The sequence below is a fragment of the Cytobacillus firmus NBRC 15306 genome, assembly GCF_001591465.1.
In the GTDB taxonomy this organism is placed as follows: Bacteria; Bacillota; Bacilli; order Bacillales; family Cytobacillaceae; genus Cytobacillus; species Cytobacillus firmus.
In genome coordinates, this window is sequence record NZ_BCUY01000007.1 from 1 (window position 1) to 99,258 (window position 99,258).

Annotated in this window: 93 protein-coding genes and 3 pseudogenes; 17 read left to right on the forward strand and 79 right to left on the reverse strand. The window is 43.9% G+C overall.

The genetic code is table 11. The annotated features are described in order from the left end of the window. Positions 1-59: 59 nt before the first annotated feature. The 18 genes and pseudogenes from BFI01S_RS22865 to BFI01S_RS03505 form a co-directional block, all read right to left on the reverse strand. Complete coding sequence (locus tag BFI01S_RS22865) at positions 60-314, reverse strand: hypothetical protein (RefSeq protein WP_142753054.1); 255 nt, start codon at positions 312-314, stop codon at positions 60-62. Positions 315-470: 156 nt separating this feature from the next. Beyond that, on the reverse strand, positions 471-1,019 hold the full coding sequence (locus BFI01S_RS03425; protein WP_061791426.1) for a CBO0543 family protein: 549 nt from the start codon (positions 1,017-1,019) through the stop codon (positions 471-473). A 207-nt stretch (positions 1,020-1,226) separates the two neighbouring features. Then, positions 1,227-1,988 (reverse strand): MerR family transcriptional regulator, encoded by a 762-nt coding sequence (locus tag BFI01S_RS03430; RefSeq protein WP_061791349.1) that lies wholly within the window; start codon positions 1,986-1,988, stop codon positions 1,227-1,229. A 354-nt stretch (positions 1,989-2,342) separates the two neighbouring features. Beyond that, positions 2,343-3,689: a lanthionine synthetase C family protein gene (locus BFI01S_RS03435; RefSeq protein ID WP_061791350.1), complete on the reverse strand. Its 1,347-nt coding sequence runs from the start codon at positions 3,687-3,689 to the stop codon at positions 2,343-2,345. A 15-nt stretch (positions 3,690-3,704) separates the two neighbouring features. Then, on the reverse strand, positions 3,705-5,552 hold the full coding sequence (locus tag BFI01S_RS03440; protein WP_061791351.1) for an ABC transporter ATP-binding protein: 1,848 nt from the start codon (positions 5,550-5,552) through the stop codon (positions 3,705-3,707). Continuing rightward, entirely contained in the window at positions 5,545-8,778 is a 3,234-nt protein-coding gene (locus BFI01S_RS03445; protein WP_061791352.1) for a lantibiotic dehydratase, read from the reverse strand. Before BFI01S_RS03445 ends, BFI01S_RS03440 begins: the two co-directional genes overlap by 8 nt. A gap of 16 nt (positions 8,779-8,794) precedes the next feature. Continuing rightward, positions 8,795-9,412, reverse strand: a complete 618-nt coding sequence (locus BFI01S_RS03450; RefSeq protein ID WP_142753053.1) for a winged helix-turn-helix domain-containing protein — start codon at positions 9,410-9,412, stop codon at positions 8,795-8,797. Between the two features lie 63 nt (positions 9,413-9,475). Beyond that, a complete protein-coding gene (locus BFI01S_RS03455; protein ID WP_061791354.1) occupies positions 9,476-10,222 on the reverse strand; it encodes an ABC transporter permease in 747 nt (248 codons plus the stop codon). Beyond that, on the reverse strand, positions 10,219-11,130 hold the full coding sequence (locus tag BFI01S_RS03460; RefSeq protein ID WP_061791355.1) for an ATP-binding cassette domain-containing protein: 912 nt from the start codon (positions 11,128-11,130) through the stop codon (positions 10,219-10,221). Before BFI01S_RS03460 ends, BFI01S_RS03455 begins: the two co-directional genes overlap by 4 nt. 115 nt (positions 11,131-11,245) lie before the next feature. Then, a complete protein-coding gene (locus BFI01S_RS03465; protein ID WP_061791356.1) occupies positions 11,246-12,172 on the reverse strand; it encodes a sensor histidine kinase in 927 nt (308 codons plus the stop codon). Continuing rightward, positions 12,169-12,876, reverse strand: coding sequence for a response regulator transcription factor (locus tag BFI01S_RS03470; protein WP_061791357.1), 708 nt, complete (start codon positions 12,874-12,876; stop codon positions 12,169-12,171). The genes BFI01S_RS03465 and BFI01S_RS03470 overlap by 4 nt, the downstream gene beginning before the upstream one ends. 74 nt (positions 12,877-12,950) lie before the next feature. Next, positions 12,951-14,288, reverse strand: a complete 1,338-nt coding sequence (locus BFI01S_RS03475; protein WP_061791358.1) for a lanthionine synthetase C family protein — start codon at positions 14,286-14,288, stop codon at positions 12,951-12,953. 27 nt (positions 14,289-14,315) lie between these two features. Continuing rightward, positions 14,316-15,077, reverse strand: a complete 762-nt coding sequence (locus tag BFI01S_RS03480) for an ABC transporter permease (protein WP_061791359.1) — start codon at positions 15,075-15,077, stop codon at positions 14,316-14,318. Between the two features lie 15 nt (positions 15,078-15,092). After that, the gene (locus tag BFI01S_RS03485) at positions 15,093-15,911 is read right to left on the reverse strand and encodes a DUF2705 family protein (RefSeq protein ID WP_061791360.1); all 819 of its coding nucleotides are present in this window, start codon (positions 15,909-15,911) and stop codon (positions 15,093-15,095) included. Between the two features lie 224 nt (positions 15,912-16,135). Further along, positions 16,136-16,816: pseudogene (locus tag BFI01S_RS03490) on the reverse strand (ABC transporter ATP-binding protein); the annotation flags it as partial. 146 nt (positions 16,817-16,962) lie between these two features. Beyond that, entirely contained in the window at positions 16,963-19,128 is a 2,166-nt protein-coding gene (locus tag BFI01S_RS03495) for a peptidase domain-containing ABC transporter (RefSeq protein ID WP_061791361.1), read from the reverse strand. Next, positions 19,125-22,244: a type 2 lanthipeptide synthetase LanM family protein gene (locus tag BFI01S_RS03500; protein WP_061791362.1), complete on the reverse strand. Its 3,120-nt coding sequence runs from the start codon at positions 22,242-22,244 to the stop codon at positions 19,125-19,127. The genes BFI01S_RS03495 and BFI01S_RS03500 overlap by 4 nt, the downstream gene beginning before the upstream one ends. Positions 22,245-22,320: 76 nt before the next feature. Continuing rightward, a complete protein-coding gene (locus BFI01S_RS03505) occupies positions 22,321-22,533 on the reverse strand; it encodes a class II lanthipeptide, LchA2/BrtA2 family (RefSeq protein WP_061791363.1) in 213 nt (70 codons plus the stop codon). A gap of 214 nt (positions 22,534-22,747) precedes the next feature. Here BFI01S_RS03505 and BFI01S_RS22230 point away from each other — a divergent pair, with 214 nt between their 5' ends. Beyond that, positions 22,748-22,924, forward strand: a complete 177-nt coding sequence (locus tag BFI01S_RS22230) for a gallidermin family lantibiotic (RefSeq protein WP_082804459.1) — start codon at positions 22,748-22,750, stop codon at positions 22,922-22,924. Between the two features lie 47 nt (positions 22,925-22,971). Here BFI01S_RS22230 and BFI01S_RS03510 read toward each other — a convergent pair whose 3' ends face one another. Further along, on the reverse strand, positions 22,972-23,346 hold the full coding sequence (locus BFI01S_RS03510; RefSeq protein WP_061791364.1) for a hypothetical protein: 375 nt from the start codon (positions 23,344-23,346) through the stop codon (positions 22,972-22,974). A 139-nt stretch (positions 23,347-23,485) separates the two neighbouring features. Here BFI01S_RS03510 and BFI01S_RS03515 point away from each other — a divergent pair, with 139 nt between their 5' ends. Next, on the forward strand, positions 23,486-23,740 hold the full coding sequence (locus BFI01S_RS03515; protein WP_061791365.1) for a DUF3949 domain-containing protein: 255 nt from the start codon (positions 23,486-23,488) through the stop codon (positions 23,738-23,740). A gap of 31 nt (positions 23,741-23,771) precedes the next feature. On the opposite strand, the gene BFI01S_RS03520 is transcribed toward BFI01S_RS03515, so the two are convergent. Then, the gene (locus tag BFI01S_RS03520; RefSeq protein WP_061791366.1) at positions 23,772-25,385 is read right to left on the reverse strand and encodes an acyl-CoA dehydrogenase family protein; all 1,614 of its coding nucleotides are present in this window, start codon (positions 25,383-25,385) and stop codon (positions 23,772-23,774) included. A 92-nt stretch (positions 25,386-25,477) separates the two neighbouring features. Between BFI01S_RS03520 and BFI01S_RS03525 the strand changes: the two genes are divergently transcribed. From BFI01S_RS03525 to BFI01S_RS03535, 3 genes and pseudogenes are all read left to right on the forward strand, one after another. Continuing rightward, entirely contained in the window at positions 25,478-25,867 is a 390-nt protein-coding gene (locus BFI01S_RS03525; RefSeq protein WP_061791367.1) for a MerR family DNA-binding protein, read from the forward strand. 28 nt (positions 25,868-25,895) lie between these two features. Further along, positions 25,896-27,380 carry a class I adenylate-forming enzyme family protein gene (locus tag BFI01S_RS03530; RefSeq protein ID WP_061791368.1) on the forward strand — a complete coding sequence of 495 codons (1,485 nt, stop codon included), beginning with the start codon at positions 25,896-25,898 and terminating at the stop codon, positions 27,378-27,380. 112 nt (positions 27,381-27,492) lie between these two features. Further along, a pseudogene (locus tag BFI01S_RS03535) lies at positions 27,493-28,080 on the forward strand (aminoglycoside 6-adenylyltransferase); the annotation flags it as partial. A 233-nt stretch (positions 28,081-28,313) separates the two neighbouring features. Here BFI01S_RS03535 and BFI01S_RS03540 read toward each other — a convergent pair. After that, positions 28,314-28,514 (reverse strand): hypothetical protein, encoded by a 201-nt coding sequence (locus tag BFI01S_RS03540; RefSeq protein WP_235831088.1) that lies wholly within the window; start codon positions 28,512-28,514, stop codon positions 28,314-28,316. Positions 28,515-28,592: 78 nt separating this feature from the next. Continuing rightward, entirely contained in the window at positions 28,593-29,324 is a 732-nt protein-coding gene (locus BFI01S_RS03545; RefSeq protein WP_061791369.1) for a DUF1836 domain-containing protein, read from the reverse strand. Positions 29,325-29,501: 177 nt separating this feature from the next. On the opposite strand from BFI01S_RS03545, the gene htpX reads away from it, so the two are divergent. After that, positions 29,502-30,383 carry a protease HtpX gene (htpX, locus tag BFI01S_RS03550; RefSeq protein ID WP_061791370.1) on the forward strand — a complete coding sequence of 294 codons (882 nt, stop codon included), beginning with the start codon at positions 29,502-29,504 and terminating at the stop codon, positions 30,381-30,383. Positions 30,384-30,417: 34 nt separating this feature from the next. Here the strand turns inward: htpX and BFI01S_RS03555 are convergent, their stop codons facing one another. The 11 genes from BFI01S_RS03555 to kynU all read right to left on the reverse strand — a co-directional run bounded on the left by BFI01S_RS03555 (position 30,418) and on the right by kynU (position 45,268). Continuing rightward, positions 30,418-31,698, reverse strand: a complete 1,281-nt coding sequence (locus tag BFI01S_RS03555; RefSeq protein ID WP_061791371.1) for a TIGR02679 family protein — start codon at positions 31,696-31,698, stop codon at positions 30,418-30,420. After that, positions 31,695-35,810 carry a TIGR02680 family protein gene (locus BFI01S_RS03560; RefSeq protein WP_061791372.1) on the reverse strand — a complete coding sequence of 1,372 codons (4,116 nt, stop codon included), beginning with the start codon at positions 35,808-35,810 and terminating at the stop codon, positions 31,695-31,697. The genes BFI01S_RS03555 and BFI01S_RS03560 overlap by 4 nt, the downstream gene beginning before the upstream one ends. Then, the gene (locus BFI01S_RS03565; protein ID WP_061791373.1) at positions 35,800-36,978 is read right to left on the reverse strand and encodes a TIGR02678 family protein; all 1,179 of its coding nucleotides are present in this window, start codon (positions 36,976-36,978) and stop codon (positions 35,800-35,802) included. Before BFI01S_RS03565 ends, BFI01S_RS03560 begins: the two co-directional genes overlap by 11 nt. Beyond that, a complete protein-coding gene (locus tag BFI01S_RS03570) occupies positions 36,975-38,456 on the reverse strand; it encodes a TIGR02677 family protein (protein WP_061791374.1) in 1,482 nt (493 codons plus the stop codon). The genes BFI01S_RS03565 and BFI01S_RS03570 overlap by 4 nt, the downstream gene beginning before the upstream one ends. Positions 38,457-38,597: 141 nt before the next feature. Next, positions 38,598-38,864: a HepT-like ribonuclease domain-containing protein gene (locus tag BFI01S_RS22235; protein WP_235831093.1), complete on the reverse strand. Its 267-nt coding sequence runs from the start codon at positions 38,862-38,864 to the stop codon at positions 38,598-38,600. A 110-nt stretch (positions 38,865-38,974) separates the two neighbouring features. Then, positions 38,975-39,562 (reverse strand): hypothetical protein, encoded by a 588-nt coding sequence (locus BFI01S_RS03575; RefSeq protein WP_061791375.1) that lies wholly within the window; start codon positions 39,560-39,562, stop codon positions 38,975-38,977. A gap of 66 nt (positions 39,563-39,628) precedes the next feature. Continuing rightward, positions 39,629-40,468: an STAS domain-containing protein gene (locus tag BFI01S_RS03580; protein WP_061791427.1), complete on the reverse strand. Its 840-nt coding sequence runs from the start codon at positions 40,466-40,468 to the stop codon at positions 39,629-39,631. Between the two features lie 195 nt (positions 40,469-40,663). Next, positions 40,664-42,007 (reverse strand): sodium-dependent transporter, encoded by a 1,344-nt coding sequence (locus tag BFI01S_RS03585; RefSeq protein ID WP_061791376.1) that lies wholly within the window; start codon positions 42,005-42,007, stop codon positions 40,664-40,666. Between the two features lie 355 nt (positions 42,008-42,362). Next, complete coding sequence (gene kynA / locus BFI01S_RS03590; protein WP_061791377.1) at positions 42,363-43,217, reverse strand: tryptophan 2,3-dioxygenase; 855 nt, start codon at positions 43,215-43,217, stop codon at positions 42,363-42,365. A 156-nt stretch (positions 43,218-43,373) separates the two neighbouring features. Then, positions 43,374-44,003: an arylformamidase gene (gene kynB, locus BFI01S_RS03595; protein ID WP_061791378.1), complete on the reverse strand. Its 630-nt coding sequence runs from the start codon at positions 44,001-44,003 to the stop codon at positions 43,374-43,376. After that, positions 44,000-45,268, reverse strand: coding sequence for a kynureninase (gene kynU, locus BFI01S_RS03600; RefSeq protein WP_061791379.1), 1,269 nt, complete (start codon positions 45,266-45,268; stop codon positions 44,000-44,002). Before kynU ends, kynB begins: the two co-directional genes overlap by 4 nt. A gap of 114 nt (positions 45,269-45,382) precedes the next feature. Between kynU and BFI01S_RS03605 the strand changes: the two genes are divergently transcribed. Next, positions 45,383-46,000 carry a TetR/AcrR family transcriptional regulator gene (locus BFI01S_RS03605; RefSeq protein ID WP_061791380.1) on the forward strand — a complete coding sequence of 206 codons (618 nt, stop codon included), beginning with the start codon at positions 45,383-45,385 and terminating at the stop codon, positions 45,998-46,000. Between the two features lie 103 nt (positions 46,001-46,103). On the opposite strand, the gene BFI01S_RS03610 is transcribed toward BFI01S_RS03605, so the two are convergent. From BFI01S_RS03610 to BFI01S_RS03665, 13 genes are all read right to left on the reverse strand, one after another. Continuing rightward, positions 46,104-47,126: a dipeptidase gene (locus BFI01S_RS03610; protein ID WP_061791381.1), complete on the reverse strand. Its 1,023-nt coding sequence runs from the start codon at positions 47,124-47,126 to the stop codon at positions 46,104-46,106. Positions 47,127-47,226: 100 nt separating this feature from the next. Beyond that, positions 47,227-48,807, reverse strand: coding sequence for a hydantoinase/oxoprolinase N-terminal domain-containing protein (locus BFI01S_RS03615; RefSeq protein ID WP_061791382.1), 1,581 nt, complete (start codon positions 48,805-48,807; stop codon positions 47,227-47,229). Further along, positions 48,807-49,901: an S-methyl thiohydantoin desulfurase family protein gene (locus BFI01S_RS03620; protein ID WP_061791383.1), complete on the reverse strand. Its 1,095-nt coding sequence runs from the start codon at positions 49,899-49,901 to the stop codon at positions 48,807-48,809. Before BFI01S_RS03620 ends, BFI01S_RS03615 begins: the two co-directional genes overlap by 1 nt. 29 nt (positions 49,902-49,930) lie before the next feature. Continuing rightward, positions 49,931-51,250: a purine-cytosine permease family protein gene (locus tag BFI01S_RS03625; RefSeq protein ID WP_061791384.1), complete on the reverse strand. Its 1,320-nt coding sequence runs from the start codon at positions 51,248-51,250 to the stop codon at positions 49,931-49,933. A 99-nt stretch (positions 51,251-51,349) separates the two neighbouring features. After that, on the reverse strand, positions 51,350-52,075 hold the full coding sequence (locus tag BFI01S_RS03630; RefSeq protein WP_061791385.1) for an aspartate/glutamate racemase family protein: 726 nt from the start codon (positions 52,073-52,075) through the stop codon (positions 51,350-51,352). 64 nt (positions 52,076-52,139) lie between these two features. Then, a complete protein-coding gene (locus BFI01S_RS03635; protein ID WP_061791386.1) occupies positions 52,140-53,696 on the reverse strand; it encodes a hydantoinase/oxoprolinase N-terminal domain-containing protein in 1,557 nt (518 codons plus the stop codon). Next, positions 53,680-54,786 (reverse strand): DUF917 domain-containing protein, encoded by a 1,107-nt coding sequence (locus BFI01S_RS03640; protein ID WP_061791387.1) that lies wholly within the window; start codon positions 54,784-54,786, stop codon positions 53,680-53,682. Before BFI01S_RS03640 ends, BFI01S_RS03635 begins: the two co-directional genes overlap by 17 nt. 247 nt (positions 54,787-55,033) lie before the next feature. Further along, positions 55,034-56,779 carry a sigma-54 interaction domain-containing protein gene (locus BFI01S_RS24500; RefSeq protein WP_061791388.1) on the reverse strand — a complete coding sequence of 582 codons (1,746 nt, stop codon included), beginning with the start codon at positions 56,777-56,779 and terminating at the stop codon, positions 55,034-55,036. Between the two features lie 217 nt (positions 56,780-56,996). Further along, a complete protein-coding gene (locus tag BFI01S_RS03650; protein WP_061791389.1) occupies positions 56,997-57,431 on the reverse strand; it encodes an ATP-binding cassette domain-containing protein in 435 nt (144 codons plus the stop codon). Beyond that, on the reverse strand, positions 57,380-57,616 hold the full coding sequence (locus tag BFI01S_RS23875; RefSeq protein WP_235831089.1) for a hypothetical protein: 237 nt from the start codon (positions 57,614-57,616) through the stop codon (positions 57,380-57,382). Before BFI01S_RS23875 ends, BFI01S_RS03650 begins: the two co-directional genes overlap by 52 nt. Beyond that, positions 57,591-58,115 (reverse strand): hypothetical protein, encoded by a 525-nt coding sequence (locus tag BFI01S_RS03655; RefSeq protein ID WP_235831090.1) that lies wholly within the window; start codon positions 58,113-58,115, stop codon positions 57,591-57,593. The genes BFI01S_RS23875 and BFI01S_RS03655 overlap by 26 nt, the downstream gene beginning before the upstream one ends. 115 nt (positions 58,116-58,230) lie before the next feature. After that, positions 58,231-58,431: a peptidylprolyl isomerase gene (locus BFI01S_RS23880; RefSeq protein ID WP_061791390.1), complete on the reverse strand. Its 201-nt coding sequence runs from the start codon at positions 58,429-58,431 to the stop codon at positions 58,231-58,233. Further along, positions 58,428-58,949, reverse strand: a complete 522-nt coding sequence (locus BFI01S_RS03665) for a S1C family serine protease (RefSeq protein ID WP_235831091.1) — start codon at positions 58,947-58,949, stop codon at positions 58,428-58,430. Before BFI01S_RS03665 ends, BFI01S_RS23880 begins: the two co-directional genes overlap by 4 nt. 196 nt (positions 58,950-59,145) lie before the next feature. On the opposite strand from BFI01S_RS03665, the gene BFI01S_RS03670 reads away from it, so the two are divergent. Both BFI01S_RS03670 and BFI01S_RS03675 read left to right on the forward strand, forming a co-directional pair. Continuing rightward, positions 59,146-60,516, forward strand: a complete 1,371-nt coding sequence (locus BFI01S_RS03670; protein ID WP_061791391.1) for a PepSY-associated TM helix domain-containing protein — start codon at positions 59,146-59,148, stop codon at positions 60,514-60,516. A 25-nt stretch (positions 60,517-60,541) separates the two neighbouring features. After that, positions 60,542-61,003 (forward strand): FixH family protein, encoded by a 462-nt coding sequence (locus tag BFI01S_RS03675; protein ID WP_061791428.1) that lies wholly within the window; start codon positions 60,542-60,544, stop codon positions 61,001-61,003. Positions 61,004-61,098: 95 nt separating this feature from the next. Here the strand turns inward: BFI01S_RS03675 and BFI01S_RS03680 are convergent, their stop codons facing one another. From BFI01S_RS03680 to BFI01S_RS03690, 3 genes are all read right to left on the reverse strand, one after another. Continuing rightward, positions 61,099-62,220: an NADH-dependent flavin oxidoreductase gene (locus BFI01S_RS03680; RefSeq protein WP_061791392.1), complete on the reverse strand. Its 1,122-nt coding sequence runs from the start codon at positions 62,218-62,220 to the stop codon at positions 61,099-61,101. Positions 62,221-62,418: 198 nt separating this feature from the next. Beyond that, the gene (locus tag BFI01S_RS03685; RefSeq protein WP_061791393.1) at positions 62,419-62,859 is read right to left on the reverse strand and encodes a GreA/GreB family elongation factor; all 441 of its coding nucleotides are present in this window, start codon (positions 62,857-62,859) and stop codon (positions 62,419-62,421) included. Positions 62,860-63,039: 180 nt separating this feature from the next. After that, complete coding sequence (locus tag BFI01S_RS03690; protein WP_061791394.1) at positions 63,040-63,417, reverse strand: VOC family protein; 378 nt, start codon at positions 63,415-63,417, stop codon at positions 63,040-63,042. 215 nt (positions 63,418-63,632) lie between these two features. On the opposite strand from BFI01S_RS03690, the gene BFI01S_RS22870 reads away from it, so the two are divergent. Beyond that, entirely contained in the window at positions 63,633-63,782 is a 150-nt protein-coding gene (locus BFI01S_RS22870; protein WP_156478325.1) for a hypothetical protein, read from the forward strand. A gap of 29 nt (positions 63,783-63,811) precedes the next feature. Here BFI01S_RS22870 and norA read toward each other — a convergent pair whose 3' ends face one another. Then, on the reverse strand, positions 63,812-65,011 hold the full coding sequence (gene norA, locus BFI01S_RS03695; RefSeq protein ID WP_061791395.1) for a multidrug efflux MFS transporter NorA: 1,200 nt from the start codon (positions 65,009-65,011) through the stop codon (positions 63,812-63,814). A 99-nt stretch (positions 65,012-65,110) separates the two neighbouring features. On the opposite strand from norA, the gene BFI01S_RS03700 reads away from it, so the two are divergent. Next, positions 65,111-65,938 carry a MerR family transcriptional regulator gene (locus BFI01S_RS03700; RefSeq protein WP_061791396.1) on the forward strand — a complete coding sequence of 276 codons (828 nt, stop codon included), beginning with the start codon at positions 65,111-65,113 and terminating at the stop codon, positions 65,936-65,938. 95 nt (positions 65,939-66,033) lie between these two features. Here BFI01S_RS03700 and BFI01S_RS03705 read toward each other — a convergent pair whose 3' ends face one another. The 4 genes from BFI01S_RS03705 to BFI01S_RS03720 all read right to left on the reverse strand — a co-directional run bounded on the left by BFI01S_RS03705 (position 66,034) and on the right by BFI01S_RS03720 (position 70,163). After that, on the reverse strand, positions 66,034-66,234 hold the full coding sequence (locus tag BFI01S_RS03705; RefSeq protein ID WP_009335135.1) for a cold-shock protein: 201 nt from the start codon (positions 66,232-66,234) through the stop codon (positions 66,034-66,036). Between the two features lie 803 nt (positions 66,235-67,037). After that, positions 67,038-67,475, reverse strand: a complete 438-nt coding sequence (locus BFI01S_RS03710; RefSeq protein WP_061791397.1) for a GtrA family protein — start codon at positions 67,473-67,475, stop codon at positions 67,038-67,040. Continuing rightward, positions 67,429-68,466: a glycosyltransferase family 2 protein gene (locus BFI01S_RS03715; RefSeq protein ID WP_061791398.1), complete on the reverse strand. Its 1,038-nt coding sequence runs from the start codon at positions 68,464-68,466 to the stop codon at positions 67,429-67,431. Before BFI01S_RS03715 ends, BFI01S_RS03710 begins: the two co-directional genes overlap by 47 nt. A 17-nt stretch (positions 68,467-68,483) precedes the next feature. Beyond that, positions 68,484-70,163, reverse strand: coding sequence for a DUF6044 family protein (locus BFI01S_RS03720; protein ID WP_061791399.1), 1,680 nt, complete (start codon positions 70,161-70,163; stop codon positions 68,484-68,486). A gap of 125 nt (positions 70,164-70,288) precedes the next feature. On the opposite strand from BFI01S_RS03720, the gene galU reads away from it, so the two are divergent. After that, entirely contained in the window at positions 70,289-71,149 is an 861-nt protein-coding gene (gene galU / locus BFI01S_RS03725; RefSeq protein ID WP_061791400.1) for a UTP--glucose-1-phosphate uridylyltransferase GalU, read from the forward strand. Here galU and galE read toward each other — a convergent pair. From galE to BFI01S_RS03785, 12 genes are all read right to left on the reverse strand, one after another. Further along, positions 71,144-72,136, reverse strand: coding sequence for a UDP-glucose 4-epimerase GalE (galE, locus tag BFI01S_RS03730; RefSeq protein ID WP_061791401.1), 993 nt, complete (start codon positions 72,134-72,136; stop codon positions 71,144-71,146). The two genes, galU and galE, sit on opposite strands and share 6 nt — an antisense overlap. A 175-nt stretch (positions 72,137-72,311) precedes the next feature. After that, a complete protein-coding gene (locus BFI01S_RS03735; protein ID WP_061791402.1) occupies positions 72,312-74,174 on the reverse strand; it encodes an ABC transporter permease in 1,863 nt (620 codons plus the stop codon). Beyond that, positions 74,149-74,913, reverse strand: a complete 765-nt coding sequence (locus BFI01S_RS03740; RefSeq protein ID WP_061791403.1) for an ABC transporter ATP-binding protein — start codon at positions 74,911-74,913, stop codon at positions 74,149-74,151. Before BFI01S_RS03740 ends, BFI01S_RS03735 begins: the two co-directional genes overlap by 26 nt. 87 nt (positions 74,914-75,000) lie before the next feature. Beyond that, a complete protein-coding gene (locus BFI01S_RS03745; RefSeq protein WP_061791429.1) occupies positions 75,001-76,002 on the reverse strand; it encodes a sensor histidine kinase in 1,002 nt (333 codons plus the stop codon). 14 nt (positions 76,003-76,016) lie between these two features. Continuing rightward, positions 76,017-76,706, reverse strand: coding sequence for a response regulator transcription factor (locus tag BFI01S_RS03750; protein ID WP_061791404.1), 690 nt, complete (start codon positions 76,704-76,706; stop codon positions 76,017-76,019). A gap of 85 nt (positions 76,707-76,791) precedes the next feature. Continuing rightward, positions 76,792-77,130: a hypothetical protein gene (locus BFI01S_RS03755; RefSeq protein ID WP_061791405.1), complete on the reverse strand. Its 339-nt coding sequence runs from the start codon at positions 77,128-77,130 to the stop codon at positions 76,792-76,794. 101 nt (positions 77,131-77,231) lie between these two features. After that, positions 77,232-77,717: a nitroreductase family protein gene (locus BFI01S_RS03760; protein WP_061791406.1), complete on the reverse strand. Its 486-nt coding sequence runs from the start codon at positions 77,715-77,717 to the stop codon at positions 77,232-77,234. 95 nt (positions 77,718-77,812) lie between these two features. After that, positions 77,813-78,712, reverse strand: a complete 900-nt coding sequence (locus tag BFI01S_RS03765; RefSeq protein ID WP_061791407.1) for an EamA family transporter — start codon at positions 78,710-78,712, stop codon at positions 77,813-77,815. 92 nt (positions 78,713-78,804) lie between these two features. Continuing rightward, positions 78,805-79,497 carry an AraC family transcriptional regulator gene (locus BFI01S_RS03770; RefSeq protein WP_061791408.1) on the reverse strand — a complete coding sequence of 231 codons (693 nt, stop codon included), beginning with the start codon at positions 79,495-79,497 and terminating at the stop codon, positions 78,805-78,807. Positions 79,498-79,722: 225 nt separating this feature from the next. After that, on the reverse strand, positions 79,723-80,151 hold the full coding sequence (locus BFI01S_RS03775; protein ID WP_061791409.1) for a DUF4181 domain-containing protein: 429 nt from the start codon (positions 80,149-80,151) through the stop codon (positions 79,723-79,725). Positions 80,152-80,483: 332 nt separating this feature from the next. After that, on the reverse strand, positions 80,484-80,981 hold the full coding sequence (locus BFI01S_RS03780) for a methylated-DNA--[protein]-cysteine S-methyltransferase (protein ID WP_061791410.1): 498 nt from the start codon (positions 80,979-80,981) through the stop codon (positions 80,484-80,486). After that, positions 80,971-81,543, reverse strand: a complete 573-nt coding sequence (locus tag BFI01S_RS03785) for a bifunctional transcriptional activator/DNA repair enzyme AdaA (RefSeq protein WP_061791411.1) — start codon at positions 81,541-81,543, stop codon at positions 80,971-80,973. Before BFI01S_RS03785 ends, BFI01S_RS03780 begins: the two co-directional genes overlap by 11 nt. A gap of 119 nt (positions 81,544-81,662) precedes the next feature. On the opposite strand from BFI01S_RS03785, the gene BFI01S_RS03790 reads away from it, so the two are divergent. Then, positions 81,663-82,583: a DNA-3-methyladenine glycosylase family protein gene (locus BFI01S_RS03790; protein ID WP_061791412.1), complete on the forward strand. Its 921-nt coding sequence runs from the start codon at positions 81,663-81,665 to the stop codon at positions 82,581-82,583. A 202-nt stretch (positions 82,584-82,785) separates the two neighbouring features. Here the strand turns inward: BFI01S_RS03790 and BFI01S_RS03795 are convergent, their stop codons facing one another. Continuing rightward, positions 82,786-83,388: a YitT family protein gene (locus BFI01S_RS03795; protein ID WP_061791413.1), complete on the reverse strand. Its 603-nt coding sequence runs from the start codon at positions 83,386-83,388 to the stop codon at positions 82,786-82,788. A 79-nt stretch (positions 83,389-83,467) separates the two neighbouring features. Here BFI01S_RS03795 and BFI01S_RS03800 point away from each other — a divergent pair, with 79 nt between their 5' ends. Next, the gene (locus tag BFI01S_RS03800) at positions 83,468-83,977 is read left to right on the forward strand and encodes a GNAT family N-acetyltransferase (protein WP_061791414.1); all 510 of its coding nucleotides are present in this window, start codon (positions 83,468-83,470) and stop codon (positions 83,975-83,977) included. A 64-nt stretch (positions 83,978-84,041) separates the two neighbouring features. Here BFI01S_RS03800 and BFI01S_RS03805 read toward each other — a convergent pair whose 3' ends face one another. Then, on the reverse strand, positions 84,042-85,931 hold the full coding sequence (locus tag BFI01S_RS03805) for a Xaa-Pro dipeptidyl-peptidase (RefSeq protein WP_061791415.1): 1,890 nt from the start codon (positions 85,929-85,931) through the stop codon (positions 84,042-84,044). 245 nt (positions 85,932-86,176) lie between these two features. After that, complete coding sequence (locus BFI01S_RS03810) at positions 86,177-87,418, reverse strand: YeeE/YedE family protein (RefSeq protein WP_172581947.1); 1,242 nt, start codon at positions 87,416-87,418, stop codon at positions 86,177-86,179. A gap of 178 nt (positions 87,419-87,596) precedes the next feature. Here BFI01S_RS03810 and BFI01S_RS03815 point away from each other — a divergent pair, with 178 nt between their 5' ends. Then, complete coding sequence (locus tag BFI01S_RS03815) at positions 87,597-89,012, forward strand: polysaccharide deacetylase family protein (RefSeq protein ID WP_061791417.1); 1,416 nt, start codon at positions 87,597-87,599, stop codon at positions 89,010-89,012. Between the two features lie 42 nt (positions 89,013-89,054). On the opposite strand, the pseudogene BFI01S_RS22245 reads toward BFI01S_RS03815, so the two are convergent. Then, positions 89,055-89,482 (reverse strand): annotated as a pseudogene (locus BFI01S_RS22245) (GNAT family N-acetyltransferase). A gap of 297 nt (positions 89,483-89,779) precedes the next feature. Here BFI01S_RS22245 and BFI01S_RS03820 point away from each other — a divergent pair. Beyond that, on the forward strand, positions 89,780-90,034 hold the full coding sequence (locus BFI01S_RS03820) for a hypothetical protein (protein WP_061791418.1): 255 nt from the start codon (positions 89,780-89,782) through the stop codon (positions 90,032-90,034). A 722-nt stretch (positions 90,035-90,756) separates the two neighbouring features. Here the strand turns inward: BFI01S_RS03820 and dnaB are convergent. From dnaB to BFI01S_RS03840, 4 genes are all read right to left on the reverse strand, one after another. Continuing rightward, positions 90,757-92,067 carry a replicative DNA helicase gene (dnaB, locus tag BFI01S_RS03825; RefSeq protein ID WP_061791419.1) on the reverse strand — a complete coding sequence of 437 codons (1,311 nt, stop codon included), beginning with the start codon at positions 92,065-92,067 and terminating at the stop codon, positions 90,757-90,759. Further along, positions 92,067-92,408: a replicative helicase loader/inhibitor gene (locus BFI01S_RS03830; RefSeq protein WP_048009755.1), complete on the reverse strand. Its 342-nt coding sequence runs from the start codon at positions 92,406-92,408 to the stop codon at positions 92,067-92,069. The genes dnaB and BFI01S_RS03830 overlap by 1 nt, the downstream gene beginning before the upstream one ends. After that, the gene (locus BFI01S_RS03835) at positions 92,401-93,144 is read right to left on the reverse strand and encodes a conserved phage C-terminal domain-containing protein (RefSeq protein WP_061791420.1); all 744 of its coding nucleotides are present in this window, start codon (positions 93,142-93,144) and stop codon (positions 92,401-92,403) included. Before BFI01S_RS03835 ends, BFI01S_RS03830 begins: the two co-directional genes overlap by 8 nt. A 190-nt stretch (positions 93,145-93,334) precedes the next feature. After that, complete coding sequence (locus tag BFI01S_RS03840) at positions 93,335-93,775, reverse strand: GNAT family N-acetyltransferase (RefSeq protein ID WP_061791421.1); 441 nt, start codon at positions 93,773-93,775, stop codon at positions 93,335-93,337. Positions 93,776-93,977: 202 nt separating this feature from the next. Here BFI01S_RS03840 and BFI01S_RS03845 point away from each other — a divergent pair, with 202 nt between their 5' ends. Continuing rightward, positions 93,978-95,945, forward strand: coding sequence for a M6 family metalloprotease domain-containing protein (locus BFI01S_RS03845; protein ID WP_061791422.1), 1,968 nt, complete (start codon positions 93,978-93,980; stop codon positions 95,943-95,945). A 43-nt stretch (positions 95,946-95,988) separates the two neighbouring features. Here BFI01S_RS03845 and BFI01S_RS03850 read toward each other — a convergent pair whose 3' ends face one another. From BFI01S_RS03850 to BFI01S_RS23745, 5 genes are all read right to left on the reverse strand, one after another. After that, positions 95,989-96,489, reverse strand: coding sequence for a DUF1772 domain-containing protein (locus BFI01S_RS03850; protein ID WP_061791423.1), 501 nt, complete (start codon positions 96,487-96,489; stop codon positions 95,989-95,991). Further along, the gene (locus tag BFI01S_RS03855) at positions 96,486-97,100 is read right to left on the reverse strand and encodes a DUF5957 family protein (RefSeq protein WP_235831092.1); all 615 of its coding nucleotides are present in this window, start codon (positions 97,098-97,100) and stop codon (positions 96,486-96,488) included. Before BFI01S_RS03855 ends, BFI01S_RS03850 begins: the two co-directional genes overlap by 4 nt. A 134-nt stretch (positions 97,101-97,234) precedes the next feature. After that, a complete protein-coding gene (locus tag BFI01S_RS03860; RefSeq protein WP_061791424.1) occupies positions 97,235-97,924 on the reverse strand; it encodes a response regulator in 690 nt (229 codons plus the stop codon). Continuing rightward, entirely contained in the window at positions 97,909-99,015 is a 1,107-nt protein-coding gene (locus tag BFI01S_RS03865) for a sensor histidine kinase (protein ID WP_061791425.1), read from the reverse strand. The genes BFI01S_RS03860 and BFI01S_RS03865 overlap by 16 nt, the downstream gene beginning before the upstream one ends. Before the next feature lie 4 nt (positions 99,016-99,019). Further along, positions 99,020-99,258, reverse strand: a 239-nt coding sequence (locus BFI01S_RS23745) for a hypothetical protein (protein ID WP_218008333.1), incomplete at its 5' end; no start/stop codon positions are given.

Here is a 99,258-nt window from a genome sequence, read left to right on the forward strand (position 1 = left end):
GGCCCCAGCTTACCCTCCTTTGATTCCTCAGAGTCTTGAAGCGGGGGTCTTACTGCCCGTTAGACTGCGAAAAATGAGGGGGCATTTGCGGAAATTTTAAGCAATATGGACAAGGGCTCTTTCCTTCTTGTTTCCCCTTCATATATTAGTAGGAGAAAGGAGTGAAACCCATGTGTCATTATTGTGTTGAAGAATATTATTACAAGAAAAAGGTCTGCTGCAAAAAGAAAGAAGAGCCTGAACATCACGGCTGCAAGAAATGTACAAGCGATTTTAAACACCACTGTTCCTGCAAAAAATGTTCCTTTGAGCATAAGAGCTGCTCCTGTAAAAAATGCACACCTGAAATTCATCATTGCACCTGCAAAAAATGCTCATTTGAACGGCATTACAGCAGGCTGTAAAAAATGTTCCCACAGCTCTCACTATTAATCCGGTAAAACAGCGGCCAGCACTGCTGACCGCTTTCTTTATTTTTTTGCTGCGCCCTTCAAACCCATCATCAAAAGGCGAATACCCAGAAAAAAGAGAATAAAGCCTATGAACGAATACGTATGCTTCCAATGTATGAGCACAAACATATCTAATAAGCTAAATAACGGTTCAATGATATAAGCAAACAGAATTCCCAGGACCACTGCTGCGGCCGCATAGCTTTTCCATGTGCTGAAGTACTGATAGATCAGCATTCCTGACACTGGAATGACCACAAAATCTGCCGGCACTAATGGAGGTAAAAAGTGAAACAGTTTATCCGGATATCCCCATAAAAGAAAGCTCACTCCCACAACATCGAGGAAACAGGCGAAGATCGCACAGATTAAGCCGAAAGTCATAATTTCAAATAACCTGCCCTTATCCACCAGCCTCCACCAAATAAAAAATGGCAAAATGCTCGAAGCCAGCAGCAGCCACCAATTAAAACTGAACAAATCCTCATGTACCCAGTGTTCAAGAGAAATATCTCTTAATTTCTCCCTAAGGGTCTGCTCATCTTTATATGAAGGAATGCGGCTCATCTCATCACCTGCCATTTCTTGTTGGTATCTTGTTACTCATTTTCCCCTATGTAAAGAGTTACATACAGTAAGCAGATGGTTTTAGTGAACTATTGGCGAAAAGAGGTATACCAAACTTAGCGATCATATGCATCCTCATTAGCTTGGCGGACGGAGCAAACTTCAGTCCCATAAAAAAACGGCCGGCAGAGCCAGCCGCTTTCATACCTATTGCTGTCCAGTATAAATCTTGATTGCATCCCTTAAAAACTCAGCGGCACCCGGCCGGACTTTATCATAATAAGCTTTAAACCTTTCATCTGCCACATACATTTCCGCCAGGCCTGCGTGGGCTTCTTTGCTGTATTCGCTCCAATAATATGTGATCCATTGCTTATGCAGGCCGGCTGCTTTTTGAGCAAGCTCTCCTGCCGGATCACCCTTTTCCATGGCCTGGTCCAGGGTGCTGTTTATCTCTTCAGCCAGCTTGACAACGGCTTCATGCTCCTCCCGCGTCATGTTCATAAGTTTGGCATTCGACTTCTCAACCGTCTCCTCACCATATTTTTCGCGGATTTCCTTTCCGTATTGCTTCTCATTATCTTCAATCATTTTCTTTTTGAACCCTTCAAACTTTTCTTTATCTGACATGGTCGTTCTCCCTTCCGCTGACGCGATCGTTTTTTCTACATTCGTAATAAGCAGATCAAGCTGCTTTCTTTTCTCAAGGAGTCTCTCGCGGTGCTCCTTCAGTGCATCCGCAGCATCGAAAGCAGGTGCTGTGATGATATCCTTGATCTGATCAAGGCTGATGCCAAGCTCTCTATAAAATAGAATCTGCTGAAGTCTGTCAACTTCCTTTTGGCCATAAATCCGATATCCCGACGAATTGGTTCTTGCCGGCTTAAGAATCCCAATTTCATCATAATACCTGAGGGTCCTCGAGCTGACCCCGGCCAGCTGCGCGAGCTTCTGCACAGTGTATTCCATGCGATTGTCCTCCTTTCAAGAAAAGCGGAAGCGCCTCCGGATGAACTTCAGCTAAAAACCGCCACGTCCTGTGGCGAACGCTGAAGTCAGCACATCCTGTGCAAGCCTGACAGGCAAAAGACAAATCACGCAGGAAACCTGATTTCTGGAGTGATTTGGCTTATGACACCGAGGGCTAGGCGCTGCAGTTAGACAATGAAGTTATAGAAAGTACTTTCTGTTACTAACGATACACCTTTACGCAGCGTGAAGGTCAAATGGTTTTTTGCTATTTATTCTATTTTTTTCAGACGGAAAAAAAGGCCTACACTGCGCTTTAGTGCAATGTCAGCCTTTCTGCAAATACAGCTGTACTCAGTTATTAATCATAAAGGCCAAATCCCAGCTGGTCACTGGTTTTCGGTATATGGAAATAAGTGTAAGCAAAATGCCTGCCACCCCCTCCAGCATTCCCAGATTGACAATTTTCTTCTCGGCATTGTCACTAAAATTGTGATCATAAAAGCCTAATGGGGCATCCTGGTCATACATATCCACGATCATGTTCAGGAGTTTGTCCCGTTCTATTCTTAATGTTTCGTTTCCACTGTCCTGATACATAAGATGAGTTAGTCTTAAAAGTCCAGAAAATCCATGACAGAAGGTAGGGGAGTAGATATTCCATTTCTTCATCGGTTTAGAAAATGTAGCAAGAAAGGCATCCAAAGCAATCTCTTTCAGATCATCCCGATGAAGCCCTTCACCTGCCAGCCACATTGCCCTTGCCGCACCTGGAGACCCATAGCACCAGGCATCCCTATGATAGTCTTCTGATTTTGAACGATCTTTATTAACCTCTTCTTCCCAGCTGATGATGGATGGAAACATGACGCCATATTCATCATACCGTGTGTGTGAGCAGAGCCAGTCACTGATTTTATGCATTGCATCTCTTTGCCCAGGGATCTGGATTCCTTCTTTCAGGCAGATTGCCATGGCAGCCAGGACACCCGCAATCCCATGGGACATGCCACAGTTGAATTTCGCCATTGTGCCGGAATCTGAAGATGAAGGATCTGCTGAGATGCACCATCCTGGAACCATTATCCCCATTACTTCTTTATCTTCACTAAGCAACACTAAATAATAAAGGATTTTAACAAGAGCTGCTTTCGCCCATTCTTCCTCTTTAAATATCAGTAAGATTCCTATCGTGCTGCACCATCCCTCGATCACGTCATAATCTGACATTCCAAGGTCTTTTTTGGCCATCGTTTTTTCTAGTTCAGCTGGGTACATTTCACAGAAGAAATCGATTAATTGATTAATGAATCCCTTATACCTGGTACCCTCTTTGGAAAGTGCATGAATTCCCAGGAGGATACCGGCCAGGCCGCTCCACATGGAGAGGGAATGGATCCCATGTTTTTCAATTTCCTCTTTAATCCCAAGCACGTAATCATGCCCAGCCAAATCCCAGCCGGAGCTTTTCCTGAAATCATCCATTTCGGCCATAGCCACACACATTGCCGGATATCCATGTGAGAGACTAAGAGGCTCCCATGGGTAATGCTTTACACCATTATGCATAATAAAGTTTTCCTTATCCTGAATAGCTCCGCTTACGGTTTTCGGATCCTTTAATTTAGTAGCCAATTCAACGGCTATATCTTCAGTTCTTTTTCTTAACTGTTCTCCTGTTTTCCCTTTTACCTGTATCATACTAATTTTTCCCCCTTATACGCCCTGCAACTCCACTTCATCTCTCACCAGTGCATTTACTTGTGTATCGTACAAATCTTTATAGAGGCCATTTAAACTGATCAATTCTTCGTGTGAGCCCATTTCAATGATCTCGCCGTTGTCAAAGACAATAATTTTGTCAGCAAATTTCACTGAGGAAAAACGGTGAGAAATGAATAATCCGATTTTGTCTTTCACTAAATCCTGAAATCTGGAAAATATATCGGCCTCGGCTTCCGGATCTAAAAAGGAACTTGGTTCGTCAAGGATATAAACGTCAGCTTCCCGCATGAATGCTCTGGCAATGGCAATCCGCTGCCACTGTCCTCCCGAAAGCTGCTGGCCGTCTTCGAACCATCTCCCAAGCTGGCTGTCTAATCCCTTATTAAGTTTATTTATAAGCGGCAGCACACCCGATCTCTCAGCTGCATTAAGAATGCTTTCATCATCCTTTATCTTTTGAAGATTTCCAAATCCTATATTGTTTCTGGCAGACATTTCATAGTGGACAAAATCCCGGAACACGGCTCCTATCCTTTGGCGAATGGCTGATTTGCTATAACTCCTGACATCTTGGTTATTGATCAAAACCTTACCTTCATAAGAGCTGTATAACTGAGTTAGAACCTTTACCATTGTTGATTTTCCTGAACCATTCTTCCCCACAACCGCAACTGTTTCTCCTTTTTTCAGAGAGAAAGTGACATGCTTTAATGCTAAATTGGGAGTATTGGGATACACAAACGAGACATTTCTGAATTCTAAACTTCGAATCTCTCCCAGCTCTTCCGCATTCGAATCGTCTTCTTCTTTCACTACTTCCAGGTCTAAAAAAGCAAAAAGCTGTTTCATATATAAGCTATTTTGACATAATGACAAGACACCCTGAACAACCCCTTGAGAGTTTCCCTGTGTCATGGTTACTGCCTGTATCATTCCTACCAGATTCCCGATCATGATCTCTTGATTAAAAGCAGCAAAAGCGATCATGAAAATAATAATGGCAGAGACCAGTTCATTTAAAAATTGAAAACGGATGGACATAAACGAACGTTTCTTGGCAATTTCTTTGTCTTCTTCAAAGAACCCCGAGAAAATCCGTTTATACTGATCAATCAGATAAGAGCCCAGCTTAAACAATTTTACTTCTTTAAAGCTATTGTCTTTGGTCAGCAAAAACGACAAATACCAGGATTCTCTTGTTTTCGGGGCTCTTCTGAAATGTATATCAAACTCTTCCTGCCCTAATTTCAAAAAAGAAATAAAGGAAACGAGCGGAAAGACAATCAATAAACAGGCAACCCACCATTTCCAGATGATCAGGATGGCAGCAACAGAAAAAAGAGTTACAGCCTGGCTGATTAAGGACAGGATCTGGGAAAATATCTGATATGGACGGTAAGATGCCTCCGACTGGGCCCGCTTTAATTTGTCCTGTACATCGGCATTTTCAAATGATTCCAAAGGAAGATCATTTGATTTACTCATGATCGTTTCATTTAAGCGATAACCTATGAGACTTTCATAAAGCCTTTCAACATATCCTCTCAGGACAGACACCAATTCATTTAGAATAGTGGCACCCGCCAGCAGGCCAAAGCTGAAAAAAACATCTGAAAAGGCACCGCTATTCTGTGAACTGACAATACTATTAATAAATTCCTGTGTCGCGATGATCACAAAGGCAGGGATAAGTCCCTGAAGCAGGGAGCAGCCAATAATGAGAATAAAATAGAATTTATTGATCTCCCAGAGAAGCTTGAATAGCCTGGGCCAGTAAGAAAATGAACTTAAAATACTTTTAAAGCTGAAATTAGAAGAATAGTATTTTAACTCATCCATTGTTCTGCTTCTCCTTCTGATACCTTAAATGGTATAAAGTGTGCCTCGCGAGTGTAATGATTTTCGTTTCGCGCGTGCGGTCAACTCCAATCAGGCGGTTTATGTGCATATGAATGACGCTTCCGATCAGATCGTCTATATGATTGGCGAGGAGTCCTTGCCGGTTCGCTTCATTTACTTTATCAGCATAAATACTTAACGCTTCTTTTCTTATATTCATTAAAGAATAGAGTGTTTGCCCTTTTTCATCCTTCTGCAAATTGGCCCAATTGTCATCAGTGTTGCCATAACGCAGCAGTTCAGATTTCATCTGTTTAAATTCCTCTTTGTATTCCTTGTAATTCACACTATCATTGAGCCAGTTTAGCTGTTCTATGAAGCTGAGCGAGAATCCTTCGAGGATATCAATCACATTTAGTGCCCCAAATAGTTCTTCGCTTATGTCAATACGTTCAAATCTTCTAAGGCCTAAATATCGCGCTACGGCCTCACTGTCTTTAGAGAAGAATGTTTCAGCACTGCTGATAAGGTCAGAACCTCCATATCTTTCAATCTCGGGATCATAAGTATCAATGACCATCCGATTCAAAAGCCCCTCTTTTTTCATCGTATTGGCCCATTGATAGATCGAAGGGATTCCCTTTGCCACTAACAGATCCGGGTCCCCTTTCAGCCGAATTCGTATATGCGGGACTTCATCTATATAACGTATAAAGAATGCCTGATCAGCCCATCCATTCTCTTTAGCTTCTTCAGCCAATTTGCAGAATCCATTATATAGAAACTCCTCGACACGCTGATTCATGCCATACAGCTTGATATAGAGCCATTCGCTCCCCGGAAATTTAAGCCGTTGACCACCAGGGATAAATTCCTTCTTCAACTGCATTTTATTTTGATTCAGCTTGTTCTCGCTGGTTATGTGGTTATTTTTAACGAGAGGGAAAACAAATTCAGCAAAGAATGAATCCCCATTATTATTTTTTACCAATAGATTAGCCGGATCTTTCATTCCAGTTTCAGTGATCCTGATCGTCTGTCCCTTACTAAGTCGTTTAAAATCATACTCCAGTAATTCTAGATGGAAGCTGTTTTCCAAGTCTAATAGAACTCTATTATCAGAGCGGGTCTGATAAACATAACGGGGAATCTTCCTCTCTTTCCTCCACTTTTTAAAATAATCCATAAACTCTTTCCCGCTGATTTTTTGATCTAAATCCAATGTGAGCGGGTCCACTTTCCACTCGGCAGGCGACAGAAGGATATTTTTATATCTAATACCCGGTAGGGCATATGAATGTTCAAGCTCTCCCCAATCAAATGGCATCCAGTGTCTGACACCTTCTAAAGCAACTTCCCTTAGAAATCTGCATACATTTGGTGCGTTGGAATAATCGAGCATATGGCATGTGACAGGAATAATTCTTTTATTCAGTCTTTTAGACTTTAGATAAAAGGATTCCAGGTTGCATCCTACAACAATATCCTCTAGCGGTATCTGCTTTTCAGCCGGCTTGGATGAGTTTGTTCCCACAGCGATTTCATATTCTCTGGTATTCTTTGAAACCATCAGATTGGCTGCTCTTCCAGCAGGCGGCAGATAGACTAATTCTGCAAAAATCGAATACTTGTATAGCGATTGCTCTGTTTTGCTCGTGTCTGCCAGTTTAGTTTCAATCGAGTCATCCAATATATCGATAAATCTTCCGAACGTCTTGCCGGCAGCGGCTGAACCAGGGTTTCCTCCGATAATCATTTCATAATTGCCATCATCAATATCCGATTCATGCTTGGCTAATATTTGGAAATAGAGCTCCATGGAGATCGGCGCCTGGGATGCCGGGTCAAATTGTTCCATTTGCTCCTTGCCCGATAGCCTTTCAATATCCTGATCCGTCAGTTTAATTTCCATGCTTCCATCTTTAATTGCCCTTGTCATGAGTTCGAGTAAAACCTTGGTCCGGTATGGTGTGAATTTATCTCTTGTCTTTTTCATAGTCCTTGAAGAAGGCGGAAATTCATAGGTAGCAGGATATCCAAGGCCCATATCCTCATCCAACAGGGTCAAAAGCGGCACTTCCTGATAGGTTCCATAACGCTCTACAAAATCTTCCCTGTAGCGGTCAATGTGCTCAAATCCGCTGTGCGGAGGAGATAGCTTCCAGAGAGTTTCTGCAGCCAGTTCGACCGTGTCCTTCACTGTTTCACTTAGGGTTAGTGCCCGGGTGTTCATGGCTAAATCAACTTGAATTAGGTTTTCTGCATCTGTCACTTTTTTCATAGAGTTTTTTAAGTCAGTGAATATTTCCTCTCCCTGCCCTACTGTGGTGAGGTTATATTCATTGAACAGGGTCTCTACATTCTGCAAATCACTTAGAATGGGGTGATCTATTTGATTCTTGATGATTTTATTATTCAGATTACTTAAAGGGTTTACATCCATTAGGGAAGGTCGTATTTCGCTGATCAGGAATTCCTGTTTCAGCAGCTCTTTTATAAATTGGGTAATGGTATCAGTATCTGCCTGAGGATAACGTTCTTTGATGGTATGGACAAGAACGGAAAAAGCAATCGGTTTATCAGCCAGCCTGAAGACGTGCTCAACCACTTGAGTGAAGCGAATCGTTGGCTGTTTATTATAATTGTTCCCATCTTTAAATAACTGTCCAAAGCCAGTATGAAAAAGGAGCTTTACCCGCGTTCCATTATAGTAGAGTGAATGATTGCGCATAACCTGGAGGCGTAAGAGGACCTCATCCTCTTCTTCCAGAATGCTGATTGCCTTTAAAAGCCATTCCATATCAGGCCTGGCCCTCTTCTTAAACTGTCTGTTATCCGGGATGACTAAATCTGTTTTGTCTCCAATCCTGCCAGCTTCTACACCAGAGCATAAACCAAACGGTGTTGGGCGAGTGGACATCCTGATCAGATATTTCAGGGCTGACTTGATCAGCTGATTCTTCTTTGGCGAATCACTGAACTTCTCCAGCTTTATTAGAGAATGGTAGAGGCTCGGACTGGAAACATAGATGGCTTCTCTGATTTCCCGATTCTTCATTAATTGAAAGAGCTGTTCCTCCGCTTGTTCGCCCTCGAGGCTGCTCATCTCTGAATAGACCTGAAAGGGCATAAGAGGAGATCTGAGCATGAAATAATCCAGTAAGGAGTACAGCGGCTCTTCCTTTTTATTGTTCTTTTTTATTTTATTTCTTTCTTTCACGATCATTGCTTCTCACTCCTTTTTAGTCTGTCAGTTCCACTTCAACTTGCGTTTCCAGGCACAGAAAGTAACCTTGACCTCTTCTGGTTTTAATGATCTTAGGTTTATTGGGGTTTGCCTCTATCTTCTCGCGCAATTTGTGAATATACACATATAAATTATCCGTTCCTACTGTTTCATCAAAGCCCCACACTAGATCAATCAGTTTTTCCGAGCTGCATATTTTTCCTGAATGTTCAATGAGCGTTTTTAATATTCGGAATTCAAGCGAAGAAAGGACAATTACCCTGCCTCCCTTTATTAAAACCCGATCCTCTGTATCAAGCACGGTATCCTCAGTGAGCTTTACCAGCACATGATCCTTCCTAGCCTCGGAAGGCTTATTTTTTTCATGGATGATCCGAAGAGTGATCGTTTCCAGCAAGTTTTTATAATTCTTATTAAAGCTTGTCACAATAATAGAAATTCCATTATAAATTGTGACTCGCTTGAAAAAGCCAATAATATCCTTCTCAAGCATGCTCTCATCGATGACAATGGCAAAACATTGTTTAAGTAAACCAAAGGAAATGTCTCTCCAGTTTCGCAAGTGTAGAACTTGAAAATCGGCTATTTCACCTATAAGACCATGCTTCTCCAACGTATCTTTACAATTTGAAATAATCAGAATATTTATGGCTCACTCCTCCTTCGCAGAAAAGTTTTATTTATTGGCAACGTCATTATTCTTATATAAATGAAGGGCGTAAATAATGGCCAATACACCAATGACCGTGATGGATGCTACTCCAGAAAAAATGCTTTTCAGCTTATAATTTGTCAGATCCGTGACTACCAGGCTGAAAAAATAAGGGTTTAACAGCTGCCAGTCTCCTAAAGATGAGAAAAGCATTGCAATAGATGTTGTACAGCCTATTACAGCTGTAAGAATTCCTGCAACGATATTTCTAAAAGCGATGCTGGCCAATATTGTGATGCATACAAGCCCACACTGAGTAAAAGCTATTCTCAAACTGCCCAGAATCTCTGACTTTATGAAATTCGGAGGCGGCGGGATATCAGCAAAGAGAAGACATATGATCAGATTTACACTAAAAATCAGCAAACAAGAAGTCAGGATAAACAAGAAAATAATGAACACTTTACCTGTAAAAAAAGATGCTCTTGAATGCGGATAGGTAAAATGGGCTTCTGCAGTGCCTTCACGGTATTCCCTTGAGAAAATAAAACTTGCAATGCCTGCATAGAAAATCGGCGCTATGATAACCGTCAGCAGGAAATTCACAAAAACCAAAGATGTGTTCCAATTAAAGGCTGAGTCTTCCAATAATCCGGATAGCATGACATAAATAAGATTAAAAACAATGGGTATGAGAATAACGCCCAATATCATCCATTGAACAATTGTCCTTCGCAATTTCAGCAGCTCAGTCTGCAGGATCGTGATCATGAAAGATCCTCCTCCTTCGTGATGGATAAAAAATAGTTTTCGAGGGAATCGCGGGCATTAACCATTTCATATACTTCCACAAAACCATCAACCATTCTTGCATTTAACTCAGCTGCCTGAACACTGTTATAGATCTTGATTAGACCATTATTACATATGACATAGTCTGAGATTTTCATCTCATTCTCCAGGATGAACGAAGCTTTATTCACATTATTTACTGAGATTTGCAAGTATCTTTTTTTCTTTTCCTGCAAGGCTTCATAATTGAGTTCTTCAATTAATCTTCCCCTATGTATAATTCCGAGAACACTGAACAAATGATCGATCTCAGATAAAATATGGCTTGATAGTAAAATAGCAACCTCATAGTCGTTAGCCAGTTTCAGCAGGGTTTGTCTCAGGTCTTTCATGACCTGAGGATCCAGTCCATTGGTTGGTTCATCCAGGATAAGAAACTCCGGATAATGCAGCATCGACCTTGCAATCCCAAGCCTTTGCTTCATCCCCACTGAAAAGTCTTCCACCTTCTTGTCTTTGTATTGCATGAGGTTTAACTTCCTCAGCATTTCCTCGGTGCGTTTTTTTGAAGTGACTCCCATTAGCCGCCTGTGTATTTCCAGGTTTTCTTCTGCAGTCAGGTTATGATAAAAGTTGGAGTGGCCAATAAAAGAACCGATTTTCTCAAAGATGGATTGGTTTTTAGCCGGGTTTTTTCCAAATAGTTCAACCTTACCCTTTGTTGGCTTGATTAAGTGCAAGATCATTTTCAGGGTAGTAGTCTTGCCGGCACCATTTTTCCCGATTAAACCGTATATTTCCCCCTTTTTGATTGTCATATCTATATTTTGCACCACTTGTTTATTCTGATAGATTTTTGTCAGACCAAATGTCCTTAATACATCCATTCTCGCCCTCCTCTCATTTATGGAATTTATTCACCAAATAAGGTAAATATTAACTAACAATTAAAATATTACTATACTTTTTTTAAGTATTCCTAAACGATTTCTTACATTTTCCTTACATCTGCTCTTCGGCCATTAGAGAAAAGGAGAAACACGTTCTTTCATAAGGCTTGCTTGTAACATGGATTTGTCCATGTTGTTTTTCTACTAATTTCTTTGTAATGGATAAACCAAGCCCATTACCGGCATTGCTGCGGGATTTCTCGGCTTGAAACAGCCGATTGAATACATGAGGTAAATCTTTTTCCATTATCCCCTCACCTTTATCCCAGATCCCAATCCAGCAGAGTTTATCAGCTTGCTCGATATTCACTCCAATTACTTTACCTTCCGCCCCATATTTAACAGCATTTTGGATCAGGTTATTTAAGATTCTCTCAACAGAGCCTCTGTCACATCTTACATATAATGGTTCATCCGGCAAATCAATTACCGGGGTTATGCCTCTTCTTTCAAACTCGACAAAAAAGGCCACAAATACATCCATGATGATTTCCACAATATTTTCTCTTTGAAGCTTTATATCAATCTCTCCAGCTTCAAGCTGAGCAAGTTCAAAAAATGATTCAGTGATCGCTGTTAACTTCTGTGCCTTCTGATAGACCACTTCCAGATACTTCAGCCGCTCTTCTTCAGTCATTCTGCTGTTTTCCCGGTAAATAACCTCCATATATCCTAATATGGAGGTTAGAGGGGTGCGAATATCATGCGAGATATTGGTAATCATTTTCTTTCTTTCTATTTCAAGAAAATTAGTTTTCTCTCTGTTGTGATGATATTTTTCCATAAAACGATTAATCGAATCGATCAGACTTATTAATGGTGTGCTGGAATAGTGAATCCGTAAATGAGTCACAGAGTTTTTTGAAATGGATTCATCCAAATCTCCTTTTATTTTTTTGATCTGTTTATTGAGGGAAATCCTATCATACAAGAGTCCCAGCACAATAATGATTAACAGAATAAACATCGTCCACATCATTTTCGATCACCTGCAAACCGGTAGCCGATTCCCCAGACAGTCTGTATATATTCTGGTGCAGAGGGATCTGTTTCAATTTTATTTCGCAGGCGATTTATATGAACCATTACTGTATTGTCATCGGTATGGAAATCCTCTTTCCAGATGTGTGAAAAGATTTGTGATTTGCTGAATACTTTTGCAGGATGGGTAAGAAGGAGCTCCAGAATGGCAAACTCCTTAGCTGTTAACATGATTTTATTATTTTTAATTTTGACTTCATATGTATCACGGTTTAGTTCCAGATCATTAAATTTCAATAACTTCTGCGAATCTTCTTTTTTTGTTTCATTAAGATAGAGGTAGCGTCTAAGCTGAGCTTTCACTCTGGCAAGAAATTCCCCAATAAAAAAAGGCTTAGAAATATAATCATCAGCTCCAAGCCCTAAACCCAACACTTTATCCTGTTCTCCCCCTTTGGCGCTTAAGATCATCACGGGTGTATTTTTATGTTGTCTGATGTGCTGAAGAACTTCCAATCCATCCATCTGCGGGAGCATGATATCCAAGATAATCAAATCATAATGAAAACTGTTTATGCAATCCAGCGCCTCTTTTCCATCATTGACCAGCTGTGTATCATACCCTTCATTTTGCAGTGTTCTCTGAATTAAATGGCTGATTTCTTTGTCATCTTCGGCAACTAATATCTTCGAAAGGCTCATGTGTATCACCTCTAGTGATTATTTAGATACACTTTGATTCTAACACATTGTTTTTGTAAATTTTAACATTTCTCTCAAAATAATAAGAAAGGGCTATCCCATTTCAAATCTGCTCCATGAATCAGTTCAAGCATAGACAGACAAATTCCGGCGCTTCCTTCCAAAAGCCCTGGTTTATGCAGCATTTTATTTTCCGCATCAGTATATCCAAATGGGGCCTCCGGATTATAGCTGTCTATTATCTTATTTGCATAGTCATTCAGTTTCTCTTTATATATGGAAAAATGCTCTTCTTCTTTTCTCACCATTTTATGCAGGATATGCATGTTACCGGAAACTCCATGACAAAAACTGAGTCCGCTCACGCTCGTCTCTTTTAATTCCTTAGCGATAAGTGAAGTATACGCCTCCAACGCCTCACTTATTAAGCCTTTTTCATTCAGCGCTTTTCCAGCAAGATATAACGAATAGGCAATTCCAGGGAGTCCGTAGCACCAGGCATCCGGATGGTCTTCATTGTAGTTCGGCTGCCCAAATACTTCATGTTCAAATGAGAGAATATCCGGCCAGGAAATGCTTTCTCCCTTCACTCTTTTCTTGTTCACTAACCATTGGGAGATCTCCCATATCGCTTCCTTTTGCCCCTTTGCTTCGTACCCGTCAAGGCTGGCCTGGGCCAAACATGCAAGCGTACCCGCAATGCCATGGGACATTCCACTATTAAAGCTTCCATTGGGATACATCGTTTGATAGTCCTGATTGAATTGATAATGTCTCGGAATATACCAGCCTGGAACCACTTCTCCATCAATACTTATTTCATCTGCAAGACGGACTTGATTTTTCATTACTTCCTTATACAACCACTGGGCCGTTTCATTCTCAGGCAGCTCCCGCAAATATACTGCCAAACCTGAAAGCCCTGACATGGGATCATACCAAAAAGGGGAAACTCCTTTAGCTTCGCTGAAAGTTTCGGACCCTTCCCTTAAAAATTGTTCAATTCTTTTAAAAGCTAAACTGTTTAATTGCTGCAGGAATCCCGAATAGCGCGTCCCTCCTCTGGAAGCTTGCAAAACAGCGTAAGCGATTCCCGTTAATCCGCTATATAGAGATACATCATCAAGGCTATTCCCATTCATTTCCTCATGCAAAGCCATTAAATAGTCATGTATAACCTCATCCCAGCCTTCCTCAGGATAAAGCATGTCCATCTTTGAATAAAAAAGAATAAGGCCCGGATATCCCTGAGATAAAGAACAGCTATCCCAAGGGTTCCTCCCCTCTGAATTTCGGTTGGAGGCTGCACAGGCGGAGGCTTTAACCTGTGCAGGATCTTTCAATTTATATGCAATGTCATGGACGATCTGCTTCATATTCATGACAGTGGATGAACCTTCCAGATTTATCATAATTCCTCCTCCTAACACTTTCTGCTTCTATTTGACCCAATCTCTGCGATTCCACCGCAATAGTGTAAAAGAATAGGTGAGAACGATAACAAGCAAAAGAAACCATAAATATGAGAGGTCTGCCTCTAGCAGGAACACAAACAATTCCTGGCTGCCAAACAGCAGAATATCGAACAAATCGCTAAGATACACAGAAATGAAGAGTAAGAACAGGTAAGTGATAACAGTAATGATCGTATTCGGCAGTGTAACACTTAATAAACTGGCTATACCTATCAGGGCAACAAAAATAATGAATACACCAAGATAATATTTCACCTGATATATATAGGCTTCCGCCACTCCCATTACAGGTGCATTTTCATAATAAAAACTGACCGAATCCGCCTTTGGATAAAATAAGTATCCCGCAGCCGTGCCCACTGCAAAGGTGATTGCCATCATGACAGCCACCAGCACAATCAGCAGAAACCATTTTGCTAATAAAATGTCTTTTAATGAGAGAGGTCTGATCGCCACCAGGCGAAGGCCTCCAGACTGGTACTCGCCATTAATACTGTCGATGCACATTACAGGCAGTATGATGAGGACCATCAAATAATAGATTTTCTTCAGCAGAAAAATAGAGTAATTGAGTGAGTTGAGCGGTGCACTTTCTTCCATTGTAAAAAATAGGTTTTCTGCCAGCAAAGACTGAACAAGAATATAAATCATGAAAATGGAAAAGAACAAAATGTTTTTTTTTCGACTGAACATTCTTTGCCATTCACTGGAAAGCAATGGATTCAATTTGTCTCCCTCCTTCTAATGTAAGGAATCTCTTCTGGAGAATATGATTAGTGAAACTGCAGTCCCCAAAAGTATATAAGCCATCATGACAGCCAATATCCACCCTTTTAAAAACACTTGATCTGTAAGCATCTGAACAATTCCGCTAAACTGAATCTCAATTAAAGAAAAGTAGACGTACTGTGAATAGCCAATGGACTCTCCAAACATTCCAAGCAGTACTGGAAAAAGCATGGAAGCCAGCAAAAAACCGGCTGTTATCGCAAATGCCGTTGTGGATGATCTGCTTATGACTCCCACCAGAACCGCAACACTGGCTACCGCTGAAAGCGACAGATAGGAAAGCAGAAAATAAGCCGCACTATAGCCTAAAGAGTGTAAGGGGGATACAGGCTCTGGCTGAAAAAATAAGTAGACTTTTTCTGCACTGTCGAAAAAGAGCCATCCCGCAGCTAACGAACAGATAAAATAGGCACCAACGAGCAAAAAGAGATAAAGCAAAACGGAAAAATACTTCGCCCAAAAAACGCTTGAAAAACGAAAGCTTCTTTGCAAAACCATTCGAAGCTGACCGGTTCTGTATTCATGCGTGAAGCTCATGATAATGATCAGAACAGCCACGATATTGAAATAGAGCATAAAGACTTCCGCAATACTCATAACAGGGAAATTGGACCAGAACGAGTACTGCGGGTCCGTCTTCTCGAGTACTTCATTGTTTTCTCTTGATTGAAGGGCCGTAACAAGCACTAGGAAGGGAATGAGGATAAAAAAAAGAATGGAACTTTTTTTGCTCCAGAGACGTTCCCATTCACAAAGGAATATAGATCTCATTGCGTCATCAGCTCAATAAAGATTTCTTCCAGGTTTCTTTCGGATTTCTCAATGCTCGTTAACCCAATGTTTTCTTCAGCAAGTGTTCTTCGGAGATACTGAAGCTCATCTTCTGTACATATGGCCTGAAGTGTCCTGGAATCAAGCCTTTTGATCTGAATTTTCCCCTTTAACAGGGATAAGGCTTTATCCGGCTGTTCACAGCTGATTTCCCACCTGGCTTTTCCAATGAGATCATCAAGTCTTCCTGTCCATTTAAGCTCACCTTCATGTATCATGACAATTTTATTGCAGATATGCTGAAGTTCATCAAGCAAATGGCTGGATATTAGAAATGTCAGGCCTTTTTCATTTCTTAATCGCATTATCAGTTCTCTCAGGAACTTCATCCCCATCGGATCGAGCCCATTGGCCGGCTCATCCAGAATAATCACTTCAGGGTCGCCCAATAGCGCCTGGGCAATCCCCAGCCGCTGCTTCATACCGAGGGAATAAGAGGAAACTCTATCATTGCCTCTATCTTTTAATCCGACTAGCTCGAGCAATTCCTCCACTTTCCTGTTATGTTCTGATCTGGGGATATGGGGATGCAGCTTAATCAAATTTCTTAAATTTCCCCTCCCGGACATATGTCCGAAAAAGATCGGCGTTTCAACGATGGCCCCCACCCGGCTTAATGCCTGCTTCCGATTCTTTGATACAGAGTTCCCAAGCACCAGCACATCTCCCGCAGATGGCTTTACAAGCCCCATCATCACCCGGATCAGTGTCGTCTTTCCAGCGCCATTCGGTCCAAGGAACCCGCAAATATCCCCCTGCTCTAAATCAAAAGTAATCTCATGAAGCAATTTTCTTGTTTTTATTTTTTTGGAAACACTCCTCACTTCCAATACCTTCGGTTCCATGTTTGCACCTCACTCAGCTTCTCCTCCTCAGGAAAAGCGAACTATTTGTAAAAATAGTAACATGATCTATTTAAGAATCTTTTTCTTAATTCTTACATTTTTCTTAAGCCTAAAAAAATAACCCTCACACGTGCCAGGGGTACCTTTTACACTGCCTGCACGGCAGGCTCTTGGCCATACATCTCTTTATACAATCCATCTGCTGCCAGCAGTTCTTCATGTCTGCCCGCCTGGACAATTCTGCCATTCTCGAGAACAATGATGACATCCGCATCCTTTATGGTATTCAGCCTGTGGGCAATAATGATCTGGGTGCAGGCAATACTTCGGACCTGGTCATGGATATGGCGCTCATTCTGATTATCAACGGCACTAGTTGCTTCATCCAGTAAAAGAATCTGCGGCTCCTTGAGGAGCGCCCTGGCAATTGCGATCCGCTGGCGCTGGCCGCCGGAAATATCTGCGCCTCCTTCTGCAACAGGAGTAAAATAATGCATTGGCATGGCCATGATTTCATTATGGATTCCAGACCTTTTACAAGCTTTGATGATCTCTTCTTCAGTAGCCTCTTCATGATAAAGCGACACATTTTCAAGAATTGTTTTATTGAATATCGGCGTCTCCTGGGACACAACTCCAATCTGCTTTCGTAAAGACGGCAAATCCAGCTCCCGGATTGATATGCCATCAAAGCATATGGTTCCTGCGTTTGGCTGGTGCAGTCCAATCATAAGCCGTGCCAGCGTGCTTTTTCCTGATCCGGATGGTCCTACAATCGCAACTTTTTGACCCGGCTGAACGCTCAAACTGATACTCTGCAGACTTGGCTCGCTGAATTCGGAATATTTAAAGGTGACATCTTTTAATTCAATACTGCCCGATAGCTTATCCAGCTTTTTTAATTGTTTAGACTGATCCTGTTCCGGCCTGGCATGCAGAATGTCCCCAGCCCTCATTAAATAAGCCTTCAGCATTATCAGCTGGCTCACAGACCTCACCAAATTCTCGACTAATAAAAACAGGCTTCCGGCCATTGTAAAAATGGCGACCAGCGTTCCAAGTGTTAATCGGCCATTCAACATCTCCATTACACCTATCCATAAAATGATAAATGGCGCTATTGTCTGTATGCCTGCATTCAGACTGTCAAGCCAGTTCATGGCCGCATCTCTGGATTTAACCTTTCGGAGATACTCGACAAACCGTGAATTCCAATTTCTGTATGTTCTTTCTTCCGTTCCGGTGGTTTTGATGGCCGCAATATGGTAAATCATTTCACTCATGGCCCCCTGTACCGCCGTCTGTGCCATTACTGTTTCTTTAGACAGGTGTTTTAATTTCGGGTTAAAAACTAAAACGGTCGCTGCCGAGAGCAAAATTAATAAAAGAACGGATATCCCCATTGTCATTGAAAAATAAGCGGCAAAGGAAAACATCGCAACAATTAATAAGGAATCAAAAATGCTTGTGATCACATTGGCAGAAAGGATTTCCCGAATGTGAACATTGCTGTTGGCCCTGAAGATGAGGTCTCCAAAAGTCCTAAGCTGGAAAAACTTATAAGGCAAGGAGAGAAAGTGCTGAATAAACCTGCTCATCATCTGCAAATCCAGCGTGTTTTTCAGCCTGATCAAAACCTTTGTCCTTAAATAAGAGAAACAGGTTTGAAACAGGATCAAAAAAAACGTCGCCGCCCCCAGCAGAGAAAACAGATTAACATTTTTTTCATTCAGTGCATCAATAATAAATTTCGTGAGAATGGGCAAGCCCAGAGTGAAAATCTGAAGACACCCTGACATGAATAAGACAGACAGAATCAGTTTCTTATTTTGTTTCAGCAAGTAAGTATATTGCCTCCAGGCTTTTGTGCTGCTGTCTTTTTTCACAGCCCATAATTTGTCCTGCGGCTGGCAAAGCAAAGCATAGCCGTTAAATCCTTTCTCCATTTCAGTTACCGACAGCCTTATTTTCCCTTTAGCAGGATCGACGATAAAATACGTTCCATTTTTGATTTTTTCCAGGATTACATAATGGTTTTGTTCCCAATGAAGGATGGCAGGCAGAGAAACCGATTCGAGTCCGTCTAAAGATACCTTAACGGCGCTGCATGTAAATCCGACTGATTCCGCTGTTGAGGCTAAGTTGTACATGGAGATACCGTCTCTTCCTACGGATAGCCTTTCCTGCAATTCGTAAAAAGAGACAGAACTTCTGTAATACTTAGCCAGCATCTTCAGGCAGCAGATTCCACACTCCGACCGTTCCATTTGTTCCATAAATGGGACAGTGCGCATCGTTTTTTTCCTTGTCATTTATGGATCACCTCGAGATTTCCAAGCTGCAGGGAGAGCAGTGAAGGAACAGAATCCGGATCATGAAGCCTCAATAATTGGTAGCCTATTCCGGATAGCCCTGTCATAAACCCGGGTATATGTCCGTCCCAGATTAATGAGTCAGCAGATTTCCTTTTCTGTTCCAGAACGGAAGCTGCCATATTCTCTGCTATCTCCCGAAGGTTCTGTCTGTTTTCTTTTTCTGCAGCCAGCAGCAGCAGTTCGATATTTCCCATATCTCCATGACAAAGATTGATTCCCCTTCCAAAACCGTCCTTCAGTGTTTTATTAATCGCTCTTTGAATATCTCTTTCAAAAAGGGGATTACCCTGCCCCTTCATCATTAATCGGCTGATGCCGATTCCCGCTGCTCCGTTACACCAAAAAACAGGAATATCATTGGGTCCTTGCCTGTGGTCACTCCAATTTTCGTCTTCAGCGCAATACCAGCTATTTTCGTACTGAACCGCTTGCAGAGATGCTTCCTGAAAGTCTGGTCTCCCCGCTTTGTCAGCTAATACTTGAAGCGCCCAGGCAATGCCTGCTCCTCCGTGAGACAGTCCATTTAATGGCCGGTCAAATCCCGGAATAACCCATCCTATCCCTTCAGGATATTCGGTTTTGTGCTTCATTAGATGATTTCCGCATTTTATCGCTGCTTGAAGCGCATGCATTGATTTTGTCAGATCATAAAAATTCAGCAGGGCAAAAATGACACCAGCACTGCCAGACATGATATCGTAACGCCTGTCATAATCAATCTGTTTTTCAATATGGCCTATTACCTCACAGGCAAGTTCCTCGAAATTATCAAGGTTCCATAGCTTTTGAAAGTGACAAAGAGAAAGGAGAATGGATCCCCAGCCTGTAAATACCGAGATGCCATCATCGTTTGCAGGATGCTTAATCCTGTCCTTAACCATCTGAAACGCTCTCTTGGCCGCATCAGTATATTTCTCATTCTTTGCTGAACGTCCCAGATAACCTAAAAACAAGCTGATACCAAGAATCCCATCGTATAGACCGTAATGTAACGGAGACAGCCGGGCATCTGCCCCATGCTCTTTGCTTATCCCAATCCAGGTTGCATCTTTCTGCCCTTCTCCGTAAATAGCCCGCTTGCATAATAGGTTTCCTATTTCAATGGCCTCTTCTTTAAACCTTTCTTTGTTGACCTGCCCCTTTTCCAGAAGAACTGGATCAATAGGAGTATCTTCTGCTTTATCCTTCTTCAGAGTAGCCAGTGACATTTCTATGTATTCCAGCTGAGTATTCAAATCTTTCAAAGAGAGTTTCCTTATATTTTGGTCAACTAAGGTCCTGCCTGTAGTCTGGTAGAAATTTTTTATCTCTTCTTGTTGACTGGTCCATATACTTGTTGAATTTGGTTTTGCCGTAAAGTACGGTATATCCCCTGCTAAAAGGTCCTGCAGCTCATAAGGTATGACAAGATTGAGCATCTTGTTCACTTTTCCTGTATTCCAAAGCGGCATAAATAACCATTCCCGATCAAGGCCATTTTGCAGATAATCAGGATGGTAGCTGGTTTCCAGGAACGTGTGATAGATTTGTGTAGACCTGAGCACAACACGTACTTCTGCATGGTTAAATGCTTGAAGCGGTCCATTAGGCGAAAGCAATACATCTTTATGTTCCAGCATTATGGTATAGAGATCGTTAAATCCTTGCTGCAGTGGATCCTTATAATCTTCTAAACTCGGTTTTTCTGTTTTTAAGCGTGGGACATTTTTTCCATAGGAGGTTTGCCCTTTTCCTTTTACCAGCTTCATTTGATCTGTATAAATATCTTTGATCATAAATACATTGTGTGTAACTTCCTGCCCGCCTCTGCCACCTATCCCGCTTACATCCACACCATCCTGAACTTTATCGGCAGAAAATTGAACAGGAAGCATCATTGTTTTCAATACTGAACTGGATAAATTCTTAATTGCCTCGTGTACAGCGGTTTTTCTGGCAGGTATCGTTACTTCATTCTGAAATAATACTTCCAGGTCAACCAGCATTGGGTGTTCGCCATTTGCAATGATATTTTCATAATGAAAGTCCCCGGCATTAAGTATGTATAGAAGTCCGATTAACGCACCCTGTCTGTAATAAAAACGCTCCAATTCTTCAATCGATTCACAATCTTTATAATCAATGAATTCCATCCATCCATAATTCTTTCTGGAAATTACCTTTAAGGATTTCAGCGGGTGCTTCAGCCCTTTCTGGTTTATCCAGGACAAAAGGTTCTGAAAGGATTCATCAACTGCGATAGACCTTGGTTTATAAACCGCCTTTTTACCATTTTGAAACTGAATGATATGAACTGCATCCCCGTTCTTATGTGTATCCCCCATGCCAAATTCAATTGTTTTTATTACACTGCCTTGCGAGAAAATGGTTAATCCTTGATAGTCATCAATGAATCTCTTAATCATTTGATTGAAGGTTTTAATAAGCATGAGCGTTCTTTCAGTCATAACCCTTGCTAAAACAGGATAATGAATGAAAAACTTTTTTATGTCTTCATTATTGGTTAAAGAACTCTCAATAAAATATTGATATCTTTCTTTTTTCGTTTCACCCTGCAATTGCTCAAGGTATGATGAAATATTCAATTCTAAAATTAAGGTTTTTAAAGCAATAAATGATAAATGTTCATGGAGGTATCGGCTGAAGGAGGCAATCACGCCTTTTACATCAAGATAGTTATCCTCATTCCTATTGTTTATGTATTCTACTGTTTTCGTCTGAGCCCAACTTATAAAGGGCTTTACAAAAGGGCTGAATACCTTGCTTATATCACTGTCTATGTCATATGCAATTGAATATTCAGCCTCATGGGCAAGTATTCTCTCATAATAATTGCACCATTCTTCATTACACTTGGCGGATTCTTCTTTTTTCATTATGAGAGCGGCAAATTCGTCTTTAGTTAAATTTAAAGTGTTCAAGCATAGCTCGAATTGTTCTGGATAAACGATTCCAGATTTTGTTTTCCATTTTGACAATAATGTGTGGTCCGTTTTCTGTTCGCCGCTGCTTATTTGTCTTTCAATGAAATATTGGGCATTTCCATTTTGCATTCTAAAACCCCCTTAATAAATGTTAATAAAAATGTCAGGCAAAAAATTGCCTGACATCCGATTTACAGCATTTGAATCAATCTCCAGGATAGCATCTCACTACTGATGGACAATTTCTGATTGTAATTAGGATCGTGCGGCAAACCCAAGCAGTTTGAGGCTGTACATCCGCTCCGCCGGAAATGTTCTTTAGTTCTTCAGCATCTACCTGAGAAACCGGGTGCTCAAAATCAACTTCATTACGAAATTCAGGATTCCTTAAAGCTCTAACAACTAATTCTTTGGACATTCTAACTCCTCCTAAATAATGGTCATTGTCTTAAGACAACTTCATACTACCATCTAATTCTCTTAAGAAATCATAAATATTCTTAAGATTAAAATAATGTTAATTTAAGGATTAGATAGAAAATATTTACTATTATTTTAGTAGAGTGATAAATGCAGTCGAAGTCTTTGCGAGCACAACCCATCACTACTAATACTTTTTTGGAGGGATTTTTGTGAAAGAGAATATGTTTGATCTGGATGTACAAGTATTAAAGGCGGCTAGCGGAGAACAGCCTGATATCAAGAGCAAGCTTTTCTGTACTCCTGGATGTGTAGACCAGACAACGAAAACAAGCTGCTGCTTAAAATGTAAAACATCTCTTTGCAATAGCAATATGTCTTGCTGGTAAGCAGAAAAAAGGGCTAATGAGGATCACCTCATTAGCCTTCTTTATAGTCAAGCTTCGATTTTTTTAACCAGTATGGCTGCAGTCACTTTCTCTGATAGGCATCCTTCCAGATCCTTTTCCTTGATAATCTGCAGGTCCAATGCCGATTTTATTTTGCGTTCATCAGGTTTTTTCTGGATTAATTCAGGTAAATTCAATCCCTCTAATCGTTTTACGGTTTCTTCGGTGTCAAACTTCTCCGTCCTTCTAATCTGCCTCTGCAGCTTGTAGCTATCAATCTTGACTTCCCCTTTTTCATTCTGTCCCACTGCTGTATCGAAATACTGATGGAAAAGGTCTTTCAATTTATCCAATTCTGCTTCAAGGTCTTTTTTCCTGCGGTTCAGCTCATCAAAACGGGCCAGCATCTCTTTTGTAATCATGGTTGGATCGCCTCTTTTCTTGGATGATACTTCATCTTATTTAGGAAGCGGAGAATTTATGCACAATTAAAGAACGTACGTTCTTAAATGCATACTCATTAGAGAAGATGTAAAATGGAATTAACTAGGAGGGTACTTAATGTTTTTGATGATTTTTTGGGGAATTGTCGGATTGTATGTTTTGTTTTCACTTCTCATTCTGCCCATGCAATACCGTTTTTTGGTCAACCTTAAAGAGATGGAGGCCAAAAATAAAGCGAAGGGGAAAACACAGGGAGAAATGTATGACAGCATGAGAGTGGATGAACTGGTTCTGCATGAGAACATGCAGGGAAACCCGATCTTTTTTCTGGCCAATTTGCTGGCATCGGTTATCTATCGAATTAAGCATTAAATAGCCTGGCAGGCTTCCACCAGGCATTTTTTTATTGCAATTCCTCCAGCGCAATCGTCTGGTACGATTGAAAAAAGGAATCGCAGAACATATCCCACTCTTCAGCCGCGTCCATGGAAGCTTCGCTCACTTCCCCGCACACCGGGCGCTGCAGGAGATCCGTCAGCTGCTCCGCAAATCGATCAATCGTTTCCTTAGAAGCACCTGCAAGCACATTTGACACGAATTGCTCCGGCGGATACCAGTCTGCCACTCTCTGAATATCCCGGTAAATTTGCGTCAGCAGCAGATTGCGCGGCCCTTCCCACTGCTCATTGACGACGACATCCCGGAAGATGCGCGGCAATGATGAGAATTCCTCCATGACACCATGGCCGGCAAAGACAGAGATAGCATCGCGCACCACCTCTGCCCCTTCGTTTGTGGCACAGATTTTCTGCAGCAGCACCATCTCCCTCAAGTTAAAGAGCTGTTTTCTCCGTTCGAGCGGCTGATCCTCCGGAATCCCGGCATTCAGCGGCTGGTCAAGGCTGAGGAATAGATCATAGATTTTAAAAGCGCCTGCAGCTGTCCGATGTGCGGCATTTTCTATTTTTTTCAGCGTTCTCGCTGATAGCGGGTAATCTTTTACCTTTTTGCCAAAAACAGACCGGAAATCGCCATAAAGATTGGCTTCCCGGGCTGCACGGAGCATAAAGGCGGCACAGGCAATTCCGATTTCAAGGCGGGATAGGGTCAGAACGATGCCGGCTGCAACGGCCACCCCTTTTCCTGCCGGGCCAACCGGGTAAGCAAGAGCCCCATTATACTGAAATTCCCCTGTCGGCAGCTCGGCCGTACCCATTTTCCACTTGATCCGGTTGATTTCATAGTCATTGCGCTTTTCCTTCTCCTTATCACCAGGCAGCCAGGACGGAACAATGAACGTGGACACTTTATCAGTGCCGGAAATTTTCGCAGTGACGACGGAATAGTCGGCATGTGCAACCGAGCAGAAAAATTTATTGCCGTAAAGGCGGTAGTTTTTACCATCTGGAACCGCCTCAAGCACATTGGCAGGCAAATCGGATCCTCCCTGGATCTCCGTCATGAATTGGGCACCGATCGCAAAGTCCCCGTCCAGTCCCTCTTTCGTATGCCGTAAAATTTGCTCCAGCTCAGGAATATCTTCATTCGGATATTGTTCAAGAAGTGCAATTAATCCAATCGTGCATGTCAGCGGACAGGCGACACCCGCTTCCCCCAGCTGATGAATCAGCATCCGCTTCGCGAAACTTTCCCAGGATGGCATACGGCTTGAAAAAAGGCCTTCCCCGAACACTTCTTTTTCCAGCTGATGCGTTTCCATTGGACGGACGACACGGTCAATGCGGTGATTGAAGGCATCAAAATGAAGCATATACGGACGGGAATCAGGACTTGCCGCTCTCTCGGCAAGCGTGTTCCATTTGGACGAAACAGCCGGAGAAAAATCCTGCAGTTCATTATGTATCTGTTCATATTGCGAACCTGCATACTTTTTTAAGGCCTTTTGCAAAAAGGGATCATCCTTATACCAATCCTGTTTGGCACGCCGATTTAAAAACTCATCAAATGTGTATGAATTCCTGCCTCTTATCTGCTGGTCCCGGGAAGTTATCGTCATGGAAAAATCACTCCTTTTTTGATTGACAAATACTAATTTTCAGAATTATTATAAAACTAAGTTAACGTTAACGTCAACTAGGAGGATACATAATGCCAGAAGAAAAGGTTTTTACCATCAGCGAGCTTGCGGCAATGTTTGACATCAGCTCCAGGACGATCCGCTATTACGAGGAAATCGGAATGCTGACTTCGGAAAACCGCGACAGCCTGACCAAGCAGCGCACCTATACCAATCGGGAACGACGGCGCCTGAAGATGATTCTGCGGGGGAAAAAACTCGGCTTCGGCCTTCAGGAAATCAGAGAAATGATTGAGCTGTATGAATCGAACCCGGAAGGCGAAGCGGAGAAAAGCAGAATTATTGCATTTGCTGACAGCAAGCTGAGGGAAATCGAAGAACAGATCATGCAGCTGCAAATGCTGCGGGAAGACATTTTGACGTACAAAGAAAAGTATGAAAACAGCCGGGTGAAGACATAAATTCTTTTTTAATAAGGGGCTGAGTATAGTGGGAGCAACCATTCACGGATTATTGGAGAGAAATGCAAGGAAGTTTCCAGAAAAGGACGCCTTTATCACGGTATCGAACCGCCTTACATACGGAGACATGAACCGCCTATGCAACAGGCTGGCACGATATCTTCAGAATGAAGGAATCCGGAGGGGCGATCGGGTTGCGGTAATGTCCCGCAATACGGAGCACTTCTTTTATGCTTTTTTTGCCTGCATGAAGATCGGCGCGATTCCGATGCCGGTGAATATCCGCCTGACACCGAAAGAATTGTCGGCTATTTTTCAAAGAGCGAATGCTGCAGGAATTCTGTATGAGGATGAGCTTGCTGAAACGGCTGCGGCGTTAAAAGAGAATGAAAATTTCAATTTTTCGATTCAGGATGCAGTTGAAGCTTCTGCTCATTTTTCTGAGGGTAATCTTGATGTGCCGATTGATTCGCGGGACGTCTGTGAGATCCTTTTTACATCCGGAACAACCGGGACGCCAAAGGGGGTTGTGTTCAGCCATGAACGCATTCTGGCGATCGCTTCGGCTGTTTCGGTTAATTTCAGCTTGTCGCATAATGATTCCATGCTCACCCTGATGCCGCTCTCCCACTCTGCTCCTTTGAATACCTTTTTCATGAGCGGGCTTTATTGCGGAGCATCCCATGTGATCGGCGACTTTACTCCAAAGGGCTTCCTGAACTGGATTCAGCAGGAAAAGACGACCTTCTCATTTGCGGCACCTGTCGCCTATTTGCTTGCGGCCAAGGATCCGGATTTGGCTTCCTATGATTTGTCCACCATGCGTGTCTTTGCCTATGGCGGCGGCCCGCTGGCTCTTGCCTCCTATCACCATGTGAAAAAGGCGTTCCGTAACGAAAATTTCTATCAGGTATACGGACTGACGGAAGCGGGACCAAATGGCATTCTCTTATACCCGGAAGAGCATCTGGAGAAGGCTGGAAGCATCGGCAAGAATCCGACGGTGAACATGGAAATCCGGATCGTCCGGCCGGATGGCACCGATACCGCTCCAAATGAATATGGCGAGATTCTTCTGACTGGCGACAGCCTCATGCTTGGTTATGACAATAATCCGGCTGAAACGAATGCTGTGCTAAAAGGCGGCTGGCTCTATACCGGCGACATTGCCTACCGGGATGAGGATGGCTACTTTTACATCGTGGACCGTAAAAAGGATGTCATTATTTCTGGCGGCGTCAACATTTATCCGCGTGAAATTGAAGAAGTACTCGCGAAGCATGACGCGGTTTTGGAGTCCTGTGTCGTCGGTGTGCCTCATGAAGAATGGGGTGAGACCGTCAAAGCAGTCGTTGTGCTGAAGGGCCAGGTGTCTGAGGAAGAATTGCGGGCGTTTACAGCCGAACATCTCGCAGAATTTAAGTGTCCGCGGATCTATTCCTTTGTGGATGAACTGCCGCGGAATGCAAGCGGAAAGATTTTGAAGCAGCAGGTGAAATTGGTGCATGCTTAATTGCGGCGAATATCAGATGCTTGGGAGGGCGCCTGATTTTTTAGAGTCACCAGCAGGAATCCGCCCCTAAAAAAAGTAACTTACTAGTATAACCAAACAATCAGGAGGCCACATGAAATCAAGAACCGAAACCGAGATGATGAATCTGATTCTATCAACTGCCAAAGAAGATGAGCGGGTTCGTGCGGTGATTCTTAATGGATCGCGCGCGAATCCTAATCTAAAGAAAGATATCTTTCAGGATTATGATATTGTGTACATCGTGAGGGAAATGGAATCCTTCATCTGTGATCATAGCTGGGTGGATGAGTTTGGCGAGCGGGTGATGATGCAGATGCCGGAGGAGAAGGTGCTGCCGCCTGCCGATGGGAACGACCGCTTCCCCTATCTGATGCAGTTTGTAGACGGGAACAGGATCGATCTGACGCTGATTCCGGCCGAAAGGATGGATGAGCTGCTGGAGCCTGACAGCCTGAGTGTGCTGCTTCTTGATAAGGATGGGCTGGTTGGGTCCCTGCCGCCAGCCAGTGACCGGGATTACCACATCAAGAAACCTGATGCCAGAGAGTTTGCAGATCTGTGCAATGAGTTTTGGTGGATTACGATGAATGTCAGTAAAGGACTTTGGCGCAGGGAGCTTACTTACGCGATGTTTATGCATGAGCAGATCAACCGGAATGTGCTGATAACCATGCTGGAATAGTACAAATTCCGATAAATTTCTTTGGGTTTATCTTGAAAAAGAGTGGAAATTGGGAGAAAGCGGGGACGAATAGGAAAAACCCGCAAAATCGATTGGCCTGCTTGGCGCCCTGTTTGGCACAATTGCCGCTTATGGTATAGCTATGCGAACACAGGTGGATGAGCTTAAAGCGATGAGGCGGGAAGTATAATAGAAAAAACATCGCTGGTTTAAGCCGGCGATGTTTTCCATTATAGCTTCATTGCTTCTTCGCGAACCTTCTGCAAAAATTCCTCAACCACTTTCAGGTTGTTTTTATCGCCGCCAAGCTTCAGCATGGCCCTTCCAACGAAGTTTACCCCTTTATTTTCCCCTACATAAATAAACCTGGTGCGGGAGTCATCGATTTTGATCAGTGTAAATGCAAGGGTAATTTCAAAGGCTTTTCCCAATACAAAATGGGCTAATCTTGTACATTAAAACAAGCGCGCATAAAAAACATGGCCCTCTAGTGGCGATGCTTTCTTGGCTTACCCATTTAAAAATAAGGTAGCCGTTACATATTTCTTTGTCAGCGACTTGTAGTAGGCCGATAAAACCGTCAGTGAAGCTGTTACAAGAATATTGGAAATGATGTCTTTCTGCTGATCAGTAAAATTCTGAAAACTCTCCAATGTTTTTAATGCTTCTTTTTTAATGCATTGTTCTGTCTGATCGTGCATGTTTTTTTCGGCACCATTGTGCTGATGGGCTTTTTCAAAAATAGCCGCGTAAGCAGAATAAAATGGGATCGGCTCAATCAAATCGTCTGACCTGTCATCGAGATCATTAAAAAGGAGAGCCAGAATTTTCCGGATAGAATCGAAATCGAGTGTCGCTTTCAGATCCTCCACGATAAAAAGCATGGCAGCCTGGTCAACTGAATATTTCTTGCCGATCTGTGGACTGCCAATCAGGTTCTTCACATCCCGCTTCACCCAATTCTGCACCGCCGCAGAAGATAAATGGGTGAATTCAATCTGGTTCCCCAGTGCGACAATTTCATTGATGGAAAAGCCGATGTTCTGCAAATCTGCCCGCAGCAATTTTTCAAATATGGCCGGCATTTTCGTATCGAGAAAAGCTTCCGTTGATATTCCTTTTTTTGCATGAGCGGCTGCCCATGCCTGCTGAAGGATTTGTTTGGGCGAAAGCTCCCCTTCCCCCTTCAGCGACAGCAGGAAATCAGCCATGCTTTTCCTTGATAGCTGGAATAATTCCAAGGTAATCAGCCCCTGCGTTCTCTATTCAATGCTTTCATCCTAATCGTTTCCATGGTGACAGTCAATGTCTACTTCCATTCCACCTAGTTATGACTTGCCATTTTTATAAAAAAATTATATTATATAGTCAGATGACAAGTTCATATGAACTCAAAATAGATGAAAAAGGGTGAGGAAATGGGTAAACGTATTTTTTACTTTTTATTGACGAACGTTCTTGTTCTTTTGACAATTAGTATTATTTTCTCGCTGATTGGCGGAGGTAATTACATTAATGCCCAGGGCGGCATTGATTTCGGCGCATTGCTTGTATTCAGTGCGGTCATTGGCTTCTCGGGCTCCTTCATTTCTCTGTGGATGTCACGCTGGATGGCCAAGAAAATGATGAATGTCCAGGTTCTGGATCCGAACGGTGCCCTTTCAGGAGCTGAACGGGACATCGTGGAGAAAGTTCACCGCCTTTCAAGAGCGGCAGGCTTAACACATATGCCGGAAGTCGGGATCTACCACTCTCCTGAAGTCAACGCTTTTGCGACAGGTCCTTCGAAGAAACGCTCGCTTGTGGCAGTTTCAACTGGATTGCTGCAGGAAATGGACGACGATGCCATTGAAGGTGTTATCGCCCATGAGGTGGCACACATTGCGAACGGAGACATGGTCACCATGACCCTTCTCCAGGGGGTTGTCAACACATTCGTTGTCTTCCTTGCTAGAATTGCAGCGTGGGTGGCATCCCGTTTTGTCAGAGAAGAAATGGCGCCGATTGTGCATTTCATCGCTGTAATTGTGTTCCAGATCGCCTTCTCAATCCTTGGAAGTCTTGTCGTCTTCGCCTACTCCCGCCATCGTGAGTTCCATGCGGACCGCGGCGGTGCTGACCTGGCCGGCAAAGACAAGATGACACATGCCCTGCAGATGCTGAAGGCCTACTCCAGCCGCATCAAGGGAGAAGAACAGACGGCGATTTCCACTTTGAAAATTAATAACAGAAGGAAAGCTTCCTTGTTCTCGACACATCCGGATTTGGATGAGCGTATTAGACGTTTGAGTGCGAAGTAATGGAAAGGGTGCCCTTTGAGGGGGCACCCTTTTGTTATTCCGACAGTTGGCCGGCCAGAATGTCCTCAATCATTAACGTCAATATCCCCTCTTGATACCCCATCTTCTTATTTTTCCTGATGATCTCAGCGAGGTTTTCTAGAATGGTTCCATGCAAAGCAGACAGTTTCCCTTCCCTTTCGCCTAAAACAGCAGATGGGGTGGAGGCTTCGTAATCTTCTGCTGACATGCGCCAAAGCTGCCCCTTCTCAAGGTAGCGATTTTTAAAGCGCAGGGCCATTGTCAATCCTTCCGGATCAAAATCACCACTATAGTATAAGGTGTGGCCGGAATCTGCCAGAAAATCCATAAGTCTGAGTCCTGCAAGCTTGAATTGGCCGTGTGTGCATATCAATGGAGCAGATGGGACTTCATCGATAATGGCTGAAAAAACCCCTGAATTCTCTACAATAAAAACAGCTTTGGCAGGTTCAGGAGCAATCACTTTTTCTAATTTCAGCAACTCGCGCAAAGGTACATTTAGCACAGAATTCGACGTGAGCGCATTCTTCCAGACGGGGTGGGGACCTTCAGCCGTATAGCCTATTAAATTAGCAGTGGTCACGAAATTGCTGATATCATCCCTTAATAGATTATAAGAAAGCAACAGTTCATTAATGGCCTCAGTCTGTCCTGGCAATTTCCCTTCCCCGCCTGATAGGATATGCAATAGATGAATCCATAGCTTGCCTGTTTGGGTGGAGAGGTCAAGTGCATGAGGATTTCCGCTGACTCTTTGGCTAAAGAGCGGATAGCGTTCCAATTTGTCGGGAAGATAAGAAAATCCCTTTGCCAAGAGCTTCACTTCCTCATCAAACGAATCTTCAAGAATTAGCCGCCTGATCCAGTTCCCATCTGCTGTTTTTTTCTCCAAGTGCCCAAACCAATCAGCGATGGCAGGAAATCTATCTTTCCAGACGCGAATCTTTTCCTCTTGTGTTGCTAAAAGCTCCAGCTTTCGAAACTTTTTTGCTTGAATCCTTTCGCGAAAGTAAGCTTCAAGTAAATCATGAAGAGTGATACCAGTGAATTTTGTTTTTTCGAGATGCTTTTCAAAACCCTGCAGAGAAAGAGATTTTTTTCGGGAGAGATGATGCGGGCTAATCCCCATAAAGAGCGCAATCTCTTCCAGTTCTTCCTGCGTAAAAGAGGACAGGTCTGCATTTCCTCCTATTCTTCCAAGAGATTCATATTTTTTGCGAAACTGAAGGAAAAGGGCTTTAAAGCCCTTTTTGCCTCGAAAATATTGAATAGCTTCCGTTAAGTTTCTGCTCATAACAGGCCTGCCTCCTCAGGCATCTCCATATTGAGGGACTGGCCATCCCAAATGTAGCGGATCACCGTCACGAAGTCAGCGTTCTTCGGACGGACCAGTTCACATACAGACAGAGAGTCAACCGTTTCATAGTCACCCCATAAAACCTGGGAGTTCATAATATAATTAAAGCCCAGCTGTTCTACAATCTCGAACATTTCTTTAATATTGTTCTCATCTACACCAGCAAAGGCTTCATCTAATGAGATGACAAACGGTGCATGCGGAGCTGCCTCCTGATATCTGGAATAACAGGCGGTAAACAACGGGATATACATGGCCATTGCCTTTTCTCCTCCGCTGAATTTGAAGAAGTTATGATTTGTCAGCTCCCGCCTTGGTTCATTCGGACGCTCAAAATATAGCACAAAGGAAAACCATTTCCGGTAATCGAGAACCATTTTTAACACTTGCAGCAATGTCTGGCCCTCGCCTTTTTCTTCTAACCATGCCTTTGCCGCCATGATTTTGGAGCGAAAATGATTGGTGATCTTTTCTAAATCATTATCATTTAACAGCTTGGCATCCTGCTTTAAGAGCCTTACTAATTCATTTGTATCCAATTCCTGGTCAGCATCGGCTGTCCTGGGCCGCCATCTAATCGAAAACTTCAGTCCAGATGAGGTATCACGGCTTTCCATCAAGCCCTTCATTTTTTCCGTCCATTTTTCCGCCCGGCGAATCCGCCCCCTCAGCTTTTGGCCAACAGCATTCAGCAAAATTTCCTCATATAGCTTTTTGTCCATTTCATCCAGTCGGTTTTCCTGGAGGGACCATTCCCGTGAAATCGCATCATGGAGATCGTCCGGAGAGATTTTCACCCCGCGCTGGTCAAATTCAATTACATTACGGGTGTTTTTGGCTATCCACTGTTCAACAAGAGGCTTCCATTCCTCCTGGGATACTTCTTTCATCCACTCTGGAATGTCGGGTGCAGACGTGTACAATCTCATTTTATGTTCAATCAGATCAGGTTGAAGAGAATGATAGAGTGACGTTAAATGGCTTTCAAGGTGTACTCTTTCCTTTGCTGTTTTTTCTTTTGAAATTACTCTTTCATATTGCCTCAGCCTGTGTGGTTCAAATACTTCTGTCCTGTCTCCGAATAGACCCCGGCTCCAGTCCAGTCGGAGAGCTTTTTCCCAGGCGGTTTCAAGCTGCTTCCAGAACCTATTAGCTTCTTTTCGTTCTGTCAGCCTGTCAGTTGTATTATTTTGTTTTTCTTTTTTCTGTGGAAGCTGCTCGCTAATCCGGGATAACTCGGACTTTGCCTGAGATAACGCAGTTGCTGTATCTCTGATCTCTCTTCGCACTTCCTCTGCCCCAGCCAGTTGAAGCTGCTGTTGTATATTGGAAATGCCTAGTTCCGTTTTTTCAAGGCTTTCTTCCTTAATCGCCAATTCACCGCGGTATTTATCAAGATCCTCCTGAACTTCCCGCAGGTTTTCCTGTTCTCTTGCGATATCACGAATGATGCGAATCAAGGCTTCATGCTCCCTATGAATGCTGTCCAACGCTTTTTCATACTTGCGGCTATTAGAAATCGCTGTTTGATAGGATTCAGCAGAAAGGGGCAGACTGATGCCTTCTGTCAAACGGAACAGCTCTGATTTGATTCGCTGCAGCTCCCTATCCAATTCTGATACGTATGAAGTGATTCTGCTGATTTGCCCAAGCCAAAGCACCACTCGGTCCTCCGCTTTCTTCATTTCGTTATAGCTTGTCTTCACATCTGAACTTAGCGGAAACTGGCTCCAAGCCTTCCTGGATTCATTAAGCTTATCTTCCAAAAGAACTTGCTCACCACTTAGCTCCTTTAATTTAGCCCGAAGAGTATTCATTTGCTCCTCAAGGCCGGCAATCAATTCTTCACGGTAACGTTTCCTTGCTTCCCTGCCGATAAAACGGACTTCCTGAAGGGGCATTGCATGTCCCTTCAGGCTTGCAAACTGATAGGTGCCATCTTCGCCAAAATGGACTGGCGCTTCTCCATCCATTTCAATGCTTTGCAGAATTTCCTGCACATACTCTGATGGGATGAAGGTCTGCTTATCATCCGGCTGCAGGTAATCAGCCAGTGTGTGAGATAACAGCTTTGGCTCAGCTTTTAAAATACGGTCATGCTTTAATGAAATTTCTTCTGTCGTCAAAATCGCATCCAAAATCCCAGTTTCCGCAAGAGCACTTTCCAGCCGATTCTGAACTTCCGCTGGTACATGGGGCTGGAATTCCACAACTTCATATAATGAAGCATAATCGACGGATTGCTCTTCAAGCACCTGTCTGGCTTTTATCGTTGCTTCATCACGATGCGGCTCCGGATCTCTTTGTGCTTTTCTGAATTCCCACTCTTTCTGAAGATCGCCAAGTTCCCTTTCTGCTTCCTCCTGAGAGAACGCCGCTTTTGATTGCTGCGCTCGGATGGAATCTTCATATTGATATAGCGCTGGAAGAAGTTTTTCTTTTACATCCTCATACTCTGCATGAGTGTACAAATCATCTATTAATCTCGTCATTTCTTGGAGAGTGGAGGGTTCAATCTGGTAATGAGTGTGGGTTTCTGTCCATTTATGAATAGAATAAATCAATTTCTGCTTTTCTTCTGACAGTGTTTCCCGCCATTTACGCTCCTCATCCTGTGCCAGATCCCTCTCCTTTTGAGCCTCGCCAAGTTCTCTATTTTTTTCTTCCAGCTTTTTCATGGCTGACTCTTGCTTGTAGAGCTCCCTCAAGGCTTTTTCAAGTCGGGAAGTGTGCTGCACGATTTCCTTTTTCCAAAGATCGAAGCTGAACGGCTCCTTCTGCTGCCTGCGCATAAAATCTTCTATATTTTGCTCGTGCTGAGAAAATGCACTTTCATCTGCTTCATATGAGAGATCCTCCACCGCTTCCCTTATCTCCACTTCTTTCTCGGCGAAGCTCAGTTCAAAACTGTCAAGCATGTTCCTTATATTCCGTTCTTTCCTAGCCATATCTGCAATGCGGTCTTCGCGGAATTTAATTTCGCCCTGAAGCTCCCGGTAAGCTTCCTGCTTTCTTTCCAGCTCTTCTTCCAGCCTGAACACCTCGTGAGTGGCGAGCCGTTTCTGTTTTTCCTCAAGTGTATCCTGCAAAATGAATAAGCTTTGACGCTGTGATGTTAATTCGCTGATTTCAAAAGCCAGCCTCTGCAATTCTTCTTCAAGTCCTGAAACTTCATTTTCTTCCTTTTTTCTTCGGTTATGGGATTGTGCCCAATCATTCAGTTTATCCATAAGAATACGCTGATTATAATGCCCGTAGGAATCCTTTAATTTGGAGAGCGCCTTAACTTCCCGATCCAGCTGCTCCATTTGCTGTTTTGTCTGATCCATTTGCTCGATCGAATCAGACAAATAGCGGAGATCCTCATCTGTAAGTGGCGGCAGAGCTTCTTCTAATATCTCGTAGATAACGGTCGGCTTAAATTCCTTGGACAGCTTTGGACTGCGGAGCTGAATAAGCAGCTTAATTAAGTCGTCATAAGCCTCGAGGGTTTCAAATCCGAAAATATATTTATTTACAAGCGCCATATATTCCTTGTTGGAACTGACCACTTCACCGCCTGAGCCAATCACCGTTTCCAGCTCTGTTTGCGAGCGGGGAAATTTCACTCTTTTTCCGTCCTGGCTCGCCCATTTAAATAATTCCAGATCCCTGCCGATTCTTCGGTTATCAGTAATTACAAACCCCCATGATTTTAACGTCTGATTCCGCTTGGCCTGCATACCCATTCCTGTCGTCAAATATTGTTCTGTATGTTCTTTCTTATACTCAAGGTACAGATAGCCTGTCCGCTCATCACGATTGGATATTTCCTTTTCACCCAGTAAATAATCGGCCATTCTTCTTGATCTTGAGCCGAATGGATCCAGGCGGTCCGGTGATTTCTGCCCGTCCAGGAGGACAGGCAGAATACTTTGCATGGTCACGGATTTCCCAGAGCCATTGGATCCGCGCAGAAGCAGCTTACCGTCTTCAAAGTCAAAAACCTCATTATCGTAATACCAGAAATTAAACAAGCCGGCGCGATTTAATTTCCACTTATCTTCCATTGCGCGCTGCCTCCTTTTTACTTTCAAAATCAGCGGGATAAAAGCCGATGAGCCGTGCTGCACCAGGCAGAATGGTCAGCATCCTGCTTTCTGCCTCCCATTCTGCCATACTCCAGTCTCTCCAAAGATTGATGATTTCCCAGGCAGTCTCTTCCGGGGTTTCATCCCGGTGTTTTTTTCCCCATCCGTGGCCATATTGCTCTTTTGTTCTTCTTACATAAGCTTCAAAAGCTGCAGCTGGCATGCGGACTATGCCCCTTTCAGAGATATTCAATTCCTTTTGATGGTCTCTTAATACCGCCATCGTATGAAGGGCTGCATCAGTTATGCCTTTTGTGTCGGGATAGAGTGTGTATTTCTTTTTCATATCGGGAATGGTCAGCATCGCCGCATTCTTAAATACTTCAAGGCGAAATGGAGTGTGCTGCTCGAAATCATCCCTGAGGCGGTTGCGGAAATTTCTGATATAAGCAAAGTCGGGGTCATCTTCCCCATTGCGGTGGACAACCGGCATCATCATCAGCTTGCGGTATACGCGTTTTCTTCTCTGATCATCCGGCTGGCGCTTCCATTCCTGTGACAGAAGGTCTTCCATGCTTCTGAACTGGACAAGATCATCCGGATACGAGCGCATAAAATAGCGGGAATGCACAGAAATTTCATAAAGCACTTCTTCATCTTCACTCATTTGGAAAGCATCCAGGTTGCCATCGATTGTTTTTATCAGCTTTAAAGAGAGAACTTCCTTCAGAGCTCTAACCAGCGAGCGGCGATGCTGGTAATTCGTCCAGTCAAGGGAGAATTCGCCTGGATACATCTCCTGAATGTGCTCTGCCATATTTGACAGCAGAAATTGCTCATCTATCGCTTTTTGCTCTGTATAAGCGAGCGCACAGCAAAAAATCGCATAATCCATTGTCGTCACAAAGGATTGATGGCCCATCCAGCTCTCAGGCTGAACGGGGATTTTTTCGAGCTTAATAAAATGCTGATGTACAGTAAGCTCCAAACCGAATTTCTCTTGTATATATCTTTTCAGCTTTTGTTCCCGGTCGCGGATCTTCCGGTATGTTTCCGGTTCTTCCTCGCGCAATATCCAAAATTGTTCAAATAGCGTCCCAAGTGCATCGACAGCAATTTCATCAAAAACCTCTTCATGTTCGTTCATTTTGCCTTCTCCTTCTCAAGATAATGAAATGTTACCGCCGGCATTTGCAATTGGCCGTCTTTCGCTCTTAAAGTAATCTTTCTAGTCCGATCCAGTTCAACCATTATTCGATCTCCGTGCTCCGTCTTAATCGTATAATCCGCTCTTGCCATGGCCTTTCCAATCCATGATAGAAACAATTTCCGTACAAAGGGCTCAACAACTGGCAGGTCCTCTAATACAATCTCGCTTCCCGCCCGATAACTCTTGATTACCGATTGTTCCAGCAAGCGTTTTTCCAGGTGCTCCTTCATGGTTCTTTCTTTTTGTTCCTGATGATCCTCCATAGCTGTGGCTTTTGTTTTTTCGCGATACTCGCGGATTTTCGGCATCCGTTCATGTGCCATTGGTGCTTCTTCCCAAACATCCAGGTAAATATCATCTGTTGGAATATGATCCGAATACAAATGCTTAGTGTGTGACGCGCCAAATGCCACAGCAGAAAGCTTGTGGGCCTCGTCTATAGAGGGAAGTGCCAGAAACCAGCGCGCAAGATGCAGATAATCTTCCTTGCGGCTCCTCAGCTGCTGGCTCCGTTCGCCAAGCCTTTGCACAATTCGGGTTAAACGGCGGATGGCTTCATTTGTCTGGTGCAGGACATTTTCGTATTGGCTATCCCCTGTTTTGTCACCAAGAAACCACCCTTTTACATTCCGCCATGTTTCCTCCAGCTCCTTGAGATAACCTTCTTCCGATTCCTTTTTCTCAAACCGGAACACCTTGTCTTCATGCTCGGCCACCTTTTTAAAGAAGTTCCGTATATCTGTCCGCGATACACTAATCATCACATCCTGAATTGCAGAAGATGTCCGCTGCAGTGCAATAATAAAATCCCTGAGATACAGGGTAAATTGGTCTTTATATAGCAAAAAGGCATCAGATTTCATATGCTCAGATGCATCTTCACTGCGGAGATAGGCGAAATAATCAGACGTATTTTGCGTGATTTTTTTAAAATAGGTAAGCAAATCATCCCAATGCTGTGCACATAACTCAGAGGATTCATTTGACGAAACCTGTATCTTCTTAAGGGTTTGATAAAAACGTTCAAATTGTGTTTTCTCAAGCGATCCGCCAAAGGTTTCACTTTCCTGTTCAAACCGGATGAGCATACGCTCAAATTCGACTGTGTAGGGTGTAATTTGATAGCGAAATCTCCGCTTCTTAAACTCTTCAACAGTCTTTACTTTTCCGCTTTCCTGCTGAGCCCGAAGATTGCCCCACCTAACAAGGGACGACAAATCATTATTTAGCTCTTCCATTTCATACTCCGAGAAATAGGCTGAAACTTTTAAATGCGATAAAATTTCTTCCGGTGATAAAAATTCTTTAAGTCTTTCATGCTGAATATAAAAAAAACGAAGAATGGCACGGTATTTATCGCTTTTCTCTGTCGATAAATAAGCCGCTTCACTCACTCGTTTAAAGGGGAATTCCATATTTCCGCACTCCTCTCAAGGACATTAAATCAAATTTTACAGAAGATTTTCAGAACAGGCTAGTAAAAAGGGAGAAGCGGATTGGGATATTAGTTAAAAAGATACTAGAAGGAAAACATGGAACTTATTTAAGGGTTTTTATTAACAGTTCCAATTGCTTCCGGAGTTCCTGGATTTTATTCTGGACAACATCCCAGAAATCCGATAATTAATAGAAAAATAACCATGAATCATCATATCTCTCATTCCGGCCATTTTTCTCCATTCTATGTGAGGGTGCGTCTCCCTGGTTTCTTCAGGAATTTTCACCGCTTCTCCAATTACCAAGACATTTTTTATTACAGCGTCAGACACTAAATCATTATCTAAAAACTCATCATATGTTAAACCGTTTGTATATTTTCCGATTTTCTCTGTGCACTCAGGATATCCTCCAAAAAAACTTTAGGCTCCCTCTGCATACTTGACACTCCTTAAAATGCTCGATTTTAAAGATGGCTTGGGCAGTGGGGGATTTTTCAATCAAACGTTTGATTGAAACGATAGACCAGGAAACGCTCGTTTTCATCACCCTTAAGTGCCACCTCTTTGATCAGCTCAAATGAAGTGCTGTTTTCCAGATAAAATAAATAATCTTCTGAAGGGTAGTATAGAATAATGTCCATTTTGCGCGGGTTTCCTTCGGCTGAGCGGAGTATATTATTGACGACTTTCATAAAAATCTGCACCGAAAACGGATTGAAAAAGTAAAAATGAGTGTCCAGCGGAGTGATTTCATACTCCTGAGCCAGGATGCAATGAAAGCTGATGCCTGATTTTTCCCCCTTGTACGTCCGATGATTTTCCATTGCTTCTCGGTAAAAGTACTCATTCATTTCCACGCCGGCAGCTGATGCCCGAAAGGTATGGTGAATATAAAACGGCAGCCGGCCCTTGCCGCAGCCGAAGTCCACGAGGCGATCACTGCTTTTCAGCGTGTATTCACTGAACAGTTTTTCAAGGCCCTCATAAGGAGTAGGTTCGTAGCGATAATAGTGAAAAGATTTGTGGAACCCTTTTTGGTCGCCGTATGTATGGATATTCAGCCATTCATCAAAATCTTTCATAGCGGGCTCCTTTTAAAAATGCCTGCCGCGTTCCAATGAGGACAGCGGCAGACAGTTGTATATGTATTATTTTTTAGGTTCAATCACTAAGTATTCCCTTAAGGTCTGCTGCAATGTTCCCTTTGTTTCCGCCTGGCTCTCGAACGAAACACCAGCATGGATCATTTTGCGGACAAGCTCAGCTCTAAGACCGGTAATTACTGCATCACAGCCCATCATCCTAATGCCGCTCAAAATCTTTTTGAAGTGGACAATAACATCAACTTCCATATCTGCAATTCCGGAAAGATCCATGATCAAGGTCTGGATTTTAATGGATGAGATATCCATCAGGACTTTTTCTTCAATCGTCTGAATCCGGTACGAATCAATCATGCCAATCAGCGGCAGAACAGCGACAGACGTGCTGACCGGAATAATCGGCACGGACAAATGCTCCACCAGTTTGCGCTGCGATTTAAGCATCTCATCTTTATAGTCAGAATAGCTGATAAAGAAGTTATTTAAGAATTGGTCCACATGATCATTGACCTCTTTTTCCATACTATAAAAATCTTCAGCTACTTTGTCCTGCCCTTTAATTCTGTCATACTGGAACAGGAAGTGCCACAAAGTCCGACGAATCGCCTGCACCCATTCCAGTTTAAAAGAAAGCGTCAGGGAATGCTCAGCCCAGGCAACGCCTTCCTGTCTGGCAAAAGCAATCAGCTCTTCTTCTCTATTTTCAGCAACATATAAAGCCAATCTTTCTGCATTTTTTAAAAGATCAATATTCCCTCTTTGCAGAATTTCATTGATCTTTGAGGCTACATTCACAGCCTCTGACAATAATTTGTGCTGAAAGTTCTCACGATTCGCAACAATAAATCCTGAAATATCGCTTGTTTCTTTGTAGGTTGCTTCCATTTTAAACATACGCCCCCTCGTTTTATATATACAATTCGTTTAAATCGAAGAAAATCCGTCTCTTGAATTTGATTTTGAAGATCACATCATTTTTATGACAGAGTCCTAAATTTATATACCCTTTTTATTTTGCCCATAAACCATAAATTTAATTTTTTTATGAAATAGTAAAAATAGCGCCGGATAGGCGCCTCTTTAAATAACTCCCAATGTGCTCATAAACACAACCAAAATCGTAACAGGAACAACTACTTTCATCAGGATGCTCCACGCGGTGTACATGGCTGGCGAAATGTCGCTGCCAAGCAGAAACTCTTCTTTGACAAGCCCTTTGTCCATTCTAAAAGAAATAAACAGGGCAATCAGCAGGCAGCCCAGCGGAAGCAGGATGTTGCTGACCAGGTAGTCGGTTGCATCAAAAATATTTTTTCCGAAAATCGTGAATTCTCCAAGCAGGCTGAATGACAGCGCAGCAGGAATCCCGGCGGCAAACATGACAATGCCGGAGATCCAGGAGATTTTTTTCCGTGAATGCTTTCCGTTCTCGATGAAGGCGGAGACGATGATCTCCAGCATGCTGAATGATGATGTCAGGGTTGCAAATAAGAAAAGCAGCAGGAAGATCGCCAGGAACACTTCTCCTAATGGGATCTGTGAAAAAACTGCCGGCAGGACCATGAACAGCAGTCCCGGGCCTTCAGCCGGTTCAAATCCGAATGCAAAGACAACCGGGAAAATCGCCAACCCTGCCAGGACCGAGATGATGATGTTCATGATCACAACAGATCCGGCTGATGATGGAATGCTGACTTTCTTATCCAGGTATGAGCTGTACGTGACCATGCAGGAAAAACCGACTGCTAACGCAAAGAAGGATTGTCCCAATGCATAGAGTGCCGATTCGCCTGTGATTTTACTGAAGTCCGGGTTCAGGAAGAACTTGACCCCTTCCATTGCTCCATCCAGCGTCAAAGCGCGTATGACAAGCACGATAAAAAAGATGAATAATAACGGCATCATGTATTTGCTAGCAGCTTCAATCCCGTTTTGGATTCCGAATGTAATGACAACAATATTAATAAGAAGAAATACAGCCAGACCCATTAGCGTCCAGCTTGGCGTTGAAGTGATCATGCCGAATAGTTCCGGATAGGCTGCACCCGGCTTGATGATTTGGCCGCCGATCGATAGAACTGTGTAAATCAGCACCCAGCCCCCAACAACCGAGTAAAAGCTCAATAGCAGGAAGCAGCCGATCACCCCAAGCTTCCCGGTAATCGTCCACCGGCTGTTTGGCGCCAGTTTATAGTAGGCAGACACCGCTTCCTTCTGTGCGCCCCGCCCGATAATAAATTCTGAAATGAGCATTGGCAGCCCTACCAGAATCGTGAATGCGATAAACATCAGCAAAAAGGCGCCCCCGCCGCTTGTTCCAGCTACGTACGGGAACTTCCAGATGGCCCCCAGGCCAATCGCCGCACCGGCCGAGGACATAATAAAGCCGAATTTAGATGACCATTGCTCTCGATTTGTACTCATAGTTTCCCCCCTGTTTTTTAGTATTTTATTTTCTTAGGTGGTTCGGACTCTGACACCAGTTTTTCCGCTGGTTGTGTCAGAAGTTGAACCAGGTTCGGACTCTGTCTCCGGTTTTTTCGCTGGCTGTGTCCGAAGTTGGCCCGGGTTCGGACTCAATCAACGGTTTTTTTGCTGGTTGTGTCAGAAGTTGATCCGGCTTCGGACTCTCACTCCGGTTTTCTTGCTGGTTGTGTCAGAAGTTAATCCGGCTTCGGACTCTGACTGCGGTTTTCTCGCTGGTTGTGTCTGAAGTTGAACCAGGTTCGGACTCTTACTCCGTTTTTTCGCAGCTTCCGTCCGAAGTTCCCCCGATAGATTACAGCTCTGTACGGATATCCCAAAGTTCAGGGAAGAATCGCTGATCCAGCACTTTTTTCAGATAGCCGACACCGGATGAACCGCCTGTGCCCATCTTGAAGCCGATGATTCGTTCGACCGTTTTCATATGGCGGAAGCGCCACTGCTGGAGCCAGTCTTCGATATCCACAAGTTTTTCCGCAAGCTCGTATAACTCCCAATACTTTTCAGGATTTTTATACACAGTCATCCAGGCTTCGCGGACAGAATCATTCTCTTTGTAGGTTCTGGTTACATCTCTGTTCAGAATGTCTTCATCAATTGGCAATCCGGCTTTGTGAAGCGCGCGGATGGCTACATCATAAAGGCCAGGTCTTTCGAATGCTTCTGTTAATCTTGCATGCAGCTCCGAATCTTTTTGATAGATCTTCAGAACATGCTCTGTTTTGTAGCCTAACGCAAATTCTACCATACGATACTGGTAGGATTGGAAGCCAGATGCCTGGCCAAGTGAATCTCGGAACTCCATATATTCGGACGGCGTCATGGTGGACAGCACATCCCATGCCTGAATAATCTGCGATTGTGTCTTCGAAACGCGCGCAAGTCGCTTTTGCGCTGTGGATAAGTCATTATTTTCGATCGATTCGATGGCTGCTCCCATTTCATGAAGAATCAGCTTCATCCACAGCTCGCTCACCTGGTGGATGACGATGAAAAGCATCTCATCATGATGGCCGGAAAGCCTGTTTTGCGCGGATAGGATTTTATCAAGCTGAAGGTATTCTCCGTAAGTCATGTTATTGGTAAAGTCTGTATGGATGCTCTTTTCAGAGGTTGTTGCGTTTACGTCCTGGTGTTTTTCGTTGATCATGTGGGTTCCTCCTTGAAAATTAGTTCTTGTCGTTCCAGATCCGGCCTGGTTCTGAGGGCTCTGACCGATATGTTACTTTTTGGCCTATATTCCTTCTGCGGATTGCGGCCGATCTTCATTTGGCCGGTAAATTCAGGATTCTGGCCGATTCCCCGCCTAAATCGGCCGAATAACCGCCCGCACCGGGCTGCCGTCTCCGTCTTTGATTGGAAGAGGCAAGGCAATTAGTTCATAACTGCCTTCTTCTACCTCATCCAGCATGATGTTTTCAAGTATATGAATGCCATTCCGATATAAGGCATGATGCGTTTCCATCTCTTTGCTGTCGAGTGCATCAACGGATGGCACATCCACTCCGAGCAGGCGCACCCCTTTGCTGCCAAGGTAGTCTGCCATATCAGAGGTCAGTTCAGGGATCCGATTCGGAAACACTTCCGGATCATTCGGAACCGAGGTCCTAAGCAGCACACGTTCTGCGCCTTCGAGATCAAACCCTTTCAGAACCTCCGAATCTACCCGTTCATACTCAGATACATCGATCACCCGCGCTGGTCCGATATACAGCTCAATGTCCAGATCCAGGATTTTTTCGCCTTCATCATTAAAATGGAACGGCGCATCGACATGGGTGCCAGTATGCAGGCTGGTCGTAATCCGGCCGATATTGACAGAGCCGGTTTTTTCTTTTGTAAAAGCCGTTTCATAGCGGAATGGCGTATCGCCAGGCCAGTGTGCAATGTCGCCAGTGAGCGGCTGTGAAATATCAATCCAACCTTTTTTCGTCATGCTACGACTCCCCGCTTATTTTCAAATTGCTTATATTTCTCCTCTTCCATGATGCCTTTTAAAATTTGTACTGTTTTCCACACATCTTCAAACGTGTTGTATAGTGCAACCGGTGCCAGGCGGATTCCATTTGGCGCCCGGAAATCCGGGATGACTCCTTCTGCCTTCAGCGCCTTGCAGATTCTTGCTGCTTCCGGGTGCTCCAGATAAATATGGCCGCCCCGCTTCTTTTCATCAAGCGGATTGCGCAGGACAAGGCCATGTCCTTCAAGCTCATGCTGAATCAGCTCGATCATATAGCCTGTCAGTTTAAGAGATTTTTCCCGGATTCGTTCCATGCCGACTTCATTAAACATGCTGAGTGATCCAATAATCGGCGCCATGCTAAAGATATTCGGCGTTCCGATCTGATATGCGCCCGCATCTTCTGCTGCAGTCAGTACATGTTCCATATCAAACTGCTTATCCTTGCGGGAGCTGAACCAGCCGGCAAGTCCCGGCACCTGTCCAAAATGGCGCTTGTTCACAAACAATCCGCCTGTTGATCCAGGTCCGCCATTCAGATGCTTATAGTTGCACCAGAACGCGAAATCCACATCCCAATCACTCAGGGAATGAGGGACAGATCCAACCGAATGGCATAGATCAAAGCCGATCTCAATCCCGCGCTTATGTGCCTCAGCAGTCAAATACTCCATATCCAGCACCTGGCCGCTTCGGTATAATACACCCGGCAGGACAATCAGCGCGATCTCCTCTGTCATCGCCGCGATAATGTCTTCATCCCTCAGCGTATGGCCATCGGCACTTTTCACCTTGACAAGATGCTCGTCAGGATCATAGCCCTTCAGCTTCACCTGGCTTTGCAGCGCGTAAATATCACTTGGAAAATTGAGCTCGTCTGCCAGTATCTTTGTTCTTTTTCCTTCCGGCTTATAAAAAGTCGAAACAAGCTGGTGAAGGTTAACGGTTGTGGAACCGCTTACAATTACTTCCTCCGGATTCGCCCCGACGATTGGCGCCATCTCTTTTCCCAGTTTTTCAGATAGATAGAACCAGGGATATCCCCCTTCTGTCCAGCCGTCAATGGCATGGTGCTTCCAGGAATCCAGCAGGTCGAGCAGTGATTTCTCTGCACGCTTTGAAAGCAGTCCGAGTGAATTGCCATCCAGATAAATTCCATCTTCTTTTATATAAAACTCTTCCCGATAGGAAAGGTCATTCCCGGCATCCAGTCCGATTGCATACTCTCGTGTAAAATCCATTGATTTCCAACCTTTCAGAATATTTATTATTTACGAAAATTATATTGTTTGATTGACACTATGTCAATGATATAATGTCAGTAATAGTAGAAAATATAAAAAGGAATGAGATAGATGAAAAATTCCATAGATCAATTACCTGCGAGACAGCAGCAGGCCCTTAAAACACGCCAAAAGCTTCTCCAGGCCGGAAAAGAAGTTTTTCTCGAAAAAGGCTTTCAAAAAGCGACCATCTCCCAAGTAATCAAAAAAGCAAAAACAGGCTACGGCACGGCGTACGTCTATTTTAAAAATAAAGACGAGCTTTTCATTACATTAATGGAGGATCTCATGAACCAGTTTTACGAAGTGGCAGAGATGCCCTTTAAGCCTCAGGCCAAAGAAGAGGCCTATGAAAATATTAAAAAGCAGGTGAGGCTGTTCCTGCAGCTGGCTATGGATGAGCGGGACATGATGAAGGTCGTAAAAGAGGCAATCGGCGTCTCTCCTGAGATAGAGGAAAAATGGTATGGAATCCGTGAACGCTTTATCGAACGGATTTCAGTCGATATCCGCTACGCCCAGGCGCAAAGGCTTGCCAAAGAGAACCTTGACCCTGCCCTCACCGCGAGAGGCTGGTTTTATTCGAATGAGATGTTCATGTGGGAGCTGGTGATGAATCAGGAAAAGTATCAGATAAATGATGTGATTGTGAACTTGACGAGGATGTATACAGGCGGATTGTACGAATAAAGTATGCGTTTATAACGCATAAAAGGTGCCTCTCCCAAGAACTGCAATGGGCAAAGCACCTTTTTTACAAGTCAGGTTGCATACATATTTACTAGCTTCAGGTTTAGAATATTCTCTGAAAGTTCCGTCCCAAAATCTTTTCTATATCTTCCGTCTTGTACCCTCTATCTGCCAATCCCTTAATCAATTGACCCAGGTTTCCATGTCCGTCAATCACGTCGAACGGTTTCCTAGGCATGCTGGCTAAATCCTCTGTGGACACATATTTGAAGAAATCATCACATAAATCAAGACCTATTCCGACATGATCAATGCCAACTAGCTGAACCATATAATCAAGATGGTTAATCAGATGATCCAGATTACTGTTTTCGTCTTCTGCCGCGACAATGATGCTGACCGCGTTTATTCCGATAACACCGCCTTTGGAGGCAATGGCTTTCATTTGGTCATCCGTTAAATTGCGCATCGTATTCGAAAGAGCCCTCGCATTTGAATGGGAAGCAATAATAGGCTTTTTTGAAATTTCAATGACATCCCAAAAACCTTCATCATTCAAATGGGAAACATCAATCGTCATTCCCAGTTGTTCTGCTTCTTCAATTAACTGGACACCAAAAGAGGTTATGCCGCCTTTCCTGCCTTCCCGTATTGGGCTAAAATGGCTTCCATCACCGACTGCATTTCTTCTGCTCCACACCAAGCCCATGTTTCGGACACCCAATTCATAGAATATCCTTAACAGGCTTAAGTCGGTCCCAATTGGCTCTGCACCCTCAAGAGAAAGCAGGAAACCGATTTTGCCTGATTTCCGGGCCAGCAGCATGTCTTCACTATTTTTGCAGATCATTAACTTATCTGGTGATTCCTGTACTTCTTCATAAATTGCACTTACTTGATTCAAGGCTTTCCGCAAGGCCATCTCCGGCAAAAAACTGCTATCAATAAAAATAGCAGCAATAATGATATTCACACCGCCCTGCTTAAAGCGCGGCCAATAATCGGTTTCAATCACCTTCTTTTTTCCTCGTTCTCTTTGAATTGCCACGTCCATCAATAAGTCGAAGTGACCATCCATAATAAGAGCGTGATTTTTAATCTGATCTATATATGTTTCTGTTTCCATTTGATCTTCCTCCATACTAAATATTACTGTTCCACCTGTCCATCCATCATGAGTAAAAAGCTCTAGCAATAGACTAGAGCTTTTACAATATCGGCCATTCCTACACTAACTCATTCACTTCCAGACGGGCTAAATCTCCTGCAGCTTTTACGCGAATACGGGTTGCATTGCCAGGCATGTAGGCAAGCGGAACATCTTCTATATCTACAATGACCAGACTATCAGGATCAGCACCAGCATTGATTGCTTCCGACATAGCCTTTTCTTTAGCGAGTTGAAGCGCCTTTTCTCTTCCGATTTCAGCCAGGGCATATACCTTTTCAATTTGTCCGCTGACTTGGGAAATCGCTGCTCCGATGGCATTTGCTACTCCTGAATGCTCAGGCCGAATGACCTGTGAAGCGCCTTTTAATTTTTCCGGCAGTAAAATGCTTCCTCCGCCAACAAGGAGGACCGGTACCGGCGCCGCACTTGTTTTCATCTTATCAATCGCTTCTTCAACAAGCTCGACCATTTTATCATAGACTTTATTCAATAATGTTTGGTCAAGATGTGCTACCTTTGAAGAATCGCCAAGATTCACTTTGCCGAGTGCTACTGCAACATCTGTGACTGTTAACGTGTCCCCTCCAAAAATAAGACTTTTTTCCGGCAGCCGATATCCGACGCTGTCAGGTCCAACTGTGAAGCCTCCATTTTCGTGAATTCTGATAATCGTTCCGCCGCCAAGTCCAATGGAAATCAGATCCGGCATCCGGAAATTCGTGCGGGCTCCTCCAATTTCCACAGCAAGGGAGGATTCCCTAGGGAATGACTGAACCAGAACCCCGACATCAGACGTGGTACCGCCAACATCCACAACAATAGCATCTGAGGAATCGCTTAAATAAGATGCACCGCGCAGTGAATTCGTTGGGCCGCAAGCAATGGTGAAAATCGGGTATTTCACCGCATACTCAACAGACATCAGGGTGCCATCATTTTGTCCGAAAAAGACTTTTGCCTCGATACCTTCATTTTTTAAAGCATTGATAAATCCGTCCGCGGCTGTTTTAGCAACATTGACAACTGCAGCATTCAGAATGGTTGCATTTTCCCTTTCCAGCAATCCTACTGATCCAATTTCGGATGATAAGGAAACAGAAATATCTTCTCCGAGCACTTCTTTCATGATTTCACTTGCTCTTTGCTCATGTGCTTGCGAGACTGGCGAGAAAACAGAAGTAATGGCAACAGAATCCACATTCCCTTTAATTTCCTCTGCAATTTGATATAAATGCTCTTCATCTAAAGAAACGATTTCGCGTCCATCAAATTCATGTCCTCCCCGGATCAGGTAAACATATTTTCCGAGTGCATCACGCAGGTCATCAGGCACTCCGATCAGCGGCTTAACCGCGAGGGTTGCAGGAGCACCAATACGTATTGCGGCAATTTTATTCAGTCTTTTTCTCTCAACGATTGCGTTTGTACAGTGTGTTGTTCCCAGCATGGCATATTTGATTTCTTCCCGCGGAACATTTCCATCCTGTATAATTTTTTTCATGGCTGTATAAATGCCCGTTGTCACATCTTCTGTTGTCGGTGATTTTGTTTCCGAAATGACTGTATTATCCTGATCTAAAAGCACTGCATCGGTATGGGTTCCCCCAACGTCTATTCCAATTCGATAAACACCCATTATGCTGTCACTCCTTTTTTGGCTAGTTCTTCAACAGGGACATATTCCACATCATATCCAAAATACTTTGGACCAACTGTTTCAATCCCCTTCCCTGTTCTCCATTTTGGATGGCAAGGCATTCCGATAATGACACATCTCGCACCGTATCTAATTCCCTCCGTTGTGATCGGAAGGCCAGTTTCTGCATCAAGTACCGCAATCAGGTCAGGTGTGACACAAAGCAGGCGCTGATCCGTCTGGGCAAGAAGATGTTCATTCTGGAATCGAACCTCCAGAGTCTCGCCTTTATACTCATTGATTCCTTCGAAGGTTGCCACTCCTCTTGCAAAACCTGTTTCTGTCTTCCGATTAATATCGCTGACTTTGCCGCGGAATAGTTCAAACCCTTTAGCCTTTTTCAGGACTTCGCTTATCGGGTCAGCATTATATTCCTTAGCAAGCCGGATCGCTCTGCCGATTTCCTCTTCAAGTTTTAAGATATTGCTAATACCGCTTTTCTTAATCTCCTTGCCGGTCATTGGATAGATGGCAATCATGGAAGAACCGCCCATTTCAATCGTTGCAGCCCGGGCAATCCTTTCTGTCCAGACATTATTGATTGTCGACAATAGTGTTGTGTTTCCTTTTTCATCTGCGATCACCATAGGAGTAGCAGAGATTCCATCCAAGTAGAATGTGACCATTTGCAGTTCAGGGAACGCTCGTCCCATCCCATCCACATCTACAACCGGAAGGCCAAGTTTGGCAGCAAGGGCCAAGGGCAGCATGGAATTCAATCCGCCAGCTTCAATTGGCATAGTCGCATAAATCTCTTTCCCTAAATACGATTCAAGGTTTTTGAAAGCTGCAGCTGCCTCCTCACCGCTTGGGGCCTTTTCAAGCATAACGGTTGGGGCTCCCATCATGGCTGATGGAACAATTAATGCATCATCCGGCACCTCATCTGGATCTAAAAGTGTAATTTCCCCATATTCTTCGATCGCCTGCAATGCCATGAGCTTTCCAATGTAAGGGTCTCCCCCTCCGCCCGTTCCAAGTAAGGCGGCACCTACTGCTATATCTTCAATCTCCTGCTTGCCTAATTTTCTCATTTTTTTAAACCTCCCAATATTCCGAAAATTTATGATGCAATATGTTCTTTAACCTCTTTATTGCCTGATATGGTTTTCAAAGCTATTACACCGAGGTAATAAATAATAGCGCTTATTAACAGCGAATTGATGGATGGTATTCCTAGTGTTATATAATAGCCGCCTGCAAATCCTGCAGCCCAGGCGAATAAAGTCACTGGATTTAATTTCTCCGGCTCTGATGGCAAGATGCCTTTTTCCCTGCTTTCATCAAGTGCTTTACGATATGTTTTTAACACGAAGTAATCCACCACCATAATACCGGCTATAGGAGGAATCATGATTCCAAGCAGAACGAGGAAATCCACAAATCTGTCCAGGATGCCGAGAATGGATAACAGTGTTCCGATCGCACCGATGATAAGGGTAATGAGCCCGCGATTTACTTTCACCTTGAATACGGAATCAATGATATTTGTAAATCCCAGTGAAGAAGAATATAGATTTAAGTTATTAATTTTCACTGTTGAAAAAACAACAACTGCAGCTCCAAGCCAGCCCGATGTTTGAAGCATAATGCTGACAACATCACTTGTTTTGGCTGCATGGGCCATAAGAACCGCGATCATTCCGACACCAAGCTCGCCAACAATGGTTCCGATGGTGGTCATCCAGAATACATCCTTGCCGTTTCGGGCAAAGCGGCTGAAGTCAGGTGTGATGACTGCACCAATCATGAAGCCTCCCGCAACCATTGTTGCACCTACCCCGATGGAAAGTCCTTCTCCGGGAGGAGGAGTACTCATAAGGTTAAATATGGAGTGGTCGCTTAATACTTGGTAGATTCCCACTCCTACTACCAATAGGAAAGCTGGTACGGCAATTTTCGCAGTCATGCTCAAAAGCTTAAATCCAAATATAACCAATACCGTCACACCTAATCCAGTGATAGCAGCTGAGACTGGCAGACTCAATTTTCCATCTGTCGCCTGAACCAGTCCATTGGCAAAAACGGAGTTCTGCACACCAAACCAGCCAATTGTACAAATGGCGATGACGGCTCCGATAATGGTCGAACCGTATCGGCCGAATCCTGTCCAGCGAGACAACAGACTCGTAGAAAGCCCTTCACGCGCCCCCGCATAACCGATTAGAAAGCTTACTATCTGCAATATTACACTTCCGAGCATCATGGCCCAAAACGCCTGCCAAAAAGTCATTCCGTATCCCAAAGCAGCCCCAAGCATAAATTGAGAGAGTGTCGCCAGAGCACCAACACGGACAAGCATGATATCCCACATTGGCAAACGTGCTGACTTGGGAACTCTGGACAGAGAGTAATCGTCTCCTAACTTTGAATGATCTTCCATGAATTCCTACCTCCTGTTACATTTTTCACTCTTCTGCCTTGGCATTTAAGTAAGAAGCTTTGGGGACAAGTAAACTGTGAAATAACTAAGCTTTTACTTTTATGAGCTTTTAACACGCTCTTTAGATGGCGGTGTCATGTAAGTCAGGCGGCTTTGTTTAACGCCCATGACAATCAGATTTTCAAGTAGTCTCGTGGCAGCAAACACCGGATCGATGACCGGTACGTCATAGCCGTTCTTTTTTAAGCGTGCCTGCAGTTCGGCGGCAACACCCATAAAGCCTGTACAGCCTAAAATAAGTGCGTGTGCATGATCTTGCTCGATTGCTTTGATCATTTCCTCGTATAATTCTCTTTTTAGCCTATCTTTATCGTGAACTTCCAAAACCGGAATATTCACATAACGTACTGAAGCCAAATTTCCGTTTACACCTAAAGTCTTGCTGATATTCTCAATCATTGGGACAACATTTGGAAGCACGGTCACAACTGAAAAGGATTTTGCAAGAGAGCTTGCGAACAGCATAGAGGCTTCACATGCACCCACAACTGGAATATCCAAGATCTCTCTGGCAGGCTTGACGCCCGGATCTCCGAAGCAGTCGCTAATAACACCTTGATAGCCTTCCTCTTCTGCCTCTTTTGCTTTTTCTAAGAAATTAGGCACGCATAAGGCCTCATCATATTCGCTTTCAACAGAGGCAGGCCCATAATCCAGACTTGTAACGCCCACTTCGGTTGTATCGGATGCATAGTATTTAACTTCCTCTTTAATTTCCTCATTAAAGATATCCGATGTAATAGGCATGATCACTTTGATCTTCATTCTTATATACACTTCCTTTTTTAAAATTTTTCATTGTATTTATTATGGAAAGAGCGCAATCCTGTCAGGCCAATTCTCCTAAAGCCTTTACCCGAACTCTTAATACTTCGCCTTCCAGATAATCAAATGGGAATTCTTCCAATGAAACAAGCTCTATGCTTTCTTTTTTTGCTCCTTTTTGCAGAAGCTGCTGAAAAAGCTGTTCTTTTGCCCGGTCAATGACTTCCTGTTTAGTAATGCCATTTAACCAGAAAACTTTATCTATTTCTGCAGATAGAGGAGCAAAGCATGCTCCGACAGCATTGCAAATATGGTAGCCAGCCGGATGCAATACCTTCTTATATCTGCCAAATAACCGATTAGCGAGAAGCGGACTTCCCCCTCCAACAAGAATGACAGGCAGATCCTCGACACTTGGCTGGAGTCGTGAGATTGACTCCTTAATATTTTTTGTTACCATTTGAATAACTTTTCTGCAGTCTTCTTTTGATAAAAGGTCCAATCCTTTCTGCTGTAAAGTTTCATCTTGAAAAGAATCGGGAAATAGTTTAAGAAAGGAGTCGGTTAACGTCCATGTATGGCCTCCCCATGCCATCCCCTGCTGTTCGATATCATTTGCAATCGTTTCCTTGATTTCCGCTAATTCGTTTTCAATCGTGATAAGACTCCCGCCTCCATATGGCAAAGAATGAATTTGCGGTACACGGACATTAACTTGAATATCAAAAATAGAAGAAGAACCTACAGAAACTTCGGGCTGTCCATTTATGATTTTTCCAATATCGATTGTGCTTCCGCCAGCATCCACAACAATGCAGCTCTTTAAACCGCTTAAGATACTGGCGCCTCTAATACTATTGCTCACACCAGAACCAATCGTCAGGATGGGATATTCCGAAGCCTCATGAATTTCCATAAGTGATCCGTCATTTTGTGTCAGCCAATATGGACAATTTAACGATAGATTCTTAAATATTTTTGATAAGTCAGTCATAGCCTGCCTTATAACTTTTGATAAAATGGCATTTAATAAGGCTGCATTTTCCCTTTCTATAAAACCGGTACTTCCAATTTCATGTGACATCGTAACCGGTATTTCAGGATAATGTTCCTTTATGATTTTCCGGATTTCTCGTTCTTCCGTTTCATATAAAGGGGAATAAGCTCCGACAATACAAATGGATTCAATGCTGTATTTTTCAATATCGCTGAGCAGCTTGTTTATTTGGCCAGAATTCGGATTTAAAGAATCATCCTTATTCCCCTTGTAATCACACAAACTCTTAAAATCATACACTTTCCCAATATACTTCTTAAGATTCGATGGCCATTGTATGGCAGGTCCAATTAAAGAAGGTATCTTGGTCATGCGGATCAGAGCGGTTTTTGCCAGATTGTTAGGGTAGTATAAGGCATTGAGCACATGAGTCGTCCCCAGGAATACACCCTCAATTTTTTCTGGCGGAATATTCGCTTCCTGTAAAGCTTCGTTTGCTGCTAATTTAATGCCGGTAATGATATCCTTTGTTGTTAAGTGTTTCGACCAGGAAAGAAGCTTGCCGTCGTTCGTTATGACTACTGCATCTGTGTTTGTACCGCCTACATCAATTCCAAGTTTCATAGCCTGAATCCCCCTGAAATGGTTTATAGGAACAGGCTAATCCATAGCTATTCGGACCGACTAACTCCAGCATGTCTTTTGTACGAAGAATATTAGGCGCAGGGACAGCGACTATGGTAATGAAAAGACCTGATTGAACTTCAGAAACATTGTAAGGAATTAAATTCTCCTCATTTAATACCAGGATGAGATCAGGTGCTGTACAGATGTATTGGCCATTTTTTATGGATATAAATTCATTCTTGAATTCTATTTCAATCCGTTGATCTGAAAATGCAGATCGCCCTTCAACAATGAACTTTCCTACAAGTGAGCCTTTTTCAAACCAGCGGCGGACCTCTGTTACCACTCCGCTAATGATTTGCTGAGGCTTCCCATAAATGGAGTTTTCAAACACGTGTATCATATGATCCATTTTGACGCCTGCTGATGTTTCACTTTTAAGGACATTGCCCAGCCTGAAAATTAAATTTAATGTTCCGGGAATCATAGACGTCTTCATTTTCTGTCCTTTAGCTCCATATCCAACTAAATGGGCATGGCCTCTATTTTTTACGGTAAAAACCTTTGCCATTTCTGCTGTGTAATGAGCATTTTCCGCGTCATAAATAACCCTGTTCGTGTCATGTGTCTGTAAAACCATCGGTGATAACGGAATTTCCGATAAATGAAAGGCAGTCATAAATAATTCCGGAAAGGCTCTTCCCATTCCATCCCCGTCTATGACGGGCAAATTCGCTTGGATTGCTATTACTAAGGGGATTAAGGAATTAACACCGCCCATTTCGATTGAAATAAGAGCTCCTACATTCTTGCTTATGACGGATTCATAAAGCCTTAAAGCCCGGATTCCTTCACGGCCGCTTGGAATATCCTCATTAAATAAAACAATGGAACCCATAATTCCTGCCGCAGCCACCCATTCATCCCCAAGATCTGTGATGGATTTGACCGCAATGACATCATCTTCTCTCATAATCGACATCAACAGACTTTCCGCTGTTTTCGTATCACCGCCCCCGCCGCAGGATAATAGCTTTGCTCCTAATGCTAAAATGGGAATGTCATTCTTTCTAATCTGCCAAGACATATGATGTGCTGCCCCTTTCAAATTTTATAAATGCAAGAACTGTGCCAGAAAAGAGAAAACCCCTCAGGCATGAGGAGCATGGGATTGATTGCCTTTATGATTTTTTCAAATGCAAAACTGTTGATAATGAGAAAGAATTTAAAGATAAAAATCATAATAATTTAAACGACTTTCTCAATTTTTCTCGTTTTTTCTCATTTTTTTGACTTTTTATCATATTTTAAATCCTCTTATTTCAACTGAAGAATCATTTAATTTTCATCTTGCTAATCCTTCTATACAATGTAGGAAGGCTTATGTTCAACTGTTCAGCTACTTTCTTTTTCCCTGTCGTATCTCTTCCAAATTGATCCAATAGCTTTAGAATTTGCTCCTTTTCATCTGAATGTTTCTTTCTTCTGCCGGATGTTACAGCCTGTATTTGCTGAAGAGCTTTCTTGTTTACCTGGCTTTTATATAGGTCACTTAGATAGACAGGCAAGCTTTTAATCGTGACCAAATCACCGATCTCCAGCTGCATAAAGTGATGGACAACATTTTGGAGTTCCCGTATATTACCTGCCCAATGATAATGCAGAAGGATTTCATTGACATCTTTAGATAATCTCTTTGGTGATCGGAAGAGCTTTTGAGAAAACGATTTTAAGAAGTATTCGACGAGAATAGGAATATCTTCTTTTCTTTCTCTTAGGGGAGGAATGGTAATTGGAATTACATTTAGCCTGTAATATAAATCCTCCCTGAATTGCCCTTCGGAAACTAATTCCTCCAGATTGCGGTGAGTAGCTGTTATGATGCGTACATTTATAGGAGTGGTTTTCGTATCCCCAACCCGTTCAATTTTTCTTTCCTGAACCACTCTTAACAATTTAGCCTGGAGATGAAGAGATAAGTCACCTATCTCATCCAGAAATATCGTTCCGCCATTGGCCATCTCAAATCTTCCTGGTTTATCTGCGTTTGAACCTGTAAAAGCCCCTTTTACATGTCCGAAAAGCTCACTTTCCAACAGCGATTCAGGTATAGCCGCACAATTGATGGCGATGAATGGGCCGTCTTTTCGATTGCTCGCCTGATGTATGGACTGGGCGAATACTTCCTTCCCGGTACCGCTCTCACCTCTAAGTAAAACGGAAGAATCGCTTGGAGCTACTCTTTTTGCTATTTCAACTACCCGTTGAATGGCCTCGCTTGTCCCTTTAACATCATGAAAGGAGTACAGAAATCTTTTATCCTCTTTTTTCATTGATTTTAAAATGGGATTCAACTGGATAAGAAATGATTCGATTTGTCCAGCTGATAAAATAGGCTTTAATCGGGCCAGGCAGGGTTCTGACTTTCGTACGGTTTTACTTGTATGGAGAGAGACTTTCATTTCCTGCTGATTAGCTATTTTGGCCATCTTCAGCCAGTCCGGAACCGAAATGACTTCTGTCATATGTTCACCTATTAATTCTGCTTGAGTTTTATTCAGCATGCTGCACAGCCTATTGCTGATGTTATGAATGGTTCCGTCCCTTCCAGCTATCAATATAGGCTCATGGATAAAATGAAACATTCCATTAATCTCTCTTAAAAACTGATTATTCTCCTTTTTCATTTCATGATTTTCTAGTTTCGCACCTGCCCATTCACTGCATAAATCAAGCTGAAGCTCTAGAATGTCCAAATTATTCTGCAGCCACTCGCTCTGTTCTTTTATGGGAGTAATTAATATAATCCCTGCCACTCTTTTTTTAATGAAAATAGGAGAAAATGCAGCAGTTTCAATTGCACAATGAACTTTTGCAGAACAAGACATACATGTACTATGATCAGATTTTTGCTTTACAAGCGCATTGATTCCGGTCTTCCTGATCTTAGAGGCAATCTGACAATTTTGATGAAAATTCTTCCATTCCATTCCTGTCAGCAATACATCTGCTTTAACAGGATACGATTGAAAAAATTTTGCGGCACCCGACTTCATTTCTGTCAATAATTCCTCCAGCATAGCCAATCACCCCCAAATATTTATAATTTTATCATAACAAAGGCAATATTCTGAATTGAAATTTCATTGAGGCAATAGGCTCGACTATATGAATCTTTTATCCATTAGTGTGCAGCTTTTTACATTTACGGTCCAAATTAATTCATTTATGTGCTGCTTCCCCGGTTAAAAGAACCAAAAATATTCGATACAGCGCACACCAAACAGGTGCCCCTTTTCAATTCGAAACCAGCTCGGGTTCATTCGATGTAACCGTAATACTCCCTTTCAAAAGCTTCACAACCACATCCGAATCTCTCGCAATGTCGGGGTCATGCGTAACAACGATCACGCATTTCCCTTCTTCATGGGCCAGCGCCCGTAAAAGCTCAACAATCTCCTTGGCGGTGTATTCATCCAGGTTGCCGGTCGGCTCGTCCGCCACAATCAGCTCGGCGTCACAGCACAATGCCCGGGCAATGGACACACGCTGCTGCTGGCCGCCGCTTAATGTAAGCACTTTTTGCCGGGCCTGGATTTCGGAAATCCCGACCCGCTTCAGCATTTCCACAGCAATCGCCTTTTTATAGTTCCTTTTTTCAAAACTCACATTAATATTTTTCAAGATATCGTGTTTTTTATTTTCATGTTTATACCAGTACAGGACGCCCATTTCATACTTCCGCTCACTTCAAGCTCCATTACAGCCGTCTCATCACGCGGGTTCGTCACGGTAATCTCATCCCCAACTCCCAGCTCGTTTTCTTCCGCCAATGTCTGTTCAATCAGCGCAACATTTTTTCCGATATGCTCTTCTGTGATCCCGGTTCCTTCAACAATCGAGGAGGTTCCATCCATAAACTCCGCAACCGAGTCTGTAAAGGCAACCCCCTGCAGGCTCACATCCCCCTGCATCATCCCGCCCGGCATGCCCCTCAGGCTCCTGCCCTTCACTGCTTTCATCAGATGTGTCTGTTGCATCCGACTCGCTTTCAATCGGCTCAAAATCGGAGGCCAGCCCAGTGGTGGATGAGTAAAAATTATAGCCTTTAATCTGGTCATATGAAGCCAGTTCCTCTGCTGCATCAAGCGGGACAGGCACTGACTGGAAACGTACCCGTTCCCCCCCGCTCTGCTGCTGGGACATCGCCTGCTCTCTCAGTTTTTCCATATCAGCCTGAAGGGCGACATCAGCCCCCAGCTTCTGGCGGGCAAGATCACCAGACTTTTCGGCAGCTGTCTGAATCGACAGTCCTGCCAGCACTAATACACAAATCACAGTAAATACGAAGACCTGCAAAATACTTTTCCCTTTTCGCGCCTTCACGCTTAAGAACGCCCGTTTTACAAAATTCATCTCAAGATTCCCCTCAGCCCTCTAAATAGTTCTTAATCTCATATTCTTCAAATTTCTCTTCCAGCCATGCGGTGTATTCGGTTTGCATCTCTGTTTCGAACAATGTATTTTTAACCTATTCTTTCACATCTTCATAGGCTGCTTCTTTGGCTTCCTGCTTTTCTGTCACTTTGATTACGTGATAGCCATATTCGGTTTTAACAGGTTCGCTGATTTTGCCAGGTTCGAGTGCGAAGGCTACCTCTTCAAATTCTGCAGCTGCCCCGATTGTTAATACACTGCCTAAAATCCAATAGAAAACTTTCTTATTCTTCAATTCCCTTTGATTTTCAGCACCGCAATGTCTGTCAGCGCATCGGTTCCAATCAATTCTGCTGTTGCCTTCTCACCATCATGCAGCGTCACCTGAATTTCGCTTGCATTTTCAATCACATGGTTGTTGGTCACAATGTAGGCCGCATCATCTGTCTTTTTAAAAATAACCCCCGAACCCGTACCGCTTTCGGCGGCTTCACTCGGCTTGCTGAACGGATTATTGTTTTGCTGCTGCATATTCACAACGCCGACAATCGCCTTCGAAGCCTGTTCAATTGTATCCGCCAGGGATTTGGATGAAGAAGATACTGGCGTCACATCGAGATTGGATGAGCTTTCAGCTTGTCCAGTTTCTTCCGCAACGGTTGCCTGCGGCGTATCCTCCTGGAAATATGGAACGGCTGTCAGCGTAAGCGCCGAACCCAGCACACCAGCCGCAACGGTTGACAGGAACCCCTTCCATACCGGTTTTTTCGACGTCCGATTTTCCGTTCTGCTTTCTTCGTTAAACTCTGTCATGATTGAACACTTCCTTCTTATCTATTTTGAATTTGAATTAGTTTTCGTTTGCCTTACAAGTCATACTTTAAAGGCCCAATGTGTCAGGAAAATGTCAAAGGGAGTTTTTTTGAAAAAAAATGGCTGACTTCATTCATTTCTCACATTCCTCTTTTAAGATATGGTAAGAAGATTGACGAAGAGGAGCTTAAATCGTATGGAATCAGTTAAGGAAACAGCACTGCAGAAACCGCAGCAGCCTAACACGGCTCTGTACAGGACGATCTGGAGATGGCATTTTTATGCGGGCATTATATTTGCCCCATTCCTGATTATCCTTGCGGTAACCGGCGCCATCTATTTGTTTAAGCCGCAAATCGAGGGTGTCCTGTATCAGGATTATTACCAAGTCACCCCTCAGGGTGAAAAAATTTCTGCTTCACAGCAGATTGAAGAAGCGAAGAAGCTTTATCCGGATGCAGCAGTGACGGTATACCGTCCCGGGGAAAGCGCAGATCGTTCCAGTGAAGTTGGTATTGTGAATAACGATGAATCGCTTACTGTATTTATCAATCCTTATACAGGTGAGTCCCTCGGGGAATTAAACAGCGAAGACCGGATTATAGATAAAATTGAAGAGTTTCATGGGGAACTGATGGCCGGCACGCTGGGAGACCGGATAGTGGAGCTTGCGGCCTGCTGGGCAGTTGTGCTGATTGTAACGGGGCTGTATTTATGGTTTCCGAAGAAAAAGCCTGGCATGGGTGGCGTGCTTTTCCCGCGTCTGAATAGAGGGAAAAAAACATTCAGAAGAGATTTGCATGCGGTACCTGCCTTTTGGGTCACAGCCGGGATGCTCTTTTTAATCATGACAGGACTCCCATGGTCCGGATTCTGGGGCACGAACTTTCAGTCGATGACAACTAATACCGGGCAAGGTTACCCTCCTGCGATCTGGGTTGGAAGCGGACCCCAGTCAACCATCCAAACGAAAGACATTGCTGATGTTCCATGGGCAGCCGAAAATTTTGTCGTGCCTGCTTCGGACATTCAGGGATTCATCCGCCTGCCGATTGATGATGTAGTATCTATTGCGGAACGTGAAGGAGTGCATCCAAGTTATTCAATCTATATTCCGCAGGATAAATCGGGTGTATACACTCTATCCGCCTTCCCGCCAAAAGCGCAGGATGAGATTACGATGCATATCGATCAATACACAGGTGCAGTTTTGACGGATTACCGCTATGACAATTATGGCTGGATCGGGAAAATGGTCGCGTGGGGAATTACGCTTCATAAGGGAACACAATTTGGTCTGATTAACCAATTAATCAGTTTTTTCATCTGCCTTGGCATCATCCTTGTGGCGGTAAGCGGCTATTATCTGTGGCTCAAACGCAAGCCGAAAAAAGACATCGGCGCACCCAAAACAGCTGGGTTTAACAACACAAAGGGATTCTTCCTTCTGTTAATTGCCATGGGAATCCTCTTCCCATTAGTCGGCTTATCGATCATCGCTGTTTTGATGATTGACTTAATCTTGATCCGGAGAATACCTGCGTTGAAGAGGTTTCTGAATGCGTAAGTTTAGGATAAGGGAGTCTAATGCCGTGAAAAAATATATCTTTATGATCCTGCTGCTGTCTTTTCTGAGTGCATGTTCACTTGATGAGAATACAGCAGAGCTTTACAAACAGGAAACTCCGCTGAAACTGGAAATACAAACACCGGACACTTTTACAGCTGGAGAACAGGAAACAATTAAAGCCACTCTCACACAGGACGGCAAACCGGCCGATCATGCTGATTTTGTTCATTTCGAAATTTGGAAGCAGGACGGCACTGTCCAATATGGGATGGAGGAAGCAGTCAATGAGGGCGGGGGCGTCTACAGCATCAGCAAGGACTTTGACAAGGATGGGCTCTACTTTGTAAAAGTGCATGCCCAGCAAGGCGATAGCCTGATCATGCCGCAAAAGCAGTTTATTGTAGGGGAGCTGTCGAAAAGCGACTTGGATTTCCTGCAAGAAGGAACAGGCAGGCAGGAAACGGGGCAGGGTCACCATCATTAAGGAAAGACGGAGAAAAAACAAAAGGGCAGAAATGACTGTAAAGGCTGTCACTTCTGCCCTTTAATATAATTATAAATGGACTGTCATCCAATCACTTAATCCACAACCGGAAACCACCCCGGAGTGTTCACAATTGCCTGCCAGAGCGGATCCGGGATAACCAGTTTCTCCTGATCCTTCTTGGATAAAGTGGTGGCAATTTCAGATTCTTTTCCATCCTGCACCTTTTGCACCCAATCCGGCTCCATAATCAGTTCCCGGCCTAGAGCAACCATGGCCACTCCCGTTTCCATTGCTTTTACGGCTTCATCAGGAGTATGGATCGACCCTACTCCTATTAGCGGCAGGCGGTTATTAATTTTTTCTAACAGATGCTGAATTCTCGGCTTAGCTTCATCAGCCCCGCGTCTTGGCTTGGACCAGAACTCCATCAGGGAGACATGAAGGTAGTCCAGCCCTTTATCTGACAGCACATCGACTAATTGAAGAGTATCTTCCATTGTGATCCCTGGATCGGTCGGTTCTTCCGGAGAAAAACGGTATCCGACAATGAACGGCTCCTTTGCATGTTCTTTTACTGCTTTTTGAACTGCATCTACCACAGCAAGAGGGAACGTCATGCGCTTCTCAAGGCTGCCTCCGAATTGGTCCTCACGGCGATTTGAATGCGGAGAAAAGAATTGCTGAATTAAGTAGCCATTGGCGCCATGGATTTCAACGCCATCATAGCCTGCCTGGATGGCCCGGCGGGCAGTCTCGCCGAAAGCAGCAATGATATCCTCCACTTCTTTTTCCGTCAGTGCTCTTGGCGTATTGCTGCTCCCTTCAGACGCAACCGCACTCGCACTTACTGTTTCGCCATTTGGAACGAGCTCAGGAGGGCATTCCCTCCCGCCATGAAAGATCTGCAGAATGGCTTTGGTACCCTGTTCTTTAATGCTGGATGCCAGTCTCGAAAGACTTGGAATCATCCCGTCATGATCGCCGCCAAATTCACCATGGAATCCCTTTCCGTTGGCTGTCACATATGTACAGGCCGTAATCACCATTCCGGCCCCTTTGGAACGGCGTACATAATAATCGATCTCGGCATCTGACACCGTTCCATCCGGATGGGAGGAGAAATTGGTCATTGGTGCCAGGACCACCCTGTTTTTTAACTCCACATTATTTTTTAACTGAAGAGATTCTAATAAAGGTTTATAGCTTGGATTCATATAAATCACTCCTCTTTTTCGTTCAACCCTAGTTTGTATAATTTTTACGTAAAATAAACTGACAGCAAACAATACTGTAATGTTATATGTTACAGTTTAGGAAGTCAATTATTTGAATCACACCGTTCCCAATGGAACAGAGGAAGAAGGAACAGAGAAGGAACAGAGGGACAGGTCCCATGTCCCTCTGCTAAAGGCTTATTCCTGGTCCCAGGATATATTTTCAATGACCACATCCAGCTGGCCGCTTGGGATCATAAGTGACGTTTTTTCTCCCAGATTTTTTAACAGAAGCTGCCTGCCAACCGGAGACAGGAACGAGATACAGCCATTATCCGGGTCTGACTCTTCCGGGAGGCAAATATGATAAACTTCCCGATCATCCTCCCCGTCAAATAATACGGTAACCTTTGTTCCAATCAATACTTTCCGCAAAGGCTGTTCCGCCGGCGCCTGATTACAAAGCTCAATGTATTGCTCTACTTCCCTTACATAAACACTGAGAAAATCCTTTCTCCGCTCCTTCAGCGGAGTCGAAGAAAGGTAAAGGCCATTCATGTCCTGATGATTTTCATCAATATACGTCAGCTGTTTAACAAAGAATTCTTTTTCAGTGAGAGCCTCTAGACTATGGTTCATAATAGATAACCCCCTGCTCGGATCAAACACCCTGCAAAACATCAATTTTACTGTCATTTTCCATGCACCATCCTTTTTTGAATATATAAAAAGCAGACCTTTCCCATTTATAAAAGAAAGGTCTACTATATATTAACAACATAGCATATAAACACCTGAAAAGCCAGCTGACTTATGCGATCATTGGCAAACCCCGAGCGGATTCCCATCAGGATCGAAGAATGTAAAAAATCTCGTGGTCCCTTCCCCGCCAATCGGATTTACGTTTACACCCTTCTCAAGTAAAAGCTTATGAGTTTCTTCAATATCTTCCGGAATGAAGTTATAATATTTTCCCACGCCAAACTGATTTTCCGGAAACTTCATCGGCTGATGAGGACTGATTCTGACAAGGCAGACGACAGTTTGCGCATGATCCCCAATCCGCATGACAGCTGCCTCTTTTTCCATGTAAATCAGCTGAAATCCCAATACCTCTTCATACCAGCCTGCTGATAGCTCAGGGTTTTTGACCGGTATAAAAATTCCTTCCACGCCTTTTAGCAGCGGCTTGCTCATTAGAATCTCTCCTTTTAAATTTCCTATTTCCTTAGCCATCCTATTACTTCTCTCTTTGTATTATTTTTCCTTTATTATTTTCCTGTCCAAAGTTTGCTCGGCTTCTGACTCATCCGCACCGATTTCCCCTTATATTGTCCGAACAGAGAGACGGGCCCGCTCTGAATACTTTCCCAAATTTTAAGCACTCTAATTGTGTATGGGAGGTGAAGGATTTGCCGCGTCAGAACAATAAATCAGAGAAACAGAAAACAAATTCCGCTGCAGTAAACCGTCAGGGTTCAGGATCAGAATATGAAAAAGAACGTGCCGGGAATGTGGAAGGGTACGGTCAGCCCTACCCGGAAAATGGAGCTAAACAGTAATGATGGATAAGAGTGAATTAAACGTTAATTCACTCTTTATAGATTGCCTTCACCACTTTGGATGCCTTCTCTGCAGGCTTTTTCCACACCAGGGTTAAACCGATCCCCACTGCAGTGACGAAAGCTGCGAAATAGTAAGGATAGTTAATGTCGATATCAAACAGCATCCCTCCTATAATAGGTCCGCTGATATTCGCAAGGCTTGTAAACATCGAATTCATTCCGCCCACAAAGCCCTGTTCATTGCCGGCGATATTGGAAAGATAGGAAGTGATAGCCGGACGGAATAAATCGAATCCTACAAATACAAGAAAGGTTACAAGCAGGATCGCAAAATAGGAATGAACAACGGTCATTAAAAACACAAGCAGGCTGGATAATAGTAAGCTGCAGCGGATCAGTTTGATTTCGCCCCAGATGCGGGTGAGGCGGTCAAATAGCAGGATTTGGGATACTGCGCCAAAAATGGCTCCGCCCGTTATGACAATAGCAATATCCGCTGGTTTAAAGCCAAACTTGTGATCCACAAATAAACTAAAAAAGGATTCAAAAGCGGCAAGCCCGAATGAGGCAATAAAAATCAGAATAAAGGCAAGGAAATACTTTGACTCCATCACACGTCTGAAGCCGCTTTTTCCTGCTTCAGCTCCTTCAATATTTTCCTCATCCTCATTGCGCTCAGGTTCTGTTAATAAAATCAGGGAAAGCACCGCTGCAAGCGCACCAAATCCCCCTGCAAAGAAAAAGGGCACCCGCGTTCCGAACTCTGCTAAAAATCCGCCGATGCCTGGACCGATGATAAATCCGGTGCTGATGGCCGCTGACATATACCCGAGTGCCTTCGGGCGGGTTTCAGTCGTGGTAATATCCGCAATAAAGGCTGTAACGGCCGGCATAATAAAGGCCGCGCTAATCCCGCCTAAAATCCGCGAAACAAACAGAACCTCGATTTCTTTGCCGATCCCGAATAAGAATTCTGATAGGCCGAAAATAAACAGGCCGGTGACAATCATGATTTTCCTGCCCCATTTATCGGCTGCTCTCCCTGCAAACGGGGAAACAATCAGCTGGGCTAAGGCAAATGCGGCTGTCAAATAGCCGATCGTTGTGCCTGTTATGCCTAATTCATTCACCAGCGTAGGCAGGACAGGAATGACCAGGCCGATTCCCAAAAAGGCAATGAATAAATTCGTCAATAATAATCCTAATGTGATTTTTGGTGTTTTCATCTATATCATGCTCCTTACAAAACAGTCATACTTGATTTATTTATACGATCTATCCTAGTGTATATAGTAACTATATAGTCAAGGGCAGTGATGTAAAAAATGAGTAAAAAAGACGGAAAATATTTAACCACAGGTGAATTCGCAAAGCTTTGCAAGGTTAACAAGCAGACCATTTTTTATTACGATCAGATTGGAATTTTGTCACCGGTCATGAAAAATGAAAAAGGATACCGCTATTATTCCATTCATCAATTAGAGTTGTTTTTTGTGATTGATTTATTGAAGGATCTTGGCATGTCGCTTAACGATATACAGCAGTACATGCAAAATAAATCGCCAGAAAGCTTTTTATCCATCATGTACCGGAAAAAAGAAGAGATTGTAAAGAAGCGTCAGGAAATCGAAATGAAGGAGAAAATGATTGAAGCCAAAATAGCCATAATGGAAGAGGCCTCCCATCTGGATTTTAACCGTATTATGCTTCAGCCATTGCCGGAAGCAACCCTTTATTTAAGCAAAAACATTCAAAATATATCGGACGAAAATTTTGTAGAGGTCATCTCGGATTTTATTAATGAATTGCAGATCTCGCAGCTTGATTCAGGCTATCCGATCGGGTCAATAACGAAGCGTGAGCAGGTGATGAAGGGGGAATTCGCCAATTACAGCTATTTGTATATCGAGCAGCCAAATCCAAAAGAAGGCCATCCCTATTTTCGGGCCGTAAAAGGGGATTTCCTCATCGGCTATCATGTTGGGAGCGAAAAAACGATCGGTGATACTTATAAGCGGCTTTTTTCAGAGATGGAACGGCTCGGCTTAACCTTGGGAGAGCATGTATTTGAAGAGTACATTTATGATACTGTTGTCCGGAATGATAAGGAGCATTATGTTACGAAAATTATGATGGAGGTTGACCAGGGATAGGATACTAAACATTTGCCCTGCTCATTAGTGAGCGGGGTCTCATAAGTTCACAAAAAAACAGGCCCATAAAGAGCCTGCTCTGAGCTGGTTTAAAATTAAGCTTTGCGAACGTTAGCTGCTTGAGCTCCACGCTGGCCTTGCTCAACGTCGAAAGTCACTTCTTGACCTTCTTCTAGAGATTTGTAGCCTTCGCCTTGGATAGCTGAGAAATGAACGAATACGTCTTCTCCACCTTCACGCTCGATGAATCCGAAGCCTTTTTCACTGTTAAACCATTTTACTTTACCGTTTTCCATTTTTGTTGCCTCCTTGTGTGTAAACCACACATTGTGTTACTATCCTTGCTCTCAGTGATCATCAAGACGTAAAGTTTTTACTCACACTATCCTTTACACCGAACAAAAATAATTCTTAATAAGCATAACACTTTTCAGAATTATATGCAAGGAAAGTCGTAAAGTATTCAATATAAGCATTGCACAAGCGTCGAATATTAAGCATCAAAAAACTGCTATTTATTTCATAGCAGTCATGGATAGTGCCTTAAGAAGTAATCGAATATCCTGATGAATGCTGTTGCATACTTGATCATCGCTACAGTTCTCATAATCAGCCTGTAAACGTCCAAGTTCTCGAATGAATAGTAAGTTTTCTTCCTTACTAAGCATAGTGTATTCGCTCCTTTTTACATAGGAAAAACACTATGTCGTTCAAGGTTAACACTATTGCTTTTTATTTACAATCCATCAACAGGGCTTGTATAAAGAAGCATGTCCCTTTTTGTGGAGTTCTGCACGTTAACCATTTACACAAACTGAAATTGCAGGCATAAAAATGACAAAACTCATTTTAATCTTTACTGGGCGGTCATGTACAATATTTTATCAAGATTTTCTATATCCGGCTTAGTTGCCTTAAAAAGATGGCGTAATGAATCTCAAGTCAGTTAAAAGAGGAAATATAATAATAAAAATTCAATCTATTTGTACATAAGCTCCCAGAAAAATGAGGAAGCCTTTAATAAGCGAGACTAATCGCTCTCCACCGCAAGCATTTCACTAAAACAAATCAGCTTTGCAGGCTGTTCATTTTAGCTTCACTATTTTGTAAAAACGAGGTATTTCTGCCCCATATAATTGATTGCAGTATAAATGCCCGCCCCCAAAAGAACCGCAAGCTCTTCAGGCGATGCTTCATGTCCGAAAAGCGTAAAGCCCTTTATACTCTCTGCAGCCATGCCGCTAATTGAATAAGATAAAATATAGCACAGAAATAAAATCAAAACGAAGCGCACAGCACTGCTTTGAATGCTGATTCCGCTCCTGAAGGTGAACGTTCTGTTCAGGAAAAAGCTTACCGCCGCCCCCGTACTGTTCCCCAGGAACGTAGCTGTCCAATATGACATTCCTGCTAAATCCAGCAGAATAAATATCATAGATAGCCCGACTAATGTATTGACTGTTCCAACGATCAAAAAGCGAATAAAGGTATTAGTTCGTTTCAGATAATTTTCCAAAATGAATGTCCGCGAACTCATCATCATGGTCTCCATCCGTAATCAAATGACGGGAAATCGGTAAATTAAACGCATCTACTTCAATCGAAAACTTAGGTCTGCGTTTTGTCTCTTTATAGATTTTCCCAATATATTCCCCGACCAGTCCAATGGCTGTCAGCTGAAGTCCTCCCAGCATCCAGATCGAGGCGATTAACGATGTCCAGCCAGTTTCCGTTTCTCCAAAATAGCGCAAACCCAGAAAGTAGAGGCCAAATATAAGGCTGATAAAAAAAGATCCGATCCCCAATGCCAATACCATCCGGATCGGCGTCACGGAAAAAGAAGTGATTCCTTCAAAGGAAAAGGCCAGCATTTTTTTCAGCGGGTACTTCGTTTCCCCGGCAAGGCGTTCCTTGCGGTCATAGTAAACACTGGCTGTTTTAAAGCCCAGCATAGGCACAATTCCGCGCAAGAACAGATTGACCTCCTCATAGCGCTGCAGCTCCTCCAAAGCTCGCTTGCTCATCAGGCGGAAATCAGCATGATTATAGACAAGATCTACTCCCATTTTTTCCATCAGCTTATAAAATCCCTGTGCTGTGCTTCTCTTAAACAATGAATCACTGTCCCGCTTTCTTCTAACTCCATAGACAATGTCATTTCCTTCCCGGAACTTCAGGATAAACTCCCGGATCACGGCAATATCATCCTGAAGGTCGGCATCGATAGACACCGTGCAATCTGAAACCTTACCTGCTGCTGTTAATCCCGCAAGCAGCGCATTCTGATGTCCTGCATTTCTGGCAAGCTTCAGCCCCCTCACTTGCGGGTTATTCAGGCTCTGCTTATAGATAATCTGCCAGGTCCGGTCCCTGCTTCCATCATCCACAAACAGGATTTTGCTTTGATCCGAAACAAGATCATCATCCACCAATTCTATTAGCAAGCCACCGAGCTGATCAATTGTATCCGGCAGTACCTCCTCTTCGTTGAAGCAAGGAACTACGATGGTGAGTACCGGGTTGTTCATTCTTAATTCCTCCTGGTTTATATGGCTTTATAAAGGTAGATTTTCCACACAGAGCTTTTTGATTCAAAAACCTTCTCCAATACAAGCTGATTATCTTCGGCATTGTCGATGGGAACGGATGAAAAAAGATATGAGCCTCCCATGGCCTTAAAGGCGTCTGTATTCAATTCCAGGTTCTTCAGCCTTTTTTTCGTGCGCTTCTTGAACATATAATGCTTGCCAAGCTCGTCCGTAAAGATATAGCATCTCCCACCCCACTCATCATAATAGGTGCGGATGGTTTTATTTTTTTCAAGCTCTTTTTCAATGATTTTTCGAAATTGATATTTGTATGATAAGGGGTAGAAATTATTATAGGAATCCAGCGTGTAGAAACCATTATACTGGGCAATAGCCGGATGAAGCCCAATGCTTGCGACCCGGTAATCCTCCTGAGGAAGCCCAATGTAGTCTTTAATAGCCGAGAACTGCTCTTCTGCGTAAAATTGCTTGACCGTTGGCTTATTCTGAAAAAGAATTTCCTCGTTAAAAAAGGACGCGGCAATCACCTGGGCAAGCACAAATACAGGGACCATCCTCCTCCATAACCTCCCGTATGACCAAACAATTTTTAACGATAGCGCAAACAGGAGATAAACCACCAGGGGCCTTAAAAAGTGATATCTGGCAAAGTTGAAAGTATCAAGCACGTGAAAACGCTCTGTAAGGGGAAGCCAGCCTTTGTAGAACCAGAAGGCATACCATGCAGATAACGCAAAGTTCAGGAAAAACAGGAACATAAACACCTTCTCTTTTTTCCAATCCTTTTTCCTCAGTACCATAAAAAGAGCCACTAACATGATGGGCAGAATAATCAGCGTATGAATTGTGGCAGCATGATGGTGCCCGATAGCAAAATTCTTGAATGTCAGCCTGACGCAATGCCAAAAGGTGAGCCTCGCATGGAAATATTCATCCCGGCTGTTCGGCTCATCGTCAAATAGGAAGGAATAAACGAGCCTGTATTCAACGATGAAAAAGATTCCGGTCATATAAATAATTGATAAGAGAAATGGCCAATTCCATGTTCTTTTCCGGATCAAGTCTGTCAGCCAGAAAACTCCCATGGCGCTCAGGAAAAAGAAAAAGCCAAGGACGATGCTTGCATATAAAGGCAACAGGGTGAGGACAAGGACATTTCTCCAGGACCTTTCCCCTTGCCTGATATTCAGGAAAGCCCAAAGCGCAAGCGGCATCCCAAGCGTACTCAGCATTCCGGAAGGCCAGAATGGCGTGAAAGCAAAAGAGAGGGCTGTCCCAATCGTAACGGGCGCCCACTTTTCTTCTTTAAGAAAATGTTTTTTCAAAAGCAAATACATACCGATAAAAGCAAACACCCTTGTGATTGTCTGGCTGAGTGCATAAGCAATCATCGTTGGAAAAAAAGCATACAGCCAAACAATTAATGTAAATTCCGACCCAAACGCATTGCGGGACAAATTTCCGTTCATAACTTGCGGAATGACAGCATCTATTGATCCTGCAAGCTGCCCGCTTTCAGCAAGAACTTTATACCACGCCAGATTGCTGTCAAGATTATCATGAACGCGGATATGTGCATTTTCACCTAATATGTATAATGGGGAAACAAATAAAGCTAAAGCAATGCCTGCCAGAATAAGGAGATTTTTCTCGGCTGCCAATTTTTTTAGAAGCAATCTCTACACCTCTGGGTTCAAGATTATTTACAATTTTAGGGTTCACGAACAGTGGCAAAATATTCAGGAAGGGATAATACAACCTTCCTCCGACATAAAAATAAAGTGGAAAGGGGCGGATTACAATGATTAAAAAAGCGGTCATTCCTGCTGCAGGGCTCGGAACCCGTTTCCTGCCGGCCACAAAGGCACAGCCCAAGGAAATGCTCCCCATCGTCGATAAGCCCGCCATTCAATATATTGTGGAGGAAGCCATTGCTTCAGGAATTGAAGATATTATCATCATAACGGGGAGAAACAAACGGGCCATTGAAGACCACTTTGATAAATCGGTTGAAATGGAGCTGCTGCTGCAGAAAAGCGGAAAGCTTGAAATGCTTGAGGAAGTGCGCGAAATCACCAATCTGGCGGATATCCATTATGTCAGGCAAAAGGAGCCGCTAGGATTGGGGCACGCCATTTTATGCGCGAGAAAGTTCATTGGAAGGGAACCGTTTGCCGTCCTCCTTGGCGATGATATCATCGACGGAGAACCACCTGCCATGCTGCAAATGATTGAGCAATATAATCAAACGGGGGCAAGCATCCTTGGATGCAGTGAGGTTCCTCTGTCTGAAGTCAATAAATATGGAATTGTAGGCTATTCGGAACAGAGGGGCCCATTATACAAAGTGAATAGCCTTGTGGAAAAACCTTCTGCTGAAAAAGCCCCTTCTGCACATGCCATTATTGGCCGCTATATCTTAACACCTGCAATATTTGACATGCTTGAGAACGGAAGCCCGGACAGCAAAGGCGAGCTGCAGCTGACAGACGCTCTCCATGCCTTGCTTCGCCGGGAAAAAATTTATTCCTACCTGATTCAGGGAAGCCGTTATGATATTGGAGATAAATTCGGCTTTCTTAAAGCCTCGATTGATTATGCCCTGCAAAGACCTGAGCTGAAGGAAAAGCTTTCACTATACTTAAGGCAAGCCCGCTTATGATTTGTGATATCCGTCAGGATGGGATCTGTGCCAGCTCCAGGCATCCTCGACGATCTGGCGGATACTAGTTTTTTGCGGCTTCCAGTTCAGCATTAACCTTGCTTTCTCAGATGAGGCAACCAGTTCTGCCGGATCTCCTGGCCTTCGGGGAGCAATCGTTACATTAACATATCTATTTGTTGCCTCTTCTGCAGCTTCGATCACCTCTTTTACAGATATCCCTTTGCTTCCCCCCAGATTAAGCACAGTGCTTTCCCCTCCATCTTCCAGGTACCGGAGTGCCAGCAGATGGGCTTCTGCCAAATCCTCTACATGTATATAGTCCCTTATGCAGGTACCATCCTTTGTTGGATAGTCATCCCCAAAAATGGAGACCGATTCTCTTTTTCCAAGTGCCGCCTGCAGGATGATCGGGATTAAATGTGTCTCATTCTGATGGTCCTCGCCCATCTCCCCTGAAGCCTTTGCCCCTGCAGCATTAAAATAACGGAGCGACACGAACCTTGCTCCTGATGCCTGCGCCCACCAATGGAGCATCCGTTCAACGGCAAGCTTCGTCTCACCATACGGGCTTGCAGGCGAAAGCGGCGCATCTTCCCGTATTGGCTGGCTTTTCGCCTCCCCATATACGGCTGCTGTTGACGAAAACACCAGCTTTTTTACCTTATGCGCTTCCAAAGCCTTTAAAAGGCTAAGAGAACCAAGTACATTATTATTATAGTAATTTAGCGGATCTTTCATCGATTCCCCTACAAGGGATGACGCCGCAAAATGAAATACTCCCTCTATACGCTCACGGCAAAGGACACTATTTAGAAAATCCTGCGATCTGATATCCCCCTCATAGAAAACTGCCTTCGGATGGACCGCCTTTCTATGGCCAGTAGTCAAATTATCGGCAACTACTGTTTTGTACCCTTTTCGCATGAGAAGATCTACAATATGCGAACCAATATAACCTGCTCCTCCAGTAACCAAAATTGCCATTCCATCACTCCTGCATATAGTTTCGTTCCCTTTTCTATATGCAGGTGGGATCTTGAGTATGATATATAAGAAAAGCGGCAGTACAAGCCTGCCGCAGTGAATACCCCCTATTCAATAATTAACTTCAAAAATATGAATGCTCTGTTATATCCTGAATATTTAATTCAATCATTAATCAGACCGCCGCCTGAATCTGCTTCGTATAGAAAAAGCGCACTATGAAGAAGTAAACAACCTGGATGGCCAGGAAAACACTCAGAACAGCGACAGATTCTTTAAACAAGTTAAAGTAGAATAGATTTGATAACGCAGTCAGGGCCACAGCACCATGAATAAGAGCGACGAGGATAGGGGCGAAAAACAGAATCATCGTCTGTCTGTTTAAGACCTTTTTCAGCTCTTTACCGGTCAGCCCCATCTTAGATATCGACCTGAATTTTTGTTTATCTTCATCCAGGTCCATGTAAAGCCTGAAGTATAGGAAGCTGCCGGCTGATACGAAAAAGACAATTCCGATAAACAGACCGACAAATAATATGGGCCCGTAGCCTTTCATTATTTCATTTATTTCGTATTCTACGGATGTAATTTCATATCTTGGCAGTTCCTTGTAGAGCTTTTCAGAAGCAGCCATTACCCGTTCCTCGCCATTTGTTGCCTGCCAGGCATAATAGCTTTCTTCCCAAGTCGGTTCAGGAAGCTTTTTAAAGTCTTCATCAGACATGATAAAATAGGAATCTATTGCCGGCAGGGCTTTCGAATGAATAGCTTCTTTCGGTTTCAAAACTGTGCCGGACGTCAGTGTAATGGTTTCATTCATGAGGTCCTTCGATTGCCCGAGGTTGGTGCCTGCATACTCCACCACCACTACTTGTCCTTCTTTTAAAGTAACGGGATCTTCGCCAATTAGGGAGGCAAAACGGTTAAAATCGGATTGGCTGGCAATCTGAGTGGAACTTCCGCCCACTTCAAAGCTCTGCAATACAGTATGTGCCGATTCGGTTTCAATGTTTTCTTCCTTTAATATTCGGTTGATAGCCGCAACATTTTTCTCTTCTTGGTCTTCACTCGTTTTATAGGAAAACGTTGTGGCATTCAGATCTTTGATACTGGAGGTCAAAACGGTCTGAAATCCGAACAGCGTGCCGATTGCACTGAAGGCAACCGTTGAAACCATGGCCACCATGAAGAATGTCCGCGCATTATCCTTCATGCGGAAGGCTAAGTCAGAAAACAGCAGCATATTGGTCTTAAACCAGAAAACCCGCTCATTCTTCTTTAATCGTCTAATGATAAATACGCTTAATTGCGTAAATAACAGGTATGTCCCAATGCAAACAACGATGATCACCGGCACCATGGCCGCTACTACCATCACACCTTTTGCAAGTAAGGCAGCTGCATACCCCGCTCCTAATAAAAGGACCGCCAGCATCGTTAAGAAAAGATTCGCTTTCGGCTCGCCCTTTGACATCTTATTTCCTTTAATTAATTCAATCAGCTTTTTGCTGCGCAGAACATACGTGACAAACAAGGAAATAAAGAAAAATAAAATGATGAAAGAAATAAAGGTAACCAGGATGGCTTTCACTGGAAAATAAAAAGAAAGCGTACGTTCAATAATCAGCACATTTTCAGCCAGCAGCAAAATCCCTTTTGCAAACACAAGGCCCAGAAGAATACCGCCAACGGTTGCCAATAAGCCAATCAGCATATTTTCCAAAAAGACCATGAGGCGGATTTGCTTCATGCTCATGCCCTGTATCATTAATAAGCCGAATTCCCTTTTTCTGGACTGCAAAAATGAGCTCATTGAATACAACACAAAAAAGAACGAAAACACATAGATAATTCCGGCAGCTGCATTCATTCCCTTTGTGACGGTTGAGTTCATCGCCTCCCCGCTTAATGCAGGATGATTTGCAAAAATGGAGAAGGTAAAGAAGACCATGACCGTAAATAAACTGCTGAGAAAATAGGCTGCATACAGCCGTTTATTGCGAATAACGTTATTAAACGCGAACTGACGAAAGGTCATGTGCATCCCCTCCCAGCAGCGAAAGTGTATCGATGATCTTTTGGAAAAAGGCCTGGCGGTTATCTCCGCGGTGAATCTCCGAATAGAACTTTCCGTCCCGAATGAAGATGACCCGGTTGCAATAGCTCGCTGCCTGCGCATCATGTGTGACAAGCATCATAGTAGTCTTCTCTGTTTGGTTAATCGATTCAAGCATTTCCATTACATCCTTGGAAGACTTGGAATCCAAATTCCCTGTAGGTTCATCGGCGAGTAGAAGCTTTGGTGTATGAATCATCGCTCTTGCCACAGCCGCTCTTTGCGCCTGTCCCCCCGAAATTTCATACGTTCGTTTATTCATAATGCCGGCAATCCCCAATTTTTCAGCAATTTGATACGCTTTCTCCTTCATTTCCTTCACTTTTTTTCCGTCCAATGTCAGCGGAAGGACCATATTTTCTTCAACTGTCAAGGTATGAAGCAGGTTAAAGTCCTGAAATACAAATCCCAGTTCACGGCGCCGGAATTGAGCCAGCTCCTCTTTTTTTAAGACATGTGGATTTCTTTCATTAATCAGGATTTCCCCTGTTGTCGGTTCATCAATGGTGGCAATCATGTTTAGCAGCGTTGTTTTCCCGCTTCCCGAAGGACCCATGATTCCGACAAACTCACCTTCTTCAATCGTTAAGTTAATATCCGTTAACGCACGATAGGCGATCTTTCCTTCATAAATCTTGCTTACTTGTTTTACTTTTAGCATCACAAGTTCTCCTTTCACAGTCATTTGACTTGTGATCAGTATATCGTCTATTTCCAGTTCCAAAAATCGATTTTTCTTTCACTTACCTTACAAGATTGTAAGGTTCTGTGTTTTTCCGAAAATCAGCCGGAAAAGAGACCCTTCACCAAGTGTGGATTCCAGTTCAATCCGATGGCCAAGGTAGTCGGCCGCCTCCTTCGTCAAGTACAGCCCCATACCTGTGGACTCTCTGAATTTCCGCCCATTTTCACCGGTATAAAAAGGTTCAAACACACGGCGCTTATCCGCTTCCGGAATGCCGGCACCAAAATCCTTCACTTCTAAGACAGCTTCCCCGTCTTTTTCATAGACGGAAATATCAACCCTGCTGCTCTTTCCCCTGGAATACTTGACCGCATTATGGATCAGCTGAGAAAGCATAAAGAACAGCCATTTCTCATCTGTCTCCACGATTATGTTTTCTTTTTCCTGCAGAAGATTCGGATACACTCCGTTCCGGATATAAAACCGTTTGTTTTCGCCATTTACTTCATGAATGATTTTCGACAAGTGTACAGGTTTGATATGAAAATCCTGTTCGATTGTCCGGAGTCTCGCCATATAGAGGATGGTGTTCAAGCCCGTTTTCATCCGGTCTGTTTCTTCACGTATGCTTGATGAATCCGGTTCATCCAGGTTTTGTGCAATCAGCTCTATGACAGAAAGCGGTGTTTTCATCTGATGGACCCATTGATCCATGAACTTCAAATGCTCATCCTGCCTGGATTCCAGCGCTTTGATTCTCGTTTGATAATGCTTATTCTGGTCCTTCAGCAGTTCATCAAGCGCCATGGAGATGGGTGAGTTTTCTGTTGTTTGAAAGGAATCGTCAAGAGAAGAAAGCTCATTTGTCAGCCTTTTATAAAACTTGCGGCGGCTAAAATAGTGGTAGGCAAGGTAAGCCGTGAGAAAGAATAGTCCGAGAAATATGCCATAGAGAGCCGGCAATAGACGCTGATAGCCATCAAGCCAGTAAATAGCCAAAACCACAAAAAATTGAACAATCTGTACAGCAATTAATAGCGCATGCTCTTTAAAAAATAATTTCATTTCTCTCCAGCCTTTCACCAGGTAACATTCAAACGATAGCCTGCCCCTCTCACGGTTTCGACCGCTCCTGAAAGCCCGATTGCCTCAAATTTTTTTCTTACCCTCGCCATATTCACATTCAGTGTATTTTCATCCACATAAACCTGCTCATCCCAAAGCTTTTCAAGAAGATCCTCACGCCCGGCCACTCGCGGGTGCCGCTCCAGGAGACTTTCGATAATATCCGCTTCTTTTTTAGACAGCTGGACCGCTTTATCACGAAATGTGAGTTCCATTCTTTCCGGAAACAGCTTTAATCCTTCTATTTCAATTATCCGTTCCTGTGCCTGTGAGGCATACTCCCCGTAAGCCCGGCGCAGCTGGCTGCGGATTTTCGCCATCACAATTTCCGGGTGAAACGGCTTCGTGATAAAATCATCCCCGCCATTTTCAAGCGCCATTACCTGGTCCATCTCCCCTACCCGGGCGGAAATGAAAATGACCGGACAAATGGACTCCTTTCGGATTTGCCTGCACCAGTAATACCCGTCAAAGCTCGGAAGATTAATATCCAAAAGGACAAGATCCGGCTTCTGCTTATGAAACTCTGCCATTACATCATCGAGCTGTTCCGCCATAACTGCCTGGTAGCCATACTTCACTAAATAAGATTGCAGGTGCTCCGCAATTTTCGGGTCATCCTCAATAATGAATACTTTCTGCATCCTCTCACTCCTTTGTCTTAGAAAATTATGCCATAGGGAGGACGTGAAAAAAAGAGCTGCGTGTGCACCCCTTTCTGAACAAACATTAGATAAAATAAATCACTGCTCCAATACCGCCTGCTAACATTAACCCAATACCCTTTTTAAAGTATCTTTGTCTGAAAGCGCCCACACATCCAGAAACGAATCCGATGAACACTAAGCCTGCGCCTATATGCTGCAGGAGTTTTATTTCTGAGATATTGCCGGTAATCAACACCTGAAAACCAATACAGGTGAAAACAAACAGAAGGAACGAGGGGTTCTTCAACTCATCTTTAACATCCTGCTTTTCTTCATAATCCATTTTTTTATAAGTTTTTCTTATACTGAAAATAGGAATCGCCCATATTAATATGATTATAATAGCCTGGATGATTTTCATATGAACTCCTCTTGTAAGATAGTAATCTACAGCTTCGTAATTATACCATATTTTAACAAAAAAAAGCACCATCCAATGAGATAGGCGCCCTATTAAAATACTTATGATAAATGCTTTATTTTCCTGTCAATCGGTGTACGTTCCTTCGCTTCCGGCACTTCCTCAGGGAATCCTACTCCCAGAATACCGACTACATCGTAATCATCAGGGACATTTAAAGTTAATCTGGCTTTAGGTGAAGTTCCCAGAGAAGACCAGAATGTCCCCACTCCTGATTCCCAAGCCATCAGCATAAAATTCTGGATAAAGCAGGATACGGCAGCCATATTCTCTGTTCGCTCAAGAGCTGTTGCTCCATGTTTGGACAGAATCGCCAGCACAACAGGGGCACCGCCGAAATCGGTTTTATGATTCAGCTTGGCTCTTGTTTCCGGACCGGCAAATAAAACTTCCCAAGGCTCCGTCATTTTATGGTTGGGTGCCATGCTTGCAGCCTCCAGCCAGGATGTGATTAAACTATGCTCCACTTTATCAGATTTGAATTTTTTTATGTTGCGGCGTGTTGTAATGATTTTCTGTATATCCACTGTGTATTTCCCCTTTTTGTTTATTTACTATATATAATACTAGATTAATTGGATTTTCGATAATCCCTGGTCCGGGGGAGGCTTTTATTTAAAGCTCAATGTTTCTCTACCACCCCAGGCTCAATGTTTCCTCCAGAAGCTTTTGAGGATCCTATCAATACGCCAATACCAAGCAGCAAAAGGAAAATCCCCAGCCAGGAAGTAATGTTTAAAGATTCCCCTAATAGAAAAACGCCTAATAATGCTGCAGTTAAAGGCTCCGCCAGTGCAAGTGTGACCGCCGTCGAAGAGGAAACATGGACAAGCCCTTTTGAAAAAAGGAAATAGGCAAATCCCGTAGCCAGAATTCCCAGGTGCAGGCTGACAGTCAAACCCCGACCACTCGCAAGCCAGGACATGTCAAAAATAAATAAGAATGGCGATAGAAAGATGGCGCTTAGTGTGAACACAACGGCAACGACTGAGAGGGATGAATAACTTTCAACCAGATCCCTGCTGACAAGCGTATAGCCTGCAAATGTTAAACCAGCCCCCAATGCCATTAATAGGCCAATCGGGTCCATATGAACCGAATTTTTGTTCATGAAAAGCAAAACACATCCCAGAATGGACAGGGAGGTAGAACACCACCAAATGGCAGATGGGCGCTTTTTTAAATAGAGCCATTCAAGAAAACCCGATAAGACCGGCGCACTCCCGATCGCTGTCACGGTCCCAATGGCTACCCCTGTAAGAGTGACCGCTGAAAAGAATAATGGCTGGTACAGCGCCATACAAAGTGAAGCCAAAAGGGTGTTCTTAATAGGCCAATTTTTCAGGTTCAATTTCCCCGCCATCAGAACCATGCATGATAAAAATAAACCCCCTGCCGCCAGACGGGCAGCCCCGATGGCAATCGGGTGTGCGTTTTCCGGCGCGAATGCCTGCGTGGTACCCGTGGTCCCCCAGAGCACTCCGGCAAGCAATATAAAAAATGGAGCCGCTTTCCCGTTCATGTTATCACCTCAATAAAAAAAGATAAAAGGAATCATTAAACTTATCTTAGAAAAATTCCTGAGAATTTTCTTTACCAAGTTTAGTATCCCTTTTATCCATTCTTAAGGATCCTGTATTTTTGTGGTGCTATTCCTTCACAGCGGGTAAACCACCGTGTAAAGGAGGAAGAATTTTCGAAGCCTAATTCCCCGCTGATCACAGACATGGACCAGGAGGTTGACATTAATAAATGCTTCGCCTCTTTCAAGCGCAGATCTGATATATAGCCTTTCGGGCTTTTCCCGGTTTTCTTCTTAAACCATGCGGAATAATAGGCTGGATGATAATGTTCGATTTGCGCTAGAGTCTCCAATCGGATCGACTCCTTATAATGTTTATGAATATAGTCAATCGACGGGGGCTTGGCGACTTGCAGTTTGCTGGTCACATACCTGGTCAAACCTGCCAGGGAGGATGTGTCCCCCTGATTCCCCGCCTCTTCCAGCAGCAAATAACGGATCGAAGACCATTGCTGGTTCAGCTGAATATACATGTTGCTGGTCTCTTCCGGCAAATAGGCCGTCGGGATATCCAGGATCAAAAATTCATTCCGGTCCATGGACCGATAATTATGATCAACCCCTTGCGGAAGGTAAAAACAATGCTCGGGGTCAAGCTTGATTTCCTGCCATTTCGTCTGGATATCCAGGGAGCCCTGCAAGGGGAACAGAAACTGGCCAAATTCATGCTGGTGCGAATGAAACTCTCTGGAATAGGATCTTTTTTCGCAGGTGATGCTTTGCATTTTAATCCCCCCTGATCATGCTTTAGTTTATTATAATCCGAAACTATGAGGGATGATAGATTGGACAATGAATCGGGAATTCTAAACTGAAAAAAAAAGACAAATGTCACATGATAATGAAATAAATGGGGGTGGCATCCGGATGGCAAGTTTCTAAAAAAAAGACAAGGACCGCCGGGAGTTTTTCGGTCCGGAATTCAGTGACTGTTTGATAGGTGATTCAACCTATAACATCCAGAAAAAATCAGTATTAATAACTGTCAATAACAAAATTAAAACAAAGACCAGATGAATAATGGTCACCATATAAGCCCTGCGGTTTTCGGCATATTTCCACTCCATAAAAGCCCTGGCGATTTCAGAAAAACCGATAAAAACAAAAAGCAGAAACCATGGTTCTAAAAACCATAGCCATTCCATCGGATCCCTCATCATATTAAAAATGCCTCCGGCCAGGATGGTCACTAAAAACCCTATTCGAATGGTCCAATCCACCTTTTTATGTTTATCATTGATATGGTTATAAGAAAAAAACTTCTTTTTCTCAACCTTCAGCCATTTCCTTAAACCTAATTCGAAGAAATAGATTAATGCTCCAACAATCGTTATTAAGAGTAAAAGCTTAGGCCAGAACATGGGATCAATTACATACATTCTCTTCTCCTCCTCCGCCTTTGCGCGCAAACTGCGTTCACTTTCCTATTTCTACGTCTGCGGGAGGAAAAAGTTCCCTTTATCTTTTTTCTCACAGGTCTCTGTCTTAGACTGTAAATATAGGCGGAATGCTTAGTTCGGACTCTAACCCTCTGATTTCTTATTATCCTGTCCGAAGATGCAACCAGTTCAGACTCAGGACCTCTGATTTCCCCCTCTCCTGTCTGAATTAATCCGTGTCGGTCTTATTTTGATGAATCTATTTAATGCCTCAAGCTTTATACTAATTTCCCAGCTGCTAAACACAAAAATAGCCGAAGAGGTCCATCTCTTCAGCCTTGTTTCTCCAATTCAAGCAGAAGCTGCTTCATTTCAATGCCCCCGCGATAGCCGGTTATAGCACCATTTTTTCCGATGACACGATGGCATGGGACCGCGATTAACAGCGGATTGGCACCGATTGCTTTCCCTGCTGCCCTTACTGCCTGCGGCCTGTTTATTTTCTCTGCAATGTCCGAATAAGAGACTGTTTTTCCGTAAGGAATCTTTGCTAATGCCTCCCAGACTTCTTCTTGAAACGGAGTGCCTTTCACATCCAGGTCCATTGAAAAAACTTGTCTTTTTCCCAGAAGAAATTCCTGTATTTCCATCATGTATGGCTGCAATGCTTCTTTATTTTCCACAAGCACTGCAGCTGGAATAAATTTTTTCAGCGACCTTTCAAAATCCTTAAACTCCGAGGCGCTTCCTATATAGCAGAGACCCTTTTCTGTTCTAGCCAGATACAGACTCCATTCTCCTTCCTGCAGGTTCGCCCATTCAATGTTCATTCTTTTTCCTCCCTGTTTTGTTTCGATATGCTGCAGGTGTTGTGCCCAGCTTCTTTTTAAATAAAGAGATAAAATAAGGGGGGCTGGGGAATCCTGCTGATGCACCGACATCAGCTACCGATTGGTCCCCTGCCTCCAGCAGATAGATGGCTTTTTCGAGCCTGATATCCTGAATATATTCTGTGGGCGACTTCCCGGTGACCCGTTTGAACACCCGCTGCAAATGATAGGGACTTCCATGAAACAGGTCCCCTAATTGATGCAGTGTAATCGGGCCGCTATAATGCTGGTCGATCCACCCGGTTATTTGCTTAATCCATTCTTCTGCTGGCAGGCTGAGGCCTTCCGGTTTGCAGCGCTTGCACGGTCTGAAATTTTCCGCCAGTGCTTGAGCAGCATCCTTAAAAATAGCGACATTGCCGATATTCGGGACTCTCGACCGGCACGATGGCCTGCAGAATATCCCTGTCGTTTTAACACCATAAAGAAAAAGATCATCATAGGATTTGTCGCAATCCTTTATCGCGTTCCAATATTCTTCCGAAATCTGTTCATAAGCCAAATGCGCTCACCTCTGCTAAAAAGTATACACAAAAAATACTCATTATCAGCTGATTCCTATATGTAAACGCAAGATAACGTAATCCTGAGGACTTACAATAAAGAAAAGGAGGAATCAAAATGAGCTCTCACTCTGTTAACTGGAAAGAGGATGAAAATGGCCTGGTCATTTTCACTCCGCATGATTTCAGCTTTTCAGAAAACCTGCGATACTTATCAAGATCGGCAAATGAATGTCTTTATGAAATTTCCGGCGAGACAATTAGACGCGCCCTTGTCATCGGGAATGAAAAGCTGCTGATTGAAATAAGTGCCGGGTCAGATCAGTTCCTATCCGTCGGCATTCATAAGCCCGTCACGCATCAAATGAAAGAGGAGATAGCGGAATATATTCATGATTGGTTCGACCTGGGATTCAGCCTGACACCATTTTATAAGATGGCACAATCAGATCCCTTGCTGAAAAAGCCTGCAGAGCAATTTTTCGGGCTGAGAGTTATGGGAATTCCCGATTTATTCGAGGCTCTGGCCTGGGGAATCCTCGGGCAGCAGATTAACCTTACATATGCGTATACACTAAAACGGCGGCTTGTTGAAAAATATGGGGAGTCGCTGGAAAACGGCAGGAGCAAATACTGGCTCTTCCCTGCAGCGGAAACGATTGCCGGGTTAACTATCGAAGATTTGGCCGACTTAAAAATGACCGTCAAAAAATGTGAATATCTGATTGACACAGCCCGCTTAATTGCAAACGGCAAGCTGTCGAAAGTGGACCTGCTTAAAGAGGCAGATGTAAAAGCTGCAGAAAAAAAGCTGACCAAAATACGCGGCATCGGCCCCTGGACCGCCCATTATGTCCTCATGCGGTGCCTGCGCTTCCCGAACGCTTTTCCTATCGATGATGTCGGACTGCATAATGCGATTAAAGTGATCACAGGATCTGAAAGGAAACCGGCGAGAGAGGAAATCCTGAAATATTCAGCTCGCTGGGAGAATTGGGAAGCGTATGCTACTTTTTATTTGTGGAGAGTGTTATATTAAATTATTTTGCACTGTGCCATTGCCGCAAATCTACGTGATGCGGAGTGGCAGATAAAATGTAATTCTGGCCGATTTACTTTTGAAAGTGACCGATAAAATAAAAATCCGGCCGCAATCCTTAACTCTTTGCCCGATATAACGAAACCTGGCCGATTTCAGCAGCCGATTGACCTATAAATGACAAAAGCACAGTAAAAGGCCGTCAATTAACGGCCTTTTTACTACTTATATCAAATTCAAGCTTGTAAATGAGATCAATCATCCGCGTCCCGATCATCTGGCAGATCACCGCATGAACAATAACCTTCCAGTCCACGACAACCCCTGTAAGCAAAAGCAGGCTGCCATTTATGTAAAACAGCGTCCGTCCCGGCGCACTTCCTCTTGCTTTGGAAATGATTAATGCCAGGATATCCATTCCCCCTGACGAAGCGCCCATCCGGAATAAAATGCCGACTCCAACTCCAAAGACTGCTGCTCCAAGCAAAAGATCCAGGAAGACCGGATTCAGCGGTTCCGTTATGTATGGAGTCAGAAAATCAATCGTAACCGAAGTAACCGAAACACAAAACAGCGTCCAGAACACACTGCTTTTCCCGAGCCATTTGGCCGCTGCCAGCAGCAGGCCCGCATTCAAAACCCACAATGTCACCGAGTAGGGGGTGTCCAATAGATAATTGAATAAAACTGCCAGACTCGCCGCTCCGCCGGAAGGGATAAAATGCGGAAACAGGAAAAAGGTCATCGCGATTCCCTGAATGCCGGCAGCTATTCCTAAAATCAAAGATTTATAGAGTACGTGCATAACAAAAACTCCTTAACTTTTTTCCTCACTCTATCTTATAATATTTTCATAGAAGACGAAACCGTGTGAGGTGAATAGAATGGCCATTCCTTTTGAAACAGACCGGCTCCAGCTCCGGACCATGAAGCCCGATGACCTGGATGCAATTTATGAGATTTGGGGCAATCCTGAGGTAATGAAACACTGCGGCGGCGACAGTCCAAGAAGCCGAATCCAGCGCTCCATTGACTTTTACCGGAGGCTGCAGAATGAAAAAGGCTACTCTGTTTATACTGTTTTGCTAAAAGAATCCTCCTTCATCATCGGGGTTTGCGGGTTTAACCCGGCTGAAAATGAACACGAAGTCGAGCTCCTCTATCATTTTAATCAGCATTACTGGGGCAAGGGGTATGCTGCTGAAGCTGCGGCTGCATGCGTGGCGGCTTTAAGGAATAGTGGCCTGAATGTGCGGAAAATATCCGCGGCGGTGGATCCGGCCAACCCTGCATCCGGAAAGGTGCTCGAAAAAATCGGCATGACTGCGGCTGGCGTGAAGTGGTTTGAAGATACACAGCAGGAAGAACTCTGTTATGAAATGGAATTTACGTAAACAATTGTCCACCTTAAATAAAAAACGAGTCTGCACTTGCTGCAGACCCGCCTCTTCTATTCTATTAAAATCCAACTGCTTTTTTTCCGCCCACAACAGGAAGGCTGATATAACTTTGCCCCAGTTTCACTTCAAATGTCGCGCCTGTTGCTGAAGGAATGGCACGTCTTCGATCGCTTCCGGCGATAATGATGCCAATTCGGTGACCTTCCTTAAATACATAGTCTTCAGGCAAAACATCCCATTCAAACTTATAATTCTTGCCCTCTTTTAAAGGTTCGTCCTTCTCAATCGTTTTCCAGTTTTGCGGATCGAACCAGCCTCTTGTCACAACTTCATATGGTGCTGTGTGAGTGGTTTTCTCTGTTTCTTTGTAGCAGGCATCATCTGTTGAGCTGCTTTCTCCCCAGCAGGTTTCTGCATCAAGTGTCCGGATACCCTCTCCCGGACCCTCATGATTGATGCGGGTATCTGTTCCATAGTCTACAATGAGAACTGTTAAGTTGGAGTCTTCTTTATCTACCTTTGCCCGGAGTGAAATTTCAGGTATGCCGCTCAAACGGACGTCTTCTTTAAGCCGTGGAGATAAAAATGCCAGGCGGTCGCTTTTGACAGCTGTTTCATTCGTGACCATCTGCTGCTCCGTTTGTTTTGGGTTATCTGTAAAAGATTGTTTAAAATTGCCCTTCACAGGTCCTGTTGTCAGCGTGCCATTTGTCTGGTCATTCTCGCCTGGTGCCAGACGGATCTTGACATCTGCCGCATTTTGATCCGGCCAGGAAGCTTGAGTTTCCCAATGATCTGCGCCTCTTTCAATATCAACAGCAGGTTCATCCATAATGCCATTCTCCATATCCCTCAGCCAGTAATCAAACCAGCGGTGAAGGGTATCAACCCACTCTGCCCTGCGGAAGTCAAATGGATCGACATGGCCGGTTTGAGTGAGCCATAATTTACGCGGTACATCTTCTTTCGCAAGGGCTGTCCACCAGTCTGCAAGGTGATTCATTTTCACATTGTAATCGTTTAATCCATGGACCGCAAACACACTTGCTTTTACGTTTTTAACGTCTTTCACGTAATTTCGTTCATCCCAAAACTCATTATAATCGCCTGATGGATCATCCGCTTCTGAGTTCAAGCGATCGAACACCGGCTTGCAGGCCTCTTTGCGGGAGCTGCTGGCAACTCTGCTGGCCAGGCCGCCTGGCCCGTTGTTGTAATATGTAAGTCCCTCATAGCGGTAATAATTGTACCAGCTGCTTATGGCGCCAATTGGAACAATGGTCTTTAAGCCTTCCACTCCTGTAGCGGCAACCCCATTGGCCAGTGTACCATCATAGGACTTTCCAATCATGCCGACATTCCCGGTTGTCCATTCTGCTTTTACTTCTTTATGATCTTGATCCCATGCTTTTGCTCTGCCATTCATCCAGTCAATTACAACACGGATGCTCTCAATCTCTTCATATCCGCCAGTTGTCGGGCAGCCATCAGAATTGTTCGTTCCAACCATCTCGGGCAAAGCTACAGCATACCCTCTTGGAACAAAATAATTATCATAAAATAGAGGAAACTTCTCATTCACACCATCCTTGTCCCGGTCTTTCACTTCACTTTCATTTCCGCGCCCAAGACTCTCATAGTATGGGCTCGCATCCATGATCACGGGAACCTTCAATCCTTCTTCTGTTTCTTTCGGACGGATGATATCTACGGCAATCCGGTCTGCTTTTCCGTTTTCATCCGAATCAAGTGTGGACTCGACATAGACTGTCTCACGAATCGCCTCTTCATACGAATAAATTGGCTGAGACTTTACCTCCTCGATTTGTGCTGCCTGTACAGGCTTTTCTTTCGCAGCTGCATTTGCAGGCGTGTAGGCAAGTGATGATAGAGTCATAGAAATGACCGCTAACACAGCAGCAGGTCTGAGAAGCTTTTTCTTTTTCATGTAATCCCTCCTCTACTATTTGCCACTCATTATATTTCGAGAGCGGAAATATTAATAGATTACTTTTTCCTAAAATTCAATATTTGTCAAAAAATGTTTTTTAGAAGGAATAGGAGGAAAGTCTTGTAAGTGAGAGCTTCGCCAGTTTTGCTGAAGTTGAATCTGAGGGAGGGAATCGGCAGGAGCTTACCGCCAGTTTTTATTTAAAAAAAGCCTGGCACTCATCAAGAGCACCAGACTATCCATTAACAAACCGAATCTGTAGATTTCGGGTTCTTCAATCCAAACAGCGGACGGATGAACAGAGCAACCCCGGTTCCAAGCATCGCCATGATCGCCCATACCCAGCCGTGCAGGCTGAAGGATGCAATTCCGCCAAAGTAGGCGCCGATGTTACATCCGAATGCAAGACGGGAACCATATCCCATCAGCAGTCCGCCGACAATCGCAGCACCTGCGACACCCGGTTTAATTTTCCCTGGCTTGAATGTTCCCTGTGATGCCGCTGAAATAAAGGCACCCAGGATGATGCCGAAGTTCATAACACTTGTAGAATCAGCAAGCACTGTGTTTTTCAATGCCGCTAAGTTCGGATCTGATGCAAAGTATCCCCATGATGTAACATCGATTCCCATTGCCATCAGCGTTTTTCCGCCCCATAGCGCGAACGCGGATGTGATGCCCCAAGGCGTTCCGCGGATCGTCAAAGTCAATGCATTAAGCAAAGCCAATACTATTGCCGCTGCGAACAATGGCCATGAGCCTCGCAGGATTTTTTTCCAGCCGGCCGTTGTAGGCAAAGCTTTCATCATTGGTGCTTTGCGCTTTTTCGCAATTTGCAGGGTCACCCAATAAATCAATGCAAACAAAGCAAGCTGGACCACCAATGCCCCTCCATATCCGAGTCCCGTAGAGGTAGCCAGGGAGATTGGCGGCAATGACGGTGTTTCTTCTATCCAAAATGAGAAGTGGTACGCTCCAATCGTGGAACCAGCGATGAAAGAAATCAGTGTCAGGATCATGGAGGATTGCCCTCCGCCTACAGAATATAAAGTACCGGATGCACAGCCATTCCCAAGCTGCATCCCTATTCCAAAAATAAAGGAACCAAACAGGACGCTGACTCCTACAGGAGACACATATCCTTTAGGCTCAATTCCTGTAAAACTGAAGCCTGTGCTTAAAATAATCGCAAATAAAGCTGAAGCAACTGCCAGCATCAGCATATGCGCCTGCAGGCCTTGCCCGTTCCCTACGCTTGCAAAGCGCCTGAATGCAGATGTGAAGCCAAAGCGGGCATGAAGCAAGGTCATGCCGAGTGCAATTCCAATAATAAATAGAACTCCCTGTGTCATGTTCGCTTTATTTATAATGAAAATGAACAAAATGATAGCTGCAAGAACACCAGCTGCAACGAAAGGCTTTTGAATCGGATTTAAGTTTGAAACAACTGTTGTTGGTGCTGAAATCCATGATTTATTTTTCATTTCAACTTGAGCCAACCTCATTCACTCCTTTTCTTATCACTTTAGTCGGATTAAAGTGATATTTTATACTATATTTTTTTAAAAGTAAATGGTGAATTTTTCTCCATCCCGAAGATTTCCTGATATAATTATATCTTTGGAGAGTCATAATTTTACAGACAGGAAAGGAAAGATATCATTGTTTAAGCGGTTAAAATGGCCTTCGTGGGCAGTATTCTGCCTCTTCATTATGGGCATCTATTTTTTCATCAGCTCTGGAGCTGACACCAGCCTCCAGGCCTTTTCCAGAACAGAAACAACTTCCCCGGCAGCTTTCCCCGGATTAAACCTAGAAACCCGGACAAAGGAAACGAAATCTTATACCCTTGCGATCAGTACTCCGATCACTGAAATTGAGAATTTGAACAAACCCATGAAAGAATGGATCCAAATTCAGGAAAAGGATTTCCTGGAACTTGTGAAGGCAAACAGGCAGGTGCTGGACAGCGAAGAATTTCGTGCGCATCTCAATATCAAGGCTGAGCCGAAAAAAGTCTCCGATACCATGTACACCCTGGTATTTGAAGCCTACCAGTACACCGGCGGCGCCAATGGGCAGGCAGCGGTCAAAACGTTCACGATTGACCTTGCGAATCAGAAAATGGTGCAGCTTGCCGATGTTTTCCATATGGATGAGGAGTCCCTGACAACACTCAGGACGATGATAACAAACCAAATTGGCCAGAAGGAAGAACTCCAGAACTATCTGTTTGATGACCTGCTTGACGAAGCGCTTGAAAATCCGTCGAGCTGGAAATGGTCACTGAGCGGCAAGAATTTCACGCTTTATTTTAACGAGTATGAAATTGCTGCCGGTGCAGCCGGAGCGGTCAAAGTAAAAATTCCAGTCGAACAAATTCGTTCCCTCTTAAAGGATGAAATTGTCCAGCACTTGAAGCTACCTGAACCGGAAGCGAGCGAACCCGAAACCGCTCCGCTGGATCCAAACGGCAAGTATATTGCCCTTACCTTTGATGATGGGCCGCACCCGAAAGTCACACCGCTTATACTGGATATTTTAAAAAAGCATAACGCAAAGGCTACCTTCTATATGCTTGGCAGTCAAGCGCAATTCTATCCTGCTCTCGCAAGCCAAGTGGCTGAAGAAGGCCATGAAATCGGAAATCACAGTGACAGCCATGCGGACCTTTCTTCCCTTGGCGAAAAAGAAATCCGAAAAGAAATGGAAGAGGCCAGTACAAAAATCAAAGAAGCAAGCGGCCAGCTTCCCGCAACCGTCCGCCCGCCTTATGGGGCCATGAATGAAGATGTGAAGAAGATTGCCGGAATGGCTCATACACCGCTTATTCTATGGTCGGTCGATTCACTGGATTGGAAAACACTCAATGCCTCGGCTATTCAAAAAATCGTGAAGGCTAATGCTGTGCCAGGCTCTATCGTCTTGATGCACGATATCCACAAGCCAACTGCTGAAGCACTTCCAGACCTGCTGACGCATCTGGAAAAAGAGGGCTACGAGTTCATAACAGTCTCCCAGCTTCTATCCCTGCAGGAACAGGAAGTGACCGGTACGTTTTTTGGAAAACGATCATAAGCATTCAGCAAAACGCTCAGGATTCTTCCTGAGCGTTTCTTTTTACGTTCCTGTCCCCTTTTCATAAAAGGGAATGGAGCCGCCGCCCGCCCCGTACACCTCTCCTCGATGCGCCCAGCCGTATTTTTCATAATACCCTTCCAAATCCGTCTGAAGATAGAGTTTTTTAAATCCAAGCTTCGAGCGCCAAGCTGCTTCCCTCTGAAGTCCGGGTCAATGTACAGACATGCCAGCCACGGATGCAAATCCTGCCGGCTATTAAGATCATTGCGGATTAATGCATACGTGCCAATGATTTGCTCATCCTGGATGGCTGCATAAAACCTCGGGATCCCGTCCTCTGTTTTCCCGGAGTGAATCATGCAATCCTGGTAAAAAGTGAAGTTTTCTTCTGTTCCCCACTTCTCCCAGAAAAATTGAACTGCGCTATCCAATAAATGTGGATGTTCGTGAACTGCGATAATTTTCATTGTCATTCCTCCCGCATTACTTATTCCTCCCTGGTTTTTGATAATTCCTTTTTTGGGTGGCGGAACTTTCTTGATGACCAGCGGGGATTAAGAGGCTGTTTGCTTGCGGCATGCTGATTAGAGGGGGATAGTTGGATTGTTTATTGCCGTTCACTGGACCTGCACTTAGCAAATAAGACTTTGGGTTGTCGAAAGAATTTAGCAGGCGAACACTATGAGAGGGAACCTTTAAATGGTAAAATGAAGAAGTCGATAGGTTGCCCACCCCTCATTCCACAGAAAGGGGGATGGGCTCAAATGGCGAAAAAGAAAAAAACTATAACTCACGCTGAAGCCAAGGCTGAAAAAACCAAAGCTGAAGCAAACAAGATTAAAGCTGAAGGGAAGTCCCAGCTTGTAAGAGCTTGGATGCCTCTGATGTTAGCTGCATTTTTGCTTTTAGCAATTATTGCAGCTCCCTCATTTGGGATAGACTTGTTGCCATACTTCCAAGCAATTGGAAATTCACTAAATGCTATTCCAGTAGCACCGCTGCATCTGCAGCAACCATAAGCAACACCTTAGAAACACTTAAGTAATACCTAACAAACATATCATATGGAACATATACCCGAAATATACGAGCCGGAAAGCTGAAAATGCGGACTGACTATCTGCAGAAGTAAGTATGCCGCCTGTCTTGACACGTTACTCCACTCACAGGGGCTGGGAGTTGATCGGGGAAAGTTCCTATGGTATAAGGGCAACAAAAAAAGCCCGGATGACTAGTCCGGACTTAATTTGGACACGGTATAAGTTTGTCAGAAACGGTTGTTTTGATATTCAAATAATGATCTATCAAATCAAATCCCTATCCGAACATCACCGTGTCATTTGGATGGCTATTCCGAGCCACACCAAAAACGTAACGAGAACTGTTAATTGCTAAATACGATTTTCGCAAACGCTCCGACTCCACTCGGCTCATTTGGCAAAAAGAAAAACTATATCTCACTAATATAGTATATCAAACTGTTTCCATTGTAAACATAGAAACATTCGACAAAAGCGAATACATTTGGCGATTTTAAAAAGGCTTCCTCAATGGTGGGAGCCTTTTTCGAGATCAATTGTGCAGGAATAAGATATTTCCCACGCGGTCGATGTCATCAGCCGAAAGTTGGAAACCAGCGCAGAATCTGCTTCATGTAAAAGCCATCATGATGGAGCGGAAAACAGCGGAGAAAGGCATGAAAGACATCATCGCAGGTTTTCCCCTCCAATACTGCACCCGCTCACCCTAACTCCCCAGGCGGCAGATCCCCAAACTTCCCAATCTCCTTCATAAACGCCAGCCGTACTGTCCCAATCGGCCCATTCCGCTGTTTGGCGAGGATGATCTCAATCGTATCCTTGCGGTCGGATTCCTTATAGTAATAATCATCACGGTATAAAAACGCTATCACATCTGCATCCTGCTCAATCTGCCCGCTCTCCCGCAAATCTGAAAGCATCGGCCGCTTGTCCTGCCTGCTTTCCACGCCCCTGCTCAGCTGTGACAGGGCAATGACCGCTACATTCAAATCCCTTGCCATCGTCTTCAGCTTCCGGCTGATCTCGCTGATCTCCGCCTGACGATTCTGATGCCTGGGATCCCCCGCAATCAGCTGCAAATAATCAATCACCACCAGCATCCGTTTACCCTCACCGTACTTGCGGCGTGCTTTTCTGACCTTGAACCAGATGTACCCGATATCCATTCCCGCCTGGTCGAAAATATGCAGCTTCGCCTCACCAAACGCCCCCATCACATCGGAAAATTGAGACCAGTCCCCCTCACCGAAATAGCGCTTGGGATTTCTCATTTTAATCGAACTGATTTCCCCTTTGCAGCTGATCATCCTTTTCAGGAGCTGCTTTTTGGACATCTCCAGTGAAAAAATAAGAGCCGCATCCTGACCAGCCGCGTTCAGTGCCATATTTAGAGCAAAGGCTGTTTTCCCGACACTGGGCCTCGCTCCGACAATAATCAAATCAGATTCCTGAAATCCGCCGGTCAGCTTATCCAGATTCCTAAAACCTGACGGAATCCCGGTCATTTCGCCCAGATCCTTTTCCGATTCCCCGTAAAGCTCCACCAAAGAAGGCAGAACCTCCCCCAAGTCATCATCACCAACGTGATCTTCTATCTGCATGAGCTCCTGAATACCCTCCCTCAAAGTACAGGAAATGTCTCCAGTCTGCGCATTTTCCTGGATCCGCCCCGCAATTTCGACAGCCTTGCGCTTCTGGTAATATTCAAGAACCGTATCCTGATAAAATGTAAAGTTCGCCACAGTCGGCACACTTCCGGCAATCTGGGTGATATAGCCGATTCCCCCAATGCTCTCAAGATTGTGATGGCCCGCTTCCTCCACAACTGAAATCACATCAACTGGCTTCCCCTTCGCATCAAGCTGCAGGATAATCGTCATCAGCCGCTTAAGTCTCGCTAAGTAAAAGTGTTCCGGCCGCAGCGTACAGTCTTTGATAAGCCCATCCTCCAAAAACAGCGCTCCCACTGTCGCCTCCTCTGCCTCCTGGCTGTAGAGCCCGTACCCCTGCATCAGGCTTCACCCCTGGCTATGCCGAGAATCTCCCGCATTTTCGCCAGCTCAGCCTGAACCACTTCCTCTCTTGCCGGCTTCCAGGATGTCGGCACAATATAGGCCGTATCCCTGCAATCCGGAACCGCTCTGGAAACAGCTGCAGATTTTCGCACCAAATCCGAAATCTTCGGCGGGTAAGGTGACACCTCCACATGCCGAAGCAAATTCAGCCGCAAGTCTTCAACCTCATGATGCTGCAGCACCTCATGCCAGTAATCAATTTTCAGCTGATTCACCTCAAACTGCTCGTAATAAACGGCAATCAGCGCAAGCAACGTATACGTCTCCCGTTTAGTCATCAAGGTTAAAATCCTCCTCCCGCAACTGCTTGCCAAGCGGTTTTTGATTCAAGTACGATTCAAAGCGGGTGCCAAACAGCGTTTCCGGCCTCAGGAACTTCCTCCAGTAAGGGTCATGCAGCCATTCCTCCGCCTTCAGGTCGATCACCTTTTTAAAATCATCGAGCCTGAATCCCTCCAGCCACCGCGCCCGAATCAGCTTCTTCGTTTTCTTCGATTCTGTCCGGTATGCAGAATGGGTTTGGCTGTTCAGGTATTCGATAACCGCAGCATAAGGGATATCTTTTTTCTCTGCAGTAGTCTTTGTAGTAGTCTCTGGTATTGGCTGCTGCACATTGTCATCCTCAGAATCCCAATCTGTTATATTCATTTCCTCAGCCTGAGATACTCGATGTTCTATGCCAAGTGATTCTTCCAATTCAGCTATTTTTTTATAATCAATCGTGTACCATTTGGTCTTATCCATTTTACTGGCATTAAAATTCGCAGATATCAAAAACCCCATTTCCTCAAGGGAACGAATGGTACGTCCGATAGTCGCATGGGACCAAAATGGCATCTGCTTCTTCCAATCTTTATATGTATTGTAAATCCATTTGCGCCCTTCTTTTATATGCCTGCTTTTTTCAAGCCAATAATGAATCTGCTGAATAAGCACCGCCTCATTCAGTCCCACCTTTTCCGCCAATGACGGAAGAATTAACATAGGCCTTTCATCTACCAAAAGTGAACTCATATAAATCCCTCCACTATTTTTATTACTCGAATTCTGCTAAATTCGTTTTGGCAGATTCGAGAATCGCAGCCCTTTCATATATATATATATAGGTTTTGAGACCCCAAAAAGACAGGGTGAATGAATATTATTCCGGTAATTATGAATATTTCATGAACAAATAAAGAAAGGCTGTCCTTTTTCGGCAGCCTTAAGTTTGCAATCGTTTCTCCAGGACGATCTTATGCAGTCCTTTTTCATCCGTGTAAGTTTCAATCACATCAAATCCATGCTTAATATTCAAAATCAGCATGCCTCTCCATTTGTTCATCGTCTTCGTCCGCACCATCTTAAATCCCATTTCTGTTAAATATTCATGCTGCTTTTCCATTAGCATGGAAGCAATCCCGTTCTCCCTGTATTCAGGGTCTACTCCGCCTAACCAGCTATAAAAGGTATCATCATCAAGGGGATATCCCATTTTATACCCAATCACTCTTTCTTCAGCCATAGCTGTCTGCACCAGCAAATGAGGTTTGCTTTTCATCTTACTGACTAAGTCTTCAGAGTCGCCGAATATGGTCCTATGAAGCTGCATGATTCCTTTTAAGATGACATCCCCTGGCATTGAATAAAAGATAGTTAATTTCATATGTCCCTCCTGCTTAGAAAGCTTCCCTTCTCTTTAAATATAGCAGTTTTAGACTACCGCTTCCCTCTGCTTTTCGATATTACAGGCATCCAGTCTTAGGTCTTCTCTATCATTTTGAATATTTTAAATAATTTATATTTTTAATACCGAAACAAAATTGTATAATTTACCAGAATACTAGAATTAAGGGAGGCGAAATAAGTTGAGGCAATTGAAAAAGTCTTTTATCTTCTTTGTTACATTGCTTTTAATGACCATTTCTTCTGCGGCTTATGCAGAAAAGCCGGGTCTTGAAGATTTCCCGGAACCCGCAGATGGGCAGTCCTGGGAACTTCCTGAGGATATGACCTGGGAAGATTACCGGCCGGTGCCGGGAATTGACTGGCGCACGGCAGATATTGAGCCTGAAAGAGTATTACGGGGAGCACTTGTCATTGTCGATTTTCCTGACCGGGAGTTTATTTTAAGCCAGCCGGAAGGATCTGAAGTCGCAGGCAACCCTATTGGCACCGGCAATATCCCACGCGATGAAATCGGCCAGTTCTGGGTGGATTTCCTGAACAAGCCGCAGCCACTGAATAATCATCGGACAATCAATGAATATTGGAGAGAAAATTCATATGGCAAATGGGCTGTTGAACTGGATTCATTCGGAACCTACCGGATGGACCACAATGAATTCCAGTACGGACTGAACGAGTTTGGGCAGCAATCCAATATGCCGGGAAAGTATCAGGCAAAAAATTTAAGATCTGAAGCAATGGAGAAGGCGCAGGCCGATATCGCCGCTTCAGGCAAAAATTACGATTTCACCTTCATCCTGCATGCCGGATATGATGAATCAGGTGTCTGGCAGGAGTTTGGAGAAATGATGTTCCAGACGGCAGAAGATGTGGCGAAGGAATTCGGTCCGCCTTTTGAAGGATTTCCGAATTCCGCCAATACCCGCTATGTCCCTTGGACTTCATGGCTTGCTGCGAAAAGCATCTGGTCGAGTGCAAGCCGGGGTGTTTCCATCCAGGGTGAAAACGATGGAATGGGAACCTTCGCTCATGAATTTGGCCATATTATGAATTTGGGGGATAACTACAATAATCCATATGGAAAGCCTGTTTCCCGCTCTTATTCCGGACCATGGGAATTAATGAGCCGCGGAAGCTTCAATGGTCCTGCTGGGCCGCATACAAGATGGATGGTCCTTCCTACCCTGGGCGGATCTGCGCCGTCCCATCATATGCTCCGGAACAAAATCAAGCAAGGCTTCTTATCGGAAGACCAATACTTGAACATCAGCAGGGAGGAATTGGCTGAATCCGGACCTGTGTTTACTGATATCCTGGCACGTGCGGTACCGGCCGGTGAAGAGTTTGGCCGCAATGCCCTTCACGGCATCAACATCAGCATGGAAGATCTGACGCCAAAAAATTCACTTGAGGACGACTGGCGTGCGGACATGCAGCGCGGGGAAAAATGGTATAACAACTATACGGTGGAAGTAGTGGACCGTGTAGGTTTCGACTCCTTCACCCCAGATTCCGGCGTTCTTCTTGCTAAAACCAAAAATACGGAAGCAGCACCAAACATCTGGGTCATCGACTCTCATGCAGAAGACATTAACAAGGTGGACTTTAAACGCCCTGACGGAACAGAAGCTATGTATTCAAAAGGGGATTACAGACAGCTTTCCGATTCCCTCTTCAAGGCAGGCACAGCCGATGGAGTTGTCAGCGAATATAAGGACGAGCATAACCGTCTTCACTTTTACATTTTAAATAAAAAGCTTGATAACGAAGGAGCCCTCTCCTATCGTGTCGCCGTCCGCCACATGGATGAGTCAGGCCCGGCCACAAGAGGCGTCTCAGCTGAAAACAGCAAAGTCCAATTTGCCGCTCCCGGCAAGGTCGCAGCCTATTCCTTCAAGGTAACCAATACGGGCAATGCTGCAGATCTCATCCGCCTTAATGCCAGGACGGAAGCCGGCTGGGAGCTCATGCTTGAGCATAATGTGATTGAGGTGCAAGCCGGGGAAACAGTGGAAGTTCCAGTTTACGTGAAAATTCCAAAAACCAAGCCTGTACCGACAAACCTTACATTTACAAGCACCTCAGAAACCGATCCTGCCAAAACGGATACTGTTACACGGCGTGTCGGCCCTGGTGCGGGGAAATAAACGATTATTAAAGGGACAGGCCCGCCTGTCCCTTTTCATTTGCCTACTCTTTTTCATGCAATTGGTTCTTATGAAACTTTAATAATCCCACAAACACCATAACAGCGCCAATCGTATTGCACGCTACTCTAATCCAATTGATCATCAGAAACTCCCTTGCTGTCTGTTTTAGAAATTCCACTGAATGAACACTCTGCCCCTCAATAAACATTATTTCATTCCGCGGCCATTCAAATAGCATGGAGATGAGCCCCAGGAGAATCATAACAAGGATACTTCCCAGAACCCAGCTTCGGGCAGGTTTTATTTTCCACACCAGAATCAGCGCCCCAGCTCCAGTGATCCAGCTCGCTAACCCAAGCGGCGGGAAAAACGTATGGGGACTCGCAGCCTCCATAAAGTCCATCGAAACCTCAAACGATTCCGGCACGTTATGAAAAATATTCGGATACACCATGAATACCTCCAGTATAAAAGCTCCCAGCATAATAAAGGTGATCCATAAATAGGAAACCATAAAGAAATAGGTCAGTTTTTGCTTCATTGCTTTTCCTCCTTCATCTTTTGTTTCTTCTTATACTGCCAGGCAGGTACAATTACCGCGGATAAGGCAGCCAGATAAAATGGCAGAAATTTTATCCCCACCGGCTGATCGAATACAAGGAAACTAATGATTCCAATCAGATTAGATAAAATAACTCCTGCTGTTAATCCGCCGGCTGCGCCAGCCAATACCCAAACCAGCAGCCCTCTGTTTTTTTCTTTGGCGCGAACAGGCTCCTGCGTCCCCTTCAAAACCTTACGGACCGCAGCCGCGCCTGTCCCAAGAAACAGTACTCCCGCAACCGGGTGAAACGCTCCAAGCCAGCTGGTTTCCCAGCCCATATTGGCAGTGAAATACATGGCAAACAGTAGCAGGAAAACGGCCATCATTTCCTTATAAATCCTTTTGAAAAATCCTCCTGCCAGCGCACTCAGCACCATCAGCACCGGAATGGCATAGCCAAACAAATGCACAAACATTTTATGGGCGGCCCACTTGGACGGATCACCAAAGATCGACATCCCCGCCAGCAAAAACTGAATCAGCAGGCAGCCCAGATATATCAAGCCCAATCCTATATAACTATTTTCAGCCAATGTTCTTTTGGGCATTTCCTTTCATCTCCTCTCCTGTTTCATTTACAAAACCCATTCTAAGCAGAGGTTCTAACAGCACTCTTATCAAATTCTTACAGAAATATTAAATCCGGAAATAAAAAAAGAACGCATAGAAAATCTATACGCTCTTACCGTTTAAACCGATAGCCCACACCCCAAACCGTTTCGATATAATCCGGTTCAGATGGATCTTTTTCAATTTTCTCCCTCAGCCTTCTGATATGAACTGTCACGGTTGTGACATCCCCATAGAAATCAAATCCCCACACCTGCTCGAGCAGATGTTCTTTGCTGAAGACCTGATTCGGGGAGGCAGCCATAAACAGCAGCAAGTCGAACTCTTTAGCCGTAAGGGTTTTTTCTTGATTGCCCTCAAATACTTTCCGTGTACCCGGCTGAATCAGCAAATCCCCAATCCTGATGTCTTCGTCCTTGCCGGGGCCGCTGGAAGTCAGCCTGTCATACCGGGCTATATGTGCCTTCACCCTGGCGATCAATTGATTGGGATTAAAAGGCTTGGCAATATAATCATCCGCTCCCCGGCCCAATCCCCTGATCATATCTATGTCCTCATTTTTTGCCGTCACCATAATAATGGGTATCTCTGAAACCTCCCTGATTTTCCTGCAGACTTCATAACCGTCCATATCCGGGAGCATCAGGTCTAATAGCACCAGCCGATAGGCGTTTGTTTTTAAGCGTTCCAGCCCTTCCTGACCCGTTGCCGCAATATCTGCCTCATAATGGTTCAATTCCAGGTAATCCCGTTCGAGCTCAGCAATGCTGGGCTCATCTTCAATGATCAAGATTCTTTCCAATCATCTTCCCCCCTTTTTAACGTGAAAAATATACTAAGTCCCTGTCCGGCTCTCCCATTTGCCCAAACTGTCCCCCCGTGGCCCTCAATAATCTTTTTCACAATGGCCAGACCCAGCCCGCTGCCGCCTGTGGCAGAATTCCGGGAGACATCCGTACGGTAAAAGCGGTCAAATAAATGAGGAAGCTCGTCGTGTGAAACGCCAGCACCATTGTCCTGAATTTCAACCGCGACGTCCTCCGCTCTTGATGACAGCCTGACGACTAATTCTTTCTTTTCTTCCTTCATGTATTTCAAGCTGTTCTGCACAATATTGCCAACTGCGCGATTTAATTTCTCCCTGTCAGCCTGTACCCGATACGATTGATTCGGCTCGCACTCAAGACGGAGACTGACAGGCTGTCCCGCCAGATTAAACCTAAGCTCCTCGAGGTAATCATCAAAGTAGGACGCTAAATCCAGTTCCCTCATATCATAAGGAACCCCCGGCAAATCCAGCTTGGAATACAATAAAAGCTCCGAGATCAAAGCTTCCATATCATCCGCTTTTTTTTCAATTGTGCCCAAATATCGTTCCATCTTTTCCGGCGTATTCGCCACACCATCTGCCAGGCCTCGGATATAGCCCTTAATGCTCGTTAAAGGGGTTTTTAAATCATGGGAAATGCTTGCAATCAATTCCTTCTGATTTTCTTCATACTGCTTTTGCATCGCTGCGGCTTCCTTCAAACGGATTCTCATGCTTTCAAACGCCATGGCCAATTCGTTCAGCTCATCCTTTTTCCCGGAAACCTCTATTTCTGTATCCAGATTTCCTCTGCTGATATCATTTGCCGACTGCTTCAGCCGGAGAAGCGGAGCAATGATGCTTTTCGAAACAAGGAACGTCAGGATTCCATTGGTCAAAACCAGCACCCCGACCAGCAGATAAATCCGAATCGACCGGAAAAATTCGAGATCCTCCTGATCCACTGAACCTTTCACAGGATAGAACAATACATACCCAATGACCATCTCCAGCAGTAAAAATAAAACAACAGGGAGCAGCACCATCCCTATATTCGATAAAATCAATCGTTTTTTTACGGTCATACAGTCACCCCGGTTTTTTATAATAATAGCCAGATTGAACCCAGCTTGATAGTCTTGAAAAAAGTATAAACAAAGATTCTAACCAAAACATTATGCAGTTATTACAAATCTCTAATAACAGCAGGTTTTTTTGTGGTGTTTGATTTTTATGTTTTTGAGCTGAGGGGAGGTGTACGGCTCCTGATTTTTTCAGGTTAACACAGGGTTCGGACTCCAACTCGCGCTTTCCTGCTTTTTGTGTCT

Bases quoted from the DNA above. Each gene is read 5' to 3' on its own strand.
- BFI01S_RS22865 (WP_142753054.1), bottom strand. From the start codon at position 314: ATGCTCAAAGGAACATTTTTTGCAGGAACAGTGGTGTTTAAAATCGCT.
- BFI01S_RS03425 (WP_061791426.1), bottom strand. From the start codon at position 1,019: ATGAGCCGCATTCCTTCATATAAAGATGAGCAGACCCTTAGGGAGAAA.
- BFI01S_RS03430 (WP_061791349.1), bottom strand. From the start codon at position 1,988: ATGGAATACACTGTGCAGAAGCTCGCGCAGCTGGCCGGGGTCAGCTCG.
- BFI01S_RS03435 (WP_061791350.1), bottom strand. From the start codon at position 3,689: ATGATACAGGTAAAAGGGAAAACAGGAGAACAGTTAAGAAAAAGAACT.
- BFI01S_RS03440 (WP_061791351.1), bottom strand. From the start codon at position 5,552: ATGGATGAGTTAAAATACTATTCTTCTAATTTCAGCTTTAAAAGTATT.
- BFI01S_RS03445 (WP_061791352.1), bottom strand. From the start codon at position 8,778: ATGATCGTGAAAGAAAGAAATAAAATAAAAAAGAACAATAAAAAGGAA.
- BFI01S_RS03455 (WP_061791354.1), bottom strand. From the start codon at position 10,222: ATGATCACGATCCTGCAGACTGAGCTGCTGAAATTGCGAAGGACAATT.
- BFI01S_RS03460 (WP_061791355.1), bottom strand. From the start codon at position 11,130: ATGGATGTATTAAGGACATTTGGTCTGACAAAAATCTATCAGAATAAA.
- BFI01S_RS03465 (WP_061791356.1), bottom strand. From the start codon at position 12,172: ATGATGTGGACGATGTTTATTCTGTTAATCATTATTGTGCTGGGACTC.
- BFI01S_RS03470 (WP_061791357.1), bottom strand. From the start codon at position 12,876: ATGAGCCTTTCGAAGATATTAGTTGCCGAAGATGACAAAGAAATCAGC.
- BFI01S_RS03475 (WP_061791358.1), bottom strand. From the start codon at position 14,288: ATGATAAATCTGGAAGGTTCATCCACTGTCATGAATATGAAGCAGATC.
- BFI01S_RS03485 (WP_061791360.1), bottom strand. From the start codon at position 15,911: ATGAGATCTATATTCCTTTGTGAATGGGAACGTCTCTGGAGCAAAAAA.
- BFI01S_RS03495 (WP_061791361.1), bottom strand. From the start codon at position 19,128: ATGACAAGGAAAAAAACGATGCGCACTGTCCCATTTATGGAACAAATG.
- BFI01S_RS03500 (WP_061791362.1), bottom strand. From the start codon at position 22,244: ATGCAAAATGGAAATGCCCAATATTTCATTGAAAGACAAATAAGCAGC.
- BFI01S_RS03505 (WP_061791363.1), bottom strand. From the start codon at position 22,533: ATGTCCAAAGAATTAGTTGTTAGAGCTTTAAGGAATCCTGAATTTCGT.
- BFI01S_RS03510 (WP_061791364.1), bottom strand. From the start codon at position 23,346: ATGATTACAAAAGAGATGCTGGCCCGTTTTGATGAGCTGAACCGCAGG.
- BFI01S_RS03515 (WP_061791365.1), top strand. From the start codon at position 23,486: ATGTTTTTGATGATTTTTTGGGGAATTGTCGGATTGTATGTTTTGTTT.
- BFI01S_RS03520 (WP_061791366.1), bottom strand. From the start codon at position 25,385: ATGACGATAACTTCCCGGGACCAGCAGATAAGAGGCAGGAATTCATAC.
- BFI01S_RS03525 (WP_061791367.1), top strand. From the start codon at position 25,478: ATGCCAGAAGAAAAGGTTTTTACCATCAGCGAGCTTGCGGCAATGTTT.
- htpX (WP_061791370.1), top strand. From the start codon at position 29,502: ATGGGTAAACGTATTTTTTACTTTTTATTGACGAACGTTCTTGTTCTT.
- BFI01S_RS03555 (WP_061791371.1), bottom strand. From the start codon at position 31,698: ATGAGCAGAAACTTAACGGAAGCTATTCAATATTTTCGAGGCAAAAAG.
- BFI01S_RS03560 (WP_061791372.1), bottom strand. From the start codon at position 35,810: ATGGAAGATAAGTGGAAATTAAATCGCGCCGGCTTGTTTAATTTCTGG.
- BFI01S_RS03565 (WP_061791373.1), bottom strand. From the start codon at position 36,978: ATGAACGAACATGAAGAGGTTTTTGATGAAATTGCTGTCGATGCACTT.
- BFI01S_RS03570 (WP_061791374.1), bottom strand. From the start codon at position 38,456: ATGGAATTCCCCTTTAAACGAGTGAGTGAAGCGGCTTATTTATCGACA.
- BFI01S_RS03575 (WP_061791375.1), bottom strand. From the start codon at position 39,562: ATGAAAGATTTTGATGAATGGCTGAATATCCATACATACGGCGACCAA.
- BFI01S_RS03580 (WP_061791427.1), bottom strand. From the start codon at position 40,468: ATGGAAGCAACCTACAAAGAAACAAGCGATATTTCAGGATTTATTGTT.
- BFI01S_RS03585 (WP_061791376.1), bottom strand. From the start codon at position 42,007: ATGAGTACAAATCGAGAGCAATGGTCATCTAAATTCGGCTTTATTATG.
- kynA (WP_061791377.1), bottom strand. From the start codon at position 43,217: ATGATCAACGAAAAACACCAGGACGTAAACGCAACAACCTCTGAAAAG.
- kynB (WP_061791378.1), bottom strand. From the start codon at position 44,003: ATGACGAAAAAAGGTTGGATTGATATTTCACAGCCGCTCACTGGCGAC.
- kynU (WP_061791379.1), bottom strand. From the start codon at position 45,268: ATGGATTTTACACGAGAGTATGCAATCGGACTGGATGCCGGGAATGAC.
- BFI01S_RS03605 (WP_061791380.1), top strand. From the start codon at position 45,383: ATGAAAAATTCCATAGATCAATTACCTGCGAGACAGCAGCAGGCCCTT.
- BFI01S_RS03610 (WP_061791381.1), bottom strand. From the start codon at position 47,126: ATGGAAACAGAAACATATATAGATCAGATTAAAAATCACGCTCTTATT.
- BFI01S_RS03615 (WP_061791382.1), bottom strand. From the start codon at position 48,807: ATGGGTGTTTATCGAATTGGAATAGACGTTGGGGGAACCCATACCGAT.
- BFI01S_RS03620 (WP_061791383.1), bottom strand. From the start codon at position 49,901: ATGAGAAAATTAGGCAAGCAGGAGATTGAAGATATAGCAGTAGGTGCC.
- BFI01S_RS03625 (WP_061791384.1), bottom strand. From the start codon at position 51,250: ATGGAAGATCATTCAAAGTTAGGAGACGATTACTCTCTGTCCAGAGTT.
- BFI01S_RS03630 (WP_061791385.1), bottom strand. From the start codon at position 52,075: ATGAAGATCAAAGTGATCATGCCTATTACATCGGATATCTTTAATGAG.
- BFI01S_RS03635 (WP_061791386.1), bottom strand. From the start codon at position 53,696: ATGAAACTTGGAATTGATGTAGGCGGTACAAACACAGATGCAGTAGTC.
- BFI01S_RS03640 (WP_061791387.1), bottom strand. From the start codon at position 54,786: ATGTCTTGGCAGATTAGAAAGAATGACATTCCCATTTTAGCATTAGGA.
- BFI01S_RS24500 (WP_061791388.1), bottom strand. From the start codon at position 56,779: ATGCTGGAGGAATTATTGACAGAAATGAAGTCGGGTGCCGCAAAATTT.
- BFI01S_RS03650 (WP_061791389.1), bottom strand. From the start codon at position 57,431: ATGGGCGTCCTGTACTGGTATAAACATGAAAATAAAAAACACGATATC.
- BFI01S_RS23875 (WP_235831089.1), bottom strand. From the start codon at position 57,616: ATGGATGGAACCTCCTCGATTGTTGAAGGAACCGGGATCACAGAAGAG.
- BFI01S_RS03655 (WP_235831090.1), bottom strand. From the start codon at position 58,115: ATGAATTTTGTAAAACGGGCGTTCTTAAGCGTGAAGGCGCGAAAAGGG.
- BFI01S_RS03665 (WP_235831091.1), bottom strand. From the start codon at position 58,949: ATGACAGAGTTTAACGAAGAAAGCAGAACGGAAAATCGGACGTCGAAA.
- BFI01S_RS03670 (WP_061791391.1), top strand. From the start codon at position 59,146: ATGGAATCAGTTAAGGAAACAGCACTGCAGAAACCGCAGCAGCCTAAC.
- BFI01S_RS03680 (WP_061791392.1), bottom strand. From the start codon at position 62,220: ATGAATCCAAGCTATAAACCTTTATTAGAATCTCTTCAGTTAAAAAAT.
- BFI01S_RS03685 (WP_061791393.1), bottom strand. From the start codon at position 62,859: ATGAACCATAGTCTAGAGGCTCTCACTGAAAAAGAATTCTTTGTTAAA.
- BFI01S_RS03690 (WP_061791394.1), bottom strand. From the start codon at position 63,417: ATGAGCAAGCCGCTGCTAAAAGGCGTGGAAGGAATTTTTATACCGGTC.
- norA (WP_061791395.1), bottom strand. From the start codon at position 65,011: ATGAAAACACCAAAAATCACATTAGGATTATTATTGACGAATTTATTC.
- BFI01S_RS03700 (WP_061791396.1), top strand. From the start codon at position 65,111: ATGAGTAAAAAAGACGGAAAATATTTAACCACAGGTGAATTCGCAAAG.
- BFI01S_RS03705 (WP_009335135.1), bottom strand. From the start codon at position 66,234: ATGGAAAACGGTAAAGTAAAATGGTTTAACAGTGAAAAAGGCTTCGGA.
- BFI01S_RS03710 (WP_061791397.1), bottom strand. From the start codon at position 67,475: ATGAGTTCGCGGACATTCATTTTGGAAAATTATCTGAAACGAACTAAT.
- BFI01S_RS03715 (WP_061791398.1), bottom strand. From the start codon at position 68,466: ATGAACAACCCGGTACTCACCATCGTAGTTCCTTGCTTCAACGAAGAG.
- galU (WP_061791400.1), top strand. From the start codon at position 70,289: ATGATTAAAAAAGCGGTCATTCCTGCTGCAGGGCTCGGAACCCGTTTC.
- galE (WP_061791401.1), bottom strand. From the start codon at position 72,136: ATGGCAATTTTGGTTACTGGAGGAGCAGGTTATATTGGTTCGCATATT.
- BFI01S_RS03735 (WP_061791402.1), bottom strand. From the start codon at position 74,174: ATGACCTTTCGTCAGTTCGCGTTTAATAACGTTATTCGCAATAAACGG.
- BFI01S_RS03740 (WP_061791403.1), bottom strand. From the start codon at position 74,913: ATGCTAAAAGTAAAACAAGTAAGCAAGATTTATGAAGGAAAGATCGCC.
- BFI01S_RS03745 (WP_061791429.1), bottom strand. From the start codon at position 76,002: ATGAAATTATTTTTTAAAGAGCATGCGCTATTAATTGCTGTACAGATT.
- BFI01S_RS03750 (WP_061791404.1), bottom strand. From the start codon at position 76,706: ATGCAGAAAGTATTCATTATTGAGGATGACCCGAAAATTGCGGAGCAC.
- BFI01S_RS03755 (WP_061791405.1), bottom strand. From the start codon at position 77,130: ATGAAAATCATCCAGGCTATTATAATCATATTAATATGGGCGATTCCT.
- BFI01S_RS03765 (WP_061791407.1), bottom strand. From the start codon at position 78,712: ATGAACGGGAAAGCGGCTCCATTTTTTATATTGCTTGCCGGAGTGCTC.
- BFI01S_RS03770 (WP_061791408.1), bottom strand. From the start codon at position 79,497: ATGCAAAGCATCACCTGCGAAAAAAGATCCTATTCCAGAGAGTTTCAT.
- BFI01S_RS03775 (WP_061791409.1), bottom strand. From the start codon at position 80,151: ATGTATGTAATTGATCCCATGTTCTGGCCTAAGCTTTTACTCTTAATA.
- BFI01S_RS03780 (WP_061791410.1), bottom strand. From the start codon at position 80,981: ATGAACATTGAATGGGCGAACCTGCAGGAAGGAGAATGGAGTCTGTAT.
- BFI01S_RS03790 (WP_061791412.1), top strand. From the start codon at position 81,663: ATGAGCTCTCACTCTGTTAACTGGAAAGAGGATGAAAATGGCCTGGTC.
- BFI01S_RS03795 (WP_061791413.1), bottom strand. From the start codon at position 83,388: ATGCACGTACTCTATAAATCTTTGATTTTAGGAATAGCTGCCGGCATT.
- BFI01S_RS03800 (WP_061791414.1), top strand. From the start codon at position 83,468: ATGGCCATTCCTTTTGAAACAGACCGGCTCCAGCTCCGGACCATGAAG.
- BFI01S_RS03805 (WP_061791415.1), bottom strand. From the start codon at position 85,931: ATGAAAAAGAAAAAGCTTCTCAGACCTGCTGCTGTGTTAGCGGTCATT.
- BFI01S_RS03810 (WP_172581947.1), bottom strand. From the start codon at position 87,418: ATGAAAAATAAATCATGGATTTCAGCACCAACAACAGTTGTTTCAAAC.
- BFI01S_RS03820 (WP_061791418.1), top strand. From the start codon at position 89,780: ATGGCGAAAAAGAAAAAAACTATAACTCACGCTGAAGCCAAGGCTGAA.
- dnaB (WP_061791419.1), bottom strand. From the start codon at position 92,067: ATGCAGGGGTACGGGCTCTACAGCCAGGAGGCAGAGGAGGCGACAGTG.
- BFI01S_RS03830 (WP_048009755.1), bottom strand. From the start codon at position 92,408: ATGACTAAACGGGAGACGTATACGTTGCTTGCGCTGATTGCCGTTTAT.
- BFI01S_RS03835 (WP_061791420.1), bottom strand. From the start codon at position 93,144: ATGAGTTCACTTTTGGTAGATGAAAGGCCTATGTTAATTCTTCCGTCA.
- BFI01S_RS03840 (WP_061791421.1), bottom strand. From the start codon at position 93,775: ATGAAATTAACTATCTTTTATTCAATGCCAGGGGATGTCATCTTAAAA.
- BFI01S_RS03850 (WP_061791423.1), bottom strand. From the start codon at position 96,489: ATGAAGCAAAAACTGACCTATTTCTTTATGGTTTCCTATTTATGGATC.
- BFI01S_RS03855 (WP_235831092.1), bottom strand. From the start codon at position 97,100: ATGCCCAAAAGAACATTGGCTGAAAATAGTTATATAGGATTGGGCTTG.
- BFI01S_RS03865 (WP_061791425.1), bottom strand. From the start codon at position 99,015: ATGACCGTAAAAAAACGATTGATTTTATCGAATATAGGGATGGTGCTG.